Here is a 113968-nt window from a genome sequence, read left to right on the forward strand (position 1 = left end):
CGTATGCACCGGAACCTGCCGACGCGCCCAGGTCGGTTAGAGATCCGCACGGCGGCACTCTGGGACACCACGCCGGCATCAGGGCCAGCGCTGGTCAGAGCCCAGGTCTGTGCCGACTCCACTTCACGATCTCAGATCCACGATCTCAGATCCACGATCTCAGATCCACGATCTCAGATCCACGATCTGACGGTGAGACATGACTCCGCCCTGATGGCTCAGGTGTTGCAGTCGTCTTGTACTCGTTCATCGGCGGGGTAAAGCAGATGCGACAAGCGTCCGACGCTGTCAGACTGCGCCTGATGGACCGCGAAATGATCTCTCGACTGTCACACGCTGATCACCCCATCAACAGCCCTCTTGACGATGAGTCGGTGCGCCGACTGCTCCATCGAACCGTGGAGCGGGGCGATGAACGCGTGCTCGACCTCGGCTGCGGCGAGGCGGCTTGGCTCCTACGGACTCTGGCCACTCATCCGGATGTGACCGCCGAGGGCGTCGACAACTCAGCCCAGGCCCTGGCCAAGGCCCGGAAGGAGGCGGCCGATCTGGGAGTCGGACAACGGCTCGTACTTCACCACCAGGACGCCACGGAGTTCGCGTCCCGCCGGCGCTTCGACGCAGTCCTCAGCGTCGGTGCCACTCATGCCTTCGGCGGTCTCCTTTCCACCCTCGATGCTGCCCACAGGCACCTCGTCCCAGGCGGCCGTATCCTGGTCGGCGATGCCTATTGGGAGCGTGAGCCCACCACCGCAGCCCGCGAGATGCTGGGCGAGTACGAGGACCTGGCGACCACCATGGACCGCGTTGTCGCCCACGGCTGGACCCCTGTCTTCGGGCACATCAGCACACGTCAGGAACTCGACGACTTCGAGTGGTGCTACACCGGATCCCTGGCGACGTGGGCGCTGGACCACCCTGAGGACCCCGACAGCGCCGAAGTTCTCGCCGCTGCCTCCACCCACCGCTCTCAATGGCTGCACAGCTATCGCGACAGCTTCGGCTTCCTCACCCTTGTACTTCGCCGAACCCCCGAGTGACCAGTGCGGGTGGCAGGCCAGGGCACACACCCGGTGGATCGCCTTCGCTTCCTCACCCGCGTAGATGAGGTTGCCGGTCGGGTTCCCGACGACCAGGGACGGCTGACGGTACGACGCAGGGGCAGCCCGTCGCGAGGCCACTTCGCACAGTAACTTGGCGGAAGGTGTCGGGGAGATCCGCGCGTCCTGGCACGCGTAGCGAGGGCCGCGCGGCCCCGTCGTACGAGCCGCCTGCCACGGCACGGCGCCGAGCGCGCCCACCGGCACGAGGACGATCCAGGGAACCCGACCGAGACCTCGGGGCAATTCGACGAGGAGGCGGCTCATCACCGTTTCTCCCGCCCAGTCGCACAGCCGCTCCAGCGCGGCGCGCGTCCGGCTCGCGGCGGAGTCGGCTTCCGCGGAGTCGGTGGGCACTGGTCCCATGTCGCGGCCTGGGGCGCCGGCCGCCCGGTACTCCGTCACGGGGGCCGCGTTCGCGGTGAGTCCATTCAGCGGGACCGGCCGCACCGAGCCTTCGGCGGAGACAATGAGTGCACAGCCGCCCACCCCTTCGCCCTCCGGAACCAGATGGACGAGAGCGGTCGCCCCCATGGCACGCAGCGCGGCCCCGATCGCGTCGGGCCGAGGGGTCTCCAACAGCAACTGCCGGTACGGCGAGTCGTCCAACGCATCCAGTACACGGCGCCGCAGCCTGCTGGACGGGCCCGGGAACTCGACTCCACCCGGCGCAAGAGACATCGTCGTCGCGCCCGGATCGGGGGGCACCGGGCCCGGGGCCCTCCACTCCTCGGCCAGAGCCGTATGCCCGAGAGAGACCAACATCTCCGGGACGGTGGTCATGACGGTGGGAGCGTGCAGCAGCAGCCCGTGGCCGGCGTCCAGCGCTCGTGCGGCATCTTCGTACTCCCCGTCGGCCAGACACCACCGGGCCACATCCAGAGCATGCTCGGCCGCCCGGCCGCCGACATCGGCCGCATGCGGCGTCCCGGACTGGAGCAGCACACTCCAGGTGGTGCCGCCCAGCGCATCGAGACCCACGCGCCGCCTCCGCGTGGTTACGGCCGGCCACGCGTGTGTCGTGCGACCAGTTGCCGCGCGCACGGTACGCGGCAGCGAGCGTTGCCCCGATCCCGGCCCAGAGCGGGTGCTCGGGCCCGGAGGCGAGCCGCCAGGTGTGCGTCAGCCAGGAGATGCCCCTGGTCGAGGTGGTGCGCACGAGTGCCGTGAGTCAGGGGTACGCCGGAGAGTCCGGACAGGGCGACCCTGCCCGTTCCGACGGTGGACGCGTACCGCAGCCAGCGTTCGTCGTCGAGGTCGACGAGGTCCAATGCGTCTTCGAGCAGGTCCAGTCCTTCCGCGGTGCCTTCCGCGGTGCCTTTCGTGTCCTGGCCCAGCAGCGCGGCGCCCAATCGCGTCATGCCCGCGAGCCCCAGGTGGTGGGAGCGTGCGTCCTCCGGGAGTTGTGCCGCCGCTCGACGTACCTCGGCGAGTGTCGTGGTGAGGCGCGCGGACTCGTCGGCGCCCGGCAGCCGTCCGGCGCGCCGGGTCTCCAGCAGCACCAGATGGTTGCGGATGGTGTCCACGTAGGCGCTGAAGTACGCGCGGTCCCCGTGATCCTTGGGTAACTGACATAACACGGAGTCCAGTTGGTGGGCGGCCTTCCTCAACCCGGGCTCATCCTCACGCCGTGCGGCCTGCTGTGCGCGGATCCCCGCGAGGTGCCCGGACAGTGCCGCTCGTTCATCTCCCGTCAGCTGTGGTGATTCACAAAGCTGTGCGAGGTCATCGGCTGCGGAGTCGAGGTCGTCCGCGCCGCTGCCGAGCGTGGAGAGCTGGGCCCTGAGCAGCGCGTGGAAAGCACCGACCGCGACGAGCGCCGGATCGTCCGGCGGCAGCAGACCACGTGCCTCTTCGAGCCTGGCCAGCGCCTTCTCCCTCAGCGCGGGCTCCGCCTTGACGAGGCCGCCCAACGCGGAACCGCCGGTGGCGACGAGAACCCCGGCCTGCCACCGCGAGTCCTGAGGACCGTGGGCGACCGCGGCCAGGACCAGTTCTTCTTGCTGGTGCGGGGCGACGCAGGGCCCGCCGCTCCGCAGCATCGGTACGAGGAACAGAAGGTTGGCGCGCGAACATCCCTGATGCCAGGGTGTGTTCGGGCAGCCTCTGCCACCGCGCGTACAGGTGCTCGTACGCCGACGAGAGAGTGGCACAGCCGACCCGGTCACAGATCAGTCTGCCGAACCGGGCCGTACTCCCCGCGTCCGGGCGGCCTTCGGCACCGGCCTGGCGCAACTCCCGCAGCAGCGCGACGAGATCGACTTCGTTTCCGGGCACCGTCACCCCCGTGTGTCGCCGCGGACCGAACGGGACTGGCCGGGACCGCCGTCTCGGGGGCCGGAGCCTCGTCACCACCGTCGTATGGTGCACCTGCCCTCCGCAGCAGTCGCGGTCCGATCGCAACGGTGGGACGCGCGCCTGGCACGACCAGATCTGCGGTGCCCACGCCGGAGCGCCGGCGTCCCTGGCGTGAGCGTCACCTGCCTCGCCGTATGCGCCCGGTGTCCGATTCATCACGTACAGCCACCCGCCGTAGGGGCGGTGGCGGATGTGTGGGCCGGCTGGGAAACCGTTCCCGCTCACCGCAATGAATGCAAGTACGATCTACGGCATGGATGTTCGGACTGTCTCTTTTGATCACCCCGACGCCGTCAAGCTCAACGATCGCGTGCAGTTCGAGTACGCCGACCGGTACGGGCACGAGGGCGACGCCACTCCTCTCGCCCCTGGCATGTTCGAACCGCCGGAGGGCCTTTACCTGATCGTCTACAACGATCAGGGCGCCCCGGTCGCAACCGGCGGCTGGCGTACCCAGGAGAAGAATGACGACGGGTACGCGGACGGTGACGCGGAGATCAAACGCATGTATGTGACCCCGGAGGCCCGCGGCCACGGCCTGGCCCGGCAGATACTGGCCGCACTGGAGGACAACGCGCGTGCCGCGGGCCGCACCCGCATGGTCCTGGAGACCGGCACCAAACAGCCGGAAGCCATCGCTCTCTACGTCTCCAGCGGCTACGAACCCTGCGCCAAGTTCGGCCACTACCGTTTCCACGAACTCAGCCGCTGCTACGCCAAACCCCTGGCCGCCGCCACCAGCGGGCGAACGCCCACGGCTATCCCTGCCGAAGCCACCAGGGTGGAGGCCACGGCTCTCTGACGAGTTCCGAACCAAGATCATGCGTGTCACGCTCCTCCCCCGAATCCCGCCCGGAGGGAGCGGGCCGCGCCGCCGTAGGCGGGGACGCGGCGAGCGGCACGGTGCGCTTCGAGTGCGCGGCGGTAGCCCTCTGGAGGGGGCGTCGCTGAACCTCCGAAACGACATCATCCGGCTCCAGGAGCTCACCCGCAGCGGCGACTACGCGTACTACACCGACATCACCCCCGGTGGCGCGCCATGGTCACCGCGCGCCGCGAGTAGCTGCGTGTGGCGGTGTGACAGACGTCCGGCACGTCCGCAGCGCCTTCGAGACGGGGGCACGGACCGCGTCGTGCGCGGCCTGGGTGATGAGCGCGGTCACGTGGAGCCCTCGGCTCCGGCACGCTCCTTCAACAGCGCGTAGAGCTCGTCATCAACCCGGATCGTCACTGGCTTCGGCATACCCCGATGTACAGCAGCACGTACAGCACTGGTACGGCTCCAACGGATTGCCGCGACCGACCGGGAAGCCCCTCTGCACGGAGAGCGGGCGGCGCTTGGGCGGGCCGCTCGATCAGCGGGAAGGGGGACGCCGGGCCGAAACCGCTCCACCCCGACGACGTGCCGCAAGTTGACACCTTGACCGGCCGCACGATCACCGCAACCCGCTGCTCCCCTGGCATGATCCACTCAAACCGTTCGCCGCCCAGGTACTTCCGGGCCGGCCGGTCCATTCGGTCATGCGCCTCCTGGCCGTCGACGAAGCGGGCCACCTCGCCACTGATCCGCACTCGGTCGAAGGGATCGGCAGCGTCCGCGTGGGAGAGATGAACGCGGAGGTCGCGGTGCGGGTTTTCCTCCTTCACCCGGCCCACCGAGGCTTGACGAAGGACATAGAGGCCCCCGCGAAATCCCCTGAGCCGAAGCACGGAGTCGCTTCAATCGGTCACAAACCCGTGACGTCCCTGGCCCTTTTCAACACGGAGCCGAGCGCGTCCACCGTGGCGTCGTGTCGCCTCGCGCGCGCCGCCCGGTCCGCCGGCACCAGCCGCGCGGCGGCCTGCACGGCATAGGCGTCCGGGTCGCCGAAAGCAGCCCGCGGGTGCTCTCCCGTATCCGCGCAGTGCGTCGTGACGTCCTTGACCGCCTGGAGCACCACTGCCCGGTCCACGCCCGGCTGCATGGCCAGCCGTACCTGGAAACGCGCCATCCACTTCTCGCGGTCCTTATCCCTCGCCGCGTCCGTTGTCCCGTCCTTCTTCGCCACGTGCCCTCCCGGGTGATCGGCAGTCGTCTGTCGTGGAACAGGACGTCGGGGCATCGAGGGGGGTTGCACAAACGAGATAACTGATGAGTCTCAGGTGACTGCTGGGAACCACACTGGCTCTACCGACCCGGTCCACAGTCGCAGAACGTCACAGATCACGGGTTCTCGCACGGCTTCCAGCCCCGCACACCCTGCCCGGAACGCCTGGTGGTGGATACGGACGTCCTGGACGAAGCAGTCCCTGGGAGGAGAGGCTGCCACTCGCAGGAACGCGGCCCCGGTCGGCTTCACCGTTCCGCACGCGCCGCCTCCGGTCGCGCACGTGGTTCATATGCATGAGCGCGACGGCTTCGACCCCTACGACAGCCAGGAAGACCTGCGCAAGGTCGACGTCCAGCTCAGCGAAGCCGACGGCCGGTTGCGAATCCTTCCCCGAGTGCAACCCCTGTTCGCCATACCCCCTCGGCCGCGACGGCCTCCGGCCGTACGCCTTGCCCCCGGTCAATGGGTCCGATGGCAGCTCAACTACCGCTTCAGCAGCGCACTGGGGACCCGAGGCTGGACGTACTGGCTGGACACTTTCAACATCGCCTACGGTCCAGTGCGTGACGACGTGTTCTTGTCGACGCCCACGGTGTTCATCGACGAGCGAGGGCCGCTCAGGTAGCCCCACTGCGGCGTGATCAAGCAACTGCACTCGTCGGCCTCCGCTTCGGCGTGGGCAGGTTGGCCAAGGTCGGCCAGGAGTCTGTCGACGCGTTCGCTGGTGCAGCGGTGGCGTTCGACCTCGCGCCGTGCTCGCAGTCGGGAACGGGCCGCACGGGGCTAGATCAGCTTCACAACTCCCCCAGCCCGTGCGGCCCGTCTCATGTTACGGTCCGAAGTCCGAAGTTCCGCATGACCGACCCACGGTGACACCGTCGGCCCTGTCAGCTGTCCATCGGCAGCAGCTTCTTGATCACCGCGACGGCGGTCTCCGCGGTTCGTCGGCGTGGCAGCGGACCGTATGAACCTCCGCGGGCCGCCCCAACAGGCCTACGCCGGTTCACTGGTTGGGCCAGCTCGACAATGATCGAGGTCTGGGAGGCGATGGCCACTTCGAGCACACCGTCCTCGGACTTGTACGCGTCCGGGAAGCGGAGGTCGTAGCGGGCGGAGGCGATCCGCTCCAGGGATATCCGCAGATCGAGCCGTGCACCCACCGCACCCGCAGCTCGCCCGGTCTCAGAGGGACCTCGTAGATTCTCCCAGGTCGTAACCATTCGCCAAGAACTCGTCGAATGTGCGCGGCGCATGCCCGGTCAGCTCCCGCACCGTCGTCGTCACCTCGGACATCGCGTCGGCTGCCATCTCCGCGTAGAGCCACAGAAGGTCGTCTACGAACCATCCGGGCAACCCCTGTGCCTGTAGACCCTCAGCTGCCTTCTGAGGTGTCAGATCATGGAAGGGAATGGCGAGCTTGGCGGCGATCTCCTCATGCGTCAGCGCCTCCGGCCCGGTGAGCGCATAGCTTTCGCCGCCTTCGAGCGGGCCTGTCAGCAGCACTGCGGCACAGGCGGCGACGTCGTAGGCGTCGATGTACGCCACACGTCCCTCACCGTATGGACCTTCCAGGGCACCGCTGTGGGTGAAGCCACCCTCGCCGGTGAAGAAATTCTGCATGTAGCCGGTGGGCTGAAGTGAAGCCCATCGCAGCCCGGACGCCTTGAGGTACTGCTCGATCTCCCAGTGCGCGCGAACGGACAGCTTCGCGTCCGGACCGGGTTGCCACGCCGATATCTTCACCACCCGCGAGATACCGACTGCCCGTGCCGTGTCGATGACGCCGGTCTGCTGCCGGACCATCGGCTGCTGCCCATCCACGGGAAGCGCGCCGCCGCTGTTGAGCAGAAGACGGTCAACGCCCTCCAGGGCGGACGCCATCGACACCGGATCGTCGAAGTCCCCGACCGCGAACTCGCAACCCAGCTCCCTGCCCTTGCGCGCGTCCCGCACCAGCGCCCGGAAGGGCACGTCCGCCTCCGCAAGCGCCCGTACCAGGTGCCGGCCAATGGTGCCGGTCGCACCCGTCACAAGAATCATTGGGTCCCCCATCGTCCGAGAAAGCGTCAAGAGTCCTCGCCAACATTACCGGAGGGTCCATCCGCTTACCGGGTTAGAGGGACGCACCACCGAGCACGTTCATACGCCCGCTCAGAGACGTTCGTCGGTGCACCCCAGTGCCTCTCTCAGCGAACCGAACCGTGCGCGCGCTGTCATACCTGGTGCCGGCGTCAGACGGAAATTCATCTGCCCCGCCGCCAACGTCCGTGATTGACTGCCGGTCATGCCGTTGTTGCTGCTGGACCTCGACAACACCCTTGTCGACCGCGATGGGGCATTCCGCTGCGCCGTCGCCGACTTCCTCGCCCAGCACGGTCTGTCCGCCTCCGACCTCACGTCGGTGATGGCCATCGACGCCGGCGGCTATACCCCGCGTCACGAGGTCGCCGCAGCCCTGACCGACCGATACGGCGACGCGGTGCCAACCAACGCCATCCGTACCCTGCTCGACACCGGTGCCGCCGACCGCGTCGTCCTGGCGCCTTCCGCCCGCGAGGCGCTGGGCAAAGCGCAGGCGTACGGCTGGACTTGCGTGATCGTCACCAATGGCGGCACCACTCAGCAGGAAGCGAAGATCCGTAACACCGGCCTCGACCAACTCGTCCAGGGCTGGGTCATCTCGGAGAATGTCGGCCACAAGAAACCGGAACCAGAGATCTTCCACGCGGCAGCCACTACCGTCAGCGTCCCTCTGACGGGGGCGTGGGTTATCGGCGACTCACCCCACGCCGACATCGCGGGAGCCAACACGCTCGGTCTCCGTAGCGTATGGGTGACGGACGGCCGCCCCTGGACCCAGGACGCGTACCGGCCCACCCATGTCGCTGACGACGTCGCCTCGGCGATCAATCACGCCATCAGTACGCCGGAATAAGGGTGCTGTCGTCCCAACCCCGGGACGGACCGTTCGTCCCAACGAACCGACTCCACGCGTCTCGCGCAATCCAGTCCACGCAAGTCAGCCACACACCGACGACCAACTTCGTTGAGAACGGAATTCCAGGAACCTCGTCCGATTCCTCTGCGGTTGATGTGGCCGTAGAGCTTGTCCTTGGCCAGGTCGCAGGGGGCGAAAGAGCGCCTGCCCCGTGTGGGCGGGTGCGGGTCGCCCGTAGGCGGGGGTACGTCGTGCCGTCATGGCCGGGGCCGCGGGGGCTGACGATCTTCCCGATCCGGATGATCCGGAGTCCGCGACGGGGGCACATGAAGGAGTTGCCCATCACGGGATGAGCGGGCTCGAAGTGGATCTGGACGTTCACGGCCGGCCGCCTCGTGGCTCGACGGGGCCGTAGTCACCGGCGACGATGCCGACGGCGAACACGGCCAGGAGCACGGCCAGGACGACGACGTACAGTCTCTGTGTTGTCCTGGGTGGGAACGAGGTCTTCGGCGGACCATCTTCCAGGCGGGTACCGCCACCGCAGGATCACCCACGAGCACCTCCCCGTCGCCTTCGCCCCCGCACTGCGAGGGGACCACCCCGCGGAGTCCCATGACCCGGATGCGGAAGGCATCACCCCAACGGGCGACAGCCCGCGTCAGAATGGTGAGACGCCCGCTTGCAGGATGCGCGCTGAAGCTGGCAGTCCAGCCACGCGGCGACGTCCGTGATGACCGCCGCGTCGACGTGCTGGGGCGCCAGGTACCCGGCGGGCGTCGACGGTCCTGTCCCGGGGAAGAAGAGGTGGTCGTCGGCTTCGTGGATCTGGATGGTGACGTCCGGACGCCCGGCCAGTCCCTCTCGCCAGAGGGACAAGTCATGCTCGACGGTGACCTGGTAGTCGCGGCCGCCCTGGAGGATCAGCAGCGGCTTGTCCGCCGGCAGGGGGCGCGAGGCGCAGCCCGTTCAGCAGGCCGGCGGAGTCGACCGACATGACGGCGATGAACTGCCCCCGCTCGCAGACCACGGGCACGCTGACCCGGATCAGGTCCGGCCGCAGACTCTCGCTCGACGGTTCGCCGAGGTCCATGACCGGACCGCTTCCCGCGGTCTCGGCGAGCCAGGCCGCCTGGAGTGTCTCGGCGGTCAGCGCAGCACGCAACGGCGGGGCGAACAGCGCGGCGATCTCCCTGAAACGGCCATCGCGCGCCCACGCGACCACCAGCACGGCGGTTTCCTCCGCAGTCTGCATCCCCTCACCTTTCTTAGCTTTGAGAAAGGTAGCACGTGTGAGAAAGTGAGGGGATGGACACCTTGGAACTGCTGGCGCATCCTGTCCGCCTCCGCGTGGTCCACGCACTGCGCGGCGGGCGAGTCCTGACCACCGGGCAGTTGTGCGCTCTGATTCCGGACGTGTCCAAGGCGACCGTCTACCGGCACGTCGACCTTCTGGCCGCGGGCGGCATCCTCGATGTCGCCGACGAACGGCGGGTGCGGGGCGCTGTCGAACGCCACTACCGGCTGCGGCAGGAACGCGCGGGCATCGACGCGGAAACCGCGCGTGCGCTCACCCCGCAGCACCACGAGCGGGCCTTCGCTGCCGCTATGGCCGCCCTGGTCGCGGAGTTCGGCGCTTATCTGGAGCGCGAAGGCAGCGATCCCGTGGACGACCTCGTCGGCTATCGGCAGCACGCGATCTGGCTCAGCAAGGACGAACTCGTAGCACTGATCGGCGCGATGCAAGCCGCCATCGCCCCCCTCCTTGCCAACGAACCCTCGCGGGAACGCACCCGCTACCTCCTCAGCCCCATCCTGTTCCCTGCCGAACAGACTGCACAGACCGAACACCAAGACCCGCTGTAGCCGACACCGCCGCTCAGGATCTCGCCTCAACCGCCCACTGAGGAGGGACACCACCGGTCGCGGTGAACGCAGAGCTTGTCCTTGGCCAGGTCGTAGGCGGCGTCGCCGAGTTCGCCCAACTCAACGCGGGTCGCCACCTCGTAGTGCTTCACGTTGGTCTTGCCGAATGACGCCCAGTACGCCTTGGGCACATCGTGGCCGATCTCGTCCGCGACCCGGTTGGCCAACTCCAGTAGGCCCATGCCAGGGATTCGCTCGCGCGTCGGCGTTCCTCGCCGGTAGGTAGCAGAGCTATGGCAGTGGTGAGTTCACCGACCAGGCCGGGAAGCTTGGTTCCGTCCTTGTACTCCGTGGCGCAGGCTCCCGCACCCAGTGCGTCGACGTCTGCCTTGATCCTGGCGAGGGGCCTTGGCGTGACAGCCGGGTCGGGCCCGAGGTCGTACAGGTCCAGAGCCTCTGACAACTGGCTGATCAGCCGGTCCAGATGATCCTGTCACATCTCGGAGGTGTACGGCCGGCCGTAGAGAACGGCTACTTCGACCTGGAGCGCTCGGGCGAGGGCGGCGGCGACGGTCGGCGTGGCCCGGCCGGCTCCGGGCCGCACGCCTCCGCTCCCCTGGAGCCGGGGCGTTCCGCGTGCCCGCGCCCTCACCGAGCACGGCGGGACTCCCCTTGCCCAGCCCGCGAAGGCCAGACAGGGGGCGCGGTAAGTTCGGGTCAGCGATCGAGGCAGCTATACGTCGCGCCGCCGCAGTAGCAGGCCCCCGGCCAGCAGGGCGGACGCGGCCCACGCGGCGAGCGTGCCCAGGCCGGCCCATGGGCCGATGGGCAACCCGGGGAGATTGACGGTGGCTTGGACCGCGAGGCCGGCGGTCATCGGCGCGATCTGCTGAAGGTGGCGCTGCCACTCCGGATCGTGGACCACCTGGATGATGACCGGGAAGAGGTAGAGCAGCCCGAGCACCATCCCGATGGCGGCCGCCGCCCCTCGCACCGCCGTCGCCACTCCGAGGGCGAGCAGCGCGATCAGGGCGAGGTAGAGGACCGAGCCCAGGGCCGCGCGCAGGGTCGGGCCGTCGGTCAGGGACAGCGGGGCGTAGCCGTGCGCCTCGGTGAATCCGTTGCCGGGCAGGATGTAGCGGCCGGCGAGGAGGGAGACCAGGACCGCGGCCGTCCCGGAGGCCAGGACGACCGTGGTGAGAACCGTCGCCTTGGCGGTGAGGACGGTGAGCCGGTTCGGCACCGCCGTGAGCGTGGTGCGGATCATCCCGGTTCCGTACTCTCCGCTGACGGCAAGGACCGCGAAGACGGTGATGACCGCCTGCCCGACAGTGACGCCGGTCAGGGCGAGCTTGACGGCGTCCTGGCCGCACCCCGCGTCCGGGCACTTCACGGCCTTGGCGGTGCCGCAGCCGACGGCCACGGTGAGCGCGACGGCGAGCAGGAGGAGTCTGCCGGCGTCCCCCGCGGTGCGCAGCTTCGTCCACTCCGCGCGCAGGGCCCGGCCGAGGTCCCCGCGCCAGGTGCCGTCCGCCGTGTTCATGAGTCGAGCGTCGCTCGGGAATGTCATACGTCCCTCCCGCGCAGCCGCACCACGGCCAGGCCGAAGGCGAGCGCGGCGTAACCGCACAGGACGGCGAAGCCGGCCCACGGTGCCAGCGGGTAGTAGCCGGTCGACGGCTCGTACACGCTGAGCACCTGCGTGTAGTGCGGCAGGGTCTGCTGGATGGCGAAACCCGCCGCCGGGGTCACCCGCAGCAGCCACTGCGAGACGTCTGGGGGCAGCACGCCGGAGGTGGCGAGCAGGAACGGCAGCACGATCGACGCGATGACCAGGGCGACCGCCGTGGCGCTGCGCCGCAGCAGGGCACCGACGCCGAGGGCGAGCACGGCGGCGGCCGCGCAGAGCAGCCCGGTGCCGGCCACGACGCGCAGTTCGGTCGCCGGCGTGACGGGAAAGACATGGAAGCCTCTGCCGAGCGCGCTGCGTTCCCCGATGGGGATGGTGATCGCGGCGGTGACCAGGCCGATGGCGAAGGCGATACCCCCGGCCGTCAGTGCCTTGGCGCCAAGTACCCGGGCCCGCAGGGGGGTTGCCGCGATGGTCGTACGCAGCAGACCGCGCCGGTACTCGCCGGTGATGAACACCGTGCCCACCGCGATCACCACGACGAGTCCGGCGAACGTGCCGACGAGGAAGTTCTCGATGGAGAAACCGCCGCCCATGACGGGCCCGCCGACGACCGGTGCGATGTCACCGGCCCCTGTCACGGTGACGCCGCCGCCGTTCTGGGTGAAACCGCCCTTGAGGGTGTTCGTGTAGCTGCCGGAGGTGCCCGCGTCACCGCCCACCTGTATACCGCTCCACGCGCCCTGGGACCAGCCGCCGGTGACGTCCGGGGCGCCGAAGGTGCCGGTGGCCACGGCGGGGCTGAAGCCCGGGCCCGCCGCGGTGTCCTGCTTCGCCTGCGGTGACGTGGCGAAGAGCCCGGCCCGCACGGTGTGCGGGAGCCCGGGCAGCCTCACACTGTCGACTTCGGTCCAGTGGGAGCCGTCGGCGGAGGCGTAACCGGTGAGAAGGTCGCCGGAGCGGACCAGACGCAGCCAGCGCGGGGACTCCTTGGAGACCGTGCCGGAAGGGCCCGCCGTGTCATGGGTGTAGTCGTACTGCATGCGCACGCCGTGGCCGCCGGTGGCCATGACCGACGCGTACGAGGATCCCTGGTTGAGGCTTTCCTTCATAATGATCCCGGCCTTGGCCCAGGGCTGGGCGCCGTTGGTCGGCCTGCCGCCGATGCCGGTGTCGGCCACACCGGTCAGGGACCGCAGGGGAACGGTGAGGGTGCCGTCGCCGGTGAGTGTCCTGTGGACGAAGTAGAAGCTGTCATTGACGGCCTCGCCGCCGGGGCCCTTCGGGTATGAAGGGGAGTCGGCGCCGCGTCCGCCGGGGGCGGGGGCGGCCGTCCCGAGCAGGCCGACCACGATCGTCACCAGGAGCGCCCCCGCCATGGCGAGGACCCAGCCGCGTACCGTACGGAACTTCGTCCACTCAGCGTGCAGTGTCCTGAGGAACCCGCCCCGCCCAGCACGCTTCGTGGCCGGGGGACGAGGGGTGAGGGTGGCGGTCATGGCGTGGCCTCCCCCACCGGGATGCCCGGGTACTCCACCGCGTCCCGGGTGAGCTTCATGTACGCCTCTTCGAGCGTCGCGCGGTGCGTGGACACGTGCGAGAACGGCACCCCGTTCCGGGCGAGCAGGGCCACGATCTCCTCGTCGGGAAGGCCCGTGAGGCCGAGGGTGTCGGGGCCGGTGGTGACCACGGTGGCGCCCGCGTCCCGCAGGACCTGAGCCGCGCGTAGGGGCGCCGAGGTACGCAGGACGACCCGGCCGCCGGACGCCTCGGCGAGCAGTTCGGACACACTGGTGTCCGCGACGACCCGGCCGCGTCCGATCACCACGAGATGGTCCGCGGTGTCTTCGAGTTCGCTCATCAGGTGACTGGAGACCAGGACTGCGCGGCCCTGCCGGGCTAGAGCTGACAGGAAGCCGCGCATCCACACGATGCCGTCGGGGTCGAGGCCGTTGAACGGCTCGTCCAGCATGATCACGGGCGGGTCGCCGAGCAGCGCCGCCGCGATCCCCAGGCGCTGACGCATACCGAGCGAGAAGCCGCCCGCCTTGCGCCGGGCCGCCGAGCCCAGGCCGGCCTGTTCGATGACCTCGTCCACCCGCCGGGCGGACACACCCTGCGAATGGGCCAGCCACAGCAGGTGGTTATGGGCGGTACGGCTCGGCTGTAGGGCGGAAGCGTCGAGCAGTGCCCCCAGATGCCGCAGCGGGCGACGCAAGGTGCGGTACGGCACCCCGCCGACCAGGGCCTTTCCCTCGTCAGCCGCGTCCAGGCCCAGGATGACGCGCATGGTGGTGGACTTCCCCGCACCATTCGGGCCGACGAAGCCGGTCACCCGTCCGGGGCGCACGGTGAACGTCATCCCGTCCAGAGCCAGTTGTGGCCCGAAGCGTTTGCACAGACCGATGACCTCGATCGTGGCCTCACTCTCATTACTCATGGGCCCCACCCTGAGACGGCGCGGGTCACAGGAGCCGAACGGCCACTGTCATCTCGCTGTTAGGCACCTCGGCCCAGCCTTCGTCCCGGAGGACGGGCGAGGCTGTGGCGGTCAGAGGCCGGAGAGGAGCCACTCCTGCCCGGCGGAACCTCCGACGGGCAGCTGGACGATCCTCGCGCCGTCGGCCGTCGACCCGTTCTCCACGTCCGCGTGCAGCCCACTGGCACCGTTGACCAGGTGGTAGTGGCCCGCCGTCCCCGCGGGCACCAGATGCCACCACTGGTTGGGGGCATCCGTGTCCGTCCACTGGTCCAGGGGTCGACCGTGGTCCGTGGACGCCGCCGGGTTGTCGAGGACCTTGCCACTGTTGACGTTGGACAGGCGGAAGGAACCGTCGTAGTTCGGCAGCAGTCGCCACTTCTGGTTCGCACCGCCCGACCAGGGCCATTGGATGACGGAAGCTCCGTTGCCGGTCGACTCGTCCGCCACGTCGAGGACCTTGCCGCTGGCGCGATTGACCACACGGAAGGTCCCGGTGAGCAGGCCGACGGTGACCTGGACGCGGGACCCCGCGGTGAGGGACAGTTTCCTGGCGTGGCTGCCGAGCGGGGAAGCCGCCACGGACGCCGCGGTGGTGAGCGACGTGATGCCGCGACGGCACACGAAGTCGAGAGTCTGGGCGATGTCCGAGACGAGGGTGACCGTGGCGGTGCGGGCCGCGGTGTCCCAGGTGAGGCTCTCGACGAGGACGCGATTGCGGCCCCTTACACCGCGGATCGTGCCCCGGGCGAGCTGATCGGGCAGGGCGGGCAGGATCTCCAGAAGGCCCGGCCTGGTGTAGACCAGGGACTCGGCGATGATCGCCGGAAGTGCGTTGGCGGCATCGCAGTTGTAGATATGCAGGTCGGGGTTGTGCGAGGTCACCAGCGAGCGCCACACCATGTTGCCGGCGAGGACCTTACGGATGTTGTCATAGACGCCCGCTCCGTCCTTCAGGCGGCTCCAGGCCAGGGCGCGGTGGAGGCTGCCGTGGGCCGAGTAGTTCTCGTCGCCGCGCAGTCTCAGCGCCTTGCGTGCTGAGAACACCAGGTCGGGCTTCTGCTCCGGGTTGATCTCGTGCAGCGGCCATGCTCCGTACAGGTGCTGGACGTGCCGGTGGTTGTAGCGGTCGTTCAGGCCGGGCCAGGACCATTCGGCCAGGGCGCCGTCGCCGTCGACGGTGTAGTCGGGCAGCTTGGCCAGCAGAGCGGTCCAGCGTGCCACGCCCTGACCGGCGCCCTGCTCCACGTTCAGGAGGTTCGCCGCGTCGATCGCGGCCCGCAGTCCATGACGACCTGCCATGATGTCGCCGGTGGCGTTGATGGAGAGCATCTGGCCGGTGTTGGAGGGCGAGTTCTCCATGGAGAACGTCGGAACGAAGACCACCCTGCCGTCGGCGTCGGTCCTGGTCAGGAAGTCCTCGTAGAACAGGGCGAGTTCCATCAGGGCCGGGCCGAGCCTCTCCCGGAGAAACGCTGTGTCGCCGGTCACCTGGTAGTACTCAAGGAGCGGGTACAGCATCCAGTCGGCGCCACCGGTCCAGCACTGGCCGGGAAAGTCCGTGCCGTTGAAGTGGAGCATGTGACCGTGCTCGCCGTCGGTACGGGACGGCGCGAGGAAGCCTCGGGTGCCGTACAGGTTGGCGGCGTTCCTCCGCCAGTCGTCGAGCTGTCCCAGGACCAGGTCGAAGTAGCCCCGCATGGCCTCTCCGTGGTTCAGGATATTGCCGCCGGCCACTTGGAGGTTGATGTTGGCGTCGGTGGTGAAGTCGCCGGCCCAGGCACCGTTCCAGCTGCCCGACCAGATGCCCGTCAGGCGCGGGGGCAGTACTCCGCTGGAGCTGACGAACAGGTACCGCCCACTGTCGTACATCCGCTCAAGGAGCGCGATGTCGACAACCGACCGGTCGTTGTTCTGCCGTGCGATCAGCTCGGATGTGGAGAGTTGACGGTCGGCCGCGGAAACGCCGAGGTCCAGACTCGAACCGTCGAACATCCCCTGATGCAAGGGCGAGTGCCGCCCCAGAAGCGTGGTGTAGTCGGTAGGGAGTGCGGCCAGTGCGGTGTGCAGTGGCTTGGCGTTCCAGCCGGCGGCGTTCTCGTACCGCCCCAGTTTGGTCAGCAGGAGCACCTTGGCCGCGCGGGAGACGACCAGTGTGTCACCGCTGACCGACACCGAGGCCTTGTTGCCCGTGGCCACGACCCGGGTGACGCCCTCGTATCCGTACGCCCCCTGGCCGGACGGATAGGTGCCGCGCAGGTTGAGGTAGCCCTGCCCGCCGGAGACGGTGGCGATCGTGGTGAAGGAGACGTCGCCGGGAACGCCCTCAAGCCCGGTGTTCACCTGGAGCGTGGTGTCCACTGTCCGGCCGCCGGCGGGGAGCAGTTCGTGCACGACGACCTTGTCGGCCCGGGAGACGAAGGCGCGCCGCTTCCAGATGCCGGCGCTGTCGGTCCAGGTGTGAGTGACCTCGCCGGTGCGGAAGTCGGTGATTCTGGCGTAGTCGTTGGAGGCGGTGGCGTCCGGCGTGCTGAGCCGCAGCTCGTACCCGGGGTGGAAGGTCTGGGTCCAGCGAAGGGACCAGCCCTCGGCGAAGGTTCCGGCGGCGCCCCAGTAGTCGCCCGCCAGTGCCCTGTCTCGTACAGCGTCCAGACGGTCGGCCAGGACGGGAGGCGGCATGTCGCGGGTGGCGTTGGGCAGCACGAAGCGGTGGTGGTTGAGAACGATCTTTTCCAGTGCCGGTGTCCCGTGGAGCACCGCGCCGTACTCACCGTTACCGGTGACGAAACCGTCGGTCCACGACGACGCCGGAACAGTGTCATACATGCCCCGCTGTGGCAGCGTCACCTGGGGCGGAACAGCGGCCGCGGCCCGCGTGGGCAGGATTCCGCCGGGCAGCACCACCGCTCCGGCGGTGAGAGCGGCGGCGGTGAGGAAAACTCTGCGGTCGAGTGGGCTGTCGGGAGAGGACATGGCGACATGACTCCTTAGGCCGGGAGGAGAGCGGGGTATGGAAACGAGGCTGCGGTGAGCGACGACGAGTGATGTCGGGCACGCGTCGGCTCGCAGACGATGGGAACGTAAACACGTAAGGCGTGAATCACACTGTCGCACGCCGGGCCAGTGCAGCACGCAGCGCGACAACGCGTCAACATATGTGCGGTCCTGTTAATTCTTGGGGAACTTACGGGATGCCCATGCCCGCACCGGCGGCACGCACCCTCGGGCGAAGCGCGACCTGGATACACGGCGCGTATCCGCCGGGTACTCGACTCCGCCCGATCGGCCTCCAGCACATCCGAAGGCTTGCCACAGGCAGTATGTTCACGTAAACATACTGAGGTCAGGCTCTTCTCGTCACTGCGCCTCACCCCCAGCACAGGAGCATCCCGTACATGCCTCTTCTCCAGATCGACGACGACGGCTTCACTCTCGATGGCGAATCGTTCCGGCTCCTGTCCGGCGGGCTGCACTACTTCCGCGTCCACCCCGAACAATGGGCGGACCGGCTGCGCAAGGCCCGCCTCATGGGGCTCAACACCGTTGAGACCTACGTCCCCTGGAATCTGCACCAGCCGTGGCCCGACAGTCTCATCCTGGACGGCGGCCTCGACCTGCCCCACTTCCTCGATCTCGCGGCCGCGGAGGGCCTGTACGTGCTGCTCCGACCCGGCCCGTACATCTGCGCCGAGTGGGAGGGCGGCGGTCTCCCGTCCTGGCTGCTCGCCGAACCGGACATACGGCTGCGCTCCCGCGACCCCCGCTTTCTTGCCGCGGTCGACGACTACTTCGACCGCCTGCTCACCCCGCTCCAGCCCTACCTGGCCTCCCGCGGCGGCCCTGTCCTGGCCGTACAAGTGGAGAACGAGTACGGGGCGTATGGCGACGACACCGACTATCTGGAGCACCTCGTCACCTCGCTGCGCCGCTGCGGGGTCGATGTCCCCCTCTTCACCAGCGACCAGCCCGCCCACCTGGAACGCGACGCGCTGCCGGGCATCCTCGCCACGGCCAATTTCGGCAGCCACTCCACCCAGGGGCTGGCCGCCCTGCGGGCCCGGCAGCCGAAGGGGCCCCTGATGTGCACCGAGTTCTGGATCGGCTGGTTCGACCGCTGGGGCGCCCACCACGTGGTGCGTGACCCCGGCCAAGCGGCACGGGAGCTGGACGAACTCCTCGCCACCGGGGCCTCGGTCAACTTCTACATGTTCCACGGCGGTACGAACTTCGGGTTCACCAACGGCGCCAACGACAAGCACACCTACCGTCCCACCGTGACGTCGTACGACTACGACGCCCCGCTGGACGAAGCCGGCGACCCCACGTCCAAGTACACCGCCTTCCGCGACGTGATCGCCAAGTACGCCTCCGTACCGGATGGCCCCGTCCCCTCGCCCGGCCCCAAACTCGCCCCGCGAACCGTGTCCCTGACCGAGAGCGCGGGCCTGCTGGCGCATGCCTCTCTCTTCGGGAACGCCGTCGACGCGCGCCGGCCTCTCACGATGGAGGAGTTGGGGCAGGACTTCGGTTTCGTCCTGTACGAGATCGACCTGCCGCTCAAGGGCCCGGCCCTCCTGGAGATCGAGCAGGTCCGCGACCGTGCGCAGGTGTTCGTCGACGGGCAGCCCATGGGCGTCCTTGAGCGCGAGAACCACGAGCACGCCCTTGCCTTCACGGTGCCCCGGGCGGGCAGCACGCTCACCGTCCTGGTCGAGAACCAGGGTCGGGTGAGCTACGGGCAGGGCATCCACGATCGCAAGGGCCTGCTCGGCAAGGTCCTCCTCAACGGCGCCGAACTCGCCGGCTGGACCAGCCGGCCACTTCCCCTTGTCTCCCTGAAGGACGTCCCGTTCGCGCCCGTTGCCACGTTCCCCGTCGGACCTGCTTTCCACCGGGGTACCTTCGAGGTGACCGACCCGGCCGACACCTTCCTGCACCTCGACGGCTGGACCAAGGGCAACGCCTGGGTCAACGGGTTCGCGTTGGGCCGCTACTGGTCGCGCGGCCCTCAGCGGTCGCTGTATGTGCCGGCTCCGGTGCTGCGCGCCGGAGCCAACGAGATCGTCGTGCTGGAGCTCCACGCCGCGCACCGAGCCCGTACGGTCCAGTTCCGTGCCACGGCCGATCTCGGACCCACCGAGGAGTAGCTTGCGGCCACACGCGAAAGATGCGGCCACACGCGAAAGAGCCGGGATCCAGCCTCTCGATGGGATCCCGGCTCCTTGGCGTCAGCCCTGTCGGAGCTGCTGGGCGGCGGCGCCGTCGCAGGTTCGCTGGACGACGGCCGCACCGTCCGCGGTGGAGGCGCCGCCCACTTCCAGGCACTTGGCGCTGTGCCGGGCCGTCAGTGTGAGGAACCCGCCGCCGGTACTTCGGACCGCCCATTCCTGGTTGCGGCCTCCGTTGCAGGAGTACTGGAAGACACTGGCGCCGTCGGTCGTCGACAGACCGCTCACATCGAGGCACTTGCCGCTGTGGCGGGCGACAACGTTCACGTATCCACCGCCGGTGGAGCGCAGCGACCACTGCTGGTCGGTGCCGGCGTCGCAGCCGTACTGGGCGACGGCCGCGCCGTCGTCCGAGCCGGCGCCACTGACGTCGAGGCACTTGGAGGTGTGCCGGAAGGCCAGGGTCTTCCAGGCGTCCGGTGCTGTGCTCGGGAAGGTCCAGGACTGGTTGCCGCCGGTGGTCGGCTGATGGACCCCGACCGGCGCCCCTTCATCGGTCGAGGCGCCGGTGACGTCCAGAAGCTTGCCTCCGGCCGCATTGATCAGGGTGTTGTGACCGTCGCCGGTGGTCGAGCGGATCCACTGCTGCGCGGTGGACGATCCGGGCGGTGCCAAGGTGAGGGCGCCGTTGGAGAGGGAGAGCGCCTTGCCGGTCTTCTTGTTGGTGACGCGGTAGGCGGCGGTGTTGCCCCAGTCGGAGGTGACCACCTTGGTGAAGGTCCACTGCTGCGCGGTGTCCGCGGGGGCTGAAGTGCGTTGCACCACGGTGGTCTTGTCGTTGACGGTTGCCACGGCGAGCGCCTTGCCGCTGTTGTCATTGAGCAGCTGGCGTGGTGCGCCGGTGGGCGCGGTGGTCGCCGCCGTGTTCACGCCGGTGACGGTGGGCAGGACGAACGTGGTGACGGAGCCGGGCCCTACGGTGGTCCTGAGCGTCCGGCCGATCACTGCCGCGTCGCTGTCGCGTTGGAGGTTCTTGGTGCCGTCGGTCGTCCACCGCTCGACGGGTCCGTTCGATGCGGTCCGGAAGCCATCGAGGTTCAGGGTGAGTTCGCGCTCTTCGCCCGTCGGGTTGGTGTGGACCACCACCGTGCCGTTCCCGCCGGGTCGCACCGCCGCCAGGGTCCGCGGGTCGTCGGTGCCGACGATGCGCGCGCCGGGGCGGACGAAACGGCTGTAGTTCGCCATCGCCCAGTACTTCTTGTTCTTGCGCAGTGGTTCGGTGGCCGCGTCGTCCGGGGTGAAGTCGGTCTGTATGAGGCCCCAGTTCGAGTTCTCGTGGCCCGGGGTCATGTTCTCGTAGTCCTCGACGGCCTGCCACAGGACCCAGGCGCGCGGCTCCAGCTCCCTGATGTCCTCGTTGATGCGCTGGGCGAGGTCGAGAGCGGGGCTCATATCGGTGAAGCTCTGCGGGACACTGCCGCCGGTGTCCACCTCGGACATCCACAGAGGCTTGGTCTCGCCCTTGGCGATGTCCCGGACCGCGGTGCGGCCGTTCGTCCCGTAGGTGTGCGTGTTGAGCCGGCCCACCGTCTTGCGGACGTCGGTGGTGTACGACTCCCAGTCGGAGCGGAATTTCCCCGGGTTCGTCTCGTCCATGGCGGCGATCGGGGTTGTCATGCCCTTGGCGTCGAGTGCGGCGCGCAGCGTGGTGATCATGCGGGCCTGGGACGCCGGGTCCCAGTGGGAGCCCTCCTGGCGGCCTCCCGCGTGCCAGTAGTCCGTGTCGGGCTCGTTGACCGGTGAGACGGAGTCGAAGGTGACGCCGGTGGCGGACTGGGCCTGTTGGAGGGCGCCGGTGAGGTAGTCGGCGAACCGGCCGTACTGGTCGGAACGGAGGTTGTCCTGCCCGCCGTTGACCGCGCCCGAGACCAGGCCGCTGTTGGTCATGAAGTACGGCGCCGAGTTGGAGAAGGCCTCGAAGGTGGTGGCTCCGCGTTCCTTCGCGGCCGTGAGCCACCAGCGCTGGTTGGCGTCGGCGCCAGGGTTCCAGTGGTCGGCACGGTTCGGGTCCCACCAGTCGGGGGTCTCGGGGCCGGGCCGGTTCCAGTAGCCGGGGACGGCCGCGCCGGGCCGCATATAGGGGGTGGTTTCGGGGCTGTCACCGCCGCCGATGTTGTAGCGGGCGATCGTGAGGCCGAGGCCGTCGGCACCGTAGAGGGCGTCGGCGAGTGCGTTGCGCTGGGCGTCCGGCCATCCTCCGGTGACGTTGGCGAACCAGGCGAGGGAGGTTCCCCATCCCTCGAAGGACGGATGCTGGTAGCTGGGGTTGAGACGAACGGTCAGCGCCGCGGTGGGGGTCTCGGCGGCGCTCGCCGGCGACGAGCCGTGGCCGACCGCTGTGACGGCTGTCGCGACGAGGGCCGTGGCGGCGCCGAGGGCCGCCAGGCTCCCGGGGAGCCGGGACCGGGCCGACGCCGATCGGTTGCGGGTGGGGAACACGACCTGCTCCTTCTGGGGGGGTGGAGTTGGGGATCCGGTTCTCGCCGCCGCGCCTCCTGGCCGGGGGCCAGGAGGCGCGGGTGAGTGGGGCCAGGGACGCGGTGCCCGCCCCTCGCCGGTCTCACGGCGGGTGGTTCGGTCAGGCCGCCGAGCGCTGCCACTTCTGGTTGTCGCCCGTGTTGCAGGTCCACTGCTCAAGGGCGGTTCCGTCGGCTGTCGACTGGTTGACGACGTCGAGGCACTTGCCGCTGTGCCGGGCGACGAGCTGGACGTAGCCGGGGGCGTCGGTCGTGCGGACCTTCCACTGCTGGGAGGCCGAGCCGTCGCAGGTCTTCTGCACGGCGAACGCGCCGTCCGTGGCCGAGGCATCGGCGACGCCGAGGCACTTCCCGCTGTGCCGAGCCATGATCTGGACGTAGCCAGTACTCAGCTTCTTCATCCAGAAGTGCTGGTTCACACCGCTGCCGCAGCCCCACTGGATCACCTGTGTGCCCTCCGCGGTGTCGAAGTTCCCCACGTCGGCGCACTTACCGCTGTTGCGAGCGGTCAGCGTCTCCCAGGGCACGTTCATCGCGCTCACGGTCCCCGCGGCGGTGTCAACGGTGATCTGCGGGGAGTAGTCCATGGTCATGGTGGTGCTGGTAGGGAAGTTGAGGGGAAGCCAGACGTACTGGGAGTCGTTCACCGTACCGCCCATGGAGTTGCCCCAGCGGTCTCCCATATAGAGGAAGCCGGTGCCCTTGGTGCCCTGGACAGGCAGGACGTAGGCGGTCTGGCTGCGGTAGGTCGTCGGGTCTCCGATGTCCTTCAGGTCCGTCCAGGTACCGGTGACGCTGCCGGCGGTGGCGTACTTCTGCTGGTTCGGGGCCCATCCGGTGGCGCCGGAGGTCAGAAGGAAGTACACGCCGTCACGCTTGAACATGGCGGGGGCCTCGCGCCACTGGCCAGGCCACAGCTTCTGGACCTGGGACTCCACCGCGGTGTAGTCCGGGGTCAGGCGGTAGACATGCAGATCGGCGTTCTCATTGGCGGCGGAGATCATATAGCCGGTGCCGTCGGTGTCGACGAAGGTCGTGATGTCCCGGGACATATGCCCCAGGGGCCGGAAGCTGCCGCGCCAGCTGTAGTCGCCGTCCACCGTGGACGACACGGCGACGGCGGCGCGCGCCTCCCCGTAGTCGGAGCCGTTCTCCTTGTGCATCCACATCACGAACTGGTTCGTGGAGCTGTTGTAGATGACCTTGGGCCGCTCGATGTTGGCCCAGTCGAGCTCCGGATCGGAGGCCTCGCTCAGAACGTGGTTACGGAACTCCCAGGTCTTCAGGTCGGTGGAGCGGTACGCGGAGACGTACCGGAAGGAGTTGTCGGTGTTTCGGTCCTCTCCGAACCAGTAGTAGTACTGGTCGACCTTGACCACACCGCCGCCATGAGCGTGCACGGGATTGCCGGCCGGATCGGTGAACTGCATACCGTTGGCGATGGGCACCGGGGCGGCATGGGCGGCGCCCCCGACGGTGAGCAGGGAGAAGAGGAGGGCACAGAGGAGTGCCACCGTCCCGGAGATCTTCAGTCGCATATCGCGATACCTCGTGGTGTCTCGTCGGACTGGGGATTCCGCGCGCGCAGCGCGGGCAGACGACCGCCCTCGGGGAGTGGGGAGTGCGGAGTGGCGGGGAGTCGAGAGGATGGCCGTTCGGACCGTGTTGGCACCACCGTCTACGAAATGTTTTCGTAAACACGATGTAGCCGGAAGTTTGGAAGGGACCCGGAAGCCTGTCAAGGATTCGGACGAAAGCGATCGAGAGTGATCGCGGCTTTGACCCGACGTGCCTGTTTGCGTCAACATGACTCCATGGGGCGCGGCACGTGTGTCGTGTGCCCACAGAGCCTCGGGGAAGGAACGGTCGAAGGTGGCGGACAAGGCAACGAGAACGCCCCGCTCGCGCCCGCCTCGGAAATGGCCCTCCATGGCGGAGGTCGCGGCCAGGGCCGGCGTGTCCTCACAGACCGTCTCGCGGGTGGCGAACAACCACGACAACGTGGACGAGACGACGCGGGCGAAGGTTCTGGCCGCGATGCAGGAGCTCGGCTACCGCCCCAATGCGGCGGCGCGGGCGCTGGTGACGGGCAAATTCGGGGCGATCGGCGTGGTCAGCTTCGACGTCGGCGCGCACGGCAACGCCCGTACGCTCGGCGCCATCGCGGACGCGGCGCGCGAGGCCGGTTTCTCCGTCAACTTCATGGGAATCCGGGCACAGACGGAAGCCGCCGTGCGGCAGGCCTTCCGCCATCTCATGCTGCAGTCCGTCGACGGCATCGTGCTGGTCGAGTCGAAGATGCTCGACACTCCGTCGCTGCATCTGCCGCCCACGATGCCGGTGGTCGTCGCCGATGGCGACACCGGGCACCAGTACCCGAACGTCGACTTCGACCAGGCCCGCGGCACGCAGAGCGTGGTCAGCCATCTGCTGGAGCTCGGCCACCGCACCGTCTACCACGTCAGCGGCCCGAGGGACTCCTTCGCCGCCCGTCGGCGCGCGGAAACGTGGGAGCGTACGCTCATCGCGGCCGGCGCCCCGGTACGTCCCACTCTGCACGGGGACTGGACCGCCGAATCGGGCTACCTGGCCGGCCGGACGCTGGCGCAGATCCCGGATGCCACGGCGGTCTTCGCGGCGAACGACCAGATGGCGCTCGGGGTACTGCGGGCCATGCACGCGGCGGGGCGGTCGGTACCGGACGAGTTGAGCGTCGCGGGTTTCGACGACGTACCCGAAGCTCCGTTCTTCGAGCCGCCGCTGACCACGGTGCACCAGGACTTCGATGTGGTGGGCCGACACTGCGTGACCCTGTTGCTGGAACAGATCGAACGCCGCGGCAACGGCGTCCGGCGACTCGCCGTGGAACCCACCCTCGTGGTGCGGGCCAGCACGGCACCACCGCCCGCCTGACGGATTCCAGGATCGTGACGGCGCTACGGGTCCACCCGCGCGCACCCGCCGAGCGACCGGTGTCCGCTCCGTTCCGCCATCGCGCCTGAGCGTCCTCCCCTGCCCGCGCGCGGAACTCCCCTGCCCGCACGCGGCGGACGCCCGGCCGCCTGCCAGGGCGTTCGCACCGCCGTTCCCGTCTCAGCCCTGCCATGCGCACACGCCTGGGGCCGCCCCGGTCGCGCGGCCTCTGTTCCGGCATGCCCTCACATCTCATCGGTCCGCGGTCCCACTGCCTCGGTGTGTCCGCCCATCCGTACGCGATGGCGCGGGTGACACACCTCGACGGACCGCCATCTCCCGGTTCATCACCAAATCCCGCTTGTTCGCTACCTCCTTGTGCTTGACGCCCATCTGACGGTGGTGCAACCATCAAGCCACTTGATGATTACGTAAACATCACTCGTCGGGTCAGCCGTAACCCGGCCTTCACATCCGAAGCCTCTGCCTTCTCCGCCCCGTTCCCGACCAGTCGGTCACCGACGCAAGGAACCACCATGACGCTCCTGACGACTTCCGCGCAGGCGGCCCCACCGCCCCGCCGACGAGCCCGCTTCCGTCGCCGGAAGGAGGCCCTGGTGGGCTGGGGCTTCGTCGGCCCGTTCGTCGCGGTCTTCGGCCTCGTGTTCCTTGCCCCGATCGGCTATGCGCTGTACCTGAGCGCTCTCCGGGACCGGCTCATCGGGGGCACTTCCTTCGTCGGCCTCGACAACTACGGTGAGGCGCTCGCGGATCCCCGGTTCTGGGAGGGGCTGGTCCGCGTGGGCCTCTTCCTCCTGGTCCAGGTACCGATCATGCTCGGCATCGCACTTGTCGTCGCCCTGGCGATCGACAGCGGCCGGATCTACGGCACGGCCTTCTTCCGTGTCTCGATCTTCCTCCCGTACGCCGTCCCCGCCGTTGTGGCCAGCCTGATCTGGGGCTTCATCTACGGCACCCGCTTCGGCCTTGTCGGCAACATCAACGACGTCTTCGGGACGGCACTACCCGATCCGCTCTCCCCCTCCCTGGTCCTCGCCGCCATCGGCAACATCGTGACCTGGGAGTTCGTCGGCTACAACATGCTGATCTTCTACTCCGCGCTCAAGGTCGTCCCGCGCTCGCTCTACGAAGCCGCGGCGATCGACGGCGCCGGCGAGTGGCGCATCGTGACGTCGGTCAAGCTGCCGGCGATCCGCGGCGCGCTCGTCATCGCCACGATCTTCTCGATCATCGGCAGCTTCCAGCTGTTCAACGAGCCGAGCATCCTTCAGAAGCTCGCCCCCAACGCCATCACCAGCGACTTCACCCCCAACCTCTACACCTACTCGCTGTCCTTCTCGGGCCAGCAGCACAACTACGCGGCGACCGTGGCCATTGTGATGGGCGTGATCACCGCGATCATCGCCTACGCGGTCCAACTGCGCGGTATGCGGAAGGGCTGAGCCGATGACCATCTCCCCCACCACACCGCCGGCGACCGTAGCCGCCGAGCCCACCGGCGCCGCAGAGGCAACCGCCCCCCGGGCCACCACCTCCAGACGCCGGAAGCGGCTCCTGTACACCCCGCTCCGCCCCCGCCCCAGCATCCCGTTGACTCTCGTCACCGGCCTGGTCCTCGTCTACACCCTGATCCCGCTCGCCTGGCTGGTCATCAACGCCACCAAGAACCAGAACGGACTGCTCAACTCCTTCGGCCTCTGGTTCGCCGACGACTTCAACCTCTGGGACAACATCACCCGCACCCTCACCTACGACGACGGGGTCTTCGTCCGCTGGCTGCTCAACACCCTCCTCTACGTCGCCGCCGGCGCGGGCGGTGCCACCGCACTCGCCGTCCTCGGCGGATACGCCCTCGCCAAGTACAACTTTCCCGGCCGCGGAGCCGTCTTCGCCGTCGTCCTCGGAGCCGTCGCCATCCCGGGCACCGCCCTGGCCGTCCCCACCTTCCTGATGTTCAGCAACATGGGCCTCACCAACACTCCGTGGGCCGTCATCATCCCGTCTTTGATCTCCCCCTTCGGGCTCTACCTGATGTGGGTGTTCGCCGCCGAGGCGGTCCCCACCGAACTCCTGGAAGCCGCGCGCATCGACGGCTCCGGCGAGCTGCGCACCTTCTTCAGGATCGCTCTGCCGCTGCTGATGCCGGGCACCGTCACCGTCCTGCTGTTCTCCATGGTCTCGACCTGGAACAACTACTTCCTGCCGCTGATCATGATCAAGGACCCCGACTGGTACCCCCTGACGCTCGGCCTCAACGCCTGGAACGCCCAGGCCCAGACCGCAGGCGGCGAGGCCGTCTTCGACCTCATCATCACCGGCTCCCTGCTCACGATCGTCCCGATCGTGGTGGTCTTCCTGCTCCTCCAGCGGTTCTGGCAGTCCGGCCTGGCCGCGGGCAGCGTCAAGGAATAGCCCTGCCCCACCCTCTGCTCGCCTCCCATCCCACCCGCACCACCGATCAGGAGCACAGTCCATGAGAACGCACACCACCCGCAGGCTGTTCGGCGCGCTCGCCGTGGTCTCCGCCCTCGCGCTGAGCGCGACCGCCTGCGGTTCCTCCGACGGGGGCAGCGGCCCGAAAGACGTCAAGGCCGCATTGGAGAAGGGCGGAAAGGTGACGGTGTGGGCCTGGGAACCCACACTCAAGAAGGTGGCGGCGGACTTCGAGAAGAAGTACCCCGAAGTCGACGTCGAACTGGTGAACGCCGGTACGGGCGACAAGCAGTACACCGCCCTGCAGAACGCGATCGCGGCCGGCTCCGGCGCTCCCGACGTGGCACAGGTCGAGTACTACGCCCTCGGCCAGTTCGCGATCGGCAAGTCCGTCGAGGACCTGTCCTCCTACGGCGCCCGGAAGTACGGCACGGACTTCACACCCGGCCCGTGGAACGCGGTCACCGACGACAAGGCCGTCCACGCGCTGCCCATGGACTCCGGTCCGATGGCGTTCTTCTACAACAAGAAGGTCTTCGACAAGCACCGCATCAAGGTGCCGGCCACCTGGGACGAATACGTGGAGGCGGCCCGCACCCTCCACAAGGCCGACCCCAAGATCTTCATCACCAACGACACCGGCGACGCGGGCGCCACCACCAGCCTCATCTGGCAGGCCGGCGGCCGTCCTTACAAGACAGACGGCACCAACGTCACCGTGAACTTCGGCGACGAAGGCACCAAGAGGTACACCGCCACCTGGCAGAAGCTTCTCGACGAAAAGCTGGTCACACCGATCAGCTCCTGGAGCGACGCCTGGTACAAGGGTCTGGCCGACGGCTCGATCGCCACACTCTCCATCGGCGCCTGGATGCCCGCCAATCTCACCTCAGGCGTCGACTCCGCCTCCGGCGACTGGCGGGTCGCGCCACTGCCGCAGTGGACGAAGGGCGACCAGGCAAGCGCGGAGAACGGCGGCAGTTCGCTCGCCGTCCCGAAGGCCGCCAAGAACAAGGAACTCGCCTACGCCTTCACCGAGTTCGCGACCACCGGAGCCGGTGCGAGCACCCGCGTCGCCGAAGGCGCCTTCCCGGCCACCCGGGCCGACCTGGAGTCGAAGGCATTCCTCAACGCCCCGTTCCCGTACTTCGGCGGCCAGAAAGCCAACCAGGTCTTCGCCGAATCGGCCCGCAACGTCGCCACCGACTGGTCCTACCTGCCGTATCAGGTATACGCGAACTCGGTCTTCAACGACACCGTGGGCAAGGCGTACGTCTCTCCCACCACACTCGCGAACGGCCTGCGGGCATGGCAGGACACCAGCGTCAAGTACGGCAAGGACCAGGGCTTCACCGTCAACAAGTAGACGCGCCGCGGCTCCAGCCGCCCGCGTAAGGGCGGTTGGGCGCCCCACGCCTCGTGGCCCGCCCCGCCCCTCCCTCCTCGAACGACGCCCGCACGCCCTGGCCGCGGCGGTCGCTTCCTGTACCAAGGAGTTGCCGATGTTCCGTTCCACCTCCCGCCGCACGGCCGCCGCCACCGGCCTGCTCCTCACCCTCGGCCTGAGCACCGCCTGCTCGTCCGGCAAGACGACCACCGCCGACGACCGGGCCGCCACGGTTGACGGCAAGATCTCGATCACCTACCTCCAGAAGCAGGGCGACCAGGAGTACTTCATCGGTGAGGCCGCCGGCGCGAAGGAGAAGGCCAAGGAGCTCGGCATCGACCTCAAGGTCGTCAACCTGGGCAATGACGCCAACAAGACCGTCAGCGAAGTGCAGTCGGCGATCGCCCAGAAGACGAACGGGGTCATCATCGTCGTTCCGGACCCGGCCGTCGGCCCACAGGTCGTCCAGACCGCGAACGACGGAAAGGTCCCGCTCCTCACCTCCGACGACCAGATCTGCACCACCGGTCCTGACCCGACCGCCTGCGGCAAGAGCGGCCTGGTGCCGCGGATCGGGTTCAGCGGCGCGCAGATGGGTGAGGAGGTCGGCAAGCGCGCTGCCGCCGAGTTCATGAAGGCGGGCTGGTCGGCCGAGGACACCCGGGTCATCTCGGCCTGGAAGCAGGACGTGACCGTCTGCGGCGACCGGGTCACGGCCGCGAAGAAGACCTTCGACGCGGCGGTCCCCGGTGTGAAGACCATCGACGTCCCCACCGACAACACGCCCACCGGCGCCCAGGACAAGATCGCGGCGACGGTCACCGCCAACGCCGGCGTGAAGAACTGGGTGATCTGGGGCTGCAACGACGAGAACGTGATGGGTGGTGTCACCGCGCTCGCCAATGCCGGGGTCGGTCCCGACCGCATCGTCGGTGTGGGTCTGGGCGCCTACCTGGCCTGCAAGGAGTGGAAGTCCGACAAGCCGACCGGCATGAAGGCCGCGCTGTTCATCAACGGCAAGGACGTCGGCGCCCTGGCCGTCCAGACCATGTACGACAAGCTCAAGAACGGCAAGGACTTCCCGGCCGAGGCCTTCGCCCCGACCACCATGGTCGACCAGGCCTCGTGGAAGAGCGCCGGACTCGCCTGCGGCTGAGTGCTCCCGGCCGGCGGCCGGCACAGGAACAGCCGCCGGCCGGTGAACCCGGCCCCGCTGCCCGGCGCTTCGGGGCCACTGCCGACCACGCCCGCACACCCTGCCTTCGAGGTGAACCCAGAAATGACCCCAGCACATCATCCGGACTCCGCGGACCCCGCCCCGGGCTCCCCCGGCGTCCCGCCTCCCGAGGGCTCCCGGCCTTCGTCCATCGGCGTGTCGGGCATCGTCAAGCGCTTCGGCGACGTGACAGCGGTCGGGGGCGTCACGCTTGACTTCCCCGCCGGACAGGTGACTGCCCTGATGGGCGAGAACGGCGCGGGGAAATCCACACTGCTGAAGATCCTCACCGGCGACCACCAACCCACCGAGGGGCACGTGGTGGTGAACGGTGAGCCCGTGGAGCTCGACTCACCGGCCCGCGCCCGCGCCGCGGGCATCCGGATCATCCCCCAGGAACCGGAGATCATCCCCCATATCTCCGTCGCGGAGAACGTGTACGCCGGCGCCCTGCCCCGCAAGCGCGGACGCGTCCTCGACCGGGCCCAGCTCGACCGGCGCATCAGGGCCGACCTCGAACGGCTGGGGTTCGCCCACGTACTCGACCCGGACCTGCTCGGATCTCAGCTCACGCCCGCACAGCGGCAGTTGGTGGAGATCATGCGCGCGCTGACCGGCACCACCACCGCCGGCCTCATCGCGTTCGACGAGCCGACGTCCTCCCTGTCGGAACACGAGGTCGAGGCACTGTTCGCGCTGATACGACGGCTGCGCGGCGAGGGCATCGCGATCGTGTACGTCTCACACCGCATGCAGGAGATCTTCCAGCTCGCCGACCGCATCGCGGTCCTGCGCGACGGCGACCTCATAGGAGTCCAGGACGCCCGCACCACCGACGAGGGCGAGCTCGTACGCCTCATGGTGGGCCGCGACCTGTCCGCCATGTTCGTACGTCAGCGGGTCGCCACGGACCGACTGGTCCTCGACGTCCAGAACCTCACGACCGACGACGTGACCGACATCTCGCTGCGTGTCCACGCCGGTGAAGTCGTCGGTCTGGCGGGCCTGATCGGAGCCGGACGCTCCGAACTCGCCCTGGCGCTCGCGGGTGACCTGCCCGTCCGCGGCGGCACCGCCACGCTCGACGGGGTACGGCTGCGCGGCGGCCGGCCGGCAGACGTCATCCGTGCCGGGCTCGGGCTTGCGCCCGAGGAGCGCAAGACCCAGGCACTGTTCCTCCAGCAGTCCGTCAAGGACAACGCCACCCTCGTCGTACTGGACCGGCTGCGGCGCCTTCGCTTCGTGCGACGGACGGCGGAACGCCGACTCGCCCAGGAATTCTCCGACCGGCTGCGGGTGCGTACCCCGTCGATCGACCACGAAGTGCGCAAGCTGTCGGGCGGCAATCAGCAGAAGGTCGTGCTGGCCCGGTGGCTGGCCCGCAAGCCGAAGGTGCTGATCCTCGACGAGCCCACCCGCGGCATCGATGTCGGCGCGAAGGCGGAGATCTACCAGATCATCGCCGACCTGGCCGCCGAGGGCGTCGCCGTGCTGGTCATCTCCTCCGAACTTCCCGAGCTCCTCGGCCTCGCCGACCGGGTCGTCGTCATGCAGGGCGGCCGGATCACCGGCGAACTCGATCGCAGCGAAGCCACCGAAGAATCCATCCTCGAACTCGCCATGGCCGACGACATCGTCGGCGCCGCCCCTGGAGCCGCGTCATGACCACCACCAGCACTCCCGCACCGGCCCTGAAGGGTCCCCGGGGCGGTGACGGCCACGCGTCGCACCGGCCAGGACTCCTGGCCGGGATCGGCGGGCAGAACATCAGCCTCATCGGTGCGCTCATCGTTGTGCTCGTGCTGTTCGGCGTCCTCAACGACAACTACCTGAGCCTGTCCAACATGCAGGTGATCGCCGAGGCGGCGACCATCACCGGACTGCTCGCGATCGTCCAGACCGTGGTCATCATCTGCGGCGGCCTCGATATCTCCGTCGGTTCGCAGGTAGGTGTGGCGTCCGTGGTCAGCGCCATGGTGTTCACCACGACCGGGTCGGGCGCCTTCCTCGGCATGGCCGCCGCCGTAGGTGTCGGCGTCCTCGTCGGTGCGCTGAACGGTGTGGTCATCGTGTACGGGCGGGTCAACCCCACCATCGCCACGCTCGCCGGCCTCGCGGCCTACAAGGGCCTCGCGCAGCTGCTGTCCGACGGACGCGCCCAGGGGTACGTACTCAACGACGACGTCTTCGTCTTCCTCGGGCGCGGCAAGATCGCCGGACTGCCGGTCATGGTCTGGATCCTGATCGTCGTGGCCGTCACCGTGCACCTGCTACTCAAGTACACCGACATCGGGCGCAACCTCTACGCCATCGGCGGCAACGACACCGCCGCACGGCTGGCCGGCATCAGCATCAACAAGTACCTGATCTCCGTCTACACCCTCATCGGTGTCGTGGCAGCGGTCGCGGGCATCCTGCTCACCGCCCGCACCGGATCCGGCCAACCGGTCTCCGGTAGTGAGGGCCTCGAACTCAAGGCCATCACCGCGGCGGCGCTCGGCGGCGCCGCTCTCAAGGGCGGCAAGGGCGGCATCGGGGGCACCCTGCTCGCGGTGGCCCTCCTCGGCTGCCTGGAGAACGGCCTGACCGTGGAGGGCATCAACACCTTCTGGCAGAACGTCGCCCAGGGCGCGCTCCTGGTGATCGCCGTCGTCGTCCAGCAGCGCCGGGGCGGCGAACGCGCTGTCGGACTCCCTCACTGACCTCCACGGGCCCGGCACCGCTGCGATCGGTGCCGGGCGCGTGGCCGACGAGCCTTGTTTCGCGCGTCGGTGTGGAGGAAGGAGAGTTCATATGTGCCACTTGACGGCCCGTCCCTGTGGCCCCGGTCCCGGCGGACTCCGCGAAGACCCGGGCGGCGGTTCCCTCTTCCAGCTCGGCACCCGAGAACTGACCCAACGGCAGCTGCGCGAGGAGCCGCACGCCGGGCGGCTCCTCGTCCGCCGGCCGGGCATCGCCGGAGTGCCGGCCGTGCCGTTCGACGACCTCGCTCCCCAGGAGACGGCATGATCTCCCTCCCGTCCGCCCTCGCCGCCGTTCCGGTCGTGGCGATTCTGCGCTCCGGCGCCGCCGACCGGTTCCCGCCGGTCGCCGACACCCTTCGCCAAGCCGGCGTACGAGCCGTCGAGTTCACCCTCACCACCCCTGGAGTCCTCAACGCACTGCGCGAGTACGCCCAGAGCCCGCCCGACGGCCTCGCGCTGGGCGCGGGCACCATCACCACGCCGCGGGAAGCCGAGGCGGCGGTGGCGGCCGGCGCCCGGTATCTGATCACCCCGGCCACCCAACCCGCCGTGATCGCCGAGGCACGCCGGCTCGGCGTGCCGGTGCTGCCGGGCGCCTTGACGCCGACGGAGATCCTCACGGCGTGGCAGGCGGGCGCCTCCATGGTGAAGCTCTTCCCCGCGTCCGTCGGAGGCCCCGAGTACGTACGCGCCGTACGGGCTCCCCTGCCCGACGTGCCGCTCGTGCCCACCGGCGGCATCGGGCTGGAGGAGGCCCCCGCGTACCTGCGGGCCGGCGCCACCGCGCTCGGCATGGGCAGCCCCCTCGTCGGCGACGCCTGCGAAGGCGGCGATCTCACTGCGCTGGCCGAGCGCGCGGCCCGGCTCGTCGGGCTCGTGACCGGAGTACCCCGGTGACGGGCCTGGTGACGCTGGGCGAGGCGATGGCCGTCGTCGCGAGCGAGCCCGGCCCCCTCGCACCGGGGACGCGTGCCAGGCTGTCGTTCTCCGGAGCCGAGGCGACCGTCGCGATCGGTGTCAGCCGACTCGGCCACCACGCCACATGGATCGGCCGCATCGGCGCGGACGCGGCCGGCCGAATGATCCTCGGCGGGCTGCGGGCGGAGGGCGTCGACGTGTCACACGTCCGTACCGAATCCGCCCTGCCCACCGGGCTGATGCTCCGTGAACGGCGGACCGCCGACCACACCCGCTCCGCCTATTACCGCCGGGACCTCGCCGGCTCGCGCCTCGCGCCCGAGGACATCGACGAGGAACTCGTCGCCACGGCCGGACTGCTGCACATCACCGGCATCACCCCCGCCCTCGGGAGCACCGCCCGGAACTCCGTGCGCCGCGCCGTCGACATCGCCCGCCGGGCCGGGGTCACCGTCTCGCTCGACGTCAACTACCGCTCCCTGCTGTGGTCCAGCAAGGACGCGGCTGCCGAACTGGGCTTCCTCGTACGGCGGGCCGACCTCGTCTTCGCCGGAGCCGAGGAGGCACGGCTCCTCGTCGGCGACGCGCCTGCCGAGCAGCTGGCGTGCGCGTTGGCGGCGCTCGGCCCGCGGCAGGCGGTCGTCAAGCTCGGCGCCCAGGGGGCACTGGCCGTCGTCGACGGCCAGAGGCTCGTCCAGCCGCCGGTGCCGGTCACCGTCGTCGACCCGATCGGCGCCGGCGACGCCTTCGTCGCCGGATACCTCGCGGCACAGCTCGACGGAGCCGCGCCGGACGAGCGGCTGCTCACCGCGGCGACGTGCGGCTCGTTCGCCGTCTCCGTCCAGGGCGACTTCGAGGGTCTGCCGCGGCGGGACGAACTGACCCTGCTCACAGGCGACGACGTCATCCGCTGAGGCGCGGGCGAACGCCAACGCCGAACCGCCCGGCACCGCTCGCTCTCCGCGCCCGCGCGCGAGGCTCTCCCCTTGCCGGACCCGATCCGAACGGACAGGAACCACCCCCATGCAACGCTTCACGGGAAAGACCGCGGTGGTCACCGGCGCCTCCTCCGGCATCGGCGCGGCCAGCTCCCTGCGGCTGGCCTCCGAGGGCGCGACCGTCGTCCTCGCCGACATCGCCGACGCGGCCGGCGAGGCCGTCGTCAGGAAGATCACCGCCGGCGGCGGGCGCGCCGCCTTCGTCCACTGCGATGTCTCGTCCCCCGAAGGCTGGCAGCGGCTCCACGACCGCACGCGGAAGCTCGCGGGTCCCGCCGACGTCGTACACAACAACGCGTTCACCCACATCTCCGCCGCGGCGCACGAACTGACCGAGGGCGGCTGGGACAAGGAGATCGCGGTCAATCTCAAGGCCCTCTATCTGGGCGCCCGCACATTCGTGGACGACCTCCGCTCGACCAGGGGCTGCTTCGTCGCCACCTCCAGCGTGCACGCGAACTTCGGTCTGCCCGGCCATCCCGCGTACGCGGCCTCGAAGGGCGGCATCTGCGCGCTGATACGCCAACTGGCCGTCGAGTACGGGCCCGAGATCCGGTTCAACTCCGTGCTGCCCGGTCCCATCCTCACGGACGCGTGGGACGAGGTGAGCGAAGAGGAGCGGCTGCTGTCTGCCCGTGCCACCGCGCTCGGCAGGCTCGGGGCGGCAGGTGAAGTCGCCTCCGCGGTCGCCTTCCTCGCCTCCGCCGACGCCTCGTACATCACCGGCACCGACCTGGTCGTCGACGGCGGCTGGTCCGTCAAGAAGGAGTCGAAGTGAAGATCACGTCCCTGCGCACCTACCTCGTCGCACCGCGCTGGTGCTTTCTGCGCATCGACACCGACGAAGGCGTCACCGGCTGGGGAGAGCCGGTGATCGAAGGGCGCGCGCACACCGTAGCCACCGCCGTCGACGAGCTGGGCGACTACCTGATCGGCCAGGACCCACTGCGCATCGAGGACCACTGGCAGGTGCTGACCAAGGGCGGCTTCTACCGCGGTGGCCCGATCCTCTCCAGCGCCGTGGCCGGCATCGACCAGGCGCTGTGGGACATCAAGGGCAAGGCGCTCGGCGTCCCGGTCTGGCAGCTGCTGGGCGGCAACGTCCGAGACCGCGCCCGCGTGTACAGCTGGATCGGCGGCGACCGCCCGGCCGACGTCGCTGAACAGGCCCTGGCCCGCAAGGCGGAGGGTTTCACCGCCATCAAGATGAACGCCTCGCCCCAACTGGAATTCATCGACACCCCACAGGCCGTGCACGGCATCGTCGACCGCGTCGCCCGCGTCCGCGAGGCCGTCGGCGACCGCTTCGACATCGCCGTCGACTTCCACGGCCGGCTGACGCTCCCGATGGCCCGCCGTGTGCTGCCCCTGCTGGAGCCCTACCTCCCGTTCTTCGTCGAGGAACCCGTCGTCCCGGAGTTGAGCGACCACATCGGGGACGTCGTCCGATCGACCAGCATCCCCATCGCGACGGGCGAACGCCTCTACTCGCGCTGGGACTTCAAGGGGGTCCTCGCCCAGGGCATCGCCATCGCCCAGCCTGATCTGTCGCACGCCGGCGGCATCTCCGAGGTACGCCGGATCGCGGCGATGGCCGAGGCGTACGACACCGCGCTCGCCCCGCACTGCCCGCTCGGCCCCATCGCACTCGCCGCCTGCCTCCAGGTCGGCTTCTGCACCCCCAATCTGCTGATCCAGGAGCAGAGTCTGGGTATCCACTACAACGCCGGTTCCGATCTCCTGGACTACCTCGTCGACCCATCGGTGTTCCGCTACGAGGACGGCCATGTCGGACTCCTCACCGAACCCGGCCTGGGCATCCATGTCGACACGAAAGCCGTCGAGCACGCCGCCGAAACGGGCCATCGCTGGCGCAACCCGATCTGGCGGCGTCAGGACGGCTCCCTCACCGAATGGTGACGTCGCGACAGCCACCCGCATGCTGAGCGGTCCCTACAAGACGGAACTCCATGACGGTGGCTCCCCCTGGCAGCCGGTCGGACCCGCGCAGGCCGAGCCCGGCCCGCCCGGCGAGCCGGGCGTAGTCCGCCACCGAGCGCTTCCTGCCGCCCAGCAGGACCAGCATGCGCAGATCGTGCGAGGTCAGCCGGCGCGTCTCGGCCACGTCCTCGGCGGTTTCCGGCGTACCGGGCGCCGGCTCGCCCGGGAGCACCCGCTCGGCGACCAGTACACGGCCGCCGTCGGGGACAGCGGCGGCGCAGGTCCGCAGGATCCGCACGGCACTCTCGTCGTCCCAGTCGGCGAGGACACGGGAGAGGAGATACGCGTCCGCACCGGCGGGGAGCTGGTCGAACATGTCGTGGACCGACGCGTCCGCGCGATCGCCGAGGCCGTGCGTGGCGAGGTAGCGGCGTGCCTCGGTCACGGAACCCGCCTGGTCGGCCACGGTGCCGCGCATCCGCGGATGAGCCTGGAGAATCTCCCGGAGCAGGGCTCCGGTGCCTCCGCCGACGTCGATGACGTGGTGGACTCCTGACCAGCCGTACGCGGTGCCGATTCCCCGGGTGGACTGGGAGACCTGGGCCATCAGCCGGTCGAACGAGGCGGTCCGCGCGGGCGACGCGCCCAGGTCGGCCCAGAACGGGGCGCCGTGGACCTTCTCGTGGACGGGGGCTCCGGATCGGACCGCGTCCACCAGATAGGGGAAGGTGGTGTCGAGCCGACCGGCCACCTCGTCGGCATCCAGCCACTGCCGCAGATTGGCCGGGTGGCCCGCGAGCAGTTCCCGGGCCAGATCGGTGAGCGCGTACGTGCCGGGTTCCGGCTCGGCGAAGATGTCCCGGCAGGTGAGGAAGCGCAGCAGCCGGGCGAGGGCCTGGGGGTCGGCGCCGGCCGCCTCGGCCAGGTCGGGCAGCCGGGTGTGTCCGGCGGCGATGTGGTCGGCGAGGCGGAGGGTGGCCGCCGCCCGTACGGCGAAGGGGGTGACGATGTCGGCGATCTCGGCGAGGCCGCGGGACGGCCGCGGATGGTCGGGGCTTCCCGGAGCCGGGGCGGACGCGGTGGTCATGTGCTCCTCCAGAGGGACGTCGCGGGAGCGGAGGCCGGGCAGGTGCAGGGGCTGACGGTGAGGGACGGGGACGGGCCGCGCGGCAGAAGTCCGTCCGGAAACGGGGCGCCCCGCTGAGGGGCCCCCGGCTGACGGTCGCGCGGCTCAGGACCGAGCGGCAGCCCGCCGTCCGCGGAGCCGACGCCGCACGTCTCCCACTGCGTTGACGGCGGGCACGGGCCCGGCCCGGCGAGGTCGGCGAGCAGGGCGGCGGCCTGGCGCCGGGTGCGGCAGCGTCGGACGGGGGTGCCGCTGCGCCGCAGCACACCGTGGATGACGACCAGATCGCGGCGCCGGAAGAGCAGCGCCTTGCGGAGCAGCGCGCTCACGCTGCGCACCGGGGGGTCGCCGGACTCCCGGAGCCGGCGCGGCACATACTCCGGTCCGCGCGCCTCGCCCGGCCGCCGCCGTCCGCGCCCGCCGTCCGGCGGTGTTCCCCGAACGGCCTTCGGGGCGCGGGCCGAGCGCCGTAACCGCAGGCTGCGGCGCACCAGGGCCACCGCGCACAGGAGCGGATGACGGTCGAGGAGTACGACGAGATCGGCGGCGCGGACGCGCGGTTCGGTGCTGTCGGCGTAGTTGCCGTCGGCGATCCACCGCGGGAGGTCGCACAGGGCGCGCAGGCGGTGGGCCCATTCTTCCTCACCCGGCCGGGACCAGCCCGGGGACCAGTAGAGGTCGTCGAGGTGGTAGAGCGGCAGGGCCGTCCTGACGGCGAGCAGATGACAGAAGGCGGTCTTGCCGCTGCCGGGGCTGCCGAGGACGACGATCCGCCGGAGCGGTTGCCCGTGCGGCGGGTCACAGGACGGGGATGCCATGGAGCTCCCCGAAGCGGTCCGCGTCCTCGGCGGTGTTGACCAGGGGCTCGCCCTTGATGTTGAGGCTGGTGTTGAGCAGCATCGGGCAACCGGTCTCCTCGTGGAATCGCCGCAGCAGGGTGTGGAGGAACGGGTTCTGCCGCGCGTTGACGGTCTGAACCCGGCTGGTGCCGTCGACGTGGCAGACCGCCAGATGGGCCTCGGGCGCCCGGGCGGTCGCGATGAACTGCATGTACGGGCTGGTCGGTACGGGCAGGTCGAAGAAGGCGTGGGCGTGTTCCTCCAGGACGATGGGGGCGAACGGCCGGAAGGGCTCGCGTCGTTTGATCTCGTTCACCCGGCGCTTGGCGGTGGGCGGACGGGGGTCGGCGAGCAGGCTGCGGTTGCCGAGTGCGCGTGGTCCGAACTCGGCCCTGCCATGGGCCACGGCCAGGACCTCGCCCCGGACAAGGCGCTTGAGGGCGTCCTCGATATCGGGTTCTCGCCGGATGTCGTGGCCGAGGTACGGACCGGGCCACGGGATGTGCCGGCCGAGGTGGGCGAGGGCCGAGCCGACCGAGCTGCCCGCGTCGCCGGGGCTCGGCATGATCCAGATGGTGTCGAAGAGGCCGGAGCGGGCGAGGCGGGCGTTGTAAGCGCAGTTGAGCGCGACTCCGCCGGAGAAGACCAGATTGCGGGACCCGGTCTCCCTGGCCGCCCAGGCGAACACTCCGTCCAGCAGCCGCTCGGTCACCTCTTGGGCGCTGGCGGCGAGCGTGGCGGGGTCGTTCAGTTCGGGGCGCCAGTCGGCGATGCCGCGGTGCACCGAGCGGGTGAGGCGGAAGTGCGGCCAGTCGGCCCGTTCGACGAAGTCCTCCCAGATCACATCGGCGAGGTCCGGCGTCCCGTAGGCCGCCAGGCCCATCATGATGTACTCCTCCTCGTTGGGCTTGAAGCCCGCGCGCTGTGTGAAGGCGGTGTACAGCAGGCCGATGCTGTGGGGGTAGTTCACCGTGGCCACCCGTTCGAGACGGTCGCCGCGGCCGTGCCACAGTGACACCGTGTTCCACTCGCCGATACCGTCCACGACGACCACGGCGGCCTCCGGCAGTCCGGAGGTGTAGTAGCCGCCCGCCGCGTGCGAGTGGTGGTGGTCGACGATGTGCAGGCGTGCCCCGCGCAGCTGTGGGAAGCGCCGCAGATACGTGCGCAGGCCGACCGGGTCGGTCGCCGGGCCGAACTGTCCGGAGCGGAGCTGCCGGGTGCGTTTGAGGAGGGGGCGTTCGTAGTACACGACGTCATCGACGCGGTCCAGATGCGCGAGAGCCGCGGACAGTGCCTGTGGGGACAGCGCGGCGTCGTTCTTGCGTCTGCTGTACCGCTCGCAGTGCGAGGCGAAGACGAGTTCGTCGTCGCGGACCGCGGCGACCGCCGCGTCGTGGCTGCGGCAGGACAGGCCGAGGATGTGCGCCATGGTGCGGCACCTCCAGTGGTGCGCGGAGTCGGGGTCGCGGAGCCGTGCGGGTCAGGGCCTGATCCAGACGACAGGCCCTGGGGCCGGGGTCCCCGGCGGAGGCCGGGGAGGAAACGGGGCCGGTGTCACTTCGGCCGTGTCCCGTGCGGTGCGGTCTTCCCCGGGGCGGCCGGGACATCGTGAGAAGGCCGGGGCCGGTCGGTCACCGCGTCCAGCAGCCGCGCGACGCGCTCCATCGCCGGCCGGTCCGCCAGGGACACCCGGAAACAGCCGCGCAGCCCGGGGAGGTCGGACAGGGAGCGGATACGGACGCGGTGTGCGGCGAGGTGGTCGCGGGCCGCGTCGGCGGTGGCGGGGTCGGGCGACCAGAACGTGGCGAAGTTGGCACCCGGTCGGAGCCCGCGCCACTCGGGGTGGGTGGACAGCACCCGGTCGGTGAACTCCCGCTGTACGGCCCGGACGTCCCGCCAGATCTCCCGCCAGCGTTCACGCTGCGGGGCCAGGCGTTCCAGCAGGGCGACGCCGGGGGCACCGACCGCGTTCTCGGGACGGAAACGGCCGAGGTGTTCGCGGAGGGCCGGATGGACGAGCAGCGCGGCGACGCGCAGCCCGGCCAGGGCGAACGCCTTGGAGTAGGAGTGCACGACGACGACGTTGGGGAACTCCGCGACGAGCGGTGCGTGGGAGGTGTGGACGAAGTCACCGTATGCCTCGTCGATCACGAGCAGGTGGCCCAGGTCCCGGGCGGTCTCGGCGAAGCCGCGCATCGTGCGCGGCGGATACAGCAGCCCGCTGGGGCTGCCCGGGTTGGTCACCGCCGCCACGGCCGGCCCCGGGGCGTCCCGCAGCGCGGCCAGCAGGGGGGCGGGGTCGGCGGTGGGTGGCGCGCCGGTGAGTCCGGGAACGCGTGTCACCCGGACCCGGCGCAACTCGGCGTAGTGGTACCAGGCTTCGAAGGCGGGTTCCTGAAGGAGGAGTCGGCCGGCCGGGCGGACGAGGGCGTCGACGACGAGGCCGATTCCGTTGTCCGAACCCGCCGTGAGCAGGACATGGTCGCTGTCGAGGCCGTGGTAGGCGCCGAGTGCGTCCAGGGCACGGTCCTGAACGGGGTAGGCGATGGTCTCCGCCAGGGGCAGTGCGGCGAGTTCGCCGCGCACCAGCTGGTCGCTCCACGGATGCTGGAGTTCGCAGCTCTTGAGGTTGAGTGTGCCGGGGCGGCGCTCGCGGGGCTGCCAGCTCAGGTGGAGGGTCTCCGTGCCGAGCGGGAACCGGAAGCCGTCCAGGTTCAGGGTGCGGGTCGGTCCCGGCGTGCCGCGTGCCGGGCCGGTCAACGGGTGGTCCGCTGCGGAATGCGTTCGTGGACGCTGGTGAGCCGGTCCTCCCGGCCGAACAGGAACGCGTAGCGGGCGTCGGCCTCCGGTGGCTGCCCGGTCCGGTCGTCGTCGGCCGCGTCGGGAACCGGCTCCGCGCTGATCAGTTGCCGGTTGTAGCGGGCTATCTGATGTGTTGTCATCTCTCCCGTCATTTCATGGAACGGGGTGTACATGGTCGGGCGGACACGGGCGCCGAGGGAGCGGGCGAACTCGACGGTGCGTGCCGTGCCCTCGACCGAGGTGCCCGGCAGCCCGACGATGACGAACGCGTTCAGTTCGATGCCGGCCGCGCCGCACCACCGGGCCAGCGCACCGAACCTCTCTTCCTCGATGCGTTTGCTCCGGGGCAGCCCGCCCTGGCCCTCCGCCTCAAGGGTTTCGAGCCCGACCGAGATCCGGACGCAGCCGGCCCGGCCCATCAGGGCCACCAGTTCCTCGCCGAGGTGGTGGATGGTGGTCGCGCATTTCCACTGCGGGGAGACCGGCCCTTCGATGAACCTCTCGCACAACTCCCGGACCCAGCGCCGGTCGAGGGTGAAAGTGGGGGCGTAGAAGGCGACGTATTCGAACGGGTGACGGCTGTAACTGTCCCGGATGTAATCGATGACAGCGTCCACCGTCATGCGCCGCTCGCGGAGTCCGAAGATCTCGGGAACTTCGCAGAACTCGCAGCCGACGGGGCATCCACGGGCCGCCGGTACGACGAGTTCGCGCCGGAACGGGATCCCGCAGAACTTGTGCTCGTCCTTCGCGTAGAAACGGTCGTAGTCCTGGTAGGGAATCTCGTCGACGTCGGGCAGAGTCCACTCCTCGGGTGCGAGCCGGTCGCCGTGGCCGCTGGGTTCGAGCCATTGCGTACCGTGCCGTACCGCGACTCCCGGAAATCCTGCCACGGGGGCGATTTCGGGACCGGATTCCGCGAGCCCATTGACGTAGTGCGCGACTCCGCACTCATAGTCCCCGGACTGTACGACGGCGTCCAGATCGAACTGGCGGAAATAAGTGGGGTTGAGGCTGGAGAGCCGGCCGAAGGTGATCAGACGGCTGCGCGGGGAAAGGACCCGCGCGTACTCGGTGAATCGCGCCAGGCCGTCCACCGCGTCGAAGTCGTTCATCACCGCGATGACGTCGTACCGGCCTTGGTAGAGCAGGTCGCCGACACCCTTCCAGTTCATGCTCAGAGTGCCGGCCTCGCAGGTGTCCACCCGCCCTGGGCTCGGCCGGCGGCGCAGATGACCGGCCACCATGTACAGCGGGCTGTGGTGGCCGGCGTTGAAGTAACTCGGCACGTGGGGCGGCCAGATCAGCAGGACGTCCGTCATGTGCGCTCCCTTGCGTCGATGGATCGGAACTGCGGGGGCCGTCGTTCGCCGACCCAGCCGCGGGCCGGTGCCGCCGGGCGGGCAGACGGGCGTTCGGACCGGGGCCCGGATACGTCGGCGTGCTTGCGAGTGCCGTCCATGACCACGCGGCCCGAGGGAGAATCGGGCCTGGTACGCCCGGGTTCCGCCGGAGGCTCAGGTGCCTTCTACCCCTTTCGGTGCCCTCCCCATTCACCGGCCTGGGACCCCACCCCGCCGTTTCAGCCTGTTCCGTTCCGTGAGCCTCGGTGGCGTCGCGAAGAATATCGAGGTCAGACGGAAAACAGCTCTGGCAGAACCGAATCCCGCCTCTTTCATATGGCCAGAACCGGCAGGCGCGGCCGGGGCCGGCACTCTCGTACGGTTGTTGGCCCGCGCAATGTCATGTAACACTTCACATCGGCACCTCACCTATTGCCGCGATGCTTCCATGTGTCGTCTGGAGATTAGTCGTGCTTGTGTATGCCAATGGCTGTTCCATGACATACGGCGCCGAGTTGGTGGACGATCTGGACCCCGACCCCGTGCTGCGGGACTATAGGGAGAGACATTCCTGGCCGGCCCGGCTGGGTGACTTCCTGGACGCCGACCGCGTGGTGAACGACGCCGTGATTTCGGGGTCCAACGACCGGATATTACGCACCACCATCGACTGGCTGGCCGGCCATCGTGAGATCGTCGACAAGGGTCAACTGCTGGTCGCCGTCGGCTGGTCGGGCGCGATGCGCCGCGAGTTCTATGTGGACGAAGAGTTCCACCAGGTCATTCCGTATCAGCAGCACCGGAATCCGGATGTCCAGAGGCTGACCGATGTCTACCGCGATGTGGCCTGGCACGACCGGGAGTCCGGGACCCGGCTGATCACGCAGATCCTGTCGCTCCAGTCGTTCCTGCGTCTGCACCGGATCCCGTATCTGTTCTTCGACTCCATCGAGAGTTCCTACGACACCCTCGGCCGGGCCGGACTGGCCAGGAGCGGCGGGGTGGAGTGGGTGGACCGCACGCACTTCTACCGGTTCGGCGACGCCGACGGTTCCATGGCCGATGTGCTGCGGGCGTCCGGCACCGGATGGAAGGGGCGGCATCCCGCCGAGGACGGTCACGAGACATGGGCCCACAAGCTGGCCGCGCACGTGGTGGCCGAGCGGCTGCTGCGGCGCCCCACCGCCACGCCCGCCGCACCCCCCTCCGGCCCCGCCTTCGCCCGCCGGCGTCTCTTCCGCTCAGCGAACCGCGATTTCCTCTATCCCTGACGCCGCCCGCGCCGACCCCGGCCGCAGCGGTCCACTCCCGCACCCCGCAGGCCGTCTCCCGCCTCTGCCTGGCGCTGACGGCGCCCCCCTCCTCGGAAAGGCACCGCTGATGGACACCACCCGCGCTCCCGTCCCCCCGACCGTCCCCGCATCGCCGGCCCGGTGAGCACACCCCCGCAGTCACCCCCCTCCGCACCCGGGCCGGTGTCCGACGCGGTCAACCTGCGCGCCGTGGCGCCTCCAGGTGTGGCACCCGGCCGTATCTGGCGCGCGGGCGCGGGGGCGGCCATGGACGCGGGCACCGCGGCCGAGCTGACGGGCCGTCACGGCATACGGACCGTGATCGACCTCCGGTCGCAGGATGAGACGGACCGCCACGGCGGCCCCGCCGCACTCCTCGGGCACGGTGTGCGCTGGGTCCGCAGCCCGCTCACCGGCTACCCGCGCGACATCGTGCACCTCGCCCGGCCGACCCCCGGCCATTACGTCCGCTACTACCACGCCATTCTCATGGAGAGCTCCGCCGGCGGCGCCCCCGCGCTCTTCGCCGACCTCGCCGAGGCCGCCGGCGAACCGTTCCTGGTCTGCTGTCATCTCGGCAAGGACCGCACGGCGGTGGTGACAGCCGCCCTCCTCGCCCTGGCCGACGTGCCCGACGAGCTGATCGCCGCGGACTACGCGGCCAGTGGCGCGGCGCTGGTGCCGCTGGTCGACCGTTACGCGCACAAGTGGCGGGCGCACGGCTGGACGCGCCAGGACTACCTGGTCCATCTCGGCACACCGGCCGTGATCATGCGGACCTGGCTCACCGAACTGCGGCAACGGCACCGCAGTGTGCGGGCCGCGCTGATCAGGGCCGGGGCCCGCCCCGCCGACCTGGCGGCACTCACGACCGCGCTCACCTCCCGGGCACACCCCGGCGGCTGACCGCCCCACCGCTCAGGCACACCGTATGACTTCCCCACCGCTCAGCAGCGCGCCGCCGCGGTTCCTCTGCCCGGCGGTGGAGACGAGGAGAAGGTCAGCCGTGGGACACCCAGAAAGCCGCTCACCGGAAGCCCGGACGGCCCCTGCCGCAGCGGCCGGCTCCTTGTCTCCTCCCCCGCGGCGGAGCAACCCTCCCGGTCCCGCCCGTTCGTGCCCGAACCCCCGCCGACAGGAGCCCACATGAGTCCATCGAGTCCCCCGGCACGGCCGCTCCCCGGCCACTACCGGAGCGCCGCGGTGATCGGCGGCACCCACGGCCTGGGCCGTGCCCTCGCCCTCGCCGCGCGCGACCGCGGGCTGCGGACCGTGGTCTACGGACGCTCCGCGGCCTCCGTCCCCGACCCCGACGGCCTCCTGCCCCGCTCCCTCGACCTGTGCGATCCGCAGAGCGTACGCACCGCACCCGTCGATGTGCCGAGTCCCGCCTACGTACTGTGGGTCGCCGGAGCCTTCCTGAAGAAGGCCCTCGCGGAGACCACCGAGGACGAGGTTGAGCGGTTGACCCGGCTGCTGTTCTCCGGGCCAGTGCTCTTCCTGCGGCGGCTGCTGGCCGAGGCCGAGGACCCCGTCCATCTGATCACGATCGCGTCCTCGTCCTCCTGGAAGCGGCGCGAGCGGGAGTCGCTCTACTGCGGACTCAAGGCCGCGCAGGCCACCTTCGTACGCAATCTGGTGCCCGAGCTGCTCGCCGCGCACCCGGAGAACCGGATCACCCTGGTCAACCCCGGCGGCCTGGCCGTACCCGACTTCCACACCGGCCTCGCCCTGGACTTCGGCACCATGATGGATCCCGGCGAGGTGGCCGAGATCGTCTGGAACATCGCGGCCGACCAGCGGCGCGCGTTCACCGAGGTCCAGATCCTGCGCAGTCGCGCACCCGGTTCCGAAGGCACCCCCGAGGTGTCCTACGGAGCACGCGCGCCCCAGGCCCCCGAAGAGCCCGGAGCCGACGCCACCGCGGGTGAGACGGCATCCACGCCCATCCGGCACCACTGACGGAAAGGACGAACCCTTGCTGGACCTGAACGCGCCGGTGGAACGGCACGACGAACCATACCGATGGGCCGTGGCCCACTCCGTGATCCCGGCGGCGGCGGCACGGAGCCTGCGGGAGCAGATGCCCGCGCCGCAGGCACTGCATCCGGCCGAGCGCACCGGCGACGGGGACAAGACGTACCGGATGGCGGTCCTCCCGCTGATCCGTCACGGCGCACCCGAGCCGGGTATGACCGCGATGGGCGAGACATGGCACGGGCTCGTCGCACACCTCCAGGCGGACGCCTACCGCGACTGGGTGTCCCGGACCATCGGCCTTGATGTCACCGACACCACACTGGACATCGGTCTCTTCGTCTTCCAGGGCGGGGACCGTATCTCCGCGCACACCGACAAGCCGGGCAAGCGCGCCACCCATGTCATCTACCTCAACGACGACTGGTCGGACGACCACGGCGGGCAGTTCGAGGTCAGAACCGGCCCGGACCTGTCCGTCAGCCCGTACGCCACCGTGGTGCCGGGCGGCGGGCGCTCGGTGCTCTTCGCCCGCTCGGAACACTCCTGGCACGCGGTCGCACCGGTGTCCGCCCATGCCCCGCAGTACCGGCTGACCTGCCAGGTGGAGATGTGGAACCTCGGCTGACCCCCGCGCCGCTCACCGGTGACCACACCACGGACACCGCCTCTCCCCCGTCGCGCCCCGGCTCCCCGGCGGGCTGCGCGCCGTACTGGGACATCGAGTGCGGGCCACCGCTCGCCGACGAGGTACGGATGTCCGGTTTCAAGCACCTCATGGTGGGCTGCATGGCCGCGGCCTGCCTGTCGGAGGAACCCTGGGATCTGCGCAACGCGCCGGAGCTGACCGACCGTCAGGCACTCGCGGGGATGCTGCGGGCCCTCGGCGCCCGCGTCGACGTCGACGGGGCCTCGGAGCGGGTACGGATCGACGCGGCCCAACTGACCGGCCACCGCGTGCCGGCCGACTGGTCGGCCCAGGTGCACGGCGGCGCGTATCTGCTGCCTGTCCTCCTGGCCCGCCACGGGCGGGTGGAGTCCGGGGCGCACGGCGGCTGCCGGATCGGAGGCGGGCACCGGGGCGGCCGCCCGGTGGAGCACATGGCCCGTGTGCTGGAGCGCTTCGGGGCCACCTGTGCCACGGACGGCGGCGGGCTGACCGCGACGGCTCCCCGGGGGCTGCGGGGCACGGTGATCGACCTGGCCGACTTCTCCACCCCCGACCCGTGCGGCGGGCTGCCCACCGGCCCCCACTACTCGGGCGCCACGAAGACCGCGCTGCTCGCCGCGGCCGGCGCCCGGGGCACCACCGTACTGCGGAACCCCTATCCCAAACCCGACGCCCAGGAACTCGCCCGCACCCTGGCGCTGGCCGGGGTGGCGGTGGACGTGACACCGCACGCCATCGAGATCCAGGGCGCGGACGGCCCGATCGGTGCCGCCTCCGTCACCCTGCCGTCGGACCTCCTGGAGGTGGTCACCTTCGTCACGGCGAGCGTCCTGCTCGACCAGGAGCTGACCCTGCGGCTGACCCGCCCGGACGTGGTACAGGACGGGCTCGCCCCGGAACTGCTCCACCTGGAGCGGATCGGAGTCCCGCTCCGCTGGGACCGCGACATGCTGCACATACGGCCGGCCGTGGGCCCGCTGACGCCGGACCGGGTCGTCGCCGCGTCCCATCTCATCTACAGCGACGCCCAGCCCCTGTTCGCCCTGCTCCTGCTGGCCGCCTCGGCGCCTTCGACACTGGTGGAGACCGTCTGGTCGGGGAGGTTCGGCTATGTCGACGGACTGCGCTCGATGGGCGCCCGGCTGACCGTCCACGAGCAGGAACTGCGGATCCACCCGGGCCCGTTGCACCCGGCGCCCGGACCGCTTCGGGCGAACGACCTGCGCGCCGCCGCCGCGCTGCTGCTCGCCGCTCTGACCGTCCGCACCCCGCAACGGCTCTACGGCGTGGAGCACCTGGCCAGGGGCTACGCGCGACTCCCCGCCAAACTCCGTGCCCTCGGCGCGCGGATCACACCCGGCGGGGCCACCACCCCGGACGTCCCCGACGCCGCGGATTCCCAGGACAAGGAGGCGTTCCACGATGTCTGACGGCCCGTCCACCACGGCCATGTCCTCGTCCGGCGACTCCAGGGGCCCCAAATCCCCCGAGGACTGCGCCGACTCCCGCGTCCCGGGGACTCCCGGTCCCCCCGACGGCTCCGGCCCCTCGGGCGCCGTGCTCGACCTGCCCGCGCTGAGGCGGGCGGAACTGGCCGAGCGCCCCTACCACTGGGCGGAACTGTCCGGCACCCTGCTCGGCCCACCGGGCCGGACCGCACGCCAACTGGAGGAAGAGTTCCCGGCGCGGGGCTTCCGGCTGACCGAACGGACCGGCGGGGACTCGGAGAAGACCTACCGCACCCGCAACCTCCCGCTGATCACGCGGGGGCGTCCGGTCGCCGAAAGCCTCGCCTTCCTGTCCCCCCTGTGGCGGCGGCTCGTCGACGAACTCGCCTCGCCCGGCTATCGCGCGGCGGTGGCCGAGGCGACCGGCTGCCCGCTCGGCCGCTGCGTCATCGAGGCACGCGCGGTCCGCTACGGGCCCGGCTACTGGATCGCGCCGCACACCGACCGGCCCGACAAGGTGGTCACTCAGCTCTGGTACTTCAACTCCGAGTGGCCGGCGCGATGGCAGGGCTCACTGCGTATCCTCGGTTCGCCCGCGGCCGACGACATACGGGCGGAGATCGCGCCGCGGCCGGGCTCCTCGGTGTTGCTGGTCCGGTCGGCCGATTCCTGGCACTCCGTCACTCCTGTCTCCGCCGCCGCCTCCCAGGACCGGCGCACCCTCCTGGTGCACTTCGTCGACCCCACGGCCGACACCGGTTCCGGCGATCCCCCGCCCGGGACGCGGGTCGCGGACGTAGAACCGCCCGGCACGGACGTACAGTTGCCCGGCACGGAACGCCCCGGCACGGACGGACAGCGACTCGGGCCGGACGACCGGGGAGGATCCGGGCTATCACTCAGCTGACAGACCGACATGTGCTGGTTTCCGGGCGAACGGGCGGCGCAGCGACGGATCGGGGCCCTCTTCCTTGACCCACCCTCGCAGAACCGCACTCAAGGCCCCGGCTCCCAGCCCGTCATCCGCCCGCTACGGCCGCCGGGTACTCTCCGTGACCTCGCTCACCGCGCTGCTCACCGGCCTCAACACCAGCGGACTCGACGTGGCACTGCCCGGGATCGCCCGGCACTTCGACGCGTCCGCCGCGCAGGCCAGTTGGATGATCCTCGGCTATCTGCTGGCGGGCACCGTCCTGCTGCTGGTCTGGGGCCGACTCGCGGACCTGTTCGGGCGCTGCCGGCTCTATCAGACGGGTATCGCCGTGTTCACCGCGGCGAGCATCGGCTGCGCGCTCGCCCCGGACGCCTGGTGGCTGGTCCTGGGCCGGATCATCCAGGGGGTGGGGGCGTCGGCCGTCATCGCCAACACCACCGCGCTGCTCGCGGACGCGTTCCCTCCCGAGCGGCTGCCCCGGGCCCTCGGCGTCAACGCCACCCTCATCTCGGCCACCCAGGCCGCCGGTCCACTGCTCGGCGGGGCCCTGACGAAACTCCAGGGCTGGTCCGGGATCTTCTGGGCCAGCGGAGCGGCCGGGCTGGTCGCCTGCGGCTGGGCCGCCTACGTCCTGCGCCCGGACCACGGCCCCGGCTCCGCCGAGAAGTTCGATGTGGCGGGCGCCCTGCTGTCGGTCCTGTTCCTGGGGGGCGGGGCGCTGGCGCTGACCGAAAGCGGCACCCGGGGGTGGACGAGCGGAACCGTCGTGCTGAGCGCGGCCGTGTCGCTGTCCGCCCTCCTCGTATTCCCTCTCGTCCAGAGACGGCAACGGCACCCTCTGGTGGACCCGTGGCTGTTCCGTGACCGGCGCCGCGCGATGGCGCTGCTGGCCGCCTTCCTGACGGCGATGTCGTACTTCTCCGTCGTCCTGGTGATGTCCCTGTACCTCCAGACAGTTGAGCACCTGGACGTCCTGTCCGCCGGGTTCCAGGTCATGCTGATGTCCGTCGGAGCCATGCTCGCCTCGCCGGCGGCCGGACGTCTGGCCACTCGTCATCCGGCGCGGCTGCTGGCCAGCGCGGGCACGGCGACGTCCGCGCTGGGGATCGCTCTGCTGGTACTGGCCCTGTCGCTCGGTCCGCCGGCACCGGCCGGCCTCATCGGGCTGGGGCTGTTCCTGACCGGCGTCGGCGCCGGCCTGTTCGGAGTGCCGAACACCGGCGAACTCATGTCGCTGGTGCCCGCGCACCGGCGCGGCATCGCCAACGGCGTACGGTCCATACTCCAGAACGCGGGTTATCTGATCAGTTCGGTCGTGGCCCTGGCGCTGGTCGCCGGTCACGGGACGTCCGGCCCCGGCGGGCCGGACGGCGCCGGCTCGCCGCTTCCCGCGGCAACGGGCGGCCCGGCCGCTCTCGTCGGGCACCATCGCCTGGCGCTGCTGGTTCTGCTCGGCCTGTGTCTGGCCGCCACCGCGTCGTCGCTCCTGCGTGGCGGCGCGCACCGGCCCGTACCGCACCCGGCCCTCACCACCCCACCATCTGCCCCGCACCGCCCCGGCCCCGGCCCGGGCGGATCCGGCAGGACGAAAGGAACGGAGTGACTGTGGAGCACCCCATTCTCAAGGCTCGCGACACCGACTTCGTGGTCCAGGAAAGCATGGTCCTGCCCGTACGGGACGACGAGGACGCTCCTTTCCAGTATCTGCGGCTGCGCAAGCGCGGATACACCACCTTCGAGGCGGTCGAACGGATCGCCGCGGTCTGCGGCGTCCCCGCCTCCGATCTCTCGACGGCGGGACTGAAGGACGAGGACGCCGTCACCGAGCAGCATCTCGCGTGCCGGGGCGGACTCTCCCCTGACGGCATAGCCGAGTTCAACCACCGCCACGCTTCCGGCGAACGCACCATGCGACTCTCCCTCCACGGGTACGGTGACCGGGGCCTGCGCGTCGGGCATCTGGAGGGCAACGGCTTCCGGATCATCGTGCGCGGGCTGAGCGCCGATTTCGTGCGGACGGTCGCCACGCTCGGCGAGCGTGCCGGGGACCTGTTCTTCGTCAACTACTACGACACACAGCGATTCGGCGTGGCGGGGGGTCCGAGGACCACGCACCGGATCGGCCGTGCCCTCCTGGAGAAGGACCACGGGACCGCGCTCGGTCTCGTCCGGGAGTCGAAGTCCCCGGAGGCCGAACGCGCCCGGCACTTCACCGGAGCGGCCTCGGACTTCTTCGACCGGATCGACCCTCGCGTCCTGGCCTTCTACCTGTGCGCGCACGCCTCGTACGTCTGGAACAGCCAACTGGCCGCGCTTCTGCGGAAGATCAACCGCCACCCGCTCGACGAGACCGTTCGTGAGGGCATCCCCTACACCTTCGCCACCCACCGGGACGATGTACTGGCCCTGCTCGGGGAGGCCACGACACTGCCCTACGAGCGCCACCGCTGGTCCGACGGGGAGATCCGCCGCACCCAGGGCCTGCGCCCAACGGTGGTGCAGACCCGGGTCCGGGTGGACCGTACGGGCGAGGACACCGTCACACCGGGCCGCTACGCCTGCGAGCTCGCCCTCTTCCTGCCCTCCGGCTGCTACGCCACCAACGCGGTGGCGCAGTGGGTGGCCTGGACCGATTCATCGCTGGGGCCCTGAGGTCAGACCCGGCGGGAGCCCGGCCTGCCCGTCATCGTGGCGGACGGCTGCCAGCCCGTGTCCCGCGCCCAGGGTTCGGCGACGGCGACGACGAGATCGACGACGGGATCCTTGACATCGGCGTAGGTGGCGAGGTCGGGGACGGCCCCGGCGAGCACCTGTTTGAAGCGCGCGTAGGCCGGAACCGCCTCGGGGTGGGCCCGCAGCCAGTCACGGAAGAGAAGAGCGAGCCGTTCGTTGGGCGAACCGGCCACCCGGACATGGAGGTTGACATCCGGCTCCTGGTGGCCGCGCCGGATCCACAGCAGCTTGGTCCAGCGCGCCGGATCGTCATCGCTGCCGGCCGGGACGTGATCCTGACGGTACGGCGCGAGCTCGAAGCCCTGGCCGGCCAGCGGCCCGGCGAACGCGCCCCGCGCCTCCTGGAGGTCGCGGACGCTGACCTGCGTGTCGAACACGGGCTTGGCCGCCATGCCGGGCACCGCGGTACTGCCGATGTGTTCGACATGCAGCGCGAGCGGTTCGAGCAGTTCGTACAGTCTGTCGGTGAGCGCCTTGCCCCGGGCGGCCCAGGCGGGGTCCGAGTCGGCCAGGAGAAGTTCGGGGGAGATGTCCTTGGGCACCGGACGATTCTAGACGAGCCGTTGCGAGGTCCCGACTGCCCGGCGGCGCCCGGCAGTCGGGAGGAGGCCGCCGGGCCCTGGCACGCCGGTACCGCGCTTCCCATCGGGAACGACGGCGCCGGTCGGCACGATCCGGCCGAGGAGGCACAACCGTCTGTTGCCTACCGGACCTTCGCATGGGCACGCAGCTGTTCGGTCAGCCGGTCGAGTTCGGCTACGGTCGCGGGCGAGGCGTCGTCGAGTCCGCTGTGTACGGCCGTCGAGCTCCGCAGGAAGCGCCGCAGCAGGGCCACGAGCAGTCCTTCCGGGAGAGTCCGCAACGCAGCGAACCCGCGAGGGACCGGTGGCGTCGGCATGGCGGCGAGGTTCTGCCGCATGAGGTTGAGCATGCCGCGGACCGCGTCCGGATCGTCGGCCAGCGCTGCCGGCCCGCCCGCCGCGTGCGCCGCCTGCCCGAGTGGCACCGAGAACGCGGCGTGCGTCTTGAGCCAGGCATCCATCCGCGGCTCGGCCTTGGCGTTGACCCCGGTGGTACGGAACGCCCGCACGATCCGTTCCAGTCGTGGGGTGGTACGGCCATCGGGTTCGCCGATCGGCATCGCGACCCGGCGGGTCATGAAGTTGGTCGCGCGGTAGCGGACCACGTCGCCGTCCATCGTGCCGCCGGCCGAGGGGAAGCCGAGCAGTACCCGCCCGGAGCCGATCACCGTGCCCAGTGGCTCCGCGCCGGCCGCCCAGTTGTGCAGGAACAGTACGTCGCCTTCGAGGCCGGCGAGTGACTCCAGCACCGCGTCCACCTGATGGGTGCGGACGAAGACGGCGGTCAGGTCGTACCCGCCGGCCGGATGGTCGACCACCGGCACCGGCACCCGCCTGACGGCCGGGCTGTCCTCCTCGGCGAGCTGCACCCCGTGCCGGCGCAGGGCCGCCAGGCGCTCGCCCCGGGCGAGCAGCGAGACATCGTGCCCCGCCTCATGCAGGCGGGCGGAGAACAGGCTGCCGAGAACCCCGGCGCCGTACACGAGCAGTTTCATGACAACCTCTATCGCGTGATTCATTCAAACGTTCGTTTCAATCGAACGTCCGTATAGTACGCGCATGGCGCCACCCGATACCCGGACCAAGATCCTCGACGCGGCCGAGCACCTCTTCGCCGAGCACGGATACCGCGGTACCTCGGTCCGCGCGATCACCGACCTCGCCGGAGCGAACCTGGCCGCCGTCGCATACCACTTCGGCTCGAAGGCGGAACTCCTGGCCGCGGTCGCCCGCCGCGTGATCGAGCCCATCACCGCCGCACAGCGCGCCGGACTCGACGGACTGCTCGCCCGGACCCCGGACCCGCCGGTCGCCGAACTGGTGGGAGCGTTCGCAGGGCCGCTGTTCGACGGGATGCCGGCCGGCGACGAGGGCGGAGCCCGGACGTCCCGGCTGATCGTGACGATCCTCAGCGACCCGGCCGAGGAGGCGCGCAGCTGGACCGGCCCGGACGAGGACACGGTCCGCGAGCGCTACCTGGCGGCCTTCGGGCGCGCCCTGCCCGGCCTTTCCCCTGAGGAGCTGTTGTTCCGGATGCGGGGGATCCTCGCCGTGACGGCCGTGGACCGCGTCGAGGTCTACCACCGGCCCACCCCGGGCTGCCTGAACCCGTTGGCGGGCGAGACCGCCCGGCACTGGGCGATCACGTTCCTGGCGGCAGCGATGAGCGCGCCACCGACCGGGGCCTGACGACGCGGGTCGGCCGCTGCCGACCGGCGACGCCGGCGGGCGGCCGGACAGACAGATGGTCGCGCGGGCGCGGCCACCCGAGACGACAAGCGCGGCTACGGCAGCCCTCAACAGCGCGTCCTCGGCGGCGGTGCCGTCCGCTGGCGGGGGCGCGTGGTGGCGGCTGCCCGGCTCAGCGCAACGCGCTCCGGCACGGTGGCGACCCCGTCACCGTACGGCTGCGGACCGAGACGCGCTCGGACGGCGGCCCCCTGCTGATCACCGAGGTCCTCGACAACGGGCCGGGCATCAGCCCCGAGGTGCTGCCCCATATCTTCGACCGCTTCTACAAGGCCGACGCCGCCCGAACCCGCTCGGCGGGAAGCGGGCTGGGACTCGCGATCACACTGGAGAACGTACGGCTGCACGCGGGGACGGTCCGCGCCGGCAACCTGCCGGGCGGCGGAGCCGTCTTCACCGTCGAGATACCGCTCCGCACCGAGGAGGCGGACGAATGAGGCGCACGCGGGGGAAATACCGACGCGCTGCCGCAGTACTGCCGGCCGTACTGCTGCTCGGTGGCTGCGGAGAAGGGATGACGAGGCCGCCGGGCTGCGCACCTCACTGCCGCCGCGCGCCCCCGGCGATGGCGTGCGGCAGGAAGTCATTCCCCGGAGGGGTGTCAGGACCAGCGTGCCCGTCGCGCTGAAGGGTCTCGACGAAACCGCGCTCAAGCAGCTGATCTGCACCATCGCCTACGCGACGGGCCTCGATGGCCGTACGACCGTCCGGATGCGGGGACGAGACGGCTCCTCGGTATCCGACAGATGCGACCTCGGCATCAACACCGACGGCACGCCCGTGCGTTCGGAAACCGGGACCGGGCCGCCCCGCGGCACCGGGTAGACGCACACGCCACGAACACCACGGTCCGGGGACCGGAACTCGCGGGGCAGCCCAACCACCCACCCGGCCGACCGCACGGCCGCCGGGCCCGCACGTGTCGTTTCCGCGGGCCTGAGTCCTGGCACTGACGAGCAGTGCCAGGACCGTGAGCGGCGTTCGCGGCAACGAATCCGCTCTGCCTCCGGATAACTGGATTGCCCGCAGTACATCGGAGAGCCCCGCAGTTGGCACAGGCCGCCTGCGGACGCACGGTCAAACATCGGGTATGTCGTGCCGCCAGGTCAAGAGCGGGACACAGGTAAGGGAATCCGGGGCGGGCATGTGCCCTGAGCTGGGGCGAAGCAGATTGAGCCATGGCTGGAAGACCTGCCAGTACGCGGGACACTCTTGCGGAAATCTGTATATGACCGCAAACCGGGCGCGAAAAAGATGGGACAGATCTGCGGATACGTGACCTCCATTCGCCCTCTGACCAGGCAGAAGCAAGGGATACCGCCACCATCGAGCCCGGACCGCCAAAGGGACGCAAACGCGGATTGGCCCGATCAAGAGTTCGTACGACAGCCGCAGATGCTGCAACATCGCTACCCACGAGGGCGGCGGCAACCGTCCTGTGCAACCCAACTGTTCGCCCGCGGTACGAAGTTCGAAGAGGAAATTACGATGAGCAACACAGCCTGCGGCTCGCACCACGTCGCGCCCCGTCCCCTCACCCTCCCGGAAGTTGTCGTCGTCGTGGTGATCGTCATCGCCGCCACGTTTCTGGCTCTCGCCGGACTACAGGTCCTCAGCCTGATCGTCCTGATCGCCGAGGCAGCCGTACTCAGCGTTCGCCTGCTGCGCCAACTGCGCGGCAACAGCCGGGCCGAGCAGGGAATCGCGGAGGCCTGACCATCCATGGGGCGTCGCGAGAACCCGATCACCCAGTGCAGCAAATCCTTGCTCGCCCTGGTGACCTGGATGCGTGCCGCCCGCAATGACGCCGGGCTGACGTACGAACAGCTCGCCACCCGTACCGGATACAGCGGCGACGCCCTCGCGCGTGCCGCCTCCGGGCGCAGCGTGCCGCAGAACCTGAGTGTGGTCCTTGCCTACGCTCAGGCCTGCGGCCGCAGCGTCAAAGAGGCGGAACGGCTCTGGAAGCACGCCCGTCGGGACGAGGCCCGCGCCCAAGGGGTGCTCAGCGGTCACCGCGGCGGGGCGCACATCAGCGTCGCCAAGGACTTCGCCGACCTCCACTCCGCCATCCTCGATCTGTACCAGGACGAGGGAAGCCCTCCTTTACGGAGCCTGGATCCACGCCTCGGCGGGGTGGGGCGACTTCCTCGCAGCACGGCCGGACGGGTTCTCAAAGGCCGGTCGAGGCCCAGCCGCGATTTCGTCCTGGCCTTCGCCGAGGCCTGCGGGGTACGCAGATCCGACCTCGCGGAATGGGGCAAGGCATGGGACCGCGCGGAGGCCGACCGGCGCGGCACCCGCACACGCCACCGGAAGAAGGACCTTCTCATCACGCACGACCGCGTGACGCCGCGGGACCTGCAACTGCTGATGAGCCATCTGGAAGCCTCCGCACAGGAGCAGCCCCGGCTCAAACTTCTGGTAGCCATCCCGCACCCGAACGACGATGACGGGCAGAAGTCCGCCCGCATGACCCGTGAGCTTCTCGTCGACCAGGCGCAGAGGCGTGGAGAACTCGCCTGCCCCCAATGCCGTCGGCCATCGTTCGGGTATGACGGGACGAAAGGGTGGACCGCCGCACTCTGCGCCGGCTGTGCCCCCGGCCAAGACGCCGCGCCATCCACGTCCGACCCCCTGGACACCCCAACACTGGTCCTGAGAAGCCCCACCGCGGTTCCCCGCTCGCCGTTACCGCGTCGGATACCGAAGCAGTCCTGGCCCCGTCCCGCGGATCCCGGACCGGTACAGCCACAGAACGCGGACGCCCTGGCGACGCCCAGCGACCAGCCGGCCGCGAGTCCTGAACAGCGGGACTGGTTCGCCCCGTTCCCGAGTCCGGACCGACCGTCCAGGTCCTGGTCGTTCACCGACGGTCGGAGCGCCGGGGACACCGCGCCTGCGGAGCCTCCATCGACTCAGGCCCAGGCCCAGGGCCAAACGCGGCTGACCACCCGGATCCGCATCAATATCCCCGGGAGTAGGCCCATCCCGCCGATCGTCATGCGCACCCCTCCCACAAGTGACGACGTCTGACGGCACCCGCGGAAACGGCCCGGCGTCCCGTACGGCCGAGCCGAAGCGCCGCTTCGGACGTGCCGTCTCGTCCCGCGTTCGCGGGTCAGGATCTCGGGGGCAGGTCAGGCTTTTGGGGGCAGCAGTCGTGACAGTCCGTAGTGGAAGCGGTTGTCGAAGGAGTCCGCGACCATGAGGTGTTCGCCGATCCGGGCGAGGGCAGGGTAGCCGCCGGTGGCGACGAGGTCGTGGAACGAGCCGCGGGGGTTGCCGGAGGGGGTCTGCTGTTCCTGGGTGAGGCCGAGGGTGAAGTAGACGATCGACCAGCACAGGCGGGCGGCATCCGGTTCGGGGTGTCCGGCGTCCAGCAGGGCGCCGGCGATGGCGTCGCCGACGCGCAGGGTCTTGCCCGTGCCGGTGAAGGTGCCGGCGACCAGCCGGCCGCCGTCGCGGTGTGCGAGCAGGGCGTCCCGGTAGCGGGTGGCGACCGTGCGGGCCCGTTCGACGGGTTCGTCGGGCAGGTGGGTGACGTCGACAGAGCCCACGATGTGGTCGGCCATCGTCTCAATGAGCGTCTGCTTCGTCTTCACGTATGAGCTCACGGAGTTGAGGTGGGACCCGAGGGTGCGGGCGACTCCGCGCAGTGTCAGCTTGTCGAGCCCTTCGGCTTCGAGCGTGGTGAACGCCGCCTCGATCACGTCGTCCAGCGTCCAGCGCATCCTCGTGTCCCGTTCCGTTCTCCGTCACCCACCGACGATGTACCGGCTCATGGTACAAGCGGCCTGTTCAGACCCTGTTCAGGCCCTCTTCAGGCGCCGAACGCGGCCTGGGACACCGCGTCCCAGCGCTCCCACTCCTCGATCCTGGAGGCGTACTCCGCCCGGATCACGTCGAGAGGCCCCTTGCCGAAGAAGATCCGCAGGGGCGGTTCGTCGGCGTCGACGACGGTGAGGATCGCCGCGCGGGTGGCGGTGGGCTCGCCGCGCACTCCGGCCGGGCCCGTTCCTCGCTGATCTCCTCGACCATGCCGAACAGGCCGTAGCCGGCGTTGTTGACGACGACGTCGAGGCGGCCGAAGCGTTCGGCGGCCCGGCGTACGGCGGCGTCGACGGCCGCGCGGTCGGTGACGTCCAGCCGGAGCGGCAGCAGGTTGTCGCCGTGGGCGTCGACCAGGTCGTCGAACGCGCCGGCGGTGCGGCTCGTGGCGACGACCCGGTCGCCCCGTTCCAGGGCGGCTTCGGCCCACTGCCGGCCGAACCCCTTGGAGGCGCCGGTGATGAACCATGTCTTCGTGGTCATGTCGTGCTCCTGTGTTCCTCGGCGGCGTTCGGTGCCCGCCGGTCGTCCTGGGTGAGCGGAAAGTGCGCGGGGACGACGGCCAGGCCGTCGACCTCGATGAGCCATTCGGGTCGGCCGAGCGCCTGGACGCCGATGAACGTGCCGGCGGTACGGGGCCAGTGGCCGCCGAACGCCCGCCGTCCGGCGGCGAAGATGGGCTCGACCAGGTCGGGGCGGTGCCCCACGACGTGGATGGTGTTCTTCAGCAGGTCGTGCGGGCCGCAGCCGACCGCGGCCGGCGCGGTGGCGACGTTGCGGAACGCCTGCTCGGCCTGGGACACGTGATCGCCCTCGCCGACGAGCCGGCCCTCCGCGTCCAGGGCGATCTGTCCCGCGATCGCGACGACGGATCCCGTACGGGCGACCGAGAGATGGTGGTAGAGGCCGCCGACCGGAGGGGCCGGCGCGGGCGGGTCGACATGCTCGATCATGGTCGTGTCCCCTCGTAGAGGGTGTAGTCGGGCAGCGCGAAGCCGTTCGACAGACGGATCTGGTCGCGCAGCAGCACATCGCCGAGCGGCAGCCGCTCCTGGAGCGCCACCACGCCGCGCCGGAACGCTATGCCGGCCGGCGTCCGCGGCGTCATGGTCCCGCCGTTGTTCTGGCCGAACCGCTGGACGCGGGTGATCCATGGCCGCAGCCGCTCCTCGTACGCCCGCAGCCCGGCGGCGACGTCCCCCTGCGCCCGGGCCAGCTCGCCGGCGAGCACATAGGCCCCCACCAGCGCGATGGTCGTGCCGTGCCCGGACATGGGCGAGGCGCAGAACGCGGCGTCGCCGACGAGGGCGACGCGGCCCGACGACCAGTGCGGCAGGGCCACCTGGCTGCACGAGTCGAAGTAGAAGTCCGCGGTGTCCTCCAGCTGGTCGATCAGCTCGTCGGCGTGCCAGCGCATCCCGGCGGCGCGCGAGCGCACGACGGTCTTCAGCGCGGCGGTGTCGCGAGGGTCGTACCGGAACGGGGCGGAGCGGAAGGAGAGGAACGCCATCAGCTGCGTGTTGCCGTTCACGGCGCGGGCTCCGATGGTGCGGCCCGGTTCGGAGTACACCTCGGTCCAGTCGCACAGCCCCAGCGTGTTCCGCGCGGTCCAGAACGACAGGTAGTGGCCGAGGTGGCGCAGCCGCGCGCCGCCCGGGCCGAACGCCAGCGCGCGCACGCCCGAGTGCAGGCCGTCGGCCCCGACCACGACGTCGAAGCGGCGCGGTGCGGACTTCGCGAAGGTGACGTGCACGCCGTCGGGCCGGTCGTCGAGTGCGTCGATGCGGTCACCGAAGACGTACTCGACCGAGGCTTCGGTCGCCTCGTGGAGGATCTCCACCAGCGCACCCCGCAGGATCTCGGTCTCGGTCACCGGTCCGTCCCCGCCGAAGCCGTCCGCCCGCACCGATGCCTGCCGCCGCCCTCGCGCGTCCACGAACGACAGCCCGTCCGCGCGCGTGCGGGCGGCACGAACCACCTCGGCCAGGCCCGCCCGGGCGATCACGTCGCGTCCGCAGCCGCGGATGTCGATCAGCTGCCCGCCGGTGCGGCGCGCCGGCGCGGACTCGACGACGGTGACCTGCGCCCCGTACCGCGCCAGCCAGTAGGCGAGCGCCGGACCTGCGATGCCGGCGCCGGAGATCAGCGCCTTGATTCCGGACACCATTCACCACCTCCCATTTTTGGTCAGTGACCAATTCTCCCCTGCAAGTAGAGTTGGTCAATGACCAAAAGTCAAGCCCGCTCGTCGAGGGCGGGTACGGGGATCCGGCCCGGCCGATCCGTACCCTGACCACCTTGTACGAGGAGCATCAGCGATGCGTACCGACGTCACTTTCGACAGCGCGGGCCTTAAGCTCGCGGGATATCTGTACTCCCCCCGACCAGCCCGCCGACGGCCCGCACCCGGCGGCTGCACGGTCGCCGCGTCCGCGACCGAGCACCGGATCAAGGCCGTCGCCACGGTCAGCGCCTCCGACGAGGGGGACATCATGGCCCTGATCCGGGCGCTCTGCGGCATCATGCGGACCGGCGACGGCGACGCGGTCGTACCGGACGCCTGGAACGGCCGTGTTGCTGGGCCTGGGTGAGCAGTTCAGCGCCATCTGGACATGCGTCTCGCAGGGCTGTGCCCTCGTCGCCCGACGTCTCCCCCGCCGCCATACGTCAGCGGATGAAGCGGATAATTGTGCGGTCGGGGGGCGAGGGTGCTGACGCGGTTCTCGTACTCGCACCGTGCGGCGGGCCTCGCGCTGGGCCGGGACGACCACTTCCCGCGGCCGAAGCCGCGGGAAGCCCTGAACAGTGGGACAGACTCAGACGCGGACCACGATCTTCCCCCGCGTGTGTCCGCGCTCGGCGTACGCGTGCGCATCCGCGATCCGTTCGAGCGGGTAGGTCCGCTCGATGCGCGGTGTGTAGCGGCCCTGCCGGCCGAGTTCGCTTGCTTCTGTCAGGAGCGTGGAGTCGTTCTCCGCGTTGGCCAGACGCACACCCAGTCGATGCGCGTTGGCGTGGTCAGCGATCGTCGACACACGAGCGGGGTCGCCCACGATCGCGATGAGATCGGCCAGGGACCCGGAGGCCGCGGTGTCGAGCGCGATGTCGACACCGTCCGGAGCCAGGGTGGCGAGGCGCTCCATGAGGCCGGTGCCATAGGTGGTGGGAACGGCTCCGAGGGAGGTGAGGAACTCGTGGTTGCGCTCGCCGGCCGTCCCGATCACGGTGGCGCCCTGAGCCACCGCGATCTCGACCGCGGCACTGCCCACTCCTCCGGCGGCGCCCTCGATGAGAAGGGTGCGCCCCCGCAGGGGCCCGAGCGCCTTCAGCCCGCCCATCGCTGTCACGGATGCCAGACCGGCGCCGGCGGCCTCCTCGTCGGTCCACGTGGTGGGCGCGTGGGCCCAGGCCGAGAGCACCGCCAACTCCGCTGTCGCGCCGGTGACACCGCCCAGCCCGAAGACACGGTCGCCGATGCTCACCCCCCGCACGCCCTCACCGGTCTCGTCGACCACACCGACGGCCTCACGCCCAGGAATCGCGGGCAGGTCCACGGGGAGCACCTCGCGCACCGCGCCGGAACGCACCTTCCAGTCGACGGGATTGACGCCGGCCGCCGCGACGCGGACGCGGATCTCGCCGGGCCCGGGATGTGGGTCCGGCACCTCCTCGACCACCAGGGTCTCCACACCGCCGTACTCGTGATAGCGGACTGCGCGCATGACGTTCTGCCTTTCCACGCGGCCTGAACCGGCCGTCCATGAGATCAATGGGGTGAATGCTCGGCGAGCGCCGACGCCCACTACGCTAGAACCTCACGTTGGCGTCAGGTGCAAGTCGGGCGGGCCGCCCGAGCAGAGGAGGACCGGTGCGCATCGGTGAGGTCGCCGACAAGGCGGGAGTGAGCGTACGGGCACTGCGCTACTACGAGGAACAGGATCTGCTCCAGGCGCGCCGCAGCCCCGGCGGCCAGCGGCACTACCCCGACACCGCCATCCGCCGAGTCCGGCTGATCCAACAGCTGTACGCCGCGGGCCTCCCGAGCAGAGTGGTCCGCCAGGTGCTGCCGTGCGTGGACTCGGGTGAACCGTCCCCGGCGCTCCTGGACCAACTGGTGGCCGAGCGTGTCCGCATCGACCAGCGGGTCACCGATCTGCTCGCTGTGCGCGACCGGCTCGACGACGTGATCGCCATCACGCGTGACCCTGATTCCGACTGCTCTCACATGGAGTGAAGACTCGGTACTTGTCGCGGTCGTAGCCGCGGGGAGACGAAAGCGGCGCGAGCCTGCCCGGTGCCGGGTGGAGGATCATCGCCTTACGAAGCCGGGCCGCCGACCGCTGGTCCGGACGTGCAGGCGGGCACCCGCGGAACGACGGGCCCGGAGCCGGGGCGATCACGGCGGGGGGCCGCCGGTGGGCTTGGTAACCGGTCCCGGGGCCCGTCGATCAGCTGAGCGCGCGCAGTGCCAGCCGTATCACGCTTGTGATCCCTCGCCCGATCATGCCGAGCAGTCCTACCTCCGCGGCGAACTCCACGGCATCCGCGGCCGAGTCCGCCCGCTCCGGCCCAGAACGGCATCGGGAGCAGGAACGGGGCCAACGACGCTTTTGCACACCGCACTTCTTGCATATCGCCATGGCCTCATCCTCCCCCGTCACCACAGCCTCTGAGACCACGTGGTAGCTCGCGGTTGCCGAGTCCGGCGAGGAGCAAAGCAAGGAGCAAAGCGAGGAGCAAGAGGCCCTGTTGTCGAAAGGTCGTGTCGTCGTGGTCGCCGGGTCCACTCCGTCCGCTCCTGGGCGTGGCCGGTCTCACCCATCGGTTCGGGAACGCGGACCATGCCCCGGGTTGCGTTGAGTCGGGAGCCGGCTGACCGTCCGTCTTGCGATCCATCGGGCCGTCTTGCCGTAACCGCAAGATCCCGTGCCAGGTGAGGGGGTGCCTGGCAAGACTGAGCGCCTACCGACGCGGTCGCGTCCGGGACGGGTCTACGCGGCCAGACCGACAGCCAGCGGCCCGCAGCCGAATGCCCGCCTCACCACGATGGTTGTGGGCCGGCCGCCCGGTGACGCGTTGCACGACCGGCCGTGGCCGATCATGCCGGAACTCGCCAAGCACCACACCGTCTACGCCGTCGACCTTCCCGGACTGGGCGACAGCACCGGCTCACCGACCGGCTACGACAAAGCCACGCTGGCGCGGTACGTGCACACGCTGATCGCCGACCGCTCGGCGTGAGCGACGCGCGGGTCATCGGACACGACCTCGGGGCCGCGGTGGCATTCCAGTACGCCGGCCAGTTCCCCGAAGACACCGCACGCCTCGGTTACCTCGACCTGCCGCTGCCCGGGCCCGCGATCGACGCACCCACCTACCGCTCCCTGAGCTGGCACATCGCCTTTCACTCCCAGCGACGGGTCCCCGAGGCGGTCGTAGGCGACGATGTCCGCGCGTACCTGGCACTGTTCTATCCCCAGGTCGCGTTCGGTGGCACGGCATTCGGCGGCACCTCCGACCGCTCCCCGTTCACCGGCGCCGAGATCAACGAGTACGCACGAACCTACAGCCGGCCCAAGGTCCTGTCGGGCGGCTTCGAGCTCTACCGCGCCCTCGACAAAGACGTCCGCGACACCGTGGCAGCAGCTCCGGTGCGTGTCCCGGCGCTGCTCATGACCGCCCAAGGACAGCTCAACGCGATCCAGGGCACGGTGGCCCCGCGCATGACCAACATCGTACGGGCGGTGGACGTGCCGAACGCCGGGCACTGGCTCGTCGAAGAGAACCCCCGGTTCGTCACCGGCGAGCTACTGCGATTTCTCGGCGGATGACCACGCGACGCCGGACACCCGTGGACAGCCTGGACACGACACGGTCGGCCGACCTCGACCCCGGCGGTGACGACGGCGTCGGGGCCGTCCGGTGGTACGGCGCGTCCCGCCTGGCTCGCGGCGCCCGGCGGGGGGGGGGGACGGCACCACTTTCGCAACACGCCCCAGCGGTGGAAGCGGTGCCCGACTCGTCTTCAAGACACGGTTAATCAGTCCACTTTGCCGCCACTGGCTCTGTTCCGATCGCTTGAGCTCACGGTGGGATGGACCTGCTTCCCGCCGACAGGTGGAAAGGGCGGAATCCCCCGCAGCCGCTACCGAGAGGCTCTCGATAACCATGCCGCACACCCGCTCGTTCGCGCAGGTCGATGTGTTCTCCACGGTCGCCTACAGCGGCAACCCGGTTGCGGTCGTCCTGGACGGGACGGACCTGACCGACGGGGAGATGCGGCGCTTGGCGCGCTGGACGAACCTGTCCGAGACCACGTTCGTACTGCCTCCCACCACCCCGGAGGCGGACTACCGGCTGCGCATCTTCACGCCCCAGGACGAACTGCCGTTCGCCGGACACCCCACCCTCGGCTCCGCGCGCGCCTGGCTGGACGATGGCGGCACTCCGCAACACACCGACCACATCGTGCAGGAGTGCGCCGCCGGCCTGGTCACCGTGCGCCGCGGCACGGACACTCTGTCTTTCGCCGCGCCGCCTCGGGTCCGCGAAGGCGCGCTCGATGACACCTATCTGAACCGGATCGTCGCCGCGTTCGGCATCACGCGCGACCGCGTCGTGGCCCACCAGTGGGTCGACAACGGACCCGGCTGGGCCGTGCTCCAACTGCGCACCGCCGAGGAGGTCCTCGCCCTCGAACCCGACCTGTCCCTCATCCCGGACGCGATGATCGGCGCGATCGGGGCCTACCCCGATGGATCCGGACACAACTTCGAGATGCGCACTTTCGCCCCCGGTGCCGGGGTGCCCGAGGACCCCGCGTGCGGCAGCATGAACGCCGGCGTCGGGCAATGGCTCACCGGCACCGGCGCAGCACCCTCCACCTACCGGGTCTCCCAGGGCACCAGGCTGGGCCGAGCCGCCAGCATCGAGATCACAGCCGATGGGAACGGCACCGTCTGGGTAAGCGGCGCCGCCACCGTCTGCATCCGCGGCACTATCACCGTCTGACCCGCCCGCCGCCGTCCGTCCGCCGGTCCCCCGGTACACCGTGGTCAGGACGGGAGCGTCATGCGGTGTCCGACGAAAGCGTCTTCATCGTGACGTAGCTGGTCACTGTGGCCATGCCGGGCAGGCTGGCCAACTGGTTGGCGTGGAAGTCCTCGTAGGCGGACGGGTCGGCCACCTCGGCCCTGGTGTCCGCCGGTGACCACGTCATCGGACAATCGGCCTCCGGCGAGGGTATGAGGCGTGGGAAGCCCGCCGATGTTCTCGGTGATCGCGGTTTCCCCTCGGCTCAGCCGCTCTTGACGACGAGTGCGGCTCTCGTCCGGGGCTGCGTGGTGTTGATGTAGTAGTCCTCGGCAGCCCGCCAACGACTGATCCACTCCTCTGAGTCCTGGGCGCGTTCCCGCAGCCGTTGTAGGCAGATCTCGCGTGGGGTGTCGACATAGACGGTGAGGTCGTAGTAGGCGGACAGCTCCGGGCGGGCGGAGTAGACCCCTTCCACGATCACCACGCTCCGGGGAACGATCTCCCGCCAGCCCCCGAGTTGCCCGGTGGCCCAATCGTAGGTCTCGTAGCGGGCGGCCTGATGGGCCCGCAAGGGCTCCAGGACCTGAGCGCGGAGACGCTGCCAGTCGAAGTAGCGGTGGTAGCCCTCTTCGGCGTCAAGATGCTCGCGCTCGTGGTCGGGCATGGGACGGTAGAAGTCATCGCAGGGGATGACGACGCAGTCACCGATATATCCGGCCACGGCGGCGGCCAAGGTGGTCTTTCCTGACCCGCCGGCGCCGTCGATAGCGACGATCTTGATGTTGTCGCCGCGGGACGGGGCCTGCTGAAGGATGGCGTCACCGACGTCCGTCGCCTGCTCGATACCGTCCACGAACTGTTGGTGAACCCGTAGTTCGGTGGACCTGGCGGCACTCGACAGCACGATCGTCTTGGCCTCGGCCAGGGATCCCGGCCCGGCTCCGAGCAGTTCGCGTGTCACGGCGACCGCGTCGATGACACCTGTGCCGCGATCTCGCAGCAACTGCTGAACCGCTTCCATGCCGCTGCCCTGCTCCAGCAACGGCCGGCAACCCTTGACCAGGGAGGCGAGCCGCGCAGCACGCTCTGGAGCAAGGCCCCGGATGTCTTCGAACATGGAAACTCCCTGGTGAGCGAGGATCGGGCAGATGCCAAGCTACTTACGGGAGGTCCGAGGAAGCCAACCGTTTCCAGGCGACGCCGGCGTGACGAACGAGCGGGCCGCGACGCCATTCGCGGGTAACCGATCGCCGTGGATCGACCAGGACGGAAACGGGCAGTTGTCGCGGCGCGTAGCCCATGACGAGCCGGAATTGCTGGATCCGCCGGGCCCGGTCGTGCGTCATGGAGGCGGCGACGGGCCCCGGTGCGGGCGGATCTCCAAGAACGCCTTCAGAGCCTGAGGAGGCGCTCGGCGTTGAGGTGGGCGATCTTCTCCTTGTCGCCGGGGTTGATAGGCATGTGGTCCAGGAATTGACGAGCGGCCTTGTCGTTCGCCTGCCTGGTCAGATCGCCCGCGATCGACGGCTCAAGGATCTCGGGGCCGGGGCACGCGTGCGAGAGGATTTGCGCGTCGATCCCCGCCTCGTCCATAGCGGCGGCCCGCGCGGTAGCGGCCGGAGTGCGTTCGTACGCGGCGGTTGGGCACTGGCTACGGTGGCGGCGCCCCGGGCCCTGTCCCGGCTCGGCGCCCTCCATACGCGGCCGGAGGTCAACCCGGGCATTCGGATGTGAACCTGAGAATGGCACCAGGCAGGCCATTCAGCGGACGAGAACGCGCTCGCTCTTAAGCGGAGGTGCCGGGCCATGGCGCGGAAGTGGAATGAGACTCCGAACCGGAGATGTTGTTCTCATCCATGGTGGCGGCCCAGCTGGCCAGCAGGTTCAGGGCATCGCCCGCGGGTGTGGCGGGTTCGGCGCTGTAGGCCATGATGGTCAGTCCGGTGTCTGCGGGTAGTTCCAGGGCTTCGTAGCTGAGGGTGAGTTCGCCGACGACGGGGTGGTGGATTCGTTTGACGCCGCCGTGGTGCTGGAGGACGTTGTGGGTGGCCCAGCGGGTGCGGAACAGGTCGCTCTGGGTGGAAAGCTCTCCGACCAGCTCGATCAGGGCTTTGTCGTGGGGGTCGCGCCCGGCTTCGGCGCGCAGGATCGCGACGGTGCCGGCGGCCATGCGTTCCCAGTCGGGGTAGTAGTCGGTGGCCGTGGGGTCCAGGAACATGAAGCGGGCTACGTTGGGCGGCCGGCGCGGGGCCGCGAGGATCGGGGCGAGGAGGGCTTTGCCGACTTGGTTGGTGGCCAGGATGTCCAGACGGCGGTTACGTACGTAGGCCGGGGTGGTGGACATGGAGTCCAGGATGCGCTGGGTACTGGGGCGCACGTGGGGCTTGGGGGTGTGCGTGGGTGTCCGCGTCCAGGTGCTGGAGTTGGCGGCGGCGGCCAGGTCGAACAGGTGGGCGCGTTCGGCCTCGTCGAGGTGAAGGGCGCGGGAGAGGGCTTCCAGGACGCTGTCGGAGACGCCGCGCGCGTTGCCGCGTTCGAGCTTGATGTAGTAGTCGGCGCTGACACCGGCCAGTAGAGCGACCTCCTCACGGCGCAAACCGGTCACCCGACGGTTTCCGCCGCTGGTGGGCAGCCCGGCTTGTTCGGGGGTGATCTTGGCGCGGCGGGAGGTGAGGAAGTCGCGGAACTCGGTGCGGGCGTCCATGCCTACCACGATAGGTCCGTTTCTGCGTGCCTGAGGGGTCCTGGCAGTACCTGTAACAGCGGAAACCCCCTGGTGGAAGGCCATGGAAGGGCAGTTCGTGCCACGGTGGAGGGGAAGGCAGCCGCCTTCTGAGCACGTACACAGGTCCATATCACCGAGGAGCGCGTCATGGAGTACACACGACTGGGCACGTCAGGGCTCAAGGTCAGCCGGATCGCCTTGGGCTGTATGAGCTTCGGCGACCCCGCCAAGAGGATGACCTGGGTGCTCGACGACGACGCGGCCGAGCCGATCTTCCGCCGGGCCGTCGAGCTCGGCATCACGTTCTGGGACACCGCGAACATCTACGGCCTGGGCACCTCGGAGGAGATCGTCGGGCGGGCGCTGCGTAAATATACCCAGCGTGAGGACATCGTTCTGGCCACCAAGTTGTGGGCGCCGATGCACCAGGGTCCGGGCGGGGCGGGTCTGTCCCGCAAGGCCGTCATGGAGCAGATCGACGCCTCGCTGCGGCGCCTGGGCACCGACTTCGTTGATCTCTACCAGATCCACCGGTTCGACCCGCAGACACCGGTCGAGGAGACGATGGAGGCGCTGCACGATGTGGTCAAGGCGGGCAAGGCCCGCTACATCGGTGCTTCGTCGATGTGGGCCTGGCAGTTCGCCAAGATGCAGCATGCCGCGCAGGCCCATGGGTGGACCCGGTTCGTCTCCATGCAGGACCAGTACAGCCTGATCCACCGCGAGGAGGAACGCGAGATGTTCGGCCTGCTCGCCGATCAGGGCGTGGGAAGCATCCCGTGGAGCCCTCTGGGCGGTGGACTGGTCACGCGCCCCTGGGGCGAACGCTCCACGCAGCGCGCGGAGCTCAACCGGACGGTCGACCAGCAGGACCGGCCGATCTTCCTCGACAGCGACCGGGCCATCGTCGAGGCCGTCCAGCGCATCGCCCTGGCCCGCGGTGTGTCGATGGCGCAGGTTGCGATGGCCTGGGTGTTGAACAACCCGGTGGTCTCCGCCCCGATCGTGGGCGCGACCAAGCCGCACCACCTCGCCGACGCCGTCGCCGCGCTCGACATCAAGCTCACCGCCGAGGAGACCAACTCGCTCGAAGAGCCCTACGTCACGCGCCGACCCACGTTCTTCTGACGCCGACCCCCGGCCATCACGAATGACGCCCAGAACCTGCCCGGCCATAGCTGCGTCCGGTCCTCGAAAGTGAGTACAGATGCACAGCGACCCGGCATGATCGGGTCATGCCACAGAGACGACTCGCACACCGATACGCGGCTGTCCCTTTCCTGGTCCTGGCCGCCGCCGTGACGGCCGGATGCGCGGATCCGGAACCGCCGGCCCCCTCGGCCGCGAAGGGCTACTGTCCGCTTCCCGAGGAACGGCGGGCGACGCCCTCTACGTGCATCACGTTCGACTGGAACGAGCGCTTGGCGGAGAACCACGCATACCGCGAGCCGATGTCGATTACCGCGGAGCAGAAGGAGGAGGCCGCGCCGAAGGCGGAGGCACTGGCCACGGCCCTGAGGAAGCTCGTGAGCGCCGGGGCCACGGAAGGGGATCTCCGCGTCACGGCCGCCGGCGCCCTCGGGGTGCGACCGGAACAGATCGAAATACGAGGGGACTTGTCCAAACCCCTTCGCGATGTACTGGTCGACGGAGGTGAGGGCCGGGTGTGCGTCAATGGCACCGTCGACAGTACGGGCGAAGCCGATGCGGAGGTCATCGGCCGCACAGCCGACGGAACCTGCCTCCCGGGGCTGGGCGGACACTGACAGCCAGCACAGGCAGTAACCGAAAGCCGGTGTCCCCCACGAAACCCAGAGCGTTTCAGTGGATCGTCGGTCGCCGCCTACCGTGCTGTCGCGAGGGTGTCCAGGTTGTTCGTCACACGATGGTCTTGGGCGCCCTCGTTCTCGTCTTCGCGAGCACCCCTTGTGTGGCTGAGCGCTTCACCTGGTGCCTTTCGTCCGTTGAAGCGCTCAGCCTGCCGAGCGAGGCACGCGGGAGAGGGGCGGCTACGAGTTCGATGACACCAGCCGCGTACGAACGAGCGCTCGCAGCATTGCGGCGCCCGCCCCCACTGCTGCAAGGTGCAGGACCGCCGCGAGCGCGAGGTTTTCCGGCAGGGCCGCATTGGCCGGCTGCGCGACCGCCAGGTACAGGGTGAACGGAAGCTTCCAGCCGCTCCAGGCGAACAACGAGCCCGAGCCGAGCCAGCCGAGCACCATCGGACCCCATCGAGGGACTCGTGCGGGCCGGCCTCGGACGGCAGCGCAGGTAGCGGCGGACGCCACGAAGGCCCAGACCCCGAAGACGCCGGACAGCACACGCCAAGCGAGGTCCCGCTCGCCGCGGTGGGCGAGCCCTGCGGTGCCGCCCACCGCCCAGTACAGCCAGATAAGACCGACGGCGGCGCCGACCACGGCCATCCATGGCAGCGCCCTTGGCGAGTCCTCTCCGCCGTCCCCGAGCCGACCCGCGAACGCGTCCGGCCAGCGCCGCCGCAGGTACGTGGGCAGGGCGATGGCCAGACCCAGCCCCATGCCTACAAACCCGATCTGAACCAGCGCGGCCTCCCAGGCCGGCATCGACGGGCCTGCGTCACTCCCGCTCTTCGGATTGCCATCCTCCGAGCCCAGCAGCGAACTGAGAACGGCGTACGGCAACACCGGGACGAGGAACCCCGTCCCGACCCAAGCACAGAAAGCCAACGGCACTGCCGGTATGCGCATCCCCCACGGCCGCACCAGCGCGAGGGCCACCGCGATCCCGATCCCTGCCATACCGATCGTGGCGCTGTTGAGTACCACCCACTCCGCTTTGCCGAACCCGGTCCCGACCGGCAGCAGCCCCAAGAGCGAACCGACCACCCACGACACCTTGATCAGCAGGTAAGGCGTCAGCGCCAGCGCTGCCCCATACGCCGCGACCTGCCCAGCCCGATCCCATCGATCCACTTGAACTCCCCATTCAAGCAACGGAGTTCAAGTCTCATTCACCACTGCCCCCACGGGCGTCAACCGCCGGGCGCATCCATGTCATCACTCAGGAGGAGTCAGAATCAGCCGACGGGAGCACATAGAACCGCTGGAGCACGAGGAGCCGCCGATTCAAGCCCTCAGCCGCCAGACGCAACGCTCAGTCGTACCCTTGGAATTGATCATCCAGGTCCCCGCGCGTTCCCCCAGAGCTGATATCCAACACCCGCCGCTTACTGATCGTTTCAGAAGGAGTTTCGCGGGCGACGGAGGCGGATGAGGCCGCAGGTCAGTTGGAGCAGGCCCTGGTGGAGGTCCGCGCGACGTTCGTAGACGATCAGGTCCGCCCCGCGCGGCTCCGTCAACAGAGCGGCGTGCAGGCGGGGCCAGGCGCCGGACGGGGTCCAGTCCCGCGGCCGACGCCACGCCGCCACCCCTGAGCAGCCGTCAGGTCAGGATGATCGGGTTGGTGAGTGCGGCGACGTACCCGGAGGGATGGCGAACCTCGGCGCGCACGAACACCGAGTCCTCCGCCGTCGTCCTCCACTGCGCGATACCTGTTCCGTGGCTGGGCAAGGACTCCCGAGCAACCGTCCCTCGATCAGTGCGGAAGCTGACGGTCGCCGACGGCACGCCGCGTACGCGTGCCTGCACGGCAACCGGCCTGCCGAGAGTCGCGAGTTGTTCGCCCACCCCTGCACTGCGACCCTCGACGCCGGCGGTGAACGACACCTCCACGGCTGCCGATTCAGCCACCCAGCTGCGGCCCGAGCGGATCCCGTCCAGAATCGCCCGCGTGCTCAGCTCCTCGGCGAAGACCACGGTATGGGGGATGCCCAGCTGCCCTTCCAAGTGCGTGTCACTATTGCCCATGGCCGGCCGCCACGTACCGGTGGTGCGTATATCAACAGCCAGACTCCGTCCCCACTCGGCCAGAGCGGCCTCGTTGTCGGCGTTCCACGGCCGGTCCGAAGTCCACAGCCCGTTCCACACCTCAACCACGTCGAAGCCCGAGAAGGGGTACATGAAGTCGCCCGAGGGATAGGGCGCGTGCGGGTGGGCGGCCACGCAGAGACCTCCGGCCTCATGGACCTGGTTCAGGAACTGATCGATCAGCCCGTCCCCGGCTCGGTAGTTCCAGTCGACAACCTGTCCGGGCCGGATACCGAGGGCGAGCCAATGCCCGGTCCTGGTGGTCACTTCTTCGCCCAGCACGATCAGGAAATCGTCCCGCGCCAGGGATCCCCAAGCACCGTGCCCCTCAGCGGAGTTGTGTTCCGTAGTTGCGATGAAGTCGAGCCCCGCGTCTCGGGCACGGTGTGCCAACTGATCGGGTGTGAGTTCGCCGTCCGAATGGACGGAGTGGACATGGCAGTCCCCGCGGTACCAGTCGGCCCCGCGGCCTATCGCCCGCTCAGGCGGGAAGCTCTGACCCGGCAATGTTCTCCTCCGTCATAGACCCGTCGAGCGAACGCGTAAGCAGGGCGTCCAGGTTCCGGGGCTGCACGGATCGCCGCGATCCGCGCCCGGCGGTCGAGGTCGAGGTCGAGGTCGAGACTTCATGCTGAAAGTCGTCGACGCCATCGTCCGCCGATCCGCCGATCCGCCGATCCGCCGACGGAGTACGTCAATTCGAACTGTCACGGGTCACGGGCCGTGGACGGATGCACTGCAGATGTCGTTCGTGAACGTCGCCCAGCACATCCGCTACTCGGACTCGGATGTCGAGGGCCGACAACTGCCCAAGGGAACGGGGACCCAGCGCGAGCAGTTCCATGCCTTCACGTGTGCTGCTCGACAGAGGGATCGCCGCTCCGGAATCGAGGTGCAGGAGAAAGAAGTCCTGATCCCGGTCAAGGCCGAGGGATGCGAGCGCGTCGACCGCGGCGTGCCAGGAAATCCAGCCGGACGGGACCTCGGCCCGGTCCGCGTCCTGCGGGGTTGCTTGGATCCGGTAGGCCACTGAGTGGACAACGGCCCGACCGCCGCCCGCGTTTATCAAGGTGACCGTCCGAAGAGAGTCAGCCACTTCACGGCTGCCACCTGGGCCGGCCGACCAGCTCAGAACAGGTTGCATGGTCAGGGACAGCTGCGCCCGAGCCACGATGATTCCTGTCAGCAGAGCGACGATAGCCGCACAGGCAGACGCGTCGAGCACAGTAAATCGCCATGGCCACTCCCTACGGACTTGGTCGTCAAGGTTCGCTTTGACGACTTCCCAGACGAGATCGGCAAGGGCAAGTGCGAGGAGCGCCCTGGGTATCCGTAAGGTCCTGCCACTCGTTGAGATCCTCCGCTGCGCCCACGTCGATTCACTCATGCGCCCCCGCTCCCATGTCCCGCCAGTCCCCCACCATGCGGCGCGCGAGGCTCTGGAGGCAATGCCGTCCGGCTACAAGCAGACGCCTCCCTCCGCAACAACGTCCGACAGCGCAGCGGGAGCGGCGATCGCTATTCGGGGTTGTCAATGAACCAGGTGCTCAGAGCGAACCGCATCGGGAGCGTGATCGTGGGCTTGTTCCAAGGATCCGTCGCCGGGCTCCTTCTGGCCGGGACCTTTGCCGTCCTCTTCCTCGTTGCGCTGATGGTCATGTTCACTCGGAGCGGCCCACGCACCGGGGATCGGCTCGTGGTCTGCCCCGATGCCGCGGCGCCGGCCAAGAAGGTCGACGCGTGCACGCTGCTCAAGCCTGAGGAAGTCACGCCGATCATCGGCGAGAACGATGGTGGTAGACCCGATGCCGGGGTTGGGGAGAGCGTGTGTCTGTGGGAGAACCCCGACACCTACCACTCCATCACACTGAGCATCGGCTCGCCCGGTACAGCCGTACCGGGGAAGTCGTCCTCCGGCCCCGATGAAATCAACTTCGGCTCCGGCAATATTGCCGAATTCATCATCGATGACCGAGCCTGCACGCTCCAGGTCGTCACCAGCGTGACGGACGAGTCCGACCGTCCGACCATGACCAAGCTCATCGGACTCATCCGCCCACGGCTCTGAACAAGCCACAAGGCCATCCAGGCCGCGACCTCGTTGACGCGGCGCTCCCCGCTGCTTTCGGCCGGCCGTTGGTCAGCGGTCTGGACCAGGTGATCGGTGGAGCGGGGGCTTCGCGTACACCTCAGGTCCGCTCCCGCGGCGGGCACGGCCGCACCCGCGCCGTCCATGAGTAGTGGGATGACTCACCTCCGCTCGCGCGGAGAACACCCGCGAACGCCGGGAATGATCAGCGTATGAAACCCATTCATAGACGTGGCATCCTCACCTCCGTAGCCGCCGCGGCCGTCGGTCTGCCGGTCCTCAACAACCTTGCCGGGAACAGCGGTACCGCGGTCGCGGCCACGACCGCCGACGAGTTCGCCAAGAACAGCGAGTTGTACAGCAGCGCCAAGTTCAAGGACAGCGAAGGCGTCGACTGGGTGCGGCGCTTCCGCTGCGGCGCGCGGACCGAGCTTCTCGACAACGCGAGCGGCACGAGCGAACCCGTCCGCAGTACGGCGGTCCTCGCGCCGCACGGTGGTGGCATCGAGGCGGGCACCAGCGAACTGTGCCTCGCCATCGCGGGCTACTCGCTCATCGGGGCCGGGACCACCCTCCCGGCTCCGCTGGCGGGAGTGCCTCAGCGGGACTACTGGATGTTCGAAGCCCTGACCTCCGCCCCAGGGCTTCATGTCACATCGACCGGCTGCGACGACCCGGCAGCACTGGCCGTGTGCGGCAACAATCTGTACGCGGTCTCCCTGCACGGCTTCGCCCCGGACGTCGGCGCGGCCAAGCAGATACTCATCGGCGGCGCGGACCAGCGGCTGATGCGGAACCTGAGGGACGCCTTCGCCAAGTACGGGCTCACGTCCGGAAACACCGACCCGGCCCGGGACGTGACAGTCACCCTCGCGCCCCCCGGTACTCCGCTGAACGGCGACGACCCGAGGAACATCGTCAACCGCACCCGGACCGGAGGCGGGGCCCAGCTGGAGATTTCGACCGAACTGCGCAAGGCGATGTTCGGGAACTTCGACGGAGCGGTCACCCGCAGGCAGACCGCGGGCGTGGGCACCGCCCACCAGGAGCACTTCTGGAACGGCTTCGTCAACGCTGTACGGGAAGCCGTCGACCGCCATGAACGCGGCCTTGATGCCCCGGCAGCGGGCGCGTAAGAATCGCGGGCGCCGGTTCTGACCCCGGCGCATGTGCGGCGGGGCCGGACTGTCCGCTCCAGCTTGTCTCGGACGACGGCTCAACCTACCTGTGAGGACTCCCCTTCATCGTGGACACCTGGACACCTGGACACCTGGAGACCGGGCCCGGCTGCCGAGAGTGCCGGGTCCGGGCCGGACGCCACACGGTCCGGACCCGGCGCGATCAGGGGCCTCAAGCGCTCTCGACCTGCATGGCCACACCTGCTCAGTTCCTAAGGCCTGACTTATTGGTTTGCCGTCGGCCAGTTCGTTCGGATAGGAAGCTCGCATGCTAAAGGGCAGCAAGGTAGGGCTCAGGGCCCGGCACGAAGATGACATTCCGATCCTGCGGGCCGAGCTCTACGACGACGTGGTCAACGCCTCGCGGGCCGATGGCCGGCCGTGGCGGCCGATCACGCCCGGCTCGAAGGACTCGCGGCTCGTCGTGGACGACACGGAGGAGGGGCACGTCCCGTTCTCCGTGGTGGAGCTGGACGGCGGCGCCCTGGTCGGCACCGCGACGCTGTGGGACATCGACAACCACAACCGGTCCGCGCACATCGGGTTGGGGCTGCTGCCGTCCTCCCGCGGCAAGGGCTACGGAACCGATGTGGTCGCGGTGCTGTGTCACTACGGTTTCGTCGTGCGCGGCCTGCGCCGGCTGCAGATCGAGACGCTGTCGGACAACGCCGCGATGCTGCGCTCCGCCGAGCGCAACGGCTTCGTCCGCGAAGGCGTGCTGCGCTCCTCGGCCTGGGTGATGGGCGAGTTCCTGGACGAGGTGCTGCTCGGCCTCCTCGTCCAGGACTGGAAGCCGGACCCGGGGGTGTAGGAACTGTCCGGCGGATCATGAGAGTGAATGGTCCACGGGCCGGTCGCGCGGATGCGGAACCGCCGGTCGGAGATGTGCTGCTACGCGGATCAGGCCGGCGACCGCCCAACGTCGGCTCTGTTCCGAAGCTCGACGTCGGCGTGTGCGGCCCATACGGGCGGGCCTCAGCGGGCCTCCAGTGCCAGCAAGATCAGAATCAGGGCAGCGGGTGGAAGAAGCATGGTGGTGAGGTGGCTCAACGCGGTGCGCAGCATGCCCAGGACGAGGGACAGCACGAGTCCGGCCGCGATCCAGCCACCGAAGATCGGGATGGCAGAATGCTGAGCTGCCATTTCCTGCTCACGGGTCATGGGCTCGTAGAACGGTAGTGCGCCGATCATCATCAAGATGAGCACGCTGCTCATCAGCAGATTGGCTGCCCCGATGATGACCGCCGTCGGCTTGTCCCTCCGGCGCGCGCTCTCCCAAACCCGTTTGCCGCTCACCGGGGGATCCTATCCACCTGCCACGACTCGTTTGCGGCGTGGCAGGACAGGCGGAAACCAACACCGGCAGCCGGGCCGCTCGAACGGACGGAGACGCCCGGGGCCCCCGACCCACCCGGGGGCATGGTGCGTGAGCACACAAGGCTCATATGTCGGGTGTCGGCCAGGCTCCGCGTCAGGACGGGGCGAGGACGCAGAACTCGTGGCCCTCCGGGTCGGTCAGGCACGTCCACGGGACGTCGCCCTGGCCGAGGTCGAGGTCGGTGGCGCCGAGGGCCCGCAGCCGGGCCACCTCCGCCGCCTTGTCGTCACCGGGATACGGCAGCAGGTCAAGATGGACGCGGTCCGGCACGGTCTTCACGTCGGGTGTGCGGAGGAACTCCAGATACGGGCCGACACCCTTGGCGGAGCGCAACACCGCTTGATCGTCGGTCACCTCGTGCAGGGTCCAGTCCATCGCCTCGCCCCAGAACCGGGCCATGGCCCGCGGATCCACGCAGTCGACCACCACCGCGGCGATCGGCCCGGTGTCCCGGTAGATCTCCCGAGGCTCCAGCACGCAGAACTCGTTGCCCTCGGGGTCGGCGAGGACCGTCCACGGCACTTCGCCCTGGCCCACGTCGGCGGGCGTCGCACCGAGGGCCTGGAGGCGCGCGACCAACTCCGCCTGATGGGCCGGGGAGGTGGTGGCGAGATCGAGGTGCACACGGTTCTTTGTTGGAGTCTTGGCTTCCGGGACGGTGACGATATCGACGCAGACGGCGACCGGGTCAGGCCACACGTCGCCGCCGACGGGACCAACGTAGGTGGTCACGCCGGATCCTCCGCCGGCAGCAATCCAGCCGAGCGCCTCCGCCCAGAACCGGCCGACCGCCGAGTCGTCGAGAGCCTTTATGTTCACCTGAACAGGTCGCAGTGCCATGTCGGCGATCCTACGCACCCGCTCCGCGTCGGATCGGGCGATGTCGCCGCGGCCGGCGACGGCCCGCGACGCGCCACCGTCGGTGACGGCACCGGAGCCGCGGCGGTTCACAGCAGTGGTCTGACCACCGCACGGACGAGAGCCTCGGCGTGGGAGCGTGGGGCGGCCTCAGCGTCCGGGCCCTGGGCGTAGTAACGCAGGAACGCCTCCTGGAAGCAGGCGCCGATCAGCAGAGCCGCGGCCGACTCCGGGTCTGCGTCCTCGACGATGCGACCGAGGTCCTGCTCGGCCCGCAGGTAGGCGGCGAAGCCGGCCACCGCCTTCTCGGGCCCGCCGCCGTGCCGGCTCATCGCCACCCGGTGTGCCGCCATGCGCTGAGGGTCCGCCAGGAGCGCGCCCAGCATCGGAATCGACCGCTGGTAGAAGTGCAGAACCGCGTGGGCGAGTTCGGCAAGGTTCTCCTCGATGTCGCCCGCCCCCGGACGGACCGAGACGCGGGACAGGCCGGGCACCCTTTCCTCAAGGACAGCGAGCAGCAGCCTCTCCTTGTCCCCGAAGTACTTGTACAGCGTGGGCTCCGACACGCCTGTCGCCTGCGCGATCTCCTTTGTCGTGGCGTGCACGACACCGCGGGTGCGCAGGATGTCCGCAGCCGCGTCGAGGATCCGCTCCCGTGTGCTCATCGCCACCCTCCCCTCTCCACTTGACAGGTTAGTGAAAACTAGCGCAGCCTGGGGGCTAGTGTTCACTAACCCCTGTTGATCTGGAGGGCTATCGTGCGCGTCCCTGTTCTCGGCCGACCGGCGGCACCGGGCAGCACCTCATGCGCCATCCTCGCCACGCCGGCCGACGCGGACAACGTCGGCCCCACCATCGCCCTGGGGGACTGACCATGAAACGACTGTTCACGAAGAAGCGGATCGTCATCACCCTGTGCACGCTGGTGCTGGCCATGCTGGGTGCCGCCTGCACCGTCGGTTACGTGACCTTCGTGCGCTCCCCCACCAACCCGCCCGCCGATGCCTGTGCAGACGGTCGCCCAAGGGGCAGCGGCCCGGTGGTCGTCGCGGCCGGAGCGAGCATGACCCAGGGCAGTCTCGGCCGGGACTGGGTCGGCGACCTGAACGAGATCCCCGAGTTCCGCGGCCACACGTTCGTCAACGCCGGTGAGAACGGCAACACCAGCGCGGGCCTGCGCGGGCGCGTCGACAGCGACATCGTGGCCTGCGACCCGGACATGGTCACCCTCCTCATCGGCACCAACGACGTCCGGGACGGCGTACCTCCGGAGGAATTCCGGGACAACCTCGCCGCGATCGTCAGCCGCGTCGGCGAGAAGACCTCCGCCCGCATCGCCCTGATGTCCCTGCCCCCGCTCGGCGAGGACCTCGATGCCCCGATCAACCGCACACTCCGCGACTACAACGCCGCGATCAAGGAGATCGCCATCCGTACCAAGGTCGACTACGTACCCGTGAACGAGAGGTTCACCGACCGTCTCCAGCACCAGGACGACCGGCCTGCCTACGACTTCAGTTTCACCATGGCCTACCTGGCGGCCACCAAGTACTACCTGCTCGGACACAGTTGGGACGAAGTAGCCCACGACAACGGACTCGAACTGTTCGTCGACCACATCCATCTGAGCGACAAGGGTGGAGCGATAGTCACCAACCTCGCCACCCAGTGGCTGTCCTCCGCCGAGGCTGCACGGTCTGCTGATCCACAAGGCACCGCGGACCTGCTTGACCGGGGGTTCATGGACTAGGGCTACCGCCTGCTCATCGCGGGACGCGGTGCGTCCGGCACGGCCTGACACGGCCGGTATGGATGACCTCGACGGCGCACACGGGCGGAGGTCATCCTTCCGATCCCCGGTCCGTGCGGGCACCATCGGCACACCATCCGCACCGAGCGTCTGCTGCTCTATACACCTGACATCCTGCTGGACCTGGCGGCGGCCAAGGCAGCCGCGTCGGACGAACAGGCCCAGCGGTGGCTGGGGTTCACTCCCCAGCAGGTGGTGGCGGATCCCCGGGTCAGACAGGCGCTGACCGAGATGCGTCCCGGCGACCGACGTATCTCGCTGTCGTCACTTCCCGGGGACCTGATCCGGCCGTGCGAACCGCAGCGGCAGGAGGATTCGGTGGTGCTGGTCGCCGTGCGCCTGGACGACGGCAGATACGCGGGCTGCCTCACCCTCGCGGTCGGCGAGGGTGTGGTCGGTGGATGGCTGGCGCCCCATTCCCGTGGACAGGGGCTGGGCGCGGAGCTGTTCGGGGCGGGGGCGCTCCTCGCGCACGCCCACGTGGGGCTGGACACCGTACGGGCGGGCACGGAGGTGGACAACACGGCGAGTCAGAGGGCCCTGCTCCGGGCGGGTTTCGTCCCGGGCGAAGGGCCGGGCCGGCACACGCTGGCGGATGGCCGGGAGATCGATGCCCGCTGGTTCCGGCATGGCGGGGGCCGCCTATCTGCCCCTGGCGCTCACCAGTTCTCCCGACCATCTCGCCCGGCAGACCCGGCAGACCCGGCACAGCGGCGTGCGGGTGATCGTCACCGACGTCCTCAACACGCCACGTACCGAGCGCACCGGGGCCATAGGGGGTGTGACCGAGATACGCGCCAAAGGGGAAACGGGATGATCTTGAAGCCCTGATCCGCTCGGATCTACGTGCGGCGACGTGCAGCGGGGTCGCGTTCGGCGACGTGCCGAGCGACCGAGTCGACGCCGGGCCGTGCGTATCGCTCCAGGGAGCGGACCGAGGCGTGGCGGGAGCGGGCCAGCAGCATCGGGGTGGAGGTGCCGTCTTCCGCGTCGTGCGTGAGGGCACTGTGCCGTAGCCGGTGCAGGGTCCAGCCGTCCAGGTCCTCGATGTCGTCGGGTGAGGCGAGGGGGTTGGCCAGCAGCCGGGTGTTCTCCTCGAAGATCTCCTCAGCGCGGCGGTAGGAGAGCCGGGCCCGGCCGGTCTCCGGGCACACGTCGAGCGTCGGTGTTCCGGCCGGCGCCTTGCGGTCGGTGAGGAACAGCGGGCCGCGGGTGCGGCGGGCGATGAGGCGGGGCAGGAGCTGGGCGGTGCCGGACTGCCGGTGAATCCACTCGGTCGTCCCGCCCTTGGCGGTGATCTTCCCCCGCTTGTCCTCCGGGTACAGGTCTTCCACGTTCAGGCACAGCACCTCGTCGGCCCGTGCGGCAGACTCGTAGAGCATCTTCCACTGCGTCTTCTCCCGCAGCGCGACGTCGAGGCGCCACAGGGCAGCGATCTGATTCTCCGCGAGAGCCCTGGTGCGGTCCGGCGGTGCCGGCCGCCGCTCGATGCCGATCGTCGGGTCGCCTTCGATCCAGCCCTGGCGCTGCCACCAGCCGATCGCCTTGCGCGCGATGGACAACTCCCGGTTGACGGTGTCGGCGTCCATCTCGTCCGCCCGCGCCGCCGCCAGCTCGGCCAGCACCTCGGGCAGCGCCAGGTCGTCGATCGCGGCGACGGGGAAGACGGGCGGCTCCGCGCCCCGGCGGGCGGCTCCGGTCGGCGCCGGTTCACCGGTGAGCATCCACCCCCAGGTCGTCAGCGAGATCCGGTAGATCCGCGGGGAGGACTTCGCGATGCCCGCGCCGGTGAGGTACCGCTCGACCGCCGCGGTGTACGACGCGGGCGGGGCGGACAGAGGTACGACCCGAGCGCGCGGCAACCGAAGTGCGCCCTCGTTCCCGAGCTCGGTCACCGGTTCGATTGTCATGCCCGCTCCGCCTTCCCGGGACTGCCGCAGTAAATGCGTACACCTCGCCCCGGCGGCCGGAATGGCCCGCCGCAGGTCGCGGTGATCACGGCAGGGGCTCCGCCGCAGTAAATCCGGCATTTACTGCGGCACCGCGCTGACGAGCCGTCAGGCGCACCGGAAGTCCGATAAGCGGAATCACTGCTACCGATGATCGCTGTGCCCTCGGCCCTCGCGCCCGGTTCAGCCCTCAGCGTCACCCTGCTACTTGTCCGTTCGTCGCGGTTACACGAGAACGGGGCCTACCTGGCGGCCTCCGGATCGGCGGACTGCGTGTCTCCCCTCTCCACGCGGAAGGGGTATGTCCTGGCTGCGGTGAACGCGTCGTGGATCGGCATGATGAGCGAGGTGAGGCGACGGATGTTGGCGTCGCCGATCGGCGTCCACAGCGCCGCGCAGTGCTCGTCGGTCTCGACCTCGATCTGCTCGCGCGCCGCGATGCCGGCATCGGTAGCGGTGCCGTCGGCGTTGAGCCAGCCGCGAGCAACGAGGCGTTTTGTTGCCGCAGCCACCTCCTCGTCGTCCCACAGCCGGGTGGCACGCGCGATCGCTTCCGGGAAGTGACCTGTCGCGGTTTGCAGAACGTTGCAGTCACACGGCCCGAGGTCGTTGGCGGCGAGCACGGTGACATGCGCGTCGCCGCGCCACTCGCGCAGCACCGTGATCTGCTGCCATAGCGCGACGAGCGGATCGGCTGGGAGGGGGACCGAGGCGTTGGCGGCAGCCATCGTCTTCCCGGCGTAGTCGGCGCTCGCGACGACCGGGGCGATCAGCGATCGTGCCTCGGCGATCTGATCGGCGGTGAGGCTCACGTCGACGCGCTGCAACGCACGATCGACGGCTGCGAAGCGAGCGGCCTGCCACTCCTCTGGCGTCGCTGTGTCCCACACGCCTGCCATGACCTGCACCGACCGCGGGCTGAAGTTGTAGAAGGCCGCGAGTGTGACCTGCCATGGGACTGCGCCCATCGGGGCTGACCGGAACGCGAAGTACGCCGGTGCGTACTCGGTTACGCCCAGCTTGGCGGCCTCTTCCGGTGCCTCGGGGATGAAGTAGACGAACAGGTGGGTCGCGTTGATGGTGAGGCTGACCTCGCGGACGGCGTTCAGATCCATGTCAGCGCGAGCGAAGGTGCTGGCGAGACGCATCTCGGTGGTCTCCAGACAAGTGGAAGGGTCAAGATCGTTTTTGGTGCATCCGGTACGTCAGGACGGCTCTGGCGCGGTGATCCGTGCGGAGATCGCGCCGAGTTCCTGCACTTCGATCCGGACCGTGTCTCCCGGTGCCAGGTAGCGGCGGCGGCCGGACAACTCCTGGATGCAGCCGGTGCCCACGGGGCCGCTGGCGAGGATGTCACCGGCTCGCAGCGAGGTGCCGCGCGACGCGTGCGCCAGCATCTCGCCGAACGACCAGTGGATCTCGTCCCAGCTGCCGCCGCCGTAATGCTCATCGTTGACGTACCCGTCCATCCGCAGGGCATAGCCTTTGCCCGAGCGGTAGGGCTCCAGTTCGTCGGGGGTGACGAGGAACGGGCCGAGGCTGGTCGAGGCGTCCTTGCTCTTGGACGGGCCGTACACGAACCCCATCTCGCTCGCGGAGATATCGCGTGCGCTCCAGTCGCAGTAGACCAGGTAGCCGGCTATGTGATTCTCCGCGGTGGCGGCGTCAAGGTTCGAGCAGTCCCCGGCGATCACCGCGGCGACCTCGACCTCGTAGTCCCACAACTGAGCGCCCGGGGCGATGGGGACCTCGTCGTGCGGTCCCTTGATCGCCGCCGGGTTGGAGAAGTAGAAGAGCGGATACTCGTACCAGACCGGGCTGACCCTGCCGTCGCCAACGGCTGCCTTACCCGCGTTACTGATGTGACGTTCGAACGCGGCGAAGTCCCGGACCGCCGGGGGCACCGGTATCGGCGGCAGCAGGTCGGCCGTAGCCAACTCGACGATCTCAGACGGTTCTCTGGTTGCCGCGGCCTCCAGCCCGCCTTCGGCGCGCAGCAGCTTCAACAGGCCCAAGCCCACGGCGTGGATCCTGTTGTCGTGCACCACGCCGCAGCGCGTGGAGCCGTCGGCGGAGCGGTAGCTGACCCACTTCATCGGGCAAGCACCTCCCGGGTGTAGTCGTAGAGCCGCCGCGCGTCGGCGAGGGAGGATGCCTGAGGGTCCAGGGGGACGGCGCTTCCCTCGCTCACGGCGACGGGGTGGCCCGGGGCGCCGGAATCCAGGAACGGCAGGATCTCCTTGACGGCGGTCTCCACGGATTTACCGGTCGCGCGAAGACAACCGATCTGCGCGGCCTCGGCCTCGTCGTAATCGCCGGCGAAGCTCGTGGCGACGGTGCCGGGGAAGGTGTTCACGTACCGGATGGCGGGGTGACGGCCGACGAAGTCGACCGCGAGCGCAGCGTTGAGGATCCCGGCCTGGATCATCGCGGTGAGGCCGTGATACTGCGTCCGCTGCTGAAGGTCGTCCCAACGTGGGGGCCCGAAACGCCCGGCGCCGCCGAAGTTGAGCACGACCGGATCCGCGGCGCGGCCGAGTAGGCCGGCCAGGCCGTGGCTGAGCAGGAAACGGCTGAGGTAGGTCAGCGCGAAGTTGGACTCCAGGCCGTCGGCGGTCTCCCTACGCCTGGAGCGCTGGAACCGGGCACCCAGGACAAGGACGTCGATCGTGTCGAGCTCGGCGGAGAGCCGGTTGATCAGCCGCCTGTTCTCGTCGATGAGCTCCAGGTCGGCCCGGATGAACCAGGCGCCGGGCTCGGCCTTGGCCTTGTCCGTCCCGACGACCACGACCTGGTCCCCACGCTCAAGGTAGATACGGGCGAGGCCGCGCCCGATGCCGTCCGTGCCCCCGGTGATCACGACCGTCTTCATGCGGCCACCGTCCGCGCGAACTTGACGATCTCCTCGACGAACAGCTCAGGCTGCTCCAGGGCGGCGAAGTGGCCGCCCGCGGGGATGTCGTCGTTGAAGTAGCGCAGGTCGTGATAGGCGCGCTCGGCCCAGATGCGCGGGGTACGCGTCAGTTCGTCCGGGAAGACGCTGACCCCAACGGGAAGGTCCAGCTCGGTCAGAGCGAGCGGCTGCCGGGCGTACTCCCAGTACAGGCGGGCGGAGGAAGCAGCGGTGCCAGTGAACCAGTACAGGGAGATGTGGTCGAGGATCTCGTCGGGGGTGAGGGCGTCGGGCCGGGCCCAGTCGAGGAACTTCTCGTAGATCCAGGCGGCCTGCCCGGCCGGGGAGTCGGTCAGGGCGTAGCCGATGGTCTGCGGCCGGGTGCGCTGCACGACGTGGTATCCGGAATGGACGGCGAAGAAGCGGCTGCCCTGTTCGAGTGCGGCCTTCTCCTCAGGGGTCGGGGCGTCGCCGACCGGTGGTGCGGCGAGGAACTCAGGGAAGTTGACGTGGATCGCACGCAGGCCCGTCAGGCGCTGCGCCCCCATGCGGGTCGCGACGACACCGCCCCAGTCGCCGCCCTGGGCCAGGTAGGAGTCATAACCGAGGCGCCACATGAGCACGCCGTACGCGCGGGCGATCCGGTCCGGGCCCCAGCCTGTCGAGGCGGGTTGGTCGGAGAAGCCGTAGCCGGGCATCGAGGGGACGACGAGGTGGAAGCCGTGCTCGGTGAGCGGGCCGACGGTCTTGAGGAACTCCAGGAACGAGCCCGGCCATCCGTGCAGCAGCAACAGGGGGGTGGCGTCGGGGCGGGGTGAGCGTACGTGCATGAAGTGGAGGCCGAGACCGTCGATGGTCGTGCGGAACTGGCCCAGCTCGTTGAGCCGCCGCTCCAGATCGCGCCAGTCGTACCCGGTGGCCCAGTACTCCAGCAGCCCCTCAAGGCGCTCCCGCTGCACCCCCTGGCTGCTGTCCGGCGCTGTCTCCCGGCCAGCAAGGCGTACCCGGTGGAGCCGGTCCTTCAGATCCTCCAGGGCACTGTCCGGAATGTCGATACGAAACGGTGTCACGCTGTCCGATGTCATGGTCACCACGGTGCGGCCGCGACGAGCGCGCAGTCCAATGATTGTTCCGACACATGTAATACAGGCTGCGTATAAGGCCAGCTAGAGTGGGGTGGTGTCCGAACGCTTCCCCGCACCCGTAGACCTCGACCTCCGGCTGGTGCAGTGCTTCACGGTGGTCGCCGAGTACCAGCACTTCGGCCGTGCCGCCGAAGCGCTGCACACCACCCAGCCGTCGCTGAGCCGGCAGATCCGCCGCCTCGAACAGCAAGTGGGCGTCCGCCTGCTCGACCGCACCACGCGCGGCACCCGGCTCAGCGAGGCCGGCGAGGTCTTCCTGCCCCGGGCCCAGGGGGTGCTGCGCGCCGCGGTCGAGGCGATGGCCCGCACCCGGGCCGCGGCCCGGCCCAGCAGCATCACCATCGGCTACACCAAGGGGCTGGTCATCACTCCGGCCGTGCGCGCCCTGCTCGACCGCAATCCCGATGCCGAGGTCCACACCCGCCTGCTCGCCTGGAACGACTCGCGCGGCGCGCTGCTGGAGCACCGCGTCGACGCGGTGGTGACGCGCCTGCCGTTCCCCACCGACCAGCTGCGCGTCACCGTCCTCTACGACGAACCGCGCGTACTGGTCGTGCCCCGGGACCACCGTCTGGCCGGCAAGGAGTCGGTCACCCTCGGCGACATCGCCGACGAGCCGATCCCCCACGTACGCCAGTCCGACCCGTTGCTGAACGCCTACTGGCGGCTCGATCCCCGGCCCGACGGGCGGCCCGCGCCCGACGGCCCCCTGGTCGAAGCCCTTGAGGACAAACACGAACTCATCGCCGCCGGGCAGGCCGTGGCCATCGGGCCGCCCCTCGACCACGCGACCGGCCTGCATCCCAGCCTCACCACCGTCCCGTTGCATGGGGTCGAACCGAGCCAGGTCGTACTCGCCACGCGCACCGGCGACCGCAGCCGTCTGGTCACCGCTTTCCGCAAGCATGCCGAAGCTCTGCTTACCGGAACCCACCGTGCAGGACCGATCCGCACGACATGATCAGCGGCAGCTCCGCCCGCATACGCAAGCGATCATGGCCCGTGCCTGGTCTGACGCCACAGCGTCCCGACGAGATCGGGGATCTCCTCCGGGGACGTCCTGCGCACCGCTGAACTGGACGACGCCGAGCGGGCCGCGCTCGATCAGGGCATAGACGGGACGGCGCGGTCAGGGCTGCACCTCGCGCGTCAGCACCACACCCGGTGTGCACCGCGCTCACCGCGCCCGATGCCAGCCTTTCGACAGCACCCCGGCCATCCTGATACAACGCAAGACCCGCCGCGAGTACGACCGGTCGGCGGACATCTCGTGCACGCGCTTGGCCAGGATCTCCGCGTCCTGGGTGTCGGCCGCGAACTGGCCGAGCACGGATCCGTCCGGTCAGGAGATGGGCAGCACCGCGGCGGCGGGGCCCGGCCCGACGCCGTTGGAGACCTCGTTGAGGGCGTGCAGGGCACACGCGAGTGCAGGCCCCGCGGCCGGAGAGCCGTCCTGCGCGCAGGCGGCGCTGATTCAGCGTCCGTACTGCTCAGCGGGTATGGCGGGACTCTGTTGCTGTCTGGTCGGCCGTGCTGGCCGGGTTCCGGGGATGACGGAAGGTAATCCCATCCAGGACGGGGCCGAGGGGGCTTCACCCGTACGTGCTGCACGTCCTGGACAGTGCCTCAGTGACTCCAGATAACGAAGCCGAGCCGGGTCGGGCCGGACTTGTTCGCGACTAGGTCCCAGTCGCTACCCACCGGCGTCCAGCACGCCACCACGTCCTCTGGCGACCACTCCCGGCGCATGAACGCTCCCTCCCCTCCGCCGACTACTCGTTCCGCCTAACGAACCGGACGGACATGAAGCATCGGGAGGGCAGAAGAGAGCGGCAGCTACTTTGCACCGGGGGTCAGAGATAGGAGACCGGGGCCTCGATCCCCGCGAGTTCGCGGAAACTGAAGCTTCTTCAGCGGGAACCCGAGGGTCCAGGGACGCCATTCTCGGGGTTGACCCGTGGGTTCGCGGCGAACACGCGGGAGCGGCTTTGAGGTCGGCCTGGAAAAGAGGCCTGCCCCGCTCCTCGTCGAGGTGGTCTCGCTTTGTCAGGCCGGCAGGGCGATCACAGGACGAGCATGAGCTTGCCGCCGGGTCGGCGGGACTGGCTGAGCTCGGCCGCTTCCTGGATCTGGTCGAGCCTGTAGGTGCGGGCGACCGGTACGACCAGGATGCCTCCGCCGGCGAGCCGGGCGAACTCGTCCATCTGCTCATAGCGGATCTCGGTGGTGATCCGGACGCCCAGCTCGGCCGCGGCGGCGAAGTCCGAGACGGTGAGGACACGGTCGGGATCCCCGGTCAGCTCGATCAGGGTCGGTAGTGAGCCGCCGGCCGGGCTGGGCTGGTCGGCGCGGTCGATCCGGCCCCCGGTCGGCGCCGCGTCGAGGGCACGATCGATGCGGCCTCCGGACAGTGCCCTGACACGTCCTGCCATGCCCTCGCCGTAGGCGGCAACCTGGGCGCCGATCTCACCCAGAGCTGCTGCCCGGGTCTGCCCGGCGGTGGCGATCACCCGAATACCCCGGTGCAGCGCGAAGCGCACCGCCGCCTCACCCACGGTGGTACCCGCGCCGTGGACGAGCAGCAGCTCACCCGGCTGGACGCCAAGGTCGTCGAGCGCGCGCCACGCCGTCTCGGCCGCCATCGGCAACGCGGCGGCCTGCTCGACGGTGACGCCTTCGGGGATACGTGCCCAGGCCGGCATCAGCGCGTACTCGGCAGCACCGGCCGTCGGACCGTCGAAGGTGGCCGGGCCGAACACGCGGTCGCCGATCCGGACGCCGGTGACGCCCTCACCGAGCGCGTCGACCGTGCCCGCGATCTCCAATCCGAGCCCGCGCGGCAGCGACGGCAGATGGTCGGCGAGGAGACCGTCGACGACGTGCCAGTCGGCCGGTGTCAGACCGCACGCCCGCACGGCGATCCGGATCTGACCGGGTCCCGGCTCCGGCTGTGGGACGTCGCGGAGCACGATCACGTCCGGGGACCCGAACCGGTCGAACTGAAGAGCCTTCATGACGATCTCCCGAATGATGACAGCATCTGTTGTCATCGACAATATCATCGTGACAACAGATGCTGTTGTCGTACCCTGGTGGGCATGCCGAGATGGGAATCCGACGCACAAGGCCGGCTCGAGCGCGCGGCGCTCGAGCTGTTCGAGACACAGGGGTTCGAGCGCACCTCGGTCGCGCAGATCGCGGGCGCCGCCGGCCTGAAGGAGCGCTCCTTCTACCGTTACTTCCCCGACAAGCGGGAAGTCCTCTTCGCTGGTAACGAACTCGAGGCCCACCTCGTCGCCCAGGTCGAGTCGGCCGACCCGGGCCTCACGCCGATCGAGGCGCTGCTGACCGCGCTGGGAACCGCCGAGGAGATCTTCCGCCCGCGCGAGTTCCTGCTGCGCCGGGGAAGAGTGATCGCCGCCAACCCGGCACTGGCTGAGCGCGATCTGATCAAGCTCGCCGACATCGCCGACGCGCTGGCGCCGGCGCTTGAGCGCCGCGGCGTCGAGCCCGGCAAGGCACGCTTCATCATCGACGTGGTGCTGGCGATCCACCGGCGCGCCATGCCTCGCTGGCTAGCCAAGCCGGACACCACCCTCGCTCAGCTCATGGCCCAGGCCGCCGCCGAGCTGCGTGAGGCGGTCGCGCTGCCGGCTCCGACGGCCCGCTGAGTCGGCCCCCGATTCCCGAAGCTGTCCACAGCGGACACGACGGTGTCCCGTCCCGGGTCGGCTGACATGGCCCCTTTTGGGCTCACCTCGGTCACACCCGCATAGCGGTCCGTCTCGACGAGGAGGACGGTGGCGGCGGAGCGGAGCCGTGGCCGCCCGGCGGACAGGAGTGGCGGCCGGCCCGAGTGCGGCCCGGCGACCTGGCCTATGTCCTGCACACCTCCGGCTCGACCGGCGAGCCCAAGGCCGTGGCCGTCCCGCACCAGGCCCTGGCCAACCACGCGTCGGGCATGCTCGCCGGCTCTCCCTCACCACGCGTGACCGGGTGCTGCACTTCGCGCAGCTCTCCTTCGACGTGGCGGCCGAGGAGATCTTCCCCACTCTGCTGGCCGGGGCCTGTGTGGTGGTCAGTCCCGACCCGCCCGCGCCCTCCGAAGCCACGGCCCTGCTGGACCGGGAGCGCATCACCGTGGCCAACCTCCCGGCCGGTTACTGGCAACGGTGGTCGGCCACCCTCTTTCCCTCGGAACATTTCCCGCTGCCCGCGCTGCGGCTGATGGTCGTCGGCAGTGAGCGGGTCGACGCCGCCTCGGTGGCGGCGTGGACGCGGCACAGCGGGGTGTCATTGCTCAACGCCTACGGGCTCACCGAGACCACGATCACCTCCCTGGTCCACCGGGTGCCCGACGGCTTCGCGGACGCGGTCGTTCCGGTCGGCATCCCGCTGGACGGCGTCACCGCCTACGTCCTCGACGGTGAGCTGCGCCAGGTCGGCGCCGGGGAGGAGGGCGAGCTGTACATCGGCGGCGTGGGTCTGGCGCACGGGTACCTCGGCCGGTGCGCCCTGACCGCCGACCGCTTCGTTCCGGATCCCCGGTCGGACGTGCCGGGTGCCCGCATGCACCGCACCGGCGACCGTGCCCGGCCGCGCGCGGACGGCTCCATCGAGGTACTCGGCCGGCTCGACGACCAGATGGAGGTGAGCGGCCACCGCGTCGAACCGGCCCGTGTGGAGGCCGCCTTGACCGCCCATCCGGCGGTGGCGCAGGCGGCCGTGGCGGTGAGTGAGGCAGCGGACGGCACCCCGCGCCTGGTCGGATACGTGGTACGGCGGGACGGTATCCCGGACGTTCCTGGGGACCTGCGCGCCCACCTGGCCGGGCTGCTGCCGTTCCATCTCGTGCCCACGACACTCCTCGCGCTGCCGGAGCTGCCGGTGACCACCGCGGGGAAGATCGACCGCCGGGCCCTGCCCTGCCCGGCGACGACGGCTCCACGACCCGACGGCACACCGCCGGCCACCGCGATGGAGAACGGGATCAGGGACATCTGGCGGCGGGTGCTGGGCATCGAGGACGTCGGCGTGCACGACAACTTCTTCGACGTGGGCGGCACATCGTTCAGCCTGGCCACGGTGCACACCCATCTCATCGGCCGGCTCGGCACCGACGTACCACTGGTCACTCTGTACGAGCACCCCACCATCGCCTCCCTCGCCGAGCGGCTGTCCCACCCGGCGGGCGAGCGGACGGCCAGGCCGCCCGCCCCACCGGCACGCACCGGCGAGGCCCCCCGGGGCCGGGCGGGCCTGAACCGCCTGAACCGCATGCGTCGCGGCCGCTGAAGGCCCGCCACAGCCGGCCGTGGCGGGCCTTCGACGTCGGGAGCCTCGGAGCTGCGCGCCTCAGCCGACCTGCGCGGCGGAGTCGTCGGTCCCGCGCGTCGTCCGGAGCGCCCCCGCGTCAGAGGGAAACGGCGACACCGTTGAACGTCGTCTCCGGCGTCTGGGGGCTGGTGAAGCGGGCGTTGACGAGGTAGAGGCGATCGCCCCAGCGTGCGGCCGTGGTGGGGACATCGAAGCGGGGGTCGGTGATCGTACGGCGCAGAGTGGCGGAGCGGACCTTGGCGTCGAGATCGAACACGCTGATGAGGTTCAGCCGGTTCTGCACGACGTACAGCGTACGACCGATGCGGACGAGACCGTCGCCGTTCAGGACGTTGTCCGCGCCGCTCAGCGCGATCTCGGTGGCGCGACCGGTCCTGAGGTCCACGTGGTAGAGCGTGCCGGATGTGCTGCTGACGACGATCAGCCCCCGGCCGTCGGGGGTGGCCACGATGCCATTGGCGTTGTTCACATCGGGCAGCTGGACCCAGTCACCGCTGAGCGGCAGTCTGAGGACCTCTCCGCCGCGGCCGCGCGGTACGCCGTGGAGCACGCTGTCGCGCGAGTCGGTGAACCAGGCGCGACCGCCGAGCAGGATGACATCGTTGATGAAATGGCCGGTCGGGTCGGTGAGTTGGTACGTGGTCACGAGCTCGCCGGTTCGGGAGTCGATGACCCGCGCGGAACCCCCGCCGCCTCCGGCGACGTAGAGCAGGCCGTCATGGTCGAGTTTGAGCCCGATGGCCACGGTGCCGGCGGCCCCCGCGTGGATGAACCCGCCCTTGCCGGTGCGCAGATCGGTTCGGTAAATGGCACCGTTGGCGCGCGATCCCATGTAGGCGTACGGCTTCTCGCCGATGCTGATTCCCTCGGGGAGAAGACCGTCGGGAAGCGGGAACTCGGTCGGGTACGCGCGAGCCGGGGCGCCGGAAGCGGCGTTCGCCGTGCCGGCGTTGGCCGCTACCGCGAGCGCGGCGGCGGCGCCGGCGAGAAGCGTGCGTCGGGACGGGCGGGGGTGGTTCTGGGACATGGTTCCGGGCCTCCAGGCAGTGTCGGATGGGACTCGGCGGACTCAGTGGTTCAACGTTCCATTAACTCGGTCAACGGCGTCAACTCCGCTGCGCCTCCTGCTCGTTCGTCACAAGCTCGCACCTATGAGTTCCCTTTGAATTCCGTTGTGCCCCACCCGCGCTCAGGTCCGGCGGGAGTGCCGCGTCCCGGAGGAAGGTGAACTGCCCTGTGTCGCGGGCCTTCTCCGTGCGGTGGCTCCGTGGTGCCGTGCCTCGGGTCCGTGCTCCGGGGCAGCCGGTCGGCGCTCGCTGGTGACCGGCCGCCCGGGGCCGGTGTACGGCCGGGCGCGGGTCAGCGGACGTCGACCCGGTCGCTGGAGCTGGTGACGCCCAGGCGGGACGAGGTGGCCTTGAACTCGGCCTTCCAGGCGCCGTCCTTCTTGGCGGTGAACCCCTTGGAGAACATGCCGCGGCTGTTGGTGCGCACCGTGGACTGCTTGGTCCATGTGCGGGAGCCGTCGGCCTTGAACAGGATGTCCACGGACTGGGCGGCCGCGTTCTTCCAGGTGCCGTTCAGGCTACGCAGGGTGCCCGTCACCGTGATGGTCCGCCCCTTGCGGACCGGCTCGGGGCCCGCGTTGAAGCCGGAGATGGCGGTCCGCAGCTTGACGTCCACGTAGTCGCTGGAGCTGACGGCCGCGGCGCGGTCGGCGGTTCCGGCATAACGGGCCCGCCACTGGCTGTCCTTGGTGGCGGTGACCGACGCCGAGAAGGTGCCCGTGCCGCTGGTGGTGACCGTGGTGGCCCTGCTCCAGGTCCGGCTGCCCGAGGGCAGGGTCTCGATCACGACGGACGTCCGGGCCGGCGGGCGCCAGACGTCGTCCGTCGCCCCAGCGGTCTGGAGGGTACCGGTCACCTTCAGCGTGCCGCCCTTGCCGACCGGCTCGGGCGAGGCGTTGAAGGAGACGATCCGGGTGGGAACGGCGGACACGGTGAGCGTGGCGGACGACGTGGCCGTCGCACCCGACTCGTTGACGAACACGGCGCGGTAGCGGTGAGCGTTGAGCGCGCCGGTCGCCTTCACCGACAGGGTGGTGGAGGTGGCACCGGGGACGGCGCTCCAGGTCGCGCCCCGGTCGGTACTGCGCTCCCAGCGGACCGAGTCGGCGCCGCTCGCGGCGGCGGAGAAGACGGCGGTGGCGCCCGAGCGGACGGTACGCGAGCTGGGCTGGGTGGTCACGGTGGCGGCGCCGAACTTCAGCGGCTGGGCGACATCCTGGGCCCGTGAGGACATCCAGGTGCGGTCACCGCCGTCGTGCGAGTTGAAGCTGGTGACGAAGCAGGCGGTGGTACGGCAGTCCACGACGGGGGCGCCGGAGGGCGTGAACGTCTCGGTGAGCTTCATCGTCACGGTGAACGTGCCGTCGGCGCCGACTTGACGAACGTACGCCGCGTTGCCGAAGACACTGGGGTACGTGGTGCCGGGCATGGCTATGGACTGGGCCAGGTACACCCCGCGGCCGGGCTGGTAGCCCTTGCCGGTGACCGTGACCCGGGTCTCGGCCCCCAGCCCGGCGACCTGGCTGACCGTCAGGGTGGGGACGCCGACCGTACCGTCGACGGCGACGGTCTCCAGCGCGGTGCCGGCCGCGTACATGGGCCGGCCCTGGTAGGTGAAGATCTTCGAGCCCTCGTCGGTGAGGGTGGCCGTGATGCCGGTCCAGTCGAGGGTGGCGCCGTCCAGGGCGCCGGCGGACGCGGTGAGCGCGGCGAGCGGCACGCCTTCCGTGGTCACGGGGGCCTCACCGGCGACGAGGTCGGTGGTCACGTCCATGTGGAGTGTGCCCTTGCCGTCCTTGAGGACGACCCGGGGGTTGGCGAGGGTGATCGCCGTGATGCCGTGCCCGGGTACGGAGTAGGTGACCGAACCACCGAAGCGCACATCGGCGGCGCGCCGGGCAGGGTGCACCGAGCCGTGCTTGACGGGGTAGCTGATCAGACCGGCCGAATCCTTGGTTGCGCCGCCGTCCACGTTCACCGAGCCACCCATGCCCGTGACATACCGGACCCAGGACGCCTTGAAGCCCCAGGCGGTCTGCCCGGTCACCAGGATCGGGGCGGCGGCGGACGAGGTCCCGCTGTCCTGCGCCGACGCGGCGGCGGGGGCGGCGGCGAGGACTCCCAGCGCGGCGGAAGCGGGAACGGCGAGGACACCGGCGCCCACCGACACGACGGTCAGAGCGGCGAGGGCGGCCAGACGGCCGCTGCGGGGCATGGACATGCGCTGCATGTCTCCTTCGGGAGAGGGAGCACGGCACACCGATGCGCGGAGCCGTGCCCTGGATTCGGACAGGAAGGGGAGACCGGCTTCTCGGAGTGGGGCCCGAAGACGACCAGAGTCATGTTAGGTGAGCCTTACCTAAGTTGTCACCACGGGTTTCTTCAGTGCTCACTCCCGACCCCCTCGCGACAGTCGGCGCAGTGACGCGGACAGGACGGCCGGTGTGGGTCAGCTGTCGGAGTTATCCGGGGTCCGGGCGAGGCGTTCCGCTGTGCGTCGCGGGACAGCTCCATGCCCAGGAGCAGTTCGATGCCACGGCCGCGGTATTCCTCCCGTACCCCCAGGACCATGACCCGCAGCCGGTCGATCCTCCGACGTGGTTCGGGGTGTGCCCGGCCGCGCGCGGTGACGCGGCGCCCGGCCCTGGTGGCCGCTGGGGCACTCGCCCTCCTGGTGCTGCTGGCGGCTCCGGTGACCCAGGTACGGTTCGGCATGTACGACGACCGAATCCTCCCGGCGACGTCACCCGTCGCCGAGACCTCCCAGCGGCTGCGCGCGGAGTTCGTGTCGCAATGGGGGGACGCGGCGAGCGTGGTGCCCGAACTCCAGCGACTCCTGACGCTCATCATGCCGATGCGAATACCCGAGAACCGGGACCTCGGCTTCCATCTACGCTGGCCCGAATGGCGACGACGTCATCAAGCCAGGACACGATGGCACCACCACCGCAATCGCCAAGCGCATGACACCAGCCATAACGACCCGACCGCCTGCGCTGCCAAGTACCGGCGCCCCCACGACGAAGGAGGCCGACTCATGCCCGATGACGAGCGACCGGAAGCACTCTTGATCGGAGGACGAGCCGGAGTCGGGAAGACCACCGCCGGCTGGGAGGTCTCGGCGCAACTCCAAGCCGCACAGATCGCCCACGCGCTGGTCGAAGGCGACAACCTGGACCAGATCTTCCCCGCACCCCCCGAAGACCCATCCCGCTCCCGGATCACAGAGGCGAACCTGGCGGCCCTGTGGCGCAACTACTCAACCCTCGGCTGCCGAAGGCTGATTTACACGAACACGGTCTCCGTCCTCGAACCCGACCTGATCGCCCGGGCCATAGGCGGCACCCCGCGCATCATCGCAGTGCTACTGACCGCCAACGACGCCACCGCCCAGCAGCGTCTGAGCGGCCGCGAGATCGGCAGCCAACTCGACGCCCACCTGACCCGCGGCGCGAGAATGGCCTCCCACCTGGAGACCACCGCTCCAGCGTGGGTCCATCGCATCCCCACCGACGGACGCAACGCCGTCGACATCGCCCGCGACATCATCACCGCAACAGGCTGGGCAACCCTTCATGCCCAGAAAGCAGGTCTCGAACGACAACTGAAGTAATAGGGGCCGCAACTACGCGGTAGGGCGCCATGTCGACCCCGGCGACAGAGGGGAAAGCATACTCGTCGGCTGCAGTGAACCAATCAAGCTCCACTCGGAACGCTCAATTGGTTACCGAGGGCAAATAGGTAAGGCCTGTCCATGCATCACGCAATCACGCCCGAAGAACTGATCGGTCGCTACGGAATCACCGGCGTTGTCTATTTTCCGCGTTACGAAACCGACGCATATCTCCATGAGAACACGGCGAATTTTCTGAGTTCTATCGGATTGCCGCACGATGAGCAATTCATGACGCGAGCCGAGGGCGCACCGATCTCGCTCTCGGAGAAATATGCGCATCACGCCGAGGAACTTCCCTCGCAGTGCGAGAACTGGCTTGAGCTGGGCTGGTTCTCATACATGGTCATCGCACTGAACCCGGCGGACGGGATGGTGTATGCGTTCCCGGAAGGGGATCCCCTTGACTCGTATGTGCACCTCCATCGGGATGTGGAGTCGCTCGTCCACACTCTTCTTGCTTTTCAGGAGTTCACAGACGCCTGTCGTTCAGATGCAGACCTTGATCAACTGGAAACCCATTTCAAAGAGAAGATCAACTCCTTCGATCCGATCCCGTTTGCAGCCGAGGAATCGGAGTGGGCGCGGATCATCGAAGAAATCCTGGAGGAGTCATGGTCCGCGTAGGGATTCGATCGCTGAGTCTGAGTTCATCTCCGTGGTGAAGTAAACAGCGACTCCGGCGGAAGCCGTCCGCCGGCTCCAAGCGAAATCGGATCGCGTAACGCGGTCAGGGGCCGGCACGCTGCCTCCCGCGGTTCATCCGGAAGTACTGCTCATCGGTGGGCGTGACCGCCGACCAACTCCAGCGCCTCGTACAACTGGCAAACCTCTGCCAATGCCTGGGGAGCGACGACCTCGGCGTCGACCTGCGTGAACTCGCCGACGACTGGCACCTCCCGCACTGCGGCAGACTCCTCGTCCCGCGCACACCGCCCAGCGTCCGGTTGTCCGGCGGGATACGGGCCGACCTGGATGCCGGAGCCTTTGCCGTCCTCGCCCCTGGCACCCCAGCACCGGCCGTCCCCGGAGGACAACCCGGGAGACTGGGAGTGGCATCGCCGCGCTCGCGCCGAGAGCGTCCGCTTAGGGATGGTCACTTGAGCTGATCCGGTTGACTCGTCGTTAGGTCGGCCTGGTCTGCGCGCGTCCGACCACATCCAGCATGTGCTTGCTCGCCACACGGTGTGTACTATGGCTGCCGCGAAGGGGAGTAGCCCTGTGATACCGGTCGTCGACATACTGGAACCTTTTGATGGGTTCCCGGTGGCCGGGCCCGTGCCGTAGCGGTATGGGTGGGCGAGACCTTCGGCCCTTTGTCGACGACGTATGCGAGTCGGCGGGGTCGAAGCTTCCGCCTTTGCCCTTGAGCGGTCGTCCTCGAAGCCCCCGCCGGTAGCGCGGGAAGGCCCGGACGAGACCCGTGAGGCACTTCGCACTTCACGCCAGCCATGTGCGCTCGCATACTCACCCCGCACGCCTGGCCGTGGCGGGCCACGTACGCGTTGCAGGTGCAGCCATGACGGGCCACGACACCACCCCCTCCGGCGCGGTGGTGACCTGCGCCCTGTACGAACCGGGCCGCCAAAGGCCCGAGTTGCTTCCGCTGCACCGGGCCGTGCCAGCGGTTCGTGCTAAGCGGGACCGATGCGTATGGGTCGGCCTGCACGCCCCCAGTGCCGGCCGGTTCCAGTCCGTCGCGGACGCCTTCGACCTGCACCCACTCGCCGTCGAGGACGCCTTGCACGCGCACCAGCGGCCCACGCTGGAGCGCTATGGCCGCGCCTTGTTCCTCGTCCCCAAATCCGCTGTCGTCGCCCAGCACGACGACATCCATTCCGACACGGAAGACGACCTCATCGCCGCTGGGGAGGTCATGGTCTTCATGGGCGAGGGCTTCATCGTCGTCGTCCGTCACGGGCCTTCCAGTCATCTCGTGGGCGTGCGCAAGCGGCTCGGTGCCCGGCCCGAACTTCTCGCCCACGGGCCCGCCGTGGTGCTGTGGGCCTTGACCAGCACGCTGGTGGACCAGTATCTGGAAGTCGTCCCGTGGCTGGCGGCGCGTGTCGACCGGGCCGAGGCCGACACGTACACGGCTGAGCACAGCAGGGACATCGGCCGGATCTACCAGCTCAGGCGTGAGCTCCTGAATCTGCGCGGAGCGGTCGCCCCGCTCGAGGCGCCGCTGCGGCAAAACGGCCCCGGCCGTATCAGCGCCATCGCCATCGGAGCCACTGTCCTGGCGTGCTCGCTCATCCACCGCGCTTTACGCCGCCGGCACTGGCTCTGACCCACCGCCTCGGCGCCGATCAGCCGACCAGTCCCGGGTCGTGAGAGCCCGCACACCTCAACTTCGAATCGTCACCACGGAGTCGAGATCCGTACACCTACAGCTGTCACATTCACTGTCGTCATTGAGGCGTTTAGTTAGGATTTGTCATGTCAAGACCGTTTCTCCGTTCCGCAGCCATGATCGCCACTCCGGTCATCGCCGTCCTCGCCGTGGGGGCAGTGACGTCATCCGGTGCGACGACCGCGTCGAATTCCGCCACGAACTCGTCTGCGGCAGCGGACTGCTGGCCGTCAACCCCGGGCGGGTACGTGCACCCCCTGGCCTTCCCGCAGCCGGCGGCCAAGGACATCCCGAAGGACGGTTTCAACGTCGTCGTGGAGATACCGCAGGACAGCATCACGAAGTACGAGATCGACCCGGAGACGGGCCAGTTCGTCGTCAACCGCTTCATGTCGATGCCGGTCGCCTACCCCGCCAACTACGGCTCTGTGCCGCAGTCCGTGGGCGGCGACGGGGACCCGCTCGACGGGCTGGTCCTGACCCGCGAGCCCCTGAAGTCCGGCGCGGTCATCAACGTACGGGCGATCGGTGTACTGAAGATGGTCGACGACGGTGAGGCCGACGAGAAGATCATCTCCGTCCCGGTCGACGACGTGGACCCCACCTACTCCGAGGTCAAGGACATCAAGGACCTGCCGTCCATGGAACGGCAGCGGATCGAGGCGTTCTTCAACGTCTACAAGCAGCTCGGCAGCACCAAGGAGGTCGAGCTGAACGGCTACGACAACGCCTCCAAGGCCACGCGTCTCGTCAAGGACAGCGTGAACAACTACCAGGCGAAGTGCTCGCCCTGACACTCACGGACCGGACGAGCCCGGCCTGACTGCGGCGAAGCCCCCCGCTGCCACCGCTGCGGCTCACACTGTTCCGCGCCACCCCCAGCGGCGCGGAACCGTGCCCGACTCGGCTGCGATGAACGCCCCCGCCGGTTCTTCAGGCCCCACCCCGTTGCGCGCCGGCTCCGGCCTCGGGACCACCGCAACGCCAGGGTAAAGAATCGACAATTCATCGGATACTTCGCGTTTACCGCAGTTGAATTATGTGTAGGATGAACAACCGCGAAGGGGAGTAACCCCGCAAACCGGTCGTCGACATGCTGGAATCCCGAGCGGGGTTCCCGGTGGCCGGGCCCACATCTGTCAGGGATGAGGGCGGGTGAGACCTTCGGCCCTTTGTCGATGACAACTAGTGCATCGGCGGGGCCGAAGTCGTACCGCCGCCCCGCGCTGGTCGTCCTTCGGTGTCCCGCCGACACCGGAAGGACGACCGAGTCCCGTGATCCATTTCGTTTTGCTCATCGTGTGCGCGGTGGCGATCTACCTCTCGTGTGAGTGGTTCGTCAACGCGGTCGAGTGGCTGGGCCAAAGGCTCAAGGTCGGCAAGATGGCCGTCGGCACGGTCCTCGCTGCCTTCGGCACGGCCCTGCCCGAATCCGTGGTCACCCTTGTCGCGGTCACCACCGGCACGACCGAGGAGGCCAAGAACATCGGCGTCGGTGCTGCGATGGGCGGCCCCCTCGCGCTGGCCACCGTCGCCTACGGCGTGACCGGAGCGGTGCTCCTGCTCAAGCGCCGCAGGGAACGCCTGCTCGTCCTGGCCGATACCGGCATGCCGCCCAGCGGCCCCGACAGCGGTGAGGCGCTGGGCGAAGAGAAAGACATGAAGCGCCTGGCCAAGGACCAGCAGTGGTTCCTGCCGATCTTCATCGTGAAGGTCTCGCTCGGCCTGGTCGCCTTCGCCTTCAAGCCCGCCCTCGGCGTGCTGTTCTTCGCCGCCTACGCCGTCTACTTCTGGCGCGAGATCCGCAGCAGCCGCGCGGACGAGGGCGACGAGGAGGACGAGGAACTGGAGCCGCTGAAGTTCCAGCCCAAGAAGGCGTCTCCCGCCACCTGGGCCGTGGTCGCGCAGACCCTGGCCAGCCTCGGCGTGATCTTCCTCGCCGCGCACTACTTCGTGGCACAGCTCGATGTCATCGGCCCGATGCTCGGCCTGTCCGCCACCGTGACCGCCCTGCTCCTGTCCCCGATCGCCACCGAACTCCCGGAGATCATGAACGCGGTCATCTGGGTACGCCAAGGAAAGATCAAGCTGGCGCTGGCGAACATCTCCGGCTCGATGATGATCCAGGCCACCGTCCCCAGCGGCATCGGCCTGCTGTTCACCACGTGGCACTTCGACGGCGCCCTCTTGTGGTCCGGGATCATCACGATGGCCGCGATCGTCTACCTCCTGGCCACCATGCGCGCCCACAAGCTCACTCCTGCCCGCCTCGCGACGGCAGCCGGCTTCTACGTCGTGTTCGCCGTGGGTCTGATCCCGATCCTGTCCTGACGCTCCTGCCCCGTCCGATGCCGCCCGAGCCCCCGACGTTCGTCCTGCACAGCGATCGAGTCGCGTACCCCAATGAGCGGTCGAGTCGTCGCGGGGCTCCGGGCGGCCAAGTCCTCTGAGCCATCAAACGGCGACAAGCTCACCGCCACACCCAGCCCCCCCCCAGGCCCGCTGATCTTACGAAGAACCAGCTCAGGCCCATGCTTGGAAGGTAGGACAAGCCGAGAAGGCGTTACTGGTGCGGGATATGGATGCCGGCCGCACGCAGGTTCGGCTCGACCAGGGCGTTCAACCGGGCGATGGAGGTTGACCTTGACCTCGGGTCAGGGTGCACGCTCATCGCGAGGCCGCCTCGAAAGGGGCCGGTAGCCACCAGGGCCAACTGTCGCGAGATAGAGGAATGACCATGAGCGAGTCCCTCCACACCACAGAGAACTCCGCTGCCGGACAGGACCGCCCGGAGCTGCAGAAGGCCATCCAGCAGATCGTCGATTCCGGTCTCGCCGGGGTGTCGCTGCGCGTGAACGATGAGCGGGGCGAGTGGGTCGGCAGTGCCGGGGCGGCCAGGCTGGGCGAGGCTGCCAAGCCGCCGGTCAACGGGTACGTCCGGATCGGCAGCAACACCAAGACCTTCACCGCGACCCTGGTGCTGCAGCTGGTGGCCGAAGGAAGAATCGACCTGGACACCCCGGCGGCCGACTACTTGCCCGAGTTCGCCCTTGACCGGCGGATAACGGTGCGGATGCTGTTGCAGCACACCAGCGGAGTGTTCAACTTCACCGGCGAGCTCTTCGAGGACGGGACGGTCGTAGCGGGGATCCCCTCCACCATCTCTGGCCAGGAGTGGGTGGACAACCGCTTCAAGACCTACCCGCCGGAGGAGTTGGTACGGCTGGCGCTGTCCAAGCCGGCGCGGTTCGAGCCAGGGACGGGCTGGAGCTATTCCAACACCAACTACGTGCTGGCCAGGCTGCTGGTCGAGAAGGTCTCCGGCCGCTCGTGCGCCGAGGAGACGCAGGAGCGGATCCTGGGTCCGCTCGGCCTGTCGGACACCGTGGTGCCGTACACCTCGCCGGAGATCCCCGAGCCGCACGCCCACGCCTACTACCGATACGAGGAAGCCGGCCGGCAGAAGACGGTCGACATCACCCGCCAGAACCCCTCCTGGATCTCCGCCGGCGGAGACATGATCTCCACCACCCAGGACCTCCACACGTTCATCTCCGCGCTGGCCGGCGGCAAGCTCCTGCCGGCCGGGCTGCTGGCCGAGATGCGCACACCGCATCCCGAGAGCGGCTTCGGCCTGGGGCTGCGTGTGCAGGACGCGGGCCCCAACGGCGGCACCCTCCTCTTCCACAACGGCGGCGCCGCGGGCCACGCGGCGCTGATGTACAGCACGCTCGACGGCAGCAAGACCCTCACCGCCTCGCTCAACTATGTGGACGACGCCACGATGTCCCTGGCCGGGGCGTTCCTGAAGGCGATGGAGAGGCTCGTCGATGAGGTGTTCGGCGGCGAGCATTGACGGCGTAAAGGGCCCGCACAGGGTTCTTGCCGTTTGAAGCACGGGGATTCTCAGGACGGGCTTGGCGGGCCGGTGCGGACAGTGTGCCGCGCCGTACATTCGATCACGATCTCGTTCTTCGGAAACGTCGCGCACCGTGGCTCTGGGGCGTTTGGTCATGGTCGCCGACCCGTCGGCCGAACTGCGCAGGAGACTGTGATGACCAACCGAAGCCGACCGGCCTGGCGCAGCGCGGCAAACGGTGCGCGACGTGACCTACGGACTGCTCCGCGCACAGGGCCTGACTACGTGCTTCGGAAATCTGGGCTCGACGGAGGAGAACTTTCTGGCGAATTTCCCCGCCGATTTTCGATATCTGATCACTGGAAAGGGCGCTCGGCGGCAGGTTGCGCGAACTGGCCGAGCACGGCTGCGGGCGCAGCCGGGCGCCTCACCGCATTTCCAACCGCCCCGACCACCAAACCGGCGAACCTACATGGTCACGTCACTTCGGACTTACTCGTCCAGGCCCTGTCCGGAGCCCGCGACCGGCCGCCCGGATGTCCCGGCCCGGAACCCGCCCCGTTTCCCCGGGGCGGGTTCCGGGCGTTCGAGGAGAACGCTCCGGGCGGACAACGCCACCGCCCCACCGACCCATGGCACGCCCCTGAACCGGCTCCCGCCCCGGGCCCGGCGTTAGGCGCGTCATCCCGGCGGTTACAAATGACGGAGCGACAGGACCGCGACCCGCCGGTTCGCCGACCCGCTGGGGGACACGTTCCATGGACCGACTCAGTTCCCACTGGCCGTCCTATGTGCGCTGGACGCCGCCGGCCCTCGTCGTCCTGGCCGTCGTCTTCGACCTCTCCACACCCATCGATTACAGCGGTGTTCCGCTGCTCGCCGTGACCTGCGTTTTCGCGGGCGCGACCATGACGTTCCGCCAGACCGCCTGGATCGCGCTGCTGGCGCTCGCGGCGACCGTGGCCGTGGAACTCGCGTCGGGAAGAGCGAGACATGTCATCGGCTGGACCGAGATCATCAATGTGCTGCTCGCCGCGGCCATCGGTCTCGATGTGAACCGGGTCATCGAACGGTACGTCCGGCGCCTCCAGGTCGCCCAGTCGGTGGCCGAGGCACTCCAGCGGGCCGTACTGCCCGCCCCGCCCGAGCGGATCGGTTCCCTCCGTGTGGCGGCCCGGTACGAAGCGGCCGACGCGGAGGCACGTATCGGCGGCGACGCCTACGCGATCCAGGACACACCGTTCGGTGTAAGGGTCCTCATCGGGGATGTGCGCGGCAAAGGAGTCCGCGCCGTGACGGCGGCCTCCATCATGCTCGGTGCCTTCCGGGAGGCCGCTCACCACGTCGAGGATCTCGGCGACCTGGCGAACCGGCTGGAGGACTCGCTCAGCCGGGAGAAACAGCTGCGCGAGGGGACGGAACGCCGGGAGGGCTTCGTCACGGCGCTCTTCGCCGAGGTCGCGCCGGGCTCCGATACGGTACGACTGGTCAACCGCGGCCACCCGGAGCCGTATCTCATCGGCGCGGACGGGGTGCGCCCGCTCACCGCCGTCGAGCCGGACCTGCCGCTGGGCATGGGCGATCTGCACACCCGGCGCTCGCCCGCCGAGGTGTTCCCGCTCTCGCCGGGCGATGTACTGGTGTTCGTCACGGACGGTGTGACCGAGGCCCGTAACAACGAGGGCTCCTTCTACGACCCGGCCCGCGTGCTGCGCGAGTTCCCCGCATCGGGACAGCCCGCACCCGACGCGGTCATCAAAGCCCTGGCCGACGACATCCACCGGTGGACCGGAGGACCCCGCGACGACGACATGGCCATGCTCGCCGCCCTCGTCACCTAGATGATCAATTCCAAGGGATGCCAGCGGAGGGTGTGGGGTGGGCGGCGGCCGAAGCCACCGCGAGACGGTCGGGCGGCGGGCTGCCTGCCCTGGTTGTCGAGGTGGCAGCGGGCGGTCAGGCGTCAGGGTCGACTTCGGGGTGCGTGAACCGCACGGGCTTGCCCAGCGACCGGGCGTAGGCGATTTCGGCTCGGGTGCTGTCTCCGATGTAGTCGCCGACTACGAGCACCTCATCAGCGAGCCGGATCTTCGCCCGGTGCAGATCGTCGAGTCGAACCTTCAGCGCCTCCGCCTCGACAGGATCGGACCAAAGCTCGTGCGGCGACTTCATGTCACAGCCCGGTTTGACGACAATCCTTCCGGCTTTGGTCTCCCGCAGATCGGCCTCGTTCATCTCCGTCATGAAGCGGGTGGAGCCGCAGATCACGACGATACGCGGGAGGCTCAACAGCTTCTTCGCGTCGGCGAGCTTCTCCTCGGGGGTGAGCAGTTGCGGGTATGACACTGGTTCCTCCTGGTGGTGTGGTCCAAGGGGTGTCTGCGGAGACGAGAACGAGGGTGTCCAAGATCGTTTTGTGACGAACGACGTGGACACCCTCGCGACAGCACTTTATGCGACGACCGACGACATGCTGAAGGAGCATCACGACCTGGCGCCGTGGCGCCGCCGGTCGGCATTACGCCCCGCCTGAGCGATGCCGAACTGGTCACCCTCGCCACGATGCGGGCCATACTCGGCTACACATCCGAGGCCAAATGGCTCCGCCATGCCCGTGCCCACCTGCGCCACCTCTCCCCTGCCTGCCCCAGCAGCCCGGTTACAACAAGCGGCTGCGCATGGCCGCCGGTCTGATGCGAAGCGTCAACCGGATCCTGGCCACCACCACCTCGGTGTGGAGCGACGACGTATGGGGCGTGGACTCCACCCCGGTGGAATGCGGCCGCTCCCACGAGACCATCAAACGCTCCGACCTGGCAGGTTGGGCCGAATACGGCTACTGCGCCAGCCACAGCCGCTTCTTCTGGGGCCCGCTCCTGCACCTGGTCTGCACCCTTCAGGGCCTTCCCATCGCCTCCGCCCTGACCGAGGCCAAGGCCGACGAACGCGAGACCCTCCTTGACCTCCTGGCAGCCGAATGCGGGCTTCTGCGAGAGCGCCCCCGACGGACTCTCATCGGCGACAAGAACTACTTCGGCCGTGGTTTCGAACGTGAACCGTCCGAGCATGGAGTCCAGTTGCTGCGGCCTGCCCGTAAAGGTGCACAGGAACGGCCTGGCGCACCTGTTCAAGCCGCTGCGACAGGTCATCGAATCGATCAACGAGACCTTCAAGGGACGGTCGCTGCTGAGTCCTGGCGGCAAATGGGAGGTCCGGCCGCGGTCACGTCGCCCCGGCTCGGCATGCTCACAATGGGTCGACCGGAGGGGCCGTGTCTCCCTCCGGCCGACTCGCATCCTCTCCTTCGGCGAGAGCACGGAACCCTCGGCTCACCGGCCTGTCTCACGCGTCAGCGATCCTGCTCCCCCACCAGGGCAGGTGCTGGTGCGGGCTGACATGCCGCCAGGGGTCGGTTCAGCACCGTCTCCCTGCCTGGATGTTCTCGTGGGACGAGAGGCCCGGTGGCGTCTCGTCCTGGTGATCCGAACCCAGCCCATGGCCTGCATGGTCTTCCGTCTCCCAGTGCGAGAAGAGCTGTGGCTGCCTCTCCGAGCTGCACTCCGGTCGTGGTGCCACTGAAGGAAGGCACGGGCGGCGGGACGGTGGGCGTCGCAGACGGGGCAGCGCTCCATCCACACCGCTTTGAACAGTGGGCCGCCGCGCCAGCCCACTATGAGCGCCCCCGTACAGCGCGAGCGGGGCGAGAGCGGCTGTCGCTCCTCCTCGTCGCCGTAGGCACGGATGCGGGCGAGTTCTCCGTCAGTAACGGAGTCGAGTGAACCGTCAACGTTCGAAGAACGAGTGAATGAACCGTCGGAGCGGACGAGGTAGTGCCAGGAGAAGGACACAGCAAGCCCTCTTCCAGTGTGTGGAATCCGTGGAAAGTGCCACGATGCGTTCCAGCCCGGACCACCGTCAAGAAACTTGACGCAGCGGGGACGAGCATGTGACCGCCCGTCGGCGCAGGACATAGCGCGACAGATTTCGGACACAGAGCGCGGTTCCCTGGCAGTCCAGGGCGTCCGTGCACCAGCATGTCGCGGGATCGTACGGCACAAGGAGAGGATCGCTCATGGGCGACCACAGCAAGCCGGGTAGGCCGCTCAGCGAAGGTACACCCCCGCCGCGGAACGCGGACAGGGAAGGTGGAGAAGCCGCCGCCCGCCTCCGGACAGCGCCGGAAGTAGGATCTGATGGATCACCTCTCCGAACTCCAGGCCCGACTGGTGCGCGCCATGGATGACAGGGGGCTGTGGCCGGCGGACTCCCCGTGGGTCCGCCGTGCCGCACAGGCTTACCCGCGGCATCTGTTCGCGCCGGATCAACTGTGGACCTGGGACGGTCACGCGTACGTGCCCGTCGAGCGGGCGACAGATCCCGAGGGATGGGCGGAGCTTGTCTACGCCGGTCCCTCCACGGCCGCCATCACCCAGGTCACCGGAGGCCTGCCCAGTTCGAGTCTCTCCTGCGAAGATGTCGTCGCTGACATGCTCGACTCGCTGATACTGGAGCCCGGCCACATCACGCTGGAACTGGGCACCGCAACCGGCCGCAACGCCAGGCTCCTCGCTGCGCAGGCTGGTCCGGGCCGGGTCACCAGCATCGAATACGATCCGCAGCTGGCCGCGGCCGCGGCAGCGAATCTCGCCGCCGTGCGACCACCGAACGGCCTTCCGGAGGCTCGGGATAACCCCTGCGGACGCCGAGCTACTCACGACCGGAGGTCCACCGTCCGCACTGCCGATCTCGACGTCCTACGCTGCTACGCCCCTGACCACCCCTCTACTGCTGGAGAGCACCTCATGCCGGATATCGAGGCAGAGAACCAGGGCGTCTGGACCGTGTATGGCGCCCACCAGATCGCCAGAGCACGAGCACGTGAACTGCCCGAGCTGAACCACTGGTCCTGGGATATCCCCGACGCCGGCCCCGGCGTCGAGGTCTTCGGCGAGGTGGCGGGGCTGCGCGTGCTCGACCTCGGCAGCGGCCTCGGCCGGCACGCTGCCCGCATGGCAGCCCTCGGCGCTCAGGTCACCGCCGTGGATTCCTCCCCCACCCAGCACGAGCGCGCCGCCACCCGCTACCCGGCCGCACATGGTCTGCGCCTGGAGTGCTCCGACGCGGCGGACCACCTGCGCGACGCCGACCCGTACGATCTGGTCTATTCAGTCAGTGGTGTGCCCTTCACCGACCCGCGCCGGCTTCTGCCCGCTCTGGCCAACGGCGTAAGGCCCGGCGGGCGGCTGATCTTCTCCGCCCTGCACACCAACTCGCGCGGTGTCGGCCCCTCCAGCGAGGTGGCCGCCCGGCCCGAGGTCCTGCGGCTGCCCGGCACCACCGAGGACCACACCGTGCACATGTGGGTGCTCACGGAAGCGCTGTGGGAGAACCTGCTCAGTGAGCACGGCTTCATCCTGGAGTCGGTCACGGCGATCGACACCCCACAAAGGGACAACGCGGTCTCGTACCGGCTGTACGAGGCGCGCCGCCCGGAGCGGGTACCGAGCCGCCCTCGCACTCCTGCGCTTCCTCCGCCGAACGCTGCGCTCGGGGTCGGCGTGATCGTCCGTGGTGCTGAGGGGGTCCTGCTCGGGCGTCACCGGAGTGGAACTTGGGAGCTGGTCGGCGGTTCCGTCGAGCCGAGCGAGGTCTTCGCCGAAGCGGCGGTTCGCGAACTCTACGAGGAGGCGGGCCTGTTGGCGGATCCGGGCGACGTGCGGGTGCTGGGCACTCTTCTGGACCGGGTGGGGGACGTCGTCCGGTTGACGGTGCCCGTTCTCGTCACTGCCTGGTCCGGCACGCCGCGGCAGCGGGAGGAAGTCATCGGCGCCTGGCGGTTCTGGCCCCTGCACGCCTTGCCCCAGCCACTGTTCGTGCCCAGCGCCCAGTGCCTGACAGCCTGGTCTCCCAGTCTCCCGCTCGATCACCCGCCCGTCCACATCGAGCGCCTCGGTCATCTGCCGGAGCCGGGTGCACGACTGGAGCGGCTTCCTCGACAAGGCGGGCGGCTTCCGTATGCGCCGGGGTCCGCACCGTCCTGAGCCGCCGGAGGCGATCGAGGTCAAGTCGGTCACCCACCGTTACGCCGGCAAGGATCGCGATGCGCTGTCCGACGTTTCCTCACCTTGCCAGGACTACGCGTATTGGCCGCTGACCGTGCGTGAGAACGTGACCCAGGGACAGCCCACTGCGCCCGATGACGCGGCGGTCCGCGAGGCGGGTGAGGCGGCCGACGCCGACGAAGTCGTCGACAAGCTCGGATCCGGCTTGGACACCCTATTGGCCTGCGAGTGGCTCAACGGGGAGGAGCCCAGCGGCGGCCAGTGGCAGCGGATCGCTCTGGCGAGGGCGTTCTTCCGCCAGGCTGGTCTGCTGGTCCTCGACGAGCCGACGGCGAACCTGGATCCCCGCGCCGAGTTTCGTATCTTCCAGCGGCTGCGGACTCTCGCCCGGGACCGGGCGGTGCTGCTGGTGACCCACCGCATCACCAACGTCGCCATCGCCGACCGCATCGTGATCCTCGACGAAGGCAGGATCGTCCAGGAGGACACCTACGCCCAGCACTCCCAACAGCCGGGCTTTTTCAACCAGTTGCTGTCCTTCCAGATCACGTCCGAGCCGGATGGCGAGAAGCGCGAGACCTCCGCATGAGCGGCCCCGGCGCCGCCTCAGCGTGCCCTGCCGAAGCGGCGCCCTTACGGCCGCGGACGCCCCCGCTCCTTTCCGCCGTCCCGAGGTGATGACGTGCCGCTCCCCCGTTCCCACATCCGCGCGACCGCTGAGGCGTACCTGGCCCGGCATCCGCACGAGCGGGAGTCCCTCCCCGGCCTGCTGTCCCTCCTGGACGCTGCCGACGTCCCGGCTGACCGTGCCACGCTCTCCGGTCATGTCACGTGCAGCGCGGCGGTCATCGACCGGGACCAGCGCGTTCTGCACATCGGATACAAGGCCACAGGGCTGCTACTCGATCCAGGCGGCCATGTCGAGGGGGACCGGACGCTCCTGGCCGCGGCGCTGCGGGGAGTGTGCGGGGAGACCGACCTCCGGCCGGGCGACCTGTGTCTGACTCCGCAGTTCTTCGGCGCTCCGATCGACATCGACGTGCACGACATCGACGCCAACCCTTCCAAGGGCGAAGGCGCGCACCAGCACTTCGATTTCCGCTTCGCCTTCTACCTCGTGCCCGAGCAGCGCCCCCAGCTCGCGTTGCAGTACGAGGAGGTTGCCGGCGCCCGGTGGCTCGAGTTCGCCGATGTCAGGTCCCCGACCTTGCGCGCCAAGCTCCTGGACGCCCGCGACCAGGGTCTCGACGGGCGGCCGGAGCCCGTCAACGCCTCCGCTCTGATCCACAACGGTCATGGCAGATACCTGCTCCACCTGCGGGACCAGCGTGAAGGCACCTTGGCTTCTGTGGGGTCCTGCGTGCGACTGGTCCAGATTGTCATCGTCTTCGCAGATCAAAAGGTAGTTGACCTCACCGTAGAGACCGCAACACGTGTGGTGCAAGTGACGTCACTCAGACGAGTTGCGCCATCGGCGACCCGCCGCGCGATGCCGTCGGTCGGATCGCTGGGAAGTGCGACGCTTCCCTCTTCAGAGGGCCTCGATCAAAGATCACCAGTACCATTCACCGCACGGCTGTATCGGCAGACGCAGGAAAACCTTTCTACTACTTACACTATTCGGAGGCTCGATGAAGCGTCTAGCGGTCTACATCGACGGCACATGGAACATTCCTCATAACAATACGAATATTTGGCGAATGAATCTCCTTACCTCACTCCATGAAACCGAGACGACGCAACTAACCTTCTATCACCGGGGGATCGGGCGAGACGTCAGTGATCGCCTACGCGGCGCTTTCGGTAAAGGGATCAACGGTAGTGTACGCAATTGCTATTCGTGGATCATGGAGAACCACTCTCCTGGCGACCAAATATTCATCTTCGGGTTCAGTAGAGGCGCCTACATTGCCCGCTCGCTAGCAGGGCTCATTGAACGCTGCGGCCTATTGCGTCCCGGAACTCCATTAACCGTGCAAGAGGCCTTCGAGCGCTACCGCACAATTGCCCCTGCGTCCAAAATGATCTCGAACCCGAACGGGCCCGCAGAACAGTGGCCAATCAACCGCGACGCGGACTTGAAACGTCACTCGCAGAAGGTTCAAATCGACTTCCTGGGCCTGTGGGAAACGGTTCGCTACCACGACATTCCTCTGGGGTCGATCCGGGGACTCAGCCGTAGCCAGAACCTTTTCCACGCCGTACACCCCGGTTCCGCAACTCGGCGGATCTACCAGGCGCTCGCTGTAGATGAGCACCGCTTCGCCTACCGGCACGAGCTCCTATTTCCTCACGTTGCTGGCAACGCCGCAGACGTGTCTACTGTCGAGCAGCGGTGGTTCCCCGGCGACCATTGCAACGTCGGGGGCGGCCACAAGAACGATACGTTGGCGCTACTCTCCCTCGCATGGATGCAGAGGAATGCTGCTTCCTGCGGACTGGAATTCAAAGAGCAGGTCTCACTACACGGTGACGAACATCTGGGGCCTGTGCACGACAGCTTCAGCTCCTTCCTTGGCGGCACTTACCGAACGCTGTCGCGGAGCAAACGACACTGGCGGGGCATTGGAAGCGACGAAACCATCACAGCGATGGCGCCTACACAGGAGACGACCGAAGTTATAGACACCAGCGTGTTTGAGCGGTGGCGGGACGATCCAGCGTATCGACCCAGGAACGTCTCCGAATGGGGAAGCCGCCGAGGTCTAAGGGTCGGCGAGCTGCAAGGCGCCCAGAACGCCTACCCGCTTGGACTGAAGGAAGCCGATTGAGGTGCCTCCTCGCGATGCGGATCAAGGTGATGCTCACCTAGAAGTCGAGGAGGGGTCATTGAGTCGACTCATGTATTCGCGGATAACGGATCTGGCCGCATCAAGGTCTTCTTGGCACTCTTCGAGCTGTCGGCGTAGTTCGACTGTCTCCTGTTCCAACTCGGTGATGCGCTGTTGCAGTTGGTCTCTGTCGGTGGCAAAGGCCGCCCAGGCCCGCCTCATGCCAGATTTCTTCGCCCAGAGCGGCGGACAGCCGTGCCCGCAGAAGACGGTTCTCCTCCGCAAAGCGGGTGTTCCGATCCTACGCGTTGGCGAGGTCGGCCATCAGCGAGGGGCGGCTCACTGTCTCCCGGCTGGGAGGACGCGGCTCCGCCGCCTGCGTGTGGATCATATCGAGGAGGTCACGGTGCCGGTAGAGGAAGGTGCGGTCGACGCCTGCTCGCCGGGCGATGCCGGACACGCTGATCTCGTCCTGCGCCGAAGGAACAGAACGATGGACCTGGCGTACGACTCCGTCGTCGACTCGGCACGGTCCTGACCGAAACGAATGTTTCTCAGAAACTGATCGGCGACGGGCACGACCCGCAGCCTGTGATCCAGGACAGTCCAGTAGTAATCGCCCGATGGCATATGGACTTTGAACGCTTGCACGCACACTCTCTCTTCGCTCGTAGCTGCAATGACAACGACAAGCACAACGTGCACGACACGGCAGGAGTACCTGTGCACTTCAGCCCCCGGACCGACCTGTGCAACAGCCCACCACACCGATGGAACCCCAACAGAACTGGGTCCCTGGCGCGTTCGCTCTCCTCAGTGGGCGGCCACACGAGGCAGGACGTAAGCCTGGAGGCGACCCTGCGGTGGGAGCTCACCGAAGAAGTCCCCGGCCTGAAGGTAAAGGGCCTGACGCAGTACGCCCTGGAGGAGGCGACGAGCGTCGACGGTCTCGCTGTTCCGATCCAGGTCTTCGAGGGCCCCTGGAACGGTGATCCGGACACGGTGGTCCTGCAAGAGGGCGTACTGCTGCGGTGGTTCACCCCGGACACGCTGGAGAGGCTGCATCTGAGCCCCGGTCTCGGTGACCTGATCCGGCGGCACGCAGCCGAGCATCCCCCCGCCAACATCCCGCCGGCCACAGCCCGGCTGCTGCGCAGCGAGGCACCGGAGGGTACCGAACTCCACATCGTCGGTGTCCACCTCTACCTGGAGGACGACCACGGCCGGATCCTCCTCGGCCTGCGCCACCCCGACTCGGCGTACGCGGGCAACACGTGGCACTTCCTGGCCGTTCCTTAGGCAAGTCAGTTGTCGGGATCGATGTTGTCGGATCGTCGGCCCCACCTCTCTCTTCCCCCCCGGCATCTGCTGATCAACCGATGGACTGCGGTGAACACCACCCACTCGGCGATCGGTGGAAACACGTTCAGTACGGTCTTCGGGCTCACCGCACTCACGATGGCGATGCTGCGTCAGGACCGATCCGCAATGAGGCATTCAAAGTCGACGACCCACTGCACCTGATACGCCTGTTCGGCATCAGCGCCCAGACGGCGATGCGGTACATCATCGCTGCCTACCCCGAACGCACCGCGAAGCTGCCACAGCGATCTCCACCGGCGAACCGTGCGCGGGATTCGTTAAGCTCTCCAGCTTCTGAGTGCTGGAGGACGCAGTGAGTGAACGCCCTGTCCACACCGTTGAGGTGCCCCTCCGTGACGGTGACGAAGAGACAATACGGGTGCAGATTCGCGAAGTGGACGAATCTTTGGTGCGGGTGGGTCGCGGTGGCCGTTCCGTGGCGCGGGCCCAGAGATCGTTCGGCGAGATGCTGGACACCGTACGGCCCGTCGCTGAGAGCTTCGTAGGACGGTTCCGGGGACTGGCCAACGCGCCTGATGAGATCACTCTGGAGTTCGGGGTGTCGCTGTCGGCCGAGGCCGATGTGGTCATCGCGAGCACCGCCACTGCGGCGAACTTTTCTGTGACCCTCACATGGAACAGGAGCAACGATCCTGAGACAACGGTCAATAACTCGTGAGAAGTTGAGCGGTGGGGATCGTTGGGTCGTGGTGAAACGGAGGCCATGTGACGGGGGAGCCGCAGGAGCCTGACGAGGCGCTGGTGTCGTCGGTCGTCCGGATCAAGGGACAGGACGGCGAGCCCGTGGGCGCGGGCTTCCTCCTGGCACCGGACGTGGTGCTGACCTGCGCCCATGTGGTGGCATTGGCCTCGGGGGAGGAACACGGCACGGCGAAGGTGGCGGCGGGGACCACGGTCACACTGGACATGCCGCTGGACGCGGACCTGGCGGGGCGGTCTTGGACCGCCGAGGTCGAGCACTGCGTCGAGGAAAAGGATGACCGCACCGGGGACGTCGCGGTCCTGCGCGTACGGGGCGCCATTCCGGGCGGCCGTCCGCTGGCCCTGGCCGAGCCCGCGACCGCCTGGGACAAGAGAGTCGGCATCGTCGGATTCACGGGACGACGGCCGGGTGGATCCTGGTACTGGGGAGTTCTCGGCGGGCCGACAGGGGAGGGCTGGCGACAGCTCTCTCGAACCGATGAGACCAGGCCCTACATTGAGAAGGGCTTCAGCGGCAGCCCTGTCTGGGATTCCCACGGCCGCGCGGTCGTGGGCCTCGTCGCGGTGACCCAGCGGGGCAGCGACGCCCAGCAGACGTTCGTGATCCGTGCGAGCACGGTGCTGAGGCTCCTCCCCGAACTTGAGAAGATCGTGGAACCACCGTCGCCCTTCCGGAGCCTGACGGCCTTTCAAGAGCGCGACGTCGAGGTCTACTTCGGCCGAGAGCTCGACAAGGCGAAGGTGACCAAGGCCCTGCTGGGCGGGCGTCCGAGCGTCACCGTGTTCGGGCCGTCGGGCTCGGGCAAGTCGTCGCTCGCGCTGGCCGGTGTGGTGCCCAAGATGCGTGAGAAGAGGTACGACGTCCTGGTGGTGGACGCCGGGACCATCTCCTCGCCGCTGGCCGCGCTCGCCACCGAGCTGTACGAGGCATACGGTACTGGGCGGCACGGGGCGCGGAACGCAGGCGAAGTACAGCAGTGGCTCACGGAGCTGGGGCTCGTGGACACCCTCCATCGCCTGCGTGGGAAGCCGGGCGGCAAGCTCCTCGTCGTACTCGACCAGGCCGAGGCACTGCTCGCCAGCAAGGACACCGACGTCGCCCAGGTGGTCAATGTGCTCTTCCCGGAGAACCGGCCGGTCGGCGCGCCCAGCGTCCTGGTCACACTCCGGGCCGATTTCATCGACGCCGCCCTCAGACACCCGAGCCTCGGTCGCGCGCTGCAGCGCGGAGACACTCAACCGCTGACGCCGATGTCCCGCGAGCAGCTCACGGATGTGATCACCAAGCCGCTGAATGACCTCCCGGGTGTCGCCGTGAGCTACGAACCAGGGCTCGTCGAACGGATCCTGGACGATGCCGGCAGCGAAGCGGGGACACTGCCGCTCCTCGGCTTCGTCCTGGAGAAGCTATGGAAGGGCAAGGAGGGCGGCCGGCTCCGGACGGCGACATACGAAGAGGCCGGCGGTGTCTCCGGCGCGTTGGCAGGTCATGCCACGCAGGCCTGGAACGACTGCGTCACAGACGAAGAGAAACAGAAGGACGGCGAGGCGAGCCGGCTGCTCACCGGGCTCGTCCGGATGCTGCCCGGCAGCCCTCATCCGCTGCGCCGCAGGCTCACCCGGCAGGAGGCGGGCAACAAGCGATGGGACATCGCGATCCGGCTCGCCAGCTCCGAGCGCCGGCTGCTCGTCGTCCACGGAGCACAGGGAGAACCGGAGTCCGTCGAACTG

103 protein-coding genes and 11 pseudogenes (2 of these 114 only partly in view) are annotated in these 113968 nt (G+C 69.1%); 66 read left to right on the top strand and 48 right to left on the bottom strand.

What is annotated here, in order from left to right; genetic code table 11:
* Positions 1-40 carry the 3' portion of a TetR family transcriptional regulator C-terminal domain-containing protein gene (locus tag AB0M67_RS28075; RefSeq protein ID WP_365749862.1) on the top strand. Its footprint begins 398 nt before the window's first position, so 40 of the gene's 438 nt are visible here — the last part of the coding sequence; its start codon lies off the left edge, out of view; it ends in the stop codon at positions 38-40.
* A gap of 262 nt (positions 41-302) precedes the next feature.
* Complete coding sequence (locus AB0M67_RS28080; RefSeq protein ID WP_365750049.1) at positions 303-1040, top strand: class I SAM-dependent methyltransferase; 738 nt, start codon at positions 303-305, stop codon at positions 1038-1040.
* 54 nt (positions 1041-1094) lie between these two features.
* Here AB0M67_RS28080 and AB0M67_RS28085 read toward each other — a convergent pair.
* Positions 1095-1883: pseudogene (locus tag AB0M67_RS28085) on the bottom strand (CHAT domain-containing protein); the annotation flags it as partial.
* A 215-nt stretch (positions 1884-2098) separates the two neighbouring features.
* Positions 2099-3142, bottom strand: a complete 1044-nt coding sequence (locus AB0M67_RS28090) for a hypothetical protein (protein WP_365749864.1) — start codon at positions 3140-3142, stop codon at positions 2099-2101.
* A gap of 569 nt (positions 3143-3711) precedes the next feature.
* Between AB0M67_RS28090 and AB0M67_RS28095 the strand changes: the two genes are divergently transcribed.
* The gene (locus AB0M67_RS28095) at positions 3712-4260 is read left to right on the top strand and encodes a GNAT family N-acetyltransferase (protein WP_365749866.1); all 549 of its coding nucleotides are present in this window, start codon (positions 3712-3714) and stop codon (positions 4258-4260) included.
* A 555-nt stretch (positions 4261-4815) separates the two neighbouring features.
* Here AB0M67_RS28095 and AB0M67_RS28100 read toward each other — a convergent pair.
* Both AB0M67_RS28100 and AB0M67_RS28105 read right to left on the bottom strand, forming a co-directional pair.
* Positions 4816-5117: pseudogene (locus AB0M67_RS28100) on the bottom strand (PPOX class F420-dependent oxidoreductase); the annotation flags it as partial.
* A 68-nt stretch (positions 5118-5185) separates the two neighbouring features.
* On the bottom strand, positions 5186-5506 hold the full coding sequence (locus AB0M67_RS28105; protein WP_365749868.1) for a hypothetical protein: 321 nt from the start codon (positions 5504-5506) through the stop codon (positions 5186-5188).
* 154 nt (positions 5507-5660) lie between these two features.
* Here AB0M67_RS28105 and AB0M67_RS28110 point away from each other — a divergent pair, with 154 nt between their 5' ends.
* Positions 5661-6173 (top strand): hypothetical protein, encoded by a 513-nt coding sequence (locus tag AB0M67_RS28110; protein ID WP_365750051.1) that lies wholly within the window; start codon positions 5661-5663, stop codon positions 6171-6173.
* Positions 6174-6435: 262 nt separating this feature from the next.
* On the opposite strand, the gene AB0M67_RS28115 is transcribed toward AB0M67_RS28110, so the two are convergent.
* Positions 6436-6708 (bottom strand): hypothetical protein, encoded by a 273-nt coding sequence (locus tag AB0M67_RS28115; RefSeq protein ID WP_365749870.1) that lies wholly within the window; start codon positions 6706-6708, stop codon positions 6436-6438.
* Positions 6709-6730: 22 nt separating this feature from the next.
* Complete coding sequence (locus tag AB0M67_RS28120; RefSeq protein ID WP_365749872.1) at positions 6731-7588, bottom strand: SDR family oxidoreductase; 858 nt, start codon at positions 7586-7588, stop codon at positions 6731-6733.
* Between the two features lie 244 nt (positions 7589-7832).
* On the opposite strand from AB0M67_RS28120, the gene AB0M67_RS28125 reads away from it, so the two are divergent.
* Positions 7833-8483 (top strand): HAD family hydrolase, encoded by a 651-nt coding sequence (locus AB0M67_RS28125; protein ID WP_365749873.1) that lies wholly within the window; start codon positions 7833-7835, stop codon positions 8481-8483.
* An 883-nt stretch (positions 8484-9366) separates the two neighbouring features.
* Here the strand turns inward: AB0M67_RS28125 and AB0M67_RS28130 are convergent.
* The gene (locus tag AB0M67_RS28130; protein WP_365749875.1) at positions 9367-9741 is read right to left on the bottom strand and encodes a hypothetical protein; all 375 of its coding nucleotides are present in this window, start codon (positions 9739-9741) and stop codon (positions 9367-9369) included.
* 53 nt (positions 9742-9794) lie between these two features.
* Between AB0M67_RS28130 and AB0M67_RS28135 the strand changes: the two genes are divergently transcribed.
* Positions 9795-10352, top strand: a complete 558-nt coding sequence (locus tag AB0M67_RS28135) for a helix-turn-helix domain-containing protein (protein ID WP_365749877.1) — start codon at positions 9795-9797, stop codon at positions 10350-10352.
* 26 nt (positions 10353-10378) lie between these two features.
* Here AB0M67_RS28135 and AB0M67_RS28140 read toward each other — a convergent pair whose 3' ends face one another.
* From AB0M67_RS28140 to AB0M67_RS28160, 5 genes are all read right to left on the bottom strand, one after another.
* On the bottom strand, positions 10379-10594 hold the full coding sequence (locus AB0M67_RS28140; protein ID WP_365749879.1) for a hypothetical protein: 216 nt from the start codon (positions 10592-10594) through the stop codon (positions 10379-10381).
* 491 nt (positions 10595-11085) lie between these two features.
* On the bottom strand, positions 11086-11895 hold the full coding sequence (locus AB0M67_RS28145; protein WP_365749881.1) for an ABC transporter permease: 810 nt from the start codon (positions 11893-11895) through the stop codon (positions 11086-11088).
* 23 nt (positions 11896-11918) lie between these two features.
* A complete protein-coding gene (locus AB0M67_RS28150) occupies positions 11919-13481 on the bottom strand; it encodes an ABC transporter permease subunit (protein ID WP_365749883.1) in 1563 nt (520 codons plus the stop codon).
* Positions 13478-14422 carry an ATP-binding cassette domain-containing protein gene (locus AB0M67_RS28155; RefSeq protein WP_365749884.1) on the bottom strand — a complete coding sequence of 315 codons (945 nt, stop codon included), beginning with the start codon at positions 14420-14422 and terminating at the stop codon, positions 13478-13480. Before AB0M67_RS28155 ends, AB0M67_RS28150 begins: the two co-directional genes overlap by 4 nt.
* Before the next feature lie 111 nt (positions 14423-14533).
* Positions 14534-17434: an RICIN domain-containing protein gene (locus AB0M67_RS28160; protein ID WP_365749886.1), complete on the bottom strand. Its 2901-nt coding sequence runs from the start codon at positions 17432-17434 to the stop codon at positions 14534-14536.
* Positions 17435-17856: 422 nt separating this feature from the next.
* On the opposite strand from AB0M67_RS28160, the gene AB0M67_RS28165 reads away from it, so the two are divergent.
* Complete coding sequence (locus AB0M67_RS28165; RefSeq protein ID WP_365749889.1) at positions 17857-19608, top strand: beta-galactosidase family protein; 1752 nt, start codon at positions 17857-17859, stop codon at positions 19606-19608.
* Positions 19609-19689: 81 nt separating this feature from the next.
* On the opposite strand, the gene AB0M67_RS28170 is transcribed toward AB0M67_RS28165, so the two are convergent.
* Together AB0M67_RS28170 and AB0M67_RS28175 are read right to left on the bottom strand one after the other, a co-directional pair.
* Positions 19690-22128 (bottom strand): RICIN domain-containing protein, encoded by a 2439-nt coding sequence (locus AB0M67_RS28170; protein ID WP_365749891.1) that lies wholly within the window; start codon positions 22126-22128, stop codon positions 19690-19692.
* A 139-nt stretch (positions 22129-22267) separates the two neighbouring features.
* The gene (locus AB0M67_RS28175; protein WP_365749893.1) at positions 22268-23704 is read right to left on the bottom strand and encodes an RICIN domain-containing protein; all 1437 of its coding nucleotides are present in this window, start codon (positions 23702-23704) and stop codon (positions 22268-22270) included.
* 391 nt (positions 23705-24095) lie between these two features.
* On the opposite strand from AB0M67_RS28175, the gene AB0M67_RS28180 reads away from it, so the two are divergent.
* The 12 genes from AB0M67_RS28180 to dgoD all read left to right on the top strand — a co-directional run bounded on the left by AB0M67_RS28180 (position 24096) and on the right by dgoD (position 36716).
* Complete coding sequence (locus tag AB0M67_RS28180; RefSeq protein ID WP_365749894.1) at positions 24096-25079, top strand: LacI family DNA-binding transcriptional regulator; 984 nt, start codon at positions 24096-24098, stop codon at positions 25077-25079.
* Positions 25080-25615: 536 nt separating this feature from the next.
* Complete coding sequence (locus AB0M67_RS28185) at positions 25616-26542, top strand: sugar ABC transporter permease (RefSeq protein WP_365749895.1); 927 nt, start codon at positions 25616-25618, stop codon at positions 26540-26542.
* Between the two features lie 4 nt (positions 26543-26546).
* Complete coding sequence (locus AB0M67_RS28190) at positions 26547-27512, top strand: carbohydrate ABC transporter permease (protein WP_365749897.1); 966 nt, start codon at positions 26547-26549, stop codon at positions 27510-27512.
* 61 nt (positions 27513-27573) lie between these two features.
* A complete protein-coding gene (locus tag AB0M67_RS28195) occupies positions 27574-28899 on the top strand; it encodes a sugar ABC transporter substrate-binding protein (protein ID WP_365749899.1) in 1326 nt (441 codons plus the stop codon).
* A 136-nt stretch (positions 28900-29035) separates the two neighbouring features.
* On the top strand, positions 29036-30076 hold the full coding sequence (locus tag AB0M67_RS28200) for a substrate-binding domain-containing protein (RefSeq protein ID WP_365749901.1): 1041 nt from the start codon (positions 29036-29038) through the stop codon (positions 30074-30076).
* Positions 30077-30199: 123 nt separating this feature from the next.
* Positions 30200-31801 (top strand): sugar ABC transporter ATP-binding protein, encoded by a 1602-nt coding sequence (locus tag AB0M67_RS28205; protein ID WP_365749903.1) that lies wholly within the window; start codon positions 30200-30202, stop codon positions 31799-31801.
* Positions 31798-32838 (top strand): ABC transporter permease, encoded by a 1041-nt coding sequence (locus AB0M67_RS28210; RefSeq protein ID WP_365749905.1) that lies wholly within the window; start codon positions 31798-31800, stop codon positions 32836-32838. Before AB0M67_RS28205 ends, AB0M67_RS28210 begins: the two co-directional genes overlap by 4 nt.
* Positions 32839-32929: 91 nt before the next feature.
* On the top strand, positions 32930-33145 hold the full coding sequence (locus AB0M67_RS28215; RefSeq protein WP_365749907.1) for a hypothetical protein: 216 nt from the start codon (positions 32930-32932) through the stop codon (positions 33143-33145).
* Positions 33142-33777: a bifunctional 4-hydroxy-2-oxoglutarate aldolase/2-dehydro-3-deoxy-phosphogluconate aldolase gene (locus AB0M67_RS28220; protein WP_365749909.1), complete on the top strand. Its 636-nt coding sequence runs from the start codon at positions 33142-33144 to the stop codon at positions 33775-33777. Before AB0M67_RS28215 ends, AB0M67_RS28220 begins: the two co-directional genes overlap by 4 nt.
* Complete coding sequence (locus AB0M67_RS28225; protein WP_365749910.1) at positions 33774-34712, top strand: sugar kinase; 939 nt, start codon at positions 33774-33776, stop codon at positions 34710-34712. The genes AB0M67_RS28220 and AB0M67_RS28225 overlap by 4 nt, the downstream gene beginning before the upstream one ends.
* Positions 34713-34821: 109 nt before the next feature.
* Positions 34822-35574, top strand: a complete 753-nt coding sequence (locus AB0M67_RS28230; protein ID WP_365749912.1) for an SDR family NAD(P)-dependent oxidoreductase — start codon at positions 34822-34824, stop codon at positions 35572-35574.
* Positions 35571-36716, top strand: coding sequence for a galactonate dehydratase (dgoD, locus tag AB0M67_RS28235; RefSeq protein ID WP_365749914.1), 1146 nt, complete (start codon positions 35571-35573; stop codon positions 36714-36716). The genes AB0M67_RS28230 and dgoD overlap by 4 nt, the downstream gene beginning before the upstream one ends.
* Here dgoD and AB0M67_RS28240 read toward each other — a convergent pair.
* The 5 genes from AB0M67_RS28240 to AB0M67_RS28260 all read right to left on the bottom strand — a co-directional run bounded on the left by AB0M67_RS28240 (position 36703) and on the right by AB0M67_RS28260 (position 42829).
* Positions 36703-37824, bottom strand: a complete 1122-nt coding sequence (locus AB0M67_RS28240) for a methyltransferase (protein ID WP_365749917.1) — start codon at positions 37822-37824, stop codon at positions 36703-36705. The two genes, dgoD and AB0M67_RS28240, sit on opposite strands and share 14 nt — an antisense overlap.
* On the bottom strand, positions 37821-38681 hold the full coding sequence (locus tag AB0M67_RS28245; protein WP_365749919.1) for a hypothetical protein: 861 nt from the start codon (positions 38679-38681) through the stop codon (positions 37821-37823). The genes AB0M67_RS28240 and AB0M67_RS28245 overlap by 4 nt, the downstream gene beginning before the upstream one ends.
* The gene (locus AB0M67_RS28250) at positions 38662-40134 is read right to left on the bottom strand and encodes a carbamoyltransferase C-terminal domain-containing protein (RefSeq protein ID WP_365749921.1); all 1473 of its coding nucleotides are present in this window, start codon (positions 40132-40134) and stop codon (positions 38662-38664) included. Before AB0M67_RS28250 ends, AB0M67_RS28245 begins: the two co-directional genes overlap by 20 nt.
* A 125-nt stretch (positions 40135-40259) precedes the next feature.
* Positions 40260-41465, bottom strand: a complete 1206-nt coding sequence (locus tag AB0M67_RS28255; protein WP_365749923.1) for an aminotransferase class I/II-fold pyridoxal phosphate-dependent enzyme — start codon at positions 41463-41465, stop codon at positions 40260-40262.
* A complete protein-coding gene (locus tag AB0M67_RS28260; RefSeq protein ID WP_365749925.1) occupies positions 41462-42829 on the bottom strand; it encodes a radical SAM protein in 1368 nt (455 codons plus the stop codon). The genes AB0M67_RS28255 and AB0M67_RS28260 overlap by 4 nt, the downstream gene beginning before the upstream one ends.
* 491 nt (positions 42830-43320) lie before the next feature.
* Between AB0M67_RS28260 and AB0M67_RS28265 the strand changes: the two genes are divergently transcribed.
* The 8 genes from AB0M67_RS28265 (at position 43321) to truD (ending at position 51823) form a co-directional block, all read left to right on the top strand.
* Complete coding sequence (locus AB0M67_RS28265) at positions 43321-44121, top strand: DUF6071 family protein (protein WP_365749927.1); 801 nt, start codon at positions 43321-43323, stop codon at positions 44119-44121.
* A 162-nt stretch (positions 44122-44283) separates the two neighbouring features.
* On the top strand, positions 44284-45048 hold the full coding sequence (locus AB0M67_RS28270) for a tyrosine-protein phosphatase (RefSeq protein ID WP_365749929.1): 765 nt from the start codon (positions 44284-44286) through the stop codon (positions 45046-45048).
* Positions 45049-45288: 240 nt separating this feature from the next.
* Positions 45289-46104: an SDR family oxidoreductase gene (locus tag AB0M67_RS28275; protein ID WP_365749930.1), complete on the top strand. Its 816-nt coding sequence runs from the start codon at positions 45289-45291 to the stop codon at positions 46102-46104.
* 16 nt (positions 46105-46120) lie between these two features.
* The gene (locus tag AB0M67_RS28280; RefSeq protein ID WP_365749932.1) at positions 46121-46747 is read left to right on the top strand and encodes a 2OG-Fe(II) oxygenase; all 627 of its coding nucleotides are present in this window, start codon (positions 46121-46123) and stop codon (positions 46745-46747) included.
* On the top strand, positions 46732-48219 hold the full coding sequence (locus tag AB0M67_RS28285) for a hypothetical protein (protein ID WP_365749934.1): 1488 nt from the start codon (positions 46732-46734) through the stop codon (positions 48217-48219). Before AB0M67_RS28280 ends, AB0M67_RS28285 begins: the two co-directional genes overlap by 16 nt.
* Complete coding sequence (locus AB0M67_RS28290) at positions 48212-49144, top strand: 2OG-Fe(II) oxygenase (protein WP_365749936.1); 933 nt, start codon at positions 48212-48214, stop codon at positions 49142-49144. The genes AB0M67_RS28285 and AB0M67_RS28290 overlap by 8 nt, the downstream gene beginning before the upstream one ends.
* Before the next feature lie 145 nt (positions 49145-49289).
* Positions 49290-50774: an MFS transporter gene (locus tag AB0M67_RS28295; RefSeq protein ID WP_365749938.1), complete on the top strand. Its 1485-nt coding sequence runs from the start codon at positions 49290-49292 to the stop codon at positions 50772-50774.
* A gap of 2 nt (positions 50775-50776) precedes the next feature.
* Entirely contained in the window at positions 50777-51823 is a 1047-nt protein-coding gene (gene truD / locus AB0M67_RS28300; RefSeq protein WP_365749940.1) for a tRNA pseudouridine(13) synthase TruD, read from the top strand.
* 2 nt (positions 51824-51825) lie between these two features.
* Here the strand turns inward: truD and AB0M67_RS28305 are convergent, their stop codons facing one another.
* Both AB0M67_RS28305 and AB0M67_RS28310 read right to left on the bottom strand, forming a co-directional pair.
* Complete coding sequence (locus AB0M67_RS28305) at positions 51826-52446, bottom strand: GrpB family protein (protein ID WP_365749942.1); 621 nt, start codon at positions 52444-52446, stop codon at positions 51826-51828.
* 161 nt (positions 52447-52607) lie between these two features.
* On the bottom strand, positions 52608-53480 hold the full coding sequence (locus AB0M67_RS28310; RefSeq protein WP_365749944.1) for a 2-dehydropantoate 2-reductase N-terminal domain-containing protein: 873 nt from the start codon (positions 53478-53480) through the stop codon (positions 52608-52610).
* A gap of 64 nt (positions 53481-53544) precedes the next feature.
* Between AB0M67_RS28310 and AB0M67_RS28315 the strand changes: the two genes are divergently transcribed.
* The 5 genes and pseudogenes from AB0M67_RS28315 to AB0M67_RS28335 form a co-directional block, all read left to right on the top strand.
* A complete protein-coding gene (locus AB0M67_RS28315) occupies positions 53545-54174 on the top strand; it encodes a TetR family transcriptional regulator (RefSeq protein ID WP_365749946.1) in 630 nt (209 codons plus the stop codon).
* Positions 54175-54353: 179 nt separating this feature from the next.
* Positions 54354-54671 (top strand): annotated as a pseudogene (locus AB0M67_RS28320) (ATP-binding protein); the annotation flags it as partial.
* Positions 54672-54846: 175 nt separating this feature from the next.
* Positions 54847-55059: a hypothetical protein gene (locus tag AB0M67_RS28325; protein ID WP_365749948.1), complete on the top strand. Its 213-nt coding sequence runs from the start codon at positions 54847-54849 to the stop codon at positions 55057-55059.
* A gap of 663 nt (positions 55060-55722) precedes the next feature.
* Positions 55723-55950, top strand: coding sequence for a hypothetical protein (locus AB0M67_RS28330; protein ID WP_365749950.1), 228 nt, complete (start codon positions 55723-55725; stop codon positions 55948-55950).
* Between the two features lie 69 nt (positions 55951-56019).
* Positions 56020-56184 (top strand): annotated as a pseudogene (locus AB0M67_RS28335) (helix-turn-helix transcriptional regulator); the annotation flags it as partial.
* Positions 56185-57374: 1190 nt separating this feature from the next.
* Here the strand turns inward: AB0M67_RS28335 and AB0M67_RS28340 are convergent.
* The 4 genes and pseudogenes from AB0M67_RS28340 to AB0M67_RS28355 form a co-directional block, all read right to left on the bottom strand.
* The gene (locus AB0M67_RS28340) at positions 57375-57968 is read right to left on the bottom strand and encodes a TetR/AcrR family transcriptional regulator C-terminal domain-containing protein (RefSeq protein ID WP_365749952.1); all 594 of its coding nucleotides are present in this window, start codon (positions 57966-57968) and stop codon (positions 57375-57377) included.
* A gap of 89 nt (positions 57969-58057) precedes the next feature.
* Positions 58058-58548: pseudogene (locus AB0M67_RS28345) on the bottom strand (SDR family NAD(P)-dependent oxidoreductase).
* Positions 58545-59018 carry a RidA family protein gene (locus AB0M67_RS28350; RefSeq protein WP_365749954.1) on the bottom strand — a complete coding sequence of 158 codons (474 nt, stop codon included), beginning with the start codon at positions 59016-59018 and terminating at the stop codon, positions 58545-58547. Before AB0M67_RS28350 ends, AB0M67_RS28345 begins: the two are co-directional and overlap by 4 nt.
* Positions 59015-60232 (bottom strand): FAD-dependent monooxygenase, encoded by a 1218-nt coding sequence (locus tag AB0M67_RS28355; RefSeq protein ID WP_365749956.1) that lies wholly within the window; start codon positions 60230-60232, stop codon positions 59015-59017. Before AB0M67_RS28355 ends, AB0M67_RS28350 begins: the two co-directional genes overlap by 4 nt.
* Positions 60233-60383: 151 nt before the next feature.
* Between AB0M67_RS28355 and AB0M67_RS28360 the strand changes: the two genes are divergently transcribed.
* Positions 60384-60656, top strand: a complete 273-nt coding sequence (locus tag AB0M67_RS28360; protein ID WP_365749958.1) for a hypothetical protein — start codon at positions 60384-60386, stop codon at positions 60654-60656.
* A gap of 225 nt (positions 60657-60881) precedes the next feature.
* On the opposite strand, the gene AB0M67_RS28365 is transcribed toward AB0M67_RS28360, so the two are convergent.
* The gene (locus AB0M67_RS28365) at positions 60882-61787 is read right to left on the bottom strand and encodes an NADP-dependent oxidoreductase (protein WP_365749960.1); all 906 of its coding nucleotides are present in this window, start codon (positions 61785-61787) and stop codon (positions 60882-60884) included.
* Positions 61788-61933: 146 nt separating this feature from the next.
* Here AB0M67_RS28365 and AB0M67_RS28370 point away from each other — a divergent pair, with 146 nt between their 5' ends.
* The 4 genes from AB0M67_RS28370 to AB0M67_RS28385 all read left to right on the top strand — a co-directional run bounded on the left by AB0M67_RS28370 (position 61934) and on the right by AB0M67_RS28385 (position 65076).
* Positions 61934-62299 (top strand): MerR family transcriptional regulator, encoded by a 366-nt coding sequence (locus tag AB0M67_RS28370; protein ID WP_365749961.1) that lies wholly within the window; start codon positions 61934-61936, stop codon positions 62297-62299.
* An 818-nt stretch (positions 62300-63117) separates the two neighbouring features.
* Entirely contained in the window at positions 63118-63306 is a 189-nt protein-coding gene (locus AB0M67_RS28375; RefSeq protein ID WP_365749963.1) for an alpha/beta fold hydrolase, read from the top strand.
* Positions 63303-63896, top strand: a complete 594-nt coding sequence (locus tag AB0M67_RS28380; RefSeq protein ID WP_365749965.1) for an alpha/beta hydrolase — start codon at positions 63303-63305, stop codon at positions 63894-63896. Before AB0M67_RS28375 ends, AB0M67_RS28380 begins: the two co-directional genes overlap by 4 nt.
* Positions 63897-64233: 337 nt before the next feature.
* On the top strand, positions 64234-65076 hold the full coding sequence (locus AB0M67_RS28385; protein ID WP_365749967.1) for a PhzF family phenazine biosynthesis protein: 843 nt from the start codon (positions 64234-64236) through the stop codon (positions 65074-65076).
* A 58-nt stretch (positions 65077-65134) separates the two neighbouring features.
* On the opposite strand, the gene AB0M67_RS28390 is transcribed toward AB0M67_RS28385, so the two are convergent.
* The 4 genes from AB0M67_RS28390 to AB0M67_RS28405 all read right to left on the bottom strand — a co-directional run bounded on the left by AB0M67_RS28390 (position 65135) and on the right by AB0M67_RS28405 (position 67804).
* Entirely contained in the window at positions 65135-65284 is a 150-nt protein-coding gene (locus tag AB0M67_RS28390) for an Lrp/AsnC ligand binding domain-containing protein (protein WP_365749969.1), read from the bottom strand.
* 78 nt (positions 65285-65362) lie between these two features.
* Positions 65363-66217 carry a hypothetical protein gene (locus AB0M67_RS28395; protein WP_365749972.1) on the bottom strand — a complete coding sequence of 285 codons (855 nt, stop codon included), beginning with the start codon at positions 66215-66217 and terminating at the stop codon, positions 65363-65365.
* A 275-nt stretch (positions 66218-66492) separates the two neighbouring features.
* Positions 66493-66693, bottom strand: coding sequence for a hypothetical protein (locus tag AB0M67_RS28400; protein WP_365749975.1), 201 nt, complete (start codon positions 66691-66693; stop codon positions 66493-66495).
* A 193-nt stretch (positions 66694-66886) separates the two neighbouring features.
* Positions 66887-67804, bottom strand: a complete 918-nt coding sequence (locus AB0M67_RS28405; protein WP_365749977.1) for a helix-turn-helix transcriptional regulator — start codon at positions 67802-67804, stop codon at positions 66887-66889.
* A 168-nt stretch (positions 67805-67972) separates the two neighbouring features.
* Here AB0M67_RS28405 and AB0M67_RS28410 point away from each other — a divergent pair, with 168 nt between their 5' ends.
* Both AB0M67_RS28410 and AB0M67_RS28415 read left to right on the top strand, forming a co-directional pair.
* Positions 67973-68953: an aldo/keto reductase gene (locus tag AB0M67_RS28410; RefSeq protein ID WP_365749979.1), complete on the top strand. Its 981-nt coding sequence runs from the start codon at positions 67973-67975 to the stop codon at positions 68951-68953.
* Between the two features lie 107 nt (positions 68954-69060).
* Positions 69061-69591 (top strand): precorrin-3B C(17)-methyltransferase, encoded by a 531-nt coding sequence (locus AB0M67_RS28415; protein WP_365749981.1) that lies wholly within the window; start codon positions 69061-69063, stop codon positions 69589-69591.
* A 243-nt stretch (positions 69592-69834) separates the two neighbouring features.
* Here AB0M67_RS28415 and AB0M67_RS28420 read toward each other — a convergent pair whose 3' ends face one another.
* The 3 genes and pseudogenes from AB0M67_RS28420 to AB0M67_RS28430 all read right to left on the bottom strand — a co-directional run bounded on the left by AB0M67_RS28420 (position 69835) and on the right by AB0M67_RS28430 (position 72237).
* On the bottom strand, positions 69835-70776 hold the full coding sequence (locus AB0M67_RS28420; RefSeq protein WP_365749983.1) for a hypothetical protein: 942 nt from the start codon (positions 70774-70776) through the stop codon (positions 69835-69837).
* 365 nt (positions 70777-71141) lie between these two features.
* Positions 71142-71243: pseudogene (locus tag AB0M67_RS28425) on the bottom strand (IS5/IS1182 family transposase); the annotation flags it as partial.
* Position 71244: 1 nt separating this feature from the next.
* Positions 71245-72237 (bottom strand): CehA/McbA family metallohydrolase, encoded by a 993-nt coding sequence (locus tag AB0M67_RS28430; protein WP_365749985.1) that lies wholly within the window; start codon positions 72235-72237, stop codon positions 71245-71247.
* Positions 72238-72358: 121 nt separating this feature from the next.
* Between AB0M67_RS28430 and AB0M67_RS28435 the strand changes: the two genes are divergently transcribed.
* The 4 genes from AB0M67_RS28435 to AB0M67_RS28450 all read left to right on the top strand — a co-directional run bounded on the left by AB0M67_RS28435 (position 72359) and on the right by AB0M67_RS28450 (position 75808).
* Positions 72359-72763: a hypothetical protein gene (locus AB0M67_RS28435; RefSeq protein WP_365749987.1), complete on the top strand. Its 405-nt coding sequence runs from the start codon at positions 72359-72361 to the stop codon at positions 72761-72763.
* A gap of 501 nt (positions 72764-73264) precedes the next feature.
* Positions 73265-73798 (top strand): hypothetical protein, encoded by a 534-nt coding sequence (locus tag AB0M67_RS28440; protein ID WP_365749989.1) that lies wholly within the window; start codon positions 73265-73267, stop codon positions 73796-73798.
* A gap of 233 nt (positions 73799-74031) precedes the next feature.
* Entirely contained in the window at positions 74032-74955 is a 924-nt protein-coding gene (locus tag AB0M67_RS28445) for a poly-gamma-glutamate hydrolase family protein (RefSeq protein WP_365749991.1), read from the top strand.
* A 310-nt stretch (positions 74956-75265) separates the two neighbouring features.
* Complete coding sequence (locus AB0M67_RS28450; protein WP_365749993.1) at positions 75266-75808, top strand: GNAT family protein; 543 nt, start codon at positions 75266-75268, stop codon at positions 75806-75808.
* A gap of 164 nt (positions 75809-75972) precedes the next feature.
* Here the strand turns inward: AB0M67_RS28450 and AB0M67_RS28455 are convergent, their stop codons facing one another.
* The 3 genes from AB0M67_RS28455 to AB0M67_RS28465 all read right to left on the bottom strand — a co-directional run bounded on the left by AB0M67_RS28455 (position 75973) and on the right by AB0M67_RS28465 (position 77898).
* Positions 75973-76293, bottom strand: a complete 321-nt coding sequence (locus tag AB0M67_RS28455; protein WP_365749995.1) for a hypothetical protein — start codon at positions 76291-76293, stop codon at positions 75973-75975.
* Between the two features lie 175 nt (positions 76294-76468).
* Complete coding sequence (locus AB0M67_RS28460; protein WP_365749997.1) at positions 76469-77215, bottom strand: VOC family protein; 747 nt, start codon at positions 77213-77215, stop codon at positions 76469-76471.
* A gap of 107 nt (positions 77216-77322) precedes the next feature.
* Entirely contained in the window at positions 77323-77898 is a 576-nt protein-coding gene (locus tag AB0M67_RS28465; RefSeq protein WP_365749999.1) for a TetR/AcrR family transcriptional regulator, read from the bottom strand.
* A gap of 209 nt (positions 77899-78107) precedes the next feature.
* Here AB0M67_RS28465 and AB0M67_RS28470 point away from each other — a divergent pair, with 209 nt between their 5' ends.
* From AB0M67_RS28470 to AB0M67_RS28480, 3 genes and pseudogenes are all read left to right on the top strand, one after another.
* Positions 78108-78983: an SGNH/GDSL hydrolase family protein gene (locus tag AB0M67_RS28470; protein ID WP_365750001.1), complete on the top strand. Its 876-nt coding sequence runs from the start codon at positions 78108-78110 to the stop codon at positions 78981-78983.
* 183 nt (positions 78984-79166) lie between these two features.
* A pseudogene (locus AB0M67_RS28475) lies at positions 79167-79544 on the top strand (N-acetyltransferase); the annotation flags it as partial.
* 109 nt (positions 79545-79653) lie between these two features.
* Positions 79654-79860 carry a hypothetical protein gene (locus AB0M67_RS28480; RefSeq protein WP_365750004.1) on the top strand — a complete coding sequence of 69 codons (207 nt, stop codon included), beginning with the start codon at positions 79654-79656 and terminating at the stop codon, positions 79858-79860.
* Positions 79861-79885: 25 nt separating this feature from the next.
* Here the strand turns inward: AB0M67_RS28480 and AB0M67_RS28485 are convergent, their stop codons facing one another.
* From AB0M67_RS28485 to AB0M67_RS28505, 5 genes are all read right to left on the bottom strand, one after another.
* Entirely contained in the window at positions 79886-80953 is a 1068-nt protein-coding gene (locus AB0M67_RS28485) for a tyrosine-type recombinase/integrase (protein ID WP_365750005.1), read from the bottom strand.
* A gap of 281 nt (positions 80954-81234) precedes the next feature.
* Entirely contained in the window at positions 81235-82140 is a 906-nt protein-coding gene (locus AB0M67_RS28490; RefSeq protein WP_365750007.1) for a hypothetical protein, read from the bottom strand.
* Between the two features lie 57 nt (positions 82141-82197).
* Complete coding sequence (locus AB0M67_RS28495; protein ID WP_365750009.1) at positions 82198-83088, bottom strand: fumarylacetoacetate hydrolase family protein; 891 nt, start codon at positions 83086-83088, stop codon at positions 82198-82200.
* Positions 83085-83864 (bottom strand): SDR family NAD(P)-dependent oxidoreductase, encoded by a 780-nt coding sequence (locus AB0M67_RS28500; protein ID WP_365750011.1) that lies wholly within the window; start codon positions 83862-83864, stop codon positions 83085-83087. Before AB0M67_RS28500 ends, AB0M67_RS28495 begins: the two co-directional genes overlap by 4 nt.
* Complete coding sequence (locus AB0M67_RS28505) at positions 83861-84970, bottom strand: epoxide hydrolase family protein (RefSeq protein ID WP_365750013.1); 1110 nt, start codon at positions 84968-84970, stop codon at positions 83861-83863. Before AB0M67_RS28505 ends, AB0M67_RS28500 begins: the two co-directional genes overlap by 4 nt.
* 94 nt (positions 84971-85064) lie before the next feature.
* On the opposite strand from AB0M67_RS28505, the gene AB0M67_RS28510 reads away from it, so the two are divergent.
* Complete coding sequence (locus AB0M67_RS28510) at positions 85065-85991, top strand: LysR family transcriptional regulator (protein ID WP_329823996.1); 927 nt, start codon at positions 85065-85067, stop codon at positions 85989-85991.
* 216 nt (positions 85992-86207) lie between these two features.
* Here AB0M67_RS28510 and AB0M67_RS28515 read toward each other — a convergent pair whose 3' ends face one another.
* Together AB0M67_RS28515 and AB0M67_RS28520 are read right to left on the bottom strand one after the other, a co-directional pair.
* Positions 86208-86360 carry a hypothetical protein gene (locus AB0M67_RS28515; protein ID WP_365750015.1) on the bottom strand — a complete coding sequence of 51 codons (153 nt, stop codon included), beginning with the start codon at positions 86358-86360 and terminating at the stop codon, positions 86208-86210.
* 733 nt (positions 86361-87093) lie between these two features.
* Entirely contained in the window at positions 87094-88044 is a 951-nt protein-coding gene (locus AB0M67_RS28520; protein ID WP_365750053.1) for an NADP-dependent oxidoreductase, read from the bottom strand.
* Positions 88045-88128: 84 nt separating this feature from the next.
* On the opposite strand from AB0M67_RS28520, the gene AB0M67_RS28525 reads away from it, so the two are divergent.
* The 4 genes and pseudogenes from AB0M67_RS28525 to AB0M67_RS28540 all read left to right on the top strand — a co-directional run bounded on the left by AB0M67_RS28525 (position 88129) and on the right by AB0M67_RS28540 (position 90325).
* Positions 88129-88701, top strand: coding sequence for a helix-turn-helix domain-containing protein (locus AB0M67_RS28525; protein WP_365750017.1), 573 nt, complete (start codon positions 88129-88131; stop codon positions 88699-88701).
* 101 nt (positions 88702-88802) lie between these two features.
* Positions 88803-88982: pseudogene (locus AB0M67_RS28530) on the top strand (AMP-binding protein); the annotation flags it as partial.
* Between the two features lie 32 nt (positions 88983-89014).
* Positions 89015-89923: pseudogene (locus AB0M67_RS28535) on the top strand (AMP-binding protein); the annotation flags it as partial.
* Between the two features lie 84 nt (positions 89924-90007).
* Complete coding sequence (locus AB0M67_RS28540; RefSeq protein WP_365750055.1) at positions 90008-90325, top strand: acyl carrier protein; 318 nt, start codon at positions 90008-90010, stop codon at positions 90323-90325.
* A 118-nt stretch (positions 90326-90443) separates the two neighbouring features.
* Here the strand turns inward: AB0M67_RS28540 and AB0M67_RS28545 are convergent, their stop codons facing one another.
* Both AB0M67_RS28545 and AB0M67_RS28550 read right to left on the bottom strand, forming a co-directional pair.
* Positions 90444-91394, bottom strand: coding sequence for an SMP-30/gluconolactonase/LRE family protein (locus tag AB0M67_RS28545; RefSeq protein WP_365750019.1), 951 nt, complete (start codon positions 91392-91394; stop codon positions 90444-90446).
* A gap of 332 nt (positions 91395-91726) precedes the next feature.
* Complete coding sequence (locus tag AB0M67_RS28550; protein WP_365750021.1) at positions 91727-93655, bottom strand: HtaA domain-containing protein; 1929 nt, start codon at positions 93653-93655, stop codon at positions 91727-91729.
* An 816-nt stretch (positions 93656-94471) separates the two neighbouring features.
* On the opposite strand from AB0M67_RS28550, the gene AB0M67_RS28555 reads away from it, so the two are divergent.
* Together AB0M67_RS28555 and AB0M67_RS28560 are read left to right on the top strand one after the other, a co-directional pair.
* The gene (locus AB0M67_RS28555) at positions 94472-95047 is read left to right on the top strand and encodes a hypothetical protein (RefSeq protein WP_365750057.1); all 576 of its coding nucleotides are present in this window, start codon (positions 94472-94474) and stop codon (positions 95045-95047) included.
* 141 nt (positions 95048-95188) lie between these two features.
* Positions 95189-95734 (top strand): SUKH-4 family immunity protein, encoded by a 546-nt coding sequence (locus AB0M67_RS28560; protein WP_365750023.1) that lies wholly within the window; start codon positions 95189-95191, stop codon positions 95732-95734.
* Between the two features lie 149 nt (positions 95735-95883).
* Here AB0M67_RS28560 and AB0M67_RS28565 read toward each other — a convergent pair whose 3' ends face one another.
* The gene (locus tag AB0M67_RS28565; RefSeq protein WP_365750025.1) at positions 95884-96012 is read right to left on the bottom strand and encodes a hypothetical protein; all 129 of its coding nucleotides are present in this window, start codon (positions 96010-96012) and stop codon (positions 95884-95886) included.
* 614 nt (positions 96013-96626) lie between these two features.
* Here AB0M67_RS28565 and AB0M67_RS28570 point away from each other — a divergent pair.
* From AB0M67_RS28570 to AB0M67_RS28590, 5 genes are all read left to right on the top strand, one after another.
* The gene (locus AB0M67_RS28570) at positions 96627-97397 is read left to right on the top strand and encodes a CorA family divalent cation transporter (protein ID WP_365750027.1); all 771 of its coding nucleotides are present in this window, start codon (positions 96627-96629) and stop codon (positions 97395-97397) included.
* A gap of 149 nt (positions 97398-97546) precedes the next feature.
* Positions 97547-98254, top strand: a complete 708-nt coding sequence (locus AB0M67_RS28575; protein WP_365750029.1) for an inorganic diphosphatase — start codon at positions 97547-97549, stop codon at positions 98252-98254.
* Between the two features lie 481 nt (positions 98255-98735).
* Positions 98736-99791, top strand: coding sequence for a sodium:calcium antiporter (locus AB0M67_RS28580; RefSeq protein WP_365750031.1), 1056 nt, complete (start codon positions 98736-98738; stop codon positions 99789-99791).
* A 406-nt stretch (positions 99792-100197) separates the two neighbouring features.
* Positions 100198-101316, top strand: a complete 1119-nt coding sequence (locus AB0M67_RS28585; protein WP_365750033.1) for a serine hydrolase domain-containing protein — start codon at positions 100198-100200, stop codon at positions 101314-101316.
* Between the two features lie 761 nt (positions 101317-102077).
* On the top strand, positions 102078-103160 hold the full coding sequence (locus AB0M67_RS28590; RefSeq protein ID WP_365750036.1) for a PP2C family protein-serine/threonine phosphatase: 1083 nt from the start codon (positions 102078-102080) through the stop codon (positions 103158-103160).
* A 115-nt stretch (positions 103161-103275) separates the two neighbouring features.
* Here the strand turns inward: AB0M67_RS28590 and AB0M67_RS28595 are convergent, their stop codons facing one another.
* A complete protein-coding gene (locus AB0M67_RS28595; RefSeq protein WP_189838735.1) occupies positions 103276-103665 on the bottom strand; it encodes a hypothetical protein in 390 nt (129 codons plus the stop codon).
* Between the two features lie 70 nt (positions 103666-103735).
* Here AB0M67_RS28595 and AB0M67_RS28600 point away from each other — a divergent pair.
* From AB0M67_RS28600 to AB0M67_RS28620, 5 genes and pseudogenes are all read left to right on the top strand, one after another.
* Positions 103736-104499 (top strand): annotated as a pseudogene (locus AB0M67_RS28600) (IS982 family transposase); the annotation flags it as partial.
* Positions 104500-105554: 1055 nt separating this feature from the next.
* Positions 105555-107360, top strand: a complete 1806-nt coding sequence (locus tag AB0M67_RS28605) for a methyltransferase domain-containing protein (protein ID WP_365750059.1) — start codon at positions 105555-105557, stop codon at positions 107358-107360.
* A pseudogene (locus tag AB0M67_RS28610) lies at positions 107290-107970 on the top strand (ABC transporter ATP-binding protein); the annotation flags it as partial. The gene AB0M67_RS28605 and the pseudogene AB0M67_RS28610, both read left to right, overlap by 71 nt.
* Positions 107971-108063: 93 nt before the next feature.
* Positions 108064-109062 (top strand): NUDIX domain-containing protein, encoded by a 999-nt coding sequence (locus tag AB0M67_RS28615; protein ID WP_365750038.1) that lies wholly within the window; start codon positions 108064-108066, stop codon positions 109060-109062.
* Complete coding sequence (locus AB0M67_RS28620; RefSeq protein WP_365750040.1) at positions 109013-110152, top strand: DUF2235 domain-containing protein; 1140 nt, start codon at positions 109013-109015, stop codon at positions 110150-110152. Before AB0M67_RS28615 ends, AB0M67_RS28620 begins: the two co-directional genes overlap by 50 nt.
* A 301-nt stretch (positions 110153-110453) precedes the next feature.
* On the opposite strand, the gene AB0M67_RS28625 is transcribed toward AB0M67_RS28620, so the two are convergent.
* The gene (locus AB0M67_RS28625) at positions 110454-110612 is read right to left on the bottom strand and encodes a hypothetical protein (RefSeq protein ID WP_365750042.1); all 159 of its coding nucleotides are present in this window, start codon (positions 110610-110612) and stop codon (positions 110454-110456) included.
* A 356-nt stretch (positions 110613-110968) separates the two neighbouring features.
* On the opposite strand from AB0M67_RS28625, the gene AB0M67_RS28630 reads away from it, so the two are divergent.
* From AB0M67_RS28630 to AB0M67_RS28640, 3 genes are all read left to right on the top strand, one after another.
* Positions 110969-111451 (top strand): hypothetical protein, encoded by a 483-nt coding sequence (locus tag AB0M67_RS28630; RefSeq protein ID WP_365750044.1) that lies wholly within the window; start codon positions 110969-110971, stop codon positions 111449-111451.
* A 376-nt stretch (positions 111452-111827) separates the two neighbouring features.
* Positions 111828-112193, top strand: coding sequence for a CU044_2847 family protein (locus tag AB0M67_RS28635; protein ID WP_365750061.1), 366 nt, complete (start codon positions 111828-111830; stop codon positions 112191-112193).
* 47 nt (positions 112194-112240) lie between these two features.
* Positions 112241-113968: the 5' portion of a trypsin-like peptidase domain-containing protein gene (locus AB0M67_RS28640; protein WP_365750046.1), read on the top strand. 2631 nt of this gene lie beyond the right edge of the window; the window shows 1728 of its 4359 coding nt (coding positions 1-1728); its start codon is at positions 112241-112243; the stop codon falls past the right edge of the window.

Source organism: Streptomyces sp. NPDC051662 (genome assembly GCF_040681655.1).
GTDB lineage: Bacteria > Actinomycetota > Actinomycetes > Streptomycetales > Streptomycetaceae > Streptomyces.

Bases quoted from the DNA above. Each gene is read 5' to 3' on its own strand.
- AB0M67_RS28080 (WP_365750049.1), top strand. From the start codon at position 303: ATGGACCGCGAAATGATCTCTCGACTGTCACACGCTGATCACCCCATC.
- AB0M67_RS28090 (WP_365749864.1), bottom strand. From the start codon at position 3,142: ATGCTGCGGAGCGGCGGGCCCTGCGTCGCCCCGCACCAGCAAGAAGAA.
- AB0M67_RS28095 (WP_365749866.1), top strand. From the start codon at position 3,712: ATGGATGTTCGGACTGTCTCTTTTGATCACCCCGACGCCGTCAAGCTC.
- AB0M67_RS28120 (WP_365749872.1), bottom strand. From the start codon at position 7,588: ATGATTCTTGTGACGGGTGCGACCGGCACCATTGGCCGGCACCTGGTA.
- AB0M67_RS28125 (WP_365749873.1), top strand. From the start codon at position 7,833: ATGCCGTTGTTGCTGCTGGACCTCGACAACACCCTTGTCGACCGCGAT.
- AB0M67_RS28130 (WP_365749875.1), bottom strand. From the start codon at position 9,741: ATGCAGACTGCGGAGGAAACCGCCGTGCTGGTGGTCGCGTGGGCGCGC.
- AB0M67_RS28135 (WP_365749877.1), top strand. From the start codon at position 9,795: ATGGACACCTTGGAACTGCTGGCGCATCCTGTCCGCCTCCGCGTGGTC.
- AB0M67_RS28140 (WP_365749879.1), bottom strand. From the start codon at position 10,594: ATGGGCCTACTGGAGTTGGCCAACCGGGTCGCGGACGAGATCGGCCAC.
- AB0M67_RS28145 (WP_365749881.1), bottom strand. From the start codon at position 11,895: ATGAACACGGCGGACGGCACCTGGCGCGGGGACCTCGGCCGGGCCCTG.
- AB0M67_RS28150 (WP_365749883.1), bottom strand. From the start codon at position 13,481: ATGACCGCCACCCTCACCCCTCGTCCCCCGGCCACGAAGCGTGCTGGG.
- AB0M67_RS28155 (WP_365749884.1), bottom strand. From the start codon at position 14,422: ATGAGTAATGAGAGTGAGGCCACGATCGAGGTCATCGGTCTGTGCAAA.
- AB0M67_RS28160 (WP_365749886.1), bottom strand. From the start codon at position 17,434: ATGTCCTCTCCCGACAGCCCACTCGACCGCAGAGTTTTCCTCACCGCC.
- AB0M67_RS28165 (WP_365749889.1), top strand. From the start codon at position 17,857: ATGCCTCTTCTCCAGATCGACGACGACGGCTTCACTCTCGATGGCGAA.
- AB0M67_RS28175 (WP_365749893.1), bottom strand. From the start codon at position 23,704: ATGCGACTGAAGATCTCCGGGACGGTGGCACTCCTCTGTGCCCTCCTC.
- AB0M67_RS28180 (WP_365749894.1), top strand. From the start codon at position 24,096: ATGGCGGAGGTCGCGGCCAGGGCCGGCGTGTCCTCACAGACCGTCTCG.
- AB0M67_RS28185 (WP_365749895.1), top strand. From the start codon at position 25,616: ATGACGCTCCTGACGACTTCCGCGCAGGCGGCCCCACCGCCCCGCCGA.
- AB0M67_RS28190 (WP_365749897.1), top strand. From the start codon at position 26,547: ATGACCATCTCCCCCACCACACCGCCGGCGACCGTAGCCGCCGAGCCC.
- AB0M67_RS28195 (WP_365749899.1), top strand. From the start codon at position 27,574: ATGAGAACGCACACCACCCGCAGGCTGTTCGGCGCGCTCGCCGTGGTC.
- AB0M67_RS28200 (WP_365749901.1), top strand. From the start codon at position 29,036: ATGTTCCGTTCCACCTCCCGCCGCACGGCCGCCGCCACCGGCCTGCTC.
- AB0M67_RS28205 (WP_365749903.1), top strand. From the start codon at position 30,200: ATGACCCCAGCACATCATCCGGACTCCGCGGACCCCGCCCCGGGCTCC.
- AB0M67_RS28210 (WP_365749905.1), top strand. From the start codon at position 31,798: ATGACCACCACCAGCACTCCCGCACCGGCCCTGAAGGGTCCCCGGGGC.
- AB0M67_RS28215 (WP_365749907.1), top strand. From the start codon at position 32,930: ATGTGCCACTTGACGGCCCGTCCCTGTGGCCCCGGTCCCGGCGGACTC.
- AB0M67_RS28220 (WP_365749909.1), top strand. From the start codon at position 33,142: ATGATCTCCCTCCCGTCCGCCCTCGCCGCCGTTCCGGTCGTGGCGATT.
- AB0M67_RS28230 (WP_365749912.1), top strand. From the start codon at position 34,822: ATGCAACGCTTCACGGGAAAGACCGCGGTGGTCACCGGCGCCTCCTCC.
- AB0M67_RS28240 (WP_365749917.1), bottom strand. From the start codon at position 37,824: ATGACCACCGCGTCCGCCCCGGCTCCGGGAAGCCCCGACCATCCGCGG.
- AB0M67_RS28245 (WP_365749919.1), bottom strand. From the start codon at position 38,681: ATGGCATCCCCGTCCTGTGACCCGCCGCACGGGCAACCGCTCCGGCGG.
- AB0M67_RS28250 (WP_365749921.1), bottom strand. From the start codon at position 40,134: ATGGCGCACATCCTCGGCCTGTCCTGCCGCAGCCACGACGCGGCGGTC.
- AB0M67_RS28260 (WP_365749925.1), bottom strand. From the start codon at position 42,829: ATGACGGACGTCCTGCTGATCTGGCCGCCCCACGTGCCGAGTTACTTC.
- AB0M67_RS28275 (WP_365749930.1), top strand. From the start codon at position 45,289: ATGAGTCCATCGAGTCCCCCGGCACGGCCGCTCCCCGGCCACTACCGG.
- AB0M67_RS28290 (WP_365749936.1), top strand. From the start codon at position 48,212: ATGTCTGACGGCCCGTCCACCACGGCCATGTCCTCGTCCGGCGACTCC.
- AB0M67_RS28310 (WP_365749944.1), bottom strand. From the start codon at position 53,480: ATGAAACTGCTCGTGTACGGCGCCGGGGTTCTCGGCAGCCTGTTCTCC.
- AB0M67_RS28315 (WP_365749946.1), top strand. From the start codon at position 53,545: ATGGCGCCACCCGATACCCGGACCAAGATCCTCGACGCGGCCGAGCAC.
- AB0M67_RS28330 (WP_365749950.1), top strand. From the start codon at position 55,723: ATGAGCAACACAGCCTGCGGCTCGCACCACGTCGCGCCCCGTCCCCTC.
- AB0M67_RS28340 (WP_365749952.1), bottom strand. From the start codon at position 57,968: ATGCGCTGGACGCTGGACGACGTGATCGAGGCGGCGTTCACCACGCTC.
- AB0M67_RS28350 (WP_365749954.1), bottom strand. From the start codon at position 59,018: ATGATCGAGCATGTCGACCCGCCCGCGCCGGCCCCTCCGGTCGGCGGC.
- AB0M67_RS28355 (WP_365749956.1), bottom strand. From the start codon at position 60,232: ATGGTGTCCGGAATCAAGGCGCTGATCTCCGGCGCCGGCATCGCAGGT.
- AB0M67_RS28360 (WP_365749958.1), top strand. From the start codon at position 60,384: ATGCGTACCGACGTCACTTTCGACAGCGCGGGCCTTAAGCTCGCGGGA.
- AB0M67_RS28365 (WP_365749960.1), bottom strand. From the start codon at position 61,787: ATGCGCGCAGTCCGCTATCACGAGTACGGCGGTGTGGAGACCCTGGTG.
- AB0M67_RS28385 (WP_365749967.1), top strand. From the start codon at position 64,234: ATGCCGCACACCCGCTCGTTCGCGCAGGTCGATGTGTTCTCCACGGTC.
- AB0M67_RS28390 (WP_365749969.1), bottom strand. From the start codon at position 65,284: ATGACGTGGTCACCGGCGGACACCAGGGCCGAGGTGGCCGACCCGTCC.
- AB0M67_RS28395 (WP_365749972.1), bottom strand. From the start codon at position 66,217: ATGTTCGAAGACATCCGGGGCCTTGCTCCAGAGCGTGCTGCGCGGCTC.
- AB0M67_RS28400 (WP_365749975.1), bottom strand. From the start codon at position 66,693: ATGGACGAGGCGGGGATCGACGCGCAAATCCTCTCGCACGCGTGCCCC.
- AB0M67_RS28405 (WP_365749977.1), bottom strand. From the start codon at position 67,804: ATGGACGCCCGCACCGAGTTCCGCGACTTCCTCACCTCCCGCCGCGCC.
- AB0M67_RS28410 (WP_365749979.1), top strand. From the start codon at position 67,973: ATGGAGTACACACGACTGGGCACGTCAGGGCTCAAGGTCAGCCGGATC.
- AB0M67_RS28415 (WP_365749981.1), top strand. From the start codon at position 69,061: ATGCCACAGAGACGACTCGCACACCGATACGCGGCTGTCCCTTTCCTG.
- AB0M67_RS28435 (WP_365749987.1), top strand. From the start codon at position 72,359: ATGCTGAAAGTCGTCGACGCCATCGTCCGCCGATCCGCCGATCCGCCG.
- AB0M67_RS28440 (WP_365749989.1), top strand. From the start codon at position 73,265: ATGAACCAGGTGCTCAGAGCGAACCGCATCGGGAGCGTGATCGTGGGC.
- AB0M67_RS28445 (WP_365749991.1), top strand. From the start codon at position 74,032: ATGAAACCCATTCATAGACGTGGCATCCTCACCTCCGTAGCCGCCGCG.
- AB0M67_RS28450 (WP_365749993.1), top strand. From the start codon at position 75,266: ATGCTAAAGGGCAGCAAGGTAGGGCTCAGGGCCCGGCACGAAGATGAC.
- AB0M67_RS28460 (WP_365749997.1), bottom strand. From the start codon at position 77,215: ATGGCACTGCGACCTGTTCAGGTGAACATAAAGGCTCTCGACGACTCG.
- AB0M67_RS28465 (WP_365749999.1), bottom strand. From the start codon at position 77,898: ATGAGCACACGGGAGCGGATCCTCGACGCGGCTGCGGACATCCTGCGC.
- AB0M67_RS28470 (WP_365750001.1), top strand. From the start codon at position 78,108: ATGAAACGACTGTTCACGAAGAAGCGGATCGTCATCACCCTGTGCACG.
- AB0M67_RS28480 (WP_365750004.1), top strand. From the start codon at position 79,654: ATGCCCGCTGGTTCCGGCATGGCGGGGGCCGCCTATCTGCCCCTGGCG.
- AB0M67_RS28485 (WP_365750005.1), bottom strand. From the start codon at position 80,953: ATGACAATCGAACCGGTGACCGAGCTCGGGAACGAGGGCGCACTTCGG.
- AB0M67_RS28490 (WP_365750007.1), bottom strand. From the start codon at position 82,140: ATGCGTCTCGCCAGCACCTTCGCTCGCGCTGACATGGATCTGAACGCC.
- AB0M67_RS28495 (WP_365750009.1), bottom strand. From the start codon at position 83,088: ATGAAGTGGGTCAGCTACCGCTCCGCCGACGGCTCCACGCGCTGCGGC.
- AB0M67_RS28500 (WP_365750011.1), bottom strand. From the start codon at position 83,864: ATGAAGACGGTCGTGATCACCGGGGGCACGGACGGCATCGGGCGCGGC.
- AB0M67_RS28505 (WP_365750013.1), bottom strand. From the start codon at position 84,970: ATGACATCGGACAGCGTGACACCGTTTCGTATCGACATTCCGGACAGT.
- AB0M67_RS28520 (WP_365750053.1), bottom strand. From the start codon at position 88,044: ATGAAGGCTCTTCAGTTCGACCGGTTCGGGTCCCCGGACGTGATCGTG.
- AB0M67_RS28525 (WP_365750017.1), top strand. From the start codon at position 88,129: ATGCCGAGATGGGAATCCGACGCACAAGGCCGGCTCGAGCGCGCGGCG.
- AB0M67_RS28540 (WP_365750055.1), top strand. From the start codon at position 90,008: ATGGAGAACGGGATCAGGGACATCTGGCGGCGGGTGCTGGGCATCGAG.
- AB0M67_RS28545 (WP_365750019.1), bottom strand. From the start codon at position 91,394: ATGTCCCAGAACCACCCCCGCCCGTCCCGACGCACGCTTCTCGCCGGC.
- AB0M67_RS28550 (WP_365750021.1), bottom strand. From the start codon at position 93,655: ATGTCCATGCCCCGCAGCGGCCGTCTGGCCGCCCTCGCCGCTCTGACC.
- AB0M67_RS28555 (WP_365750057.1), top strand. From the start codon at position 94,472: ATGCCCGATGACGAGCGACCGGAAGCACTCTTGATCGGAGGACGAGCC.
- AB0M67_RS28560 (WP_365750023.1), top strand. From the start codon at position 95,189: ATGCATCACGCAATCACGCCCGAAGAACTGATCGGTCGCTACGGAATC.
- AB0M67_RS28570 (WP_365750027.1), top strand. From the start codon at position 96,627: ATGACGGGCCACGACACCACCCCCTCCGGCGCGGTGGTGACCTGCGCC.
- AB0M67_RS28575 (WP_365750029.1), top strand. From the start codon at position 97,547: ATGTCAAGACCGTTTCTCCGTTCCGCAGCCATGATCGCCACTCCGGTC.
- AB0M67_RS28585 (WP_365750033.1), top strand. From the start codon at position 100,198: ATGAGCGAGTCCCTCCACACCACAGAGAACTCCGCTGCCGGACAGGAC.
- AB0M67_RS28590 (WP_365750036.1), top strand. From the start codon at position 102,078: ATGGACCGACTCAGTTCCCACTGGCCGTCCTATGTGCGCTGGACGCCG.
- AB0M67_RS28605 (WP_365750059.1), top strand. From the start codon at position 105,555: ATGGATGACAGGGGGCTGTGGCCGGCGGACTCCCCGTGGGTCCGCCGT.
- AB0M67_RS28620 (WP_365750040.1), top strand. From the start codon at position 109,013: ATGAAGCGTCTAGCGGTCTACATCGACGGCACATGGAACATTCCTCAT.